The sequence below is a fragment of the Chryseobacterium sp. HNCC26DJ238 genome (genome assembly GCF_057180465.1).
On the sequence record NZ_JBXUGI010000006.1, the window covers coordinates 1 to 115,343 of the forward strand.

Consider the following 115,343-nt stretch of genomic DNA (forward strand, 5'->3'; position numbering starts at 1 on the left):
CAAAATTTATTATTCTATCGTTTCTTTTTCTTCTTCTTTTTTATCCGGAAAAATAACTGACAGCAAAACTGAGATGACCAATACTCCCCCCACAATTCCTAACGAAACGGGTGATGAGATATGATACCAGGGTGCAATCAACATTTTAACTCCGATAAAAGCTAAAATAATTGCCAAACCATAAGGAAGTTTGCTGAACATATGAATAAAATTCGCCAACAGGAAATACAGTGATCTCAATCCTAATATCGCAAAAATATTCGATGTATAAAGGATAAAAGGATCTTTTGAAATTGCAAAAATCGCCGGAATGGAATCAACTGCGAAAAGTACGTCCGTAAACTCTATAACAGCCACTACAACCAAAAGCGGAGTCGCCATCCTGATCCCATTCTGTATGGTAAAGAATTTATCTCCATCATAGTTGTCAGAAACTTTCCAGAAACTTTTGATCAGTTTTGCACCTGCAGTATCGCTGTAATCTTCATCGTCATCATCACCGCCATCACCCCATGATTTGATTCCCGCATAGATCAGGAAAAATCCGAAAAGGGTCATCACTACATTGATTCTTACAGGATGACCAAAAATATTCATTTCCGGCAGATAGGTAAGATCAATCAGTTCAACTCCTGCAAAAATAAAGATCGCCCTGAAGATCAGCGCTCCGATAATCCCCCAGAACAGAACCTTATGATGAAGGAATTTCGGCACTTTAAAGAAACCGAAAACCAGAATGAATACGAATAAGTTATCTACTGACAGTGCCTTCTCAATCCAGTAGGCAGCCTGATATTGCGTAAATTTCTCAACTGCAATTGCATGGCTTCCCGCCGTTCCGTCTGTATTGAATACCCAATACACAACTCCTGAAAAAATCATGGAAAGTGAAATCCAGACTACTGACCAGATGGTTGCTTCTTTTGAGGAAACCTCATGACTTTTTTTGTTGAAAACTCCTAAATCCAGAAGAAGCATGATAACGACCGTTACCGCAAATCCCCATACCAAACCAGGGTGAAGATCTAAAATATTATGTTGTTCCACTTTAAATTAATATGTGTTATTATATGATAAAAGCAATAGCCGTAAAGATACAGGTATTGCTGTTAAATTTATCTTGTTTTGATCAAAAAATGAAATCATTGACAGAGTTTGGCTGAAACATAAAAAAACAGTTTTTCTTACCATCCTGGAATAAAACAGCCCTTTTCTATCGAATTAAATTCGAAAAAATCATCTTACAAATATTTTTGCTGAACAGTCTGAATCGTCTGCTCTAATTTTCTGTCAGCTGTAGGATCTCCGATCGCATTGAATTTCCATTCGTTGTTTTTTTTGTAGAAAACTCCCATTACCATTGCAACGTGGCCACTGAAAGATTTGTCGTTGGCAATATCATATTTAGCGAAGACTTCTTTTACGCTCGTTGGAGTTCCTTCATAAATACGGATTGACGCAAAAGGAATGGTTCCGAAGTCCTGACCTTTATAACTGTTTAAAACCAAAGCTACATGCTCAACCGCAGGATCCAGTTTAGCAAAATCCACTGTGATTACCTCATTATCCAAGCCGTCATCACCCCCCGTATCACCTGTTAAATCGTCTCCGCTGTGCTTTACAGAACCGTTCTTAGATTTCAGGTTTCCAAAATAGATGATCTCAGTTGCATTTTTATTGGCATCATATAAAATACAGCTTCCGTCTAAATCCACTGCTTCTTTTGAAACTCCACCGAAAAAACTTTTTTTCTCAATGGCTCCCCAGTTGATTCCTACACAAGCCTGCGTAAGGGTTGTTCCATTTTCTTTTGTAAGGTTTATTCTCTGACCTTTTTGTAAGTTAATAGCCATATTTATTTTTTTATTTAGTTATGTTTTGAATCTTTGTTCTATTGCTACAATTTATTTAAAGCAAAATCCACAAAGTTTTTTTTTAAAATGCTGTATATTTTTCGTTTGCAGAGGCGTACCATTGAGCAAAGAAAAACAAGTCTTTTACAATTTTAAAGTTTTAGGTAAAATAGATATTGAAAATTTTCACTTTTACTTTTCTTAATTATTCAAGTTTAAATTCAACATCGCACGAAGGATATTGGTTTCTTCATTGACGTCAAATATTTTACTCATGATATCTACATTTTCGAGATTTCGTTGATAGTCTTTCAAAACAGCGTCAACACCCTCCGGCAGGATTCTTTTGTTTTCGTGAATCGTTTCCTCAAGCTGTTCGTTTCTTCTCCTGAGCTGATTCATCACCGAAGCCTGATTAGATTCGTTTTCTGAAGTATCCAGATAAGATAATTCGTCATCAATCAAATACAGTCTTCTTTCTTCTATATTAAATATGAAATGCTCATCAGACTGAAAAATCTTGAACAATTCATACTCATCCCGACCCAATCTAAATCCACAAACAAAACGAACTTTAAAATTCCTGATATTCAGCCTGCCTAATAATTTTCTCTCAATTGAATAATCCTGATACTCGTAAGACGGAACGTTACCTAACTTCAGTTTTGTTTCATCAGCTTCCGTTCTGTAGAATTCTACCGCATATTTTTTATGAAAATACAAAACATCGTTCCAATTCAAACTCAATTTATCTTCGGTAAGATCTTTATACAGTTTTCTTAAATGTTCTGAAAAAATTCCGCTGTAAAATTTTCTGTCTGTTTCAAAATTATCAATTTTTTTCTCCTCAAAAGCATCAATGTACTGGTTGTTGATATTGATTTCATTGATTACCGCCAAAAGGTCATTTTCCTTTTTCTTTTTGATCTTCGTGAGCAGTTCTATCAGACTGTCAGTATACTGTAAATGGAACAATTCGAGTTTATTATAATCTAAAGTCTTGTTTTCTTCAAACAGTTTATGAATGATATCTGTCTTGATATACACTGATATCACGTCAATATTTTCAAAGAAATTAGAGAGAAGTTTAAGCCTTGTTAATCTTCTTCTACTCTGAGACATTATGATTGCAACCTCATCATCCACGCTTTCAGTTTATTTTAACCTCTGATATTTGCTTTTAATTCTGATTCTAAAGTCTGTAGATCCTGATCCAGTTTTCTTCTGCTTTCGGTACCTTGTTTTTGAATTTGCTTCACTTCATTCAGGGTATTGATCAACATTGCAGTAGTCTCTTTCAAAGTTTCAGCAGAAACGATAGTCTGCTCGTTAGCTTTTGCCACATTGATTGAATTCTGACCCAGACGTTCTGCATTTTTTCTCAGAATTTCTTCTGTTGTAGAGGAAACTCTCTGCTGAACTTCAATATTCTGCTGCTGTCTGTGCATAGCAACAGCTAATGACAGCTGATTTTTCCACACCGGTAAAGTGGTAGTCAAAATTGTCTGTGCTTTTTCAGCAATCGAAACATTGTTATTCTGTACCAACCTGATCTGAGGAAGTGACTGCATCATAATCAAACGAACCACTTTTAAATCAGCCAGTCTTCTGTCTAATCTGTTGATGAAATCTCTTTTGTCAGCAATCTGATAATCCGCAAAATTCTGAATATTGGTTTCCATGTTTGCCAGTTCAACTGCCGCTTTTTCCATTCTCAGATTTCCCGCAATTACTAATTCTTCAATTGCTTTGATAGAATTGACGTTGCTGTCGAAAATAGTCTGCAAAACTGCATTATCTTTGGTAGAAGTTATGATTCCTGCATTTACTTTATGCGAAATCTGATCAATATTGCTAGTGATTTTATCATATTTAGCAAAAAGATTATCTACTTGGGTCAACATCTTTTTCATAAAAGGAAGTCTGCTCAGGAAACCTTTAACGCCGCCGTTATTGATCTCATCGACATCTACATAATTTAATTCAATCAATAAATTATTGATTAACTCTCCTACTTCACCGGAGTTTGATCTTCTTACATTTCCTAAGAAACTGTCACTTTGATTCGCTAACGTTTTCTGCAAATCTGAACCGAAATTCACAATCGATCCAGGATTAGATTCATCAATAGCGTTTGCCATCAATTCATATTTATGACGCTCTGCATCATGAATCTGACTTAAATTCACATTTCCATCTCTGTCTATTAAAACTGCCGGCGCTGAACTTTGCGTTGGCTGAGCAGGTGGTATCGGCGTTGGCTCAAAGGTCTTTAAAGGCTCGATCGACTGAAGCGGATCTATATTTTGGTTATCTTGATTATCCATAACTGATTATTGATACATTGATACAAATTTCTCAAGGCCTTCTCTCTGTCCGCTACCTACCGCTTCAAATTTCCATTCTCCGTTTCTGTTGTAGATTCTTCCGAATTCTACCGCCGTTTCGATTGAGAAATCTTCGTCTAATTCATATTTTAAAATTTCTTCATTGGTATCTGTGTTAAAAATTCTAATGAAAGAGTTCCTCACCTGTCCGAAATTCTGTTTTCTGGCGTCTGCATCGTGAATCGTCACAACAACGGTAATTTCTTTAACTTCAGCATCGATTTTAGTCAAATCTATTTTGATCTGCTCATCATCGCCGTCACCGTCACCGGTCAGGTTATCTCCTGAATGGATCACTGCTTTATCAGGAGATTCAAGATTGTTATAAAAGATAAAGTGGTTATCTGAAACCAGTTTTTTGCCGTCATTCAGCAAAAACAGCGAAGCATCCAGATCGAAAGCCCCACCGGTTGAAGTATTGTTAGTATCCCATCCTAAACCTATTGTGAATTTAGGTGCATTTATATTTTCTCTCTGTCCTTTCTGTAAGTTAATAGCCATAATTAAGTTCTGTTTGTGTTAAAGTGTTTATATTAGTCTCGTATTCTTTTATCAAATGATAATTGTTGCTGATCGCAAGCTCAAGAAGGTGATCCATCTGCTCTTTTTTTATTTTAGACGTAAGATAATCAAAATTACCTGATTCTAAGCCTAAAATGTATTTTACAATTCTGGTATTAAACTGAAAACTTTGCCTCAACATTACTTCGGCAACATCCTGAACGTCTTTAACGGTATAGTAATTAAAGAAATTTTCAATTGTCGGATCTATATCAAAATTCGTCAGTTCTGCATAGTACAAAAACAGGAAATCAGCATCAACATTATACTCATTAAGAATTTTATTCACTGTAAATTCGTGACTGCCCGTAATTTTTATATCATCAATAAAAATACAGAGCTTTCCTTTCAGAAAACCTTTATCAAGGTAATACGTATCATTGGCAATCAGATTTTTCCTGTCTTCAAAACTCAGGTTTCCATAATCTGTCGTATACGTGTGATTTCTGTTGATCTTTGACAGAATACTCGATTTTTTTCCTTTTTGGAATAGATAAAAATCAAGTTGTTTTTTGAAATAAAAACATAAAAAATTTGAAGCCGTAGGAATTGCCATATACGGGCTTGGCAATACAACAATCTCCTGATCTGTATTTAAAATTTCGTGGTGATCATTAATAAATCCTTCAAATAATTCTTTAGCGAATTTTTCAGCGTACGATTTATCACCGTATTTAAAATAGCTGTATTCCCCGGGTGAAAAAGTAAATTCGTGAGCGGAGTCTATCTTATGTAAACTGTAGCGTGTGTTCATATTAAATTTGGTGTGTGAGTAAATGTGCGTTAAAGCCAAAATCTTTTGCCCCTTTATAATCTGCTATCGGGTTATCACCGATATGTAAAATCTTACTTAATGGAAGATCCTGATTTTTCAGCTTGTTTTTCACTTCCTGAAAAACCTGAGGATTTGGCTTTGAACAATTGATTTCGTCAGAATAGATGTGAAAATCGATATATTGGTCAAGATTTTCTCCGACCAGAAATTTCCTCATTGTTGTTCCTTTGATAAAACCTGTATTGCTTAAAATACTGATCGTTTTATCCTGATTCCTGATTTCCTCAAAAAACTGATTAAGGTTTTCAAAAATGATAACCGGCTTATATTCTAAAAACAGTCCTTCACTTTTTTGATAAAACTCACCCAGTTTTTTTTTGTTGATTGTTTTCAGGTCAATATTCAACGCTCCCAATATCAAAAGATAGATCTCATAGGTATCAATATTACCGCCGGCAACTTCGTTGATCGTGTTACAGAGATCATCATAGTATTTTACAGTTTTCGTAATCTCTTCCAGGGAGCTGTCTATATTAAAGAATGAACTGAAAAGTTCGACTCTTTTTGTTTTAAATTCCGGATGAGATTTTATCAATGTAAGCCACAGATCAAATGAAAAATGAGCATGGTTCCGGATGTCGATATCTGCTTTCAAAATAGTTGAAGTTATAGTTTTTTATCTGATATAAAAAAGATTGAGTTGTATTATCTATATTATTTTTTAAATCAACCGGCTCTGAATATCAATTCTACCCAAAGATAAAATTTTTCTGTCAATCTGTATTTTTTTTAAGATTATTTAAGAGTTAATGAATTCAAAATTTTAAATCCGGAAATAAGAGATTTTTTTAGAATATTTTAAAACTGATTATATGACAGTCTTAATATATTTCTTCTAAATAACTTTAAAACAAAAAAAATATTTTAAACAATAATCAAATAAATAACTTTTTTTAACATAAATATGACAACGAAAATCAAATTAAAAAACAAATAAAACACTAATTAAATAAATTAAATGATGATAATATAAAATTAATGATGATAATATAAAATTAATAGGTATATTTGATAAACCATTAAAATCTATACCTATGAAGAGAATCTTTCTACTTTCTTCACTTTTGTTTTCATTATGTGCCAATGCACAAACTCCAAATTATGTTCCTGCATCCGGGCTTGTAGCCTGGTGGAGTTTCACCGGAAACGCAAATGATTCAAGCGGAAACTCCAATAATCTGACTGTAAACGGTGCCACTCTGACAGCAGACAGAAACGGAGCTGCAAATTCCGCCTACGCATTCAATGGATCAACCGGTCACCTGACAAAATCTTCACTGTCGTATAATTTTGCTCAGAGCGGCACTTATTCTATTTCATTCTGGATGAAAAAAACAGGAAATACAGAAGGCGTTGCGATGATGAGCGGATCAAATACCAGCGGAAATTTCATCTGGCTTTTGCAATGCGACACCACGAAAACCATTTTCGGAACCAACAAGCAAGGTGAATCATGGACCTGGGCCAACGGACCTAATTATTCAACTACAGCTTGGGAACATTTTACAGCGGTCTACAACGCTCAAACCATGCAGCTTTACAAAAACGGAGTCTTAACCGCCACAACAACAAACACCTACACTAATTCAACATCAGCCGCAATGCCTTTCTATATAGGAAGAGCTATTGGAGGCGGAAATATTGCAGCAAGTATTGATGATGTAGGAATCTGGAGCAGAGTTCTGACCACCGCAGAAATCAACCAGCTTTACAGCAGCAGTCTTTCTACCCATGATATAAAAGCTGTGAAATCAGATATCAGCATAGCACCGAATCCTGTAAGTGACATCCTGTACGTCAATATTCCTCTAAAGGGTATAAACACTTATAAAATTACAGATATTAACGGAAGGACAGTACACAATGGCAATTTAGACCAAACAAACAGAATTAACGTTTCTTCTCTGATCAAAGGCACTTATTTCCTGGAAATCAATGGTATTTCAAACTTAAAATTCCTGAAAAAATAAAACTTTTTTTTCAAAAACCGTCTCTGCAACAATCCATGAGGCGGTTTTATTTTTTAATTCCTGAAAAGATTACTTTTCCGGCATTACCTTATAAGTAGGGTCATCCTGAATATTAACATCAATGACCGCTTCAGCATTTTTCAACAACTGTCTACAGTCTTTACTCAAATGCCGTAACTGAAGTTTTTTATTATTTTGAGCATAACGTTTCGACAGCTTATCTAAAGCATCAATAGCACTCATATCGACAATCCTGCTCTCTTTAAAATCGACCACAACCTCATTAGGATCATCTGCAGGATCAAATTTATCAGCAAATGCTGTCACAGAACCAAAAAACAAAGGTCCAAAAATCTCATAATACTTGATTCCTGCATCATCAATGTATTTCCTGGCTCTGATTCTTTTTGCATTATCCCACGCAAACACCAGAGCCGCAATGATCACACCCACCAAAACCGCCAAAGCAAGATTATGCAGCACAACGGTAATCAAAGCAACAGTGATACCTACAAAAATATCAGATTTCGGCATCTTGTTCACAATCCTGACTGAAACCCACTGGAAGGTGGAAATAGCCACCATCATCATTACCCCTACCAGAGCTGCCATGGGAATCTTTCCGATCAGAGGAGCTCCGAAAAGAATAATCAGTAAAATAGCAACCGAAGCAACAATCCCTGAAAGCCTCACCCTGGAACCGGCATTGAGATTAACCAGCGTCTGAGCCACCATCGCACAGCCACCCATTCCTCCGAAAAAACCGTTGGTCATATTAGCCAGCCCCTGCGCAAAGGACTCTTTATTTGCATTTCCTTTAGAATCTGTAATTTCATCAACCATTGATAAGGTCAGCAGAGACTCAATCAACCCCACCCCTGCCATAACAGCAGCATAAGGAAATATAACCTGAAGCGTGTCCAGCGAAAAAGGAATGGCAGGAATATGAAATACGGGAAGACTTCCTTTGATATCTGCAATATCTGCAACAGTCTTGGTATCAATATTAAGACCGAGGACAAGTCCAAAAACAACGATAATTGCCACAAGAGAGGCAGGCAGCAGCTTCGTCAGTTTAGGAAAGAGGTAAACAATCGCAATCGTCAGAGCAGTCAGTCCACCCATTACGTATAACGAAGTTCCCTGAAGCCAGTGTGAAGCGCCATCAGCATCAATAACTTTGAACTGTTCAATCTGCGCCATGAAAATGATTACCGCCAGACCATTAAGAAAACCGTACATCACAGGTTGTGGAATCAAGCGCACAAATTTCCCTAATCTGAAAACACCGACTAGCATCTGAAAAATTCCGGCAAGCACAACAGCTGCAAACAGGTATTGGACCCCATGAGATTTTATTAAAGCAATCAGTACTACGATGGTTGCGCCTGCACCTCCGGAAACCATCCCGGGACGGCCGCCGAATACAGCAGTGACCAGCCCCATCATAAAAGCAGCATAAAGACCTGTTAGCGGTGACAGTCCGGCAAGGATAGCAAATGAAAGCGACTCAGGAATCATGGTCATTGCAACGGTAAAGCCGGCAAGCAATTCATTTTTGTAATTTATTTTTTTTGAAAAATCAAAAAGGGTGAAGGTATTTTTCATGGAGAACTTTCCGGTTCGGTAAATTATGTATATTACAACAAAAACGTTGAAAATTTATTTAAAATATAATTTTCATTTTTTTATTTGATTCAGATCAATTTAATCTAATAATTCACTAAATCATTTATATTTTTTGATTGGCAAAGGTAATTACTATCCATAAATTACACAATCTTTGAACGGAAAGAATTTGTGCATCCCAAAACAATGTATCTTATTGAAAACCTTAAAGTAAGCCTTCAATATCACCATAATTAATAGGCATATTCCCTTTTATTAACGTTCTATTATCAACATAAATTAATTATTGTTAATAATTATTAAATGTGATCTTAGTGATTTATTGGTTAATTTTTTTTAAATTTGGAGTATTGATAAGTTAATTTTCAATCAAATAGTGGGATCAGCTTTAAATTTCCCATTTTAGAAAAACAGCTATAACAATTCACCACAAAAGGAAAATAATACAAAAGCTGACGGTAATGAAACGTAACCCATAATCAAAGATGCCCCCTCCCCTTTGATTAACTTGATTGATGTTTTTAGAAAAAAAGAGTTTAAAATTCAATAATTATCATAAATATTTGATTTCATGATATTTAAAATAAGTAATAAATTTTCTGATCAGTCATCATCTTATTGATCCGCTTATGGCAAACCCTTAAAAAGCATAATACGAAGCTTTATTAAAAACACAAATACTTATCAGTTATTGATTAATGAAAAATATTTAAAAATAAATCATTATTTATAAATGTTATACAAAGTAATACATATAGGCCAATCGATCAAAGAGCTTGTGGATCAGAAAGAGATTACCATAGAAAGAATCTGTAATTTTCTCAGTAAGGACGAGGAATTTGTAAACAACGTTTATAAAAGCAATTCTATAGATACGGAAGTTCTTTTAAGATGGTCAAAACTGCTGGAGTATGATTTTTTCAGACTTTACAGTTCACATCTGATTTTATATGCTCCACCGTCTGCTGTCAACAAGACCCAAAGCAAATCAGACAGGGCTCCGCAATTCAGAAAAAATATTTATACGCAGGAGATTAAAGATTTTATTCTTAAGCAGATCACTTCCGGAGAAATGACCCAGGCAGACGTCATTAAAGAATATTCAATTCCAAAGAGTACCCTTCATCGGTGGCTGCAGAAAAAACAACCATAAATCACCAAACATATATTAAAATGAGGCCAAACTACAGTAAAATCTATCACGATCTTCTCCTTGCTGAATATCCGGAGAAATTACAGGACACTAAAGTCAAACAACTCCTCAAGAACCTCAACACCAGCGATGAGGTTATCAGGTTCAATGAGAAAATTTTCAAACAGTCGAAAGAAAGCTTAGAAAATAATCAGAAACTGAGAACGTATGACAGGGAAACGATGCTGAAAATACTCAACTATCAGAAACAGCACGGATTCTCCAGTAATTATATTTCCAAAAAATATAAAATCAGCAGAACAACCATTGCGAAATGGAAGAAAATCTGCGAAGATGACATTCAATAACAAAAAAAAGAGAAAATGCTGCATTGACCGCAGCATTTTCTTTTCTAAAACTTAGTTTTTATTCAAAACATTTTTAATCCCTTCAAGACCTTCACCTAATTGCGCCAGCAAAGCCACGATCTGGTTCATCCGGTCACCTTCATCCAACCCCCTGATCATCTTATTTTTCATAAAAGTCTTTTTAATGTCGTCCCAGCGAAGCATTTCAGAATCCGACTGTATCCCCATCAACTCTTTCAGCTGAAGCATATTATATTCAGACCCAGTAGTCAAAGTCTGAGATTCATTCTGATAATGATCTGAAACAATCTTCGCTATTTCTTCCTCCTTTAAAATCGGTTGCACCTGAGCCATCAGTTTATTCATATTCCGGTATGAGCCCTGAAGCTTAGAGGAAGATTCGTTCCGATATTCATCTGACATTGCCGCAGATGCAATGTACCGTCTGTTAACTTTCAAAACCACATCTCTTACTTTAATCGCATTTTCAAGTACTTTCCTGAGGTCTGAAATTTCATTTGAGGTGAAATTCCCGGTCAACTTTGCGTTGGGAGAACCTGTCTCAATACTTTTATATAAGCTGTACAGATTCTCCATTTCCTGATGGGTAAGTCTGAGTCAGATACTCATTTGACATCAGGGAGTTTTCAATCAAACTTAAATCAAACAGTTCCGTTTTACTCCCTGAAATCGCGCCTAAATTATAAGTGACCTTTCTCCAAAAAACAGGATTAATTAAAAATAGATTTTCAAGAAATAATTAATTTTAAATAAAAAAATCCTTTCCGAAATTAGGAAAGGATAAGATTAATAAAAGGTAAAATACGAGAAAAGAAAATGCGGGGCATGTCTAGCCGGAGTCGAACCGGATAACCTTGCCGGAGTTACCGACTGCGCTATTCCTCCCCATTTGTGAGACGATGTATCTTTTCTCTACGACACTTTTATATTTTTAAACAAGGCCAACAGCCAAAAAGCGCAATCGTGCTCTAACCATCTGAGCTACTTTCCGAATAGGCATTGAGTTTTTATTTGTGGAAGAGATGGGATTGTTCATTGTCTTATTATTAATTTTTATGTATTCACGGATGCTTTACATTTTGAACCCTGACCATCCCGTCGTAATATCGAAGCAACACTATTCTACGGCACTTGTTTGTTTATCTTTAAATTAAAAAGAGGCAAATGGCAAGAAAACTACGAATAAGTTTTAACACTTATTTTTTGGATCTGAACCAAGATCATAAGATTTACCGAAGTAAGTTTTCTTTACTGCACTCTTTATTTGAGTTGAATTAAAATATGAAAGACTTCCCAATCTTTTTCAAGACCGTTTGGACTCGAACCAAAATTACACCTAGAAGTAAGTCTTTACTACGACACTCTTTATTTTAAATCAAGGTAAAAAATATAGAATCTCTCAGTGCTTTTGCTCTACCAGCTGAGCTACTTTTCCCGAAGAAAAGACAGGGTTGTTCATAAATATTTTATTATATTTTTTGAATTCACGAATACTTCGTATTTCGAACCTGTGACCCAATGTTTACGAAGTATGATTCTAAAACGACACTTGATTTTTACGTTTAAATAGTTTTCAAAACCGAGCAATTTTTAAAAAGAGTTTTTTAGTTCAATATCAAGTCGAAGGAACTCTTTTTTACGGCATCGGTTATTTTTAAAGTAAGGTAAAAATTCAAACAGAGACGTACTGACAGAGCGATACCATTACGCAATCACAAAATTTCAGTGAACAGGAGTCGAACCTGTATTGCTGTCCCCAAACGAAGAAATTCTGTTTTACGGCACTTACTTTTTATTTTTAATACTAATGATTTTTTGATGAAACAAAATTAATTTGTTAGTGCGCATTCTTTTTACGCAGTTGGAATTATTTTAAATTAAAAACCAAGTAACAGGTTATAAGAGTTTTTGAATGTTGTTCAAATTTTAAGTTTGACGATGGAACCCTTAATTTATGACATTGGTTCGTATAAACCGAGCGATATAGCGAAAGGACTCTATGTCAATTGGAAGTCGAAGGATTTCTTTTCTTATGGTATCAGTTTGTTTTTATATATAATGAGTCATCCTGAAAAGATCTAAAATGCAATTTTAAGTCGTTGAGATGCTTTCAGCATGACATACTAAGTGTTAAGTGTTTTTCATCAATTATCTCTTCGAATTGCTAAACTAGCCCCGATTGCAGCGGCATCCTTTTTTGTTATTGCGATTGCAAAATAGTTCAACTATTTACTCCTTTGTTCGCAATAACAAAAAAGATACAGCGGAAAGCGGGAAATAGCTCCTAAATTAAAACAGTATTTCATTCTGAACATTACTCATTATTTATTACTCATTATTTATTACTTATAATTAAATCACAGCAATACTTTTTTAATCATTTCTACTGCAGATTTTCGGTCTTCCAAAGCGTTCAATACATCGAAAATTTTATCGGACCAGCCTGCAATAAGATAGACATCATTTTTTCTGACATCCAACGGTGGTTTTCCGTAACCTGCCAAATCAAAAATATACAATTTTGCGTTTGGATTAATCTTTTTATATCGGCTCCATGAGTTTTCAAAAGCATTGGTAAATCCACCGGTATCCCACATTTGAGTATCGGTAAACAGCATAATTTTGTCTGCAATTTCCCGCTTGGTGATCAAATCTTCAAGCACCAGATGACCGTTTGTGGAGTAACCTACCTCACCTTCTCTTTTGTAGAATGCATCTACGTTTCTCAGAATACCATTTTTAGGCATCGGAACTCTTTTCCAACGGTCACCAAACATCCCTGAAATGACATTTTTACACTGCGACTGCAACATCATCGACATCAACAGACCGATATCGTACAGTAATATCTTAGATTTCGGCGTAACAGGCTGTTGCATCGAGCCGGAAACGTCTGCCGCAATCACGACCGAAGTTTCGAAACCAAAACCTTTGATGTTTTTAGCACTCACCATTACCGCATCTTCTAATGCTTCCAAAATTGATGAGATGTATTTTGAATCGATGTTTTTCAATTCTCTGTACGCCGACAAAAATCTGAATGGTAACTGTTTTGAGTTTCTCACTGCTTTTTCATCTGACAAATAGTTGCACACTTTGTACATCGCATCCGAAGAAACGTTGGCTTCCAAGATATTTCGCAAGTTTCTCAAAGTTGCCATATAACCCAGTTTATTGCTGAAAATCAGTTCTTCCCACTTGTTTCTGAAAGCTGACTTCCTTTCCTCATCACCAACAAATTTCGTCTGACCCAAAACCGAAAGTTCAACTTCCCAAGTGTAAGGCGTTTCCAACGAGTCGTTGACGATTTTGTTGAAAATTGCCTGCTGATTTTCATCTTTTGCTTTTGGGTGAACCAAGAACAAAGCATCTTTCAAAGTCACTTCTGCCTTTCTGTTATTCTTTGCGAATTGATATTCATCAAATTTGTTGAAAGATTTCACCAAACCTTTTTGGATTTGTTTTGAAAGTCTGTTCAACTTTTTTGTTTCTGTTCTTTCGTTTGCCAATTGGTAATACGCCAACAATTCTGTGATTTCATCAGCTCTTTGAATCACTCCGTCAACGGTTTTGCTCACCAAGTCTGTACCTGAAGTCTGTTTCGCCAATTCGGTAGTCAAAACCAATGGAATCGAACGCAAATACATATCTTTTCTTGCATAAACCGCCAGTTTTGCAACGAAATCCGGATCGTTTTTCAGAATCAGAGACTGGATTCTCACCAATCTGTCATTTCCTTTTTCGTAGGTTGTGCTTGATAGTCCTGTTGTAACAACAGCACAATATAGTTCCTCTGCAGGTGTCATTTTATAAGCTTTTGCACCTTCGTAGTTGGTTACTACATTATTTGATTTTCTTAAAAAATTAAATTTCATAATTACTGTTTTTATTGTTAAACATTTGGAAGACGAGCACTTCCTCTCTGATTTCTGATGCAAAGTAAAAAACTAATTACGTAATCATTTTGCGTAGATAGAATTTTTGTGAAAAAGTTTCTAATTTCTCAGACTAACTAATAAAAAGTTTAAAAAAATTATAATATCTAAAAAGTAGAAATCCGACAACGCTTCTAATAATGAAATTAGATTTCTCCGGAAACCTAAGATTCGACGTAGTCAATGACAAAGATGCTGTTGAGTCTATAATGAATAAAATCTATCTATCATTCATTTCATGTAAAGGGATCAGGAGTTTGAAGTTTTTGCAGATCCGTTCTGTAGCTTTGCTATACATTAAAATTTAAGCCATGATAAAAGGATTATATGAAACTCATGTACAGGTGAGCAATTTAGAAAATTCCATAAAATTTTACACTGAAGTTTTAGGATTGCAGTTTGCTCATCATGATGAAAACCGTCCGATTGCATTTTTATGGATTGGAAAAAACAAAGAATCGATGCTTGGTTTGTGGGAGCAAAAGGAAAATTTACAAACAAGACATTTTGCTTTTTCGGCGGATACAAATGACATTCTGAATTATTCAGTTGATTTTTTGAAAACTAAAGACATACAACCTTACAACTTCCTGAAGAACGAGTCTGTCCAACCGATGGTTTTCGCCTGGATGCCTGCGTTAGCGATTTATTTTAATGATCCCGACGGTAATCAACTTGAATTTATTTCAGTTTTGGAAGGAGAAGGAAAACCGGAACTGGGAGTGATTTCTTATGAGGAGTGGGTAGAAAAAAAATAAAAATATTCTTTTAATTTTCACCTTGCTAAATTGTTACACCCTTACAATCAATCCCTTTGCAGACACCAATATAAAATTTTTGCAATATTTTTCACATCATCTACTCCTCTGTGATGAGTGCCCTCCAAAGGGAATTTCAGTGCTTTCAAAGCTCTGTCCATTCCTACACTTTTTCTGATTGGATGAAGTTCAGCGAATAAGGTTTTCACGTTGATGTGGTCATCACTCAAAGGATAATCAAGATTGAATTTTCTTGTCTGTTCATTAAGCATACTCAAATCGTAGTTTCCGTAGCTTGCCCAGGTTAAATCTTCAGGACTATATTTTTCCCTCAGGATATCTAGAGCATCTTCCAGCAAAACACCTTCATCATCAAGCATTTCCTGCGTGATGGAAGTCAGTTCCGTACAAAACGGACTTACTTTTGAATATTGTGGTTTTACTAAGATCCCTTCGTTTTGCGAAATCTTTCCGGTTTTCGTATCCATCATACAAACTCCGATTTCTATGATTTCACTTTCCTGTCCTCTCGGCGGTCGGTCATTCCAACACGTAGCTTCGAGGTCTATCATTAATATTTTATCTGTTGTTTTCATTTTGTTTATTTTTTTTAGGCTGGAAGTTTGAAGTTGGAGTCTGGAAGTAAATTACAACCTGTAAATACTTCCATATCCAACATCCAGCTTCTGGCTTATTAATTTCTAGGCGCAAACGGTGGTGTCCATTTTTTCTTTTTCATCAATTCCCTGACTTCCTCGTAAGAAATCGGATAGAAATTATGACAGTCTACACCAACATCGATACTTAAAGCCATTTCATCATCCGGTAAAGTCCCGTGAGAATGCCCGTAGAGCTGCCACGTTCCCCGGTGTGAGCCGTTCCAAGTCCGCATCGCGTAATGGAAAAGAATGATTTTTTGTTTGCCTTCTTTAATTTCCGGCTCATCAATTCTCAATTCGTGGTAATCTCTTATCGAATCAAACCGTTTTGGATAAGTTAAAGTTGAACCTTCGTGATTGCCTTTTATCAAATGGATATTTCCATTCAGCCTATCCAAAGTTTCTTTGGTAAAATCCGGTTTGCCCAAACTGACATCGCCTAAATGATAGACAATATCATTGACACCAACTCTCTCATTCCACCGTTTGATGAGTTCTTCATTCATCTGTTCCAAAGACTCAAAAGGACGTTCGGAAAATTTTATAATATTGGCATGACCAAAATGATGGTCTGCCGTAAAAAATATATTTTGTTTCATTTTTTTATTTGTTTAAATGTTCACAGTAAGTCCCGATAAATACTTTCGAAACTACACTTTAACAGTCATCAATTCTTCTTTTATAATATCGATGACCAAGGAATTCAATTTTTTATTGATTCTTTTTTGCTCTTCTTTTTCTACGGTTGTGAAAGTGTTCGGGAAATCATTCTCAAAATCTTCCAAAATATCTCTTGAAAAAAGACCAATTATTTTTCCAATCATTTTCGGGTCAAATTCTCCAATCTTGCTCACCACGTTAGCTAACCTGTTTGCAGTTGCATATTTTTGAATTTCTTCCCAGATATTCTGAACATTTTCGCTGAAACGAACTTCTTTTTGAACGGGTCTGTCTTTTCTAACCATTTTAGATTTCTCGGTCCATTTTTCGTTTTTATTTTTCAAAATGACCCTTGAACCGTTTCCAAAATATTTAGTTTTCAAAGTTTTGACGATTGTTCCTTCACACCTATTATTTTCGATTGCAGGCAATCCCAACCAAACCGGAATTTTAGAATCGAAATCGTTCGGGAATTTCAAAGCTTCTTCCAACGTTCCCTGAAACAAGATTTTTGCATAGAAAAATCCGGTTTCATCGAAAATTTGATTGACCAAATCCGTATCTAAATAAGTAGTTCCATTCAACTTAATATCAAAGGCATAAAATTCATTGTAAGGCGCATATTCAACACCTTTTTGAACTTTTATTGCATCTTTTACTGGCTCAACTTCTTTGTGTTTGTAACCACCGCCGAACAATTCACCGTAAATAACCACAGTTTCTAAATCAGGGTAAATTGCTTTCACTTTTTCGAAGACATCAATTACGTTTTTTCTGTAACGTTCTAAAATTTTATGTGCATTATAGAATTTCTCATCCTTTTCGATGAAATCGGTTCTCTTGGCAATCTTAATTTCTTTTCCTTCGGTAAAGAAAGAGAAATTAGCGCCATGAACCTTTTCCTGTAGAATGAAAACCTCATCACCAAAACCCTGCAATTTGATTTGGTCAATCACACGGGTTTGGTAAGCATTTTCTATAGAGTTATATGTTTTGAAAATCATTTTTTTAGGTTTTAATAGTTTTTGAAATTTGTCAAAAGGCTTTCAATATTTTCCTTTCCAACGGGATTCATTGAGTGGCAATAGAATTCCGGCAGATCTACATCATTATCCATACAATATTCCACCAGCCATTTCGCACAATCGTAGCCTGTCTTTTCGACAAACTCCTGAGAATTAGGCTCCAAATAATGTTCGTCTGCGAGGTCGTGGTCAAAAGAAATCATTTCCGGAAGTCCTTCTTCCAAAATCCTGTTGATAAACTGCTCGTAATTTCGTATGATATTCCAATCTTTTCTGAGGAAAATATCCTGTTTTGTATAATGGTAAACCTCAATCGGATATCTTATATCATCCAGAAACAGTAATCTTTTTGTTATTTCCATTATTTAATTCTTTTGTTAGATGCCGGAAGATGATTCCTGATGTTTTTATAGCACCGTCAAAAACTTTCAGTTCCTGCTTCCTCTCTTACACCATCATATCCGCACAATTGGAACTTGCAAATGCATAAGGTTTTGCTTTAAAAGTGTAACCCATTCCCAAAATATATCCCATGGCGTCTTTAAGAGCCACGTTGGATTTGAATTCCGGATCGGTGTTGATGTCCGCATGAACTTCCATTTCTACATCGTACGTTTCCAAAATAGAGCAGATGGCATAAGCAATTTCTACGGATTTGTTAACCTCATTAAGCATTCTTTCCTTGATACTGATTTTTTGAAATTCTCTTTCTTTTCTGATAAAGGTAAACGCTCCTTTTCCCTCACGGATAAAGACAACTGCGGTTGCATAACTGATCTCATTACCATAAACGTGGGAATCTGAACCTACACAAACTTTCAGTCGGTGTCCATTTGCCTGTTCACGGATGATGGCTTCTTCTACCAAATGGGTAATGGTGTTTCGGAAAATCTTTCCGGTCATGTTTTGCCATGTTTGTTGTTGCGTTTCCATTTTTTCTACATTTTTTGAATTTGTTTTGTTTAATTATTAAAATTGAAGTAATGTGTTTCCACAAAATTGTACGGAGAGAGGGAGTCGAACCCTCAATTTCTTGAGCCTAAATCAAGTGCGTCTGCCAGTTCCGCCATCTCCATAGGTTTTGGTCTATAAATAATTTTTCAATTTACTTTGACCATTTAAAAATTTGCTGATTCATCAGGACTCGAACCTGAACTCCAAGAATCAAAATCTTGTATGCTGACCAATTACATTATGAATCAATGATAAATGAAAAATGATAGATGATAAGTAATGGGTAATGAGTAATAGGTAATTTTTCCAATTAACTTACAATTCTACTTTTTTGAAGAAAGACAAAGCTTGTCATTATTTTTTTAGTTTGATATAAGAACTCCTGCGCTCGACAAACTTTATTTTTCTTCGGAACTAATCTCATTTTAGTTATTTGAGATGGTTATGGGATTTGAACCCACTCAGTTTTCACAACGGTGTTGCAGACCGCCCCGACTCTCCCACTTCGGCGAACCATCGTTTTTATTGGTAATAAGTAATGGGTAATAGGTAATTTTTCCAATTAACTTACAATTCTACTTTTTTGAAGAGAGACAAAGCTTGTCATTATTTTTTTAGTTTGATGTAAGAACTCCTGCGCTCGACAAACTTTTATTTTTCTTCGTAACTAATCTCATTTTAGTTATTTGAGATGGTTATGGGATTTGAACCCACTCAGTTTTCACAACGGTATTGCAGACCGCCCCGACTCTCCCACTTCGGCGAACCATCAGATTTTATGAGTAATCAATAATGGGTAATGAGTAATTTTCACCATATTGATTATTTTTTTATTTTAATTTTAATTAAAAAATAAAGCCTGTCTTATTTTTTTGTTTGATATAAGAACTTCTGCGCTTTGACAAACTTTATTTTCACCTAAAAAATTTATATTATATTTAAAAATCCCATCTTCTCCATCAATTAATTTTTAATTTTTTGAGTTAAGAAAAAGCCTGTCTATATTGTGTTTTTGGCTTAAAGATCTTCTGCGCTTGACAAACTTTTTCTCTTCTCTTTTGAAACAATTAACATTTAGTTATTTGCGATTCAGGAAAGGCTCGAACTTTCAACTTCTGGTTTAACAGACCAGCGCTCTACCATTGAGCTACAGAATCATTTAGTAATTTCGGAAGACTCGAACCTTCAACTTTCGGCTTATGAAACCGATACTCTAACCCATTGAGCTACGAAATCATTTATACTCCATAAGGGAATCGAAACCTTATTTACTGCTCGAAAGGCAGCCGTCCTAAACCATTAGACGAATGGAGCAAATTGTCTGGAAAGCAAGATTGTTCTTTCCTTTTTATTATTTTCTAAAGGAATTCACGAATGCTTCGCATTTCGAACTTGCGACCTCCCGCGTCCAGGACGGGTAAGCAACCACCGTTATCTTTCCAGTTTGCAGATTCACTTCAAAATTTCTTTTCCGAGAGACAGTCGGATCGGAAATTTTTCCGTGAATCTTTGCGGTCTATGCGAGAATCGAACTCGCAGTGCCTGAGCGACAGTCAGGAAGGTTAACCATTACCTCAATAGACCTTTTTTGTGATTCCGACAGGATTGTTCATGAATTTAATATTGTATGTATTGTATTCACGAATAATGCTTATTTCGAACCTGTAACCCTGGGTTTAGAAAACCCATGCTCTATCCAGTTAAGCTACGGAACCTTAGTAATCCCAGAAAGATTTGAACTTTCAACCCCTAGTTTAAAAGACTAGTGCTCTAACCATTTGAGCTATGAGATTCTATTTGTAATCTTATAAGGGCTCGAACCTTCAACCTTTGGTGTCGTAAACCAACGCTCTATCCAATTGAGCTATAAGATTATATTTTGTAATCCCAGAAGGGCTCGAACCTTCAACCTTCGGCGTATCAGACCGATGCTCCAACCAATTGAGCTATGAGATTTTCACTTTGGGTATCTCCGGGAATCGAACCCTGTTCTCCGGTTCCACAAACCGGTGCTTTACCAAATAAGCTAAAGAAACCATAAAAAAAGCGCCTCTTTTCGGGAGGCGCTTTATATATTTTGACGTGTCGCTACATTAGCTGACCCATTTATATAAGCACCTTTTATCCACAAATTCACTATCAAGAATACACACAAATCCCATCGGCTCCTGTCCGTGTCGTCTTGAATACTGATTAGATATGTTGTGTAATTGTTTCATTATATTCTTGTTGTTTAAAATTGTTTTTTTGAAAGATTAAAAACGTGTTGCTTTTAATTTTCGGTTGCAAAGTAAGTATGAAATTTTTTAACTCACAAATTTATTTTTCAATTAACTATTTGAAAACCAATCAATTAAATTTAATTTTTAGAATAGAGAATTTCTGTCCGTAATATTTTACAGATACCTAAATTACCTAAATGACTGTCTCTCATCGGGTTATTGATCACTCTTTATTTTCTTATTAATTGTTCATTGCTGAGTAAATTATTTTCACTTTTATGATTATTTTTTTTCATTCTAAATAATTTTGGTCTAAAAACACAAAAAACGCCTCGATCATCGGGGCGTTTCTGCAGTATTTTGATTAAATTTTTCTTGATTTACAGTAAAAAGTTTTCAAAGTAAGCACATTTCGCCTCATTCCACATCATATCTTCACATCCGAATAATCCCTTTATTGATGGGATATCGTATAGATTAACGCTGATATGTATTCTCTGTATTTTCATAATTTTACTGTCGCAAAGATAAATGTTTTTTTTAATTACCTGTAAGTATTTCAATTTTCAGCAACCTATATTCACCTGTTTTCACATTTTAATTTTCAATAGTAATCACAATATAACTGATAAATGTATTACCTTTAAACTCCCTGTAAATTATAACCGTATCTGCTATGATAGAGCATTATTCAATTGTCATTCATCCTCAGGATCAAGTCGTTGAACTTTTCAGATCTTTAAAGAATCAGTTAAAAAAGAAAGTCGGATCATTTGCAAGCTGTCATTCAGCTGCACATATAACAATATTGGAATTTGAGGGAAATGAAGAGCAATTAAAATATACAATAGAAAAATTAACGAGAATTGCCAGGAGAGAGGTCAGTTTTGATACCGTTTTTAATAAAATCGTCTCTTCTGAACAATCCAAATGTATCTTCGCCTTACCGGATAAAAATGGAAAAGAACATTTCAGAACTTTATTCAGCAGAATTCGAAAGGAAATCAAAGGAAACGGTAAAAAATCAAATGCTCATCTGAGTATCGGAAGAGAACTAAAAGCCGAACAATTGAAAAAATCACGAAAACTTTTTTCTGATTTGAAATTTGATTTTTACTGTGACACGATTGCGATAAGAAAATTCAATAAAAATATAAAACAGTTTGAAATAATAAAAGTTCTTTCCCTGTCAGGTAAACATCCTGTAAAAAGATATCAGCAATTATCTTTCGACTTTTGACATCACTTTATCACAACTTGTGGGGCATCCTGATCATCCAGGCGGTATCGTACCATTGCAGTAATTTCAGGCAACCCTCTTATAAATTTTGACTTCAGGTTTTTAAACACTAAATTTGGGGCGTTGATATCAAAAAATCCTACATACAGAAGCAAGACGTTCCTCCGATTTATATCGGTGTTTCTGCTGTTTGTTTTTGTGCAGGCCAACCTTATTAAAGTTTTTCATCAACACAATTCCGAAAACGAAACGACATCAAAAGTTGATTTTATCAAAGATTCAGGTCATCTTCAGTTAAAGCCTTTAGCTGAAAAATGTGACCTCTGTAATTTTATCAAATACCAGCCACACGATTTCCTGGCAGAAAAAATTCATGAAATCTGCATTCTTAAGCTGAAAAAAAACGCTTCAAAATCCTTATTTATTACTGGTGAAAGCCGTGCATATCTTCTTTCGTGCACCAATAAAGGTCCACCTTCTCTATCGATCTGATTAACAATCAAACGTTTTTATATTAATTAAATTACAGCTCTTTCTTCAGGATAGAGCCCTCATCCATTTATACCAACTATGTTACAAACTGTTTCACTTACCAAAAGTTACGGTGCTCATCTGGCGCTTAATCAATTGAATTTACAAGTAAATCCGGGCGAAGTATACTGTCTTCTCGGTCAGAACGGTGCAGGGAAAACCACAACGATCAATCTTATTTTAGGTTTTCTGGAACCAAGTTCAGGAGAAATTTTACTCAATCATAAAAATCTGAATACCATAAAAGGCGACCGGAGAAAAGACATTGCCTATATTCCTGAAGTGGTCATGTTGTATGGAAATCTTACAGCAGCCGAAAACCTGAGCTATTTCTCAAAACTGGCCGGATTCAATTTTACCAAAGATCAGCTTGAAGATTTTTTAAATCAATGTGGCTTACAGACTGATGCGCACTATAAAAAACTGAGTGGTTTCAGCAAAGGGATGCGCCAGAAAGTAGGAATTGCAATAGCCATTGCAAAAGACGCCCGGTTAATTCTGATGGATGAACCCACCAGCGGACTGGATCCTAAGGCCACCGAAGAATTTACCATTCTCGTCAAACAGCTGGCTGATTCAGGAAAATCTGTTCTGATGGCAACGCATGATATTTTCAATGCGGTCAATGTCGGCACGCACATCGGAATTATGAAGCGGGGCGAGCTGATCCACACATTAAAAGCTGACGAAATCAGTGCAGCAGATTTGCAGAAGCTGTATCTGCAGACCATCTGAATCAGTTAGGATTTTTTAATTAATTATAATCAAATGTCAAATAACATATTAATTATAGCCAGACAGACTTTCAGGATGGCATATTCAAATAAGGCAACTTCTGCTTTTGCTGTTTTACTCAGCTTTTCGCTGATTCTGGCAACATTTATCGGCTGGAAAAACTATAAAGTTCAGAACGAACACAGGCTTCAATATAAAAAGGAGGTCAGAAAGCAATGGCTGGCAAATCCAGACAAACACCCACACAGGATGGCACATTACGGTTATCTTGCCTTCAGGGAAAAACACGAACTCAGCTTTTTTGATTTCGGAATCGAAAGTTTTGCAGGAGTTTCAATATTTCTGGAAGCCCATAAACAGAACAGTGTCAACTTCAGTGAAGCAAGCTTTTCCAACGGAATGCTCCGCTTTGGTGAACTGAGCGTAGCTATGGTTTTACAGATCCTTTTTCCACTGCTCATTATCTTTGTGGGTTACAACTGCATTTCGGCAGAACGGGAATCAGGAACCCTGAAAATTCTTCTTTGCCAGAATACGACATGGAAAGATCTTCTCTGGGGAAAAACCTTAGGACTTCTTTCTCTCTCCCTTTCTATTTTTATTCCTCTGCTGATCCTGACGATTGTTTTATGGGGAATTTTAAGCAGCTGGCAGCTTTCAGGAGATTCTGTGATGAGACTTTTCCTTCTGACCGGGGGCTATATCATTTATTTTTTTGTTATTTCTGCAGTTACTGCTTTAGTCTCCGCTGTGTCATCAGGATCGAGACCTTCTTTGACAGGCTTACTCGCTTCATGGATCTTTTTTATTGTCATTATGCCGAGGGTAACACAATCCGTCGGAACTCAAATTTATCCCTCGCCTTCGAAGATTTCTTTTTTGGCAGATATTGCTGAAGATGTCAATAAACAGGGGGACAGCCATAATCCTGATGATCCTCATTATGCAAAAATTAAAGATTCTTTACTGAAAAAATATCATGTGGATGACGTGAAAAAACTTCCTTTCAACTACGGTGGCTTTATCATGGCGGAAGGTGAAAAAATCACCTCTCATATTTACAGCAGACATCAGAAAAATCTCAATCAGACCTTTGAGAATCAAAACAGCATCACCGAGTTAGCCGCTTTCATGAATCCTTATATTGCTTTAAAGGAAGTGTCTATGATTCTGACCGCATCAGATTACCGTACGTACACTGATTTCCAGAATCAGGCAGAACAATACCGGTATGGCCTGGCTCAAAAAATGAACCAGCTGCAGATTGAACACATCAGCAACGAAAAACCCGGCGAACATGAGAAACCACACATAATCAGCCGAAGCAACTGGGCTTCGCAGAAAGATTTTGAATATCATTTCACTAAAATAAGTGAAGCTGTCTGTACAAACCCGACAGCCTTCTTAGCTCTGTTTTTCTGGCTGATCGCAAGCATTTCCGGTATTCAAATTTCTGTAAAACGTATAAAGACCATTTAAGATGAAACAGAACCTTTTTTTATTTGAACTCAAAATATTTTTCCGCAATACCTCTTCGATCACCGCTATTCTCATTTTGTTTGTTGCAGGATGTACAGGTTTATATTTCGGGAAGAATTTTACAGAACGTCAGGAAGATGTTATTCAGAAAGCAGTAACACTTCAAAAAGAAAATACGGAAAAAAATTACGATCATTTTGGTGATGATACCGGCCTGTTCTTTTATCATAATAAATTTTCGTCAGCTCATACTCCCAATAAATGGGCCGCTTTTTCAAACGGACAGAGAGATATTAATCCTTATCTGATTTCGGTGACCATGCTGGGACTGGAAGGACAGATCTATGATACGGACATTGCCAATCCTTCAAGCTTACTGATGGGAAATATCGATCTGGGATTTGTTTTTATTTTTCTTTTCCCTCTGGTGATTATTGCACTTTGCTATAATATTCTTTCGTCGCAACAGGAAAACGGAATATGGATCTTACTTAGGTCTCAGACCTCAAATCCTTTTCTGGTGATCCTGAAAAAACTGCTCGTGAGAGTTGTGATAATTTTTACGGTGGCAGCTTTGCTGATGATCGTGGCGTTATTTTATCTGAACCTGAATTTAGATTTAATTTTCTTTTCTGTTTCCGGCTTAATTCTGCTGTATCTCACGTTTTGGTTTTCTGCTGTATTTTTCATTATTTCACTAGGAAAGAACTCAAATTTCAATGCCTCCTCCCTTATTGGTTTGTGGGTTATGCTTGCGATTGTAGTTCCTGCTTCGCTCAATCTTTACCTGTCTGCAAAATATCCTGTTCCTGAAGCTTTAAAACATGTGATGGATCAGCGGCAGGGCTACCACGAAAAATGGGATCTTCCAAAGAATGTAACGATGGATCCGTTTTTTAAGCATTATCCCCAACTGAAACAATTTGCCTTTGATGAAAAGAAGACATTTTCCTGGTTCTGGTATTACGGAATGCAGCAAATGGGAGATGACCAGGCTTCTGAAAGCAGAAAAGCGCTGGAACAGAAACTTGAAGACCGTCAGAAGTATGCATCTGTTGCCGCTTTATTTTTTCCGACTGTGCAGGCACAGCTTTCTGTAGATGCTCTGTCAGGAACAGATCTGCAATCACATCTGGATTTTCAGAATTTTGTAAGAGAGTATCATGAAAAAGTGAGACTTCATTTTTATCCCTATATCTTTAAAGATGAAAAAGTTCCTTTACATGAAGTAGAAAAATTTGGATTAAAGCATTACAGTGCTCAGGTTTCATTTTTAAAAATGGGATCAGTTTTATCTCTATTCTTTCTCAGCCTGATCCTCATGATCGGAGGAATATTGATTTCCAGAAAAACAATCCGGTAACAGTTAAGAGTTTTATGGAAGAAAATAACTTTTCACCTACATAGTATATAGTGCATTTAAAAACCATCATGCATTATTAATTTTTTGATTATCTCATTTTAATCAAATCTTATAAATGAAAAAATCCACCGTATATAATAAGTAGGGTGGATTTGTATTTACCTTTAATAAGAGTCCGCAGATTAATTTTTCTTCCTAATATTTTTCTATTTGTTTTTTTCTGCTATTTATCAGATAATTTGCTCTGTCATTTATTACTTGAGGATTATTTGTATATGCATAATTTAATAAATTATGAACAGAACAAGTTAACGATGCTTCATCTATTGAGCTTTCGTAAACTTTTTTCCGGATATTATCTATAAGCTTTTGTAAGTCTGCATCTTGCGTCTTTCCCTCTTCCACATAGAGCTTTAACTCATATGCCCTTTTAAATTTATATTTGGCTCCGAGACTTCTGGCCTCATCTTCATCTAACCATAATTCATATCCAACTTTTTTCCATGAAAAAGTTATTCTAGAAAATGCTTTACGAGTTAATGTCCAATCATTAAATTCATTGATCAAAGCTACATTCAGTGAATCTTCATAAGTTTGAATGGATGATCTTATAAAACGATAACGATTAATTGTCTCATTGAAATTTTTAGAAGACATTTTGATATTAAAGTTCTCATCGAGATTTTTATATCTTCTTGTAATAAACTCTTTATTAGAAATATTTTGAATCTGAGCATTCCAAAAATTTAACTGGAACAAAGCAAAAGAAAAAAAAATTAGTTTAATCATAAATAAACTTCCATATTGGTTTGATAATCTACGTCAGATTTAGGATAGGCAACACAAGTAAGGATGAACCCTCTGTCAATTTGATCGTGATTAAGAAACTGCTGTTGTGACTGATCAACTAATCCTGAAAATAATTTACCCGCACAACTCGAACATTTACCTGCTCTGCAAGAGTATGGCAGATCATAACCATGTTCTTCTGCCCCTTCCAAAAGAGTTATATTTTCTTTTTGATGGTATGTATGTGTACCATTTGTTGGATGCCATATCTGAACACGATAGTTTTTTGCAGCAGCACTTTTACCTGTTAATGCATTAGGCTTATTCATTTCTAAGAATTTCTTCCGGTCAATTAAATTTGTTCTAAATAAATCAACAGAACCATCTAATAGAAGTATTCTGTTTTTAGATTTTTCACTTAAAGGTGTTTTAAAAGAAAATTCTTTTTCAACATCATCAAATGTTAAAACACTTTTAGAATTATCTAAATCATTTGTACACGACTGAGCCGAAATTAAAAGATAAAAAAGAGCTATAATACTTGTCTTTGTGTTCATAATATTAATATAAATTTTATTTTTTATGATTAATTTTCACAAATATAATATTAATTTATTTTCTCCCAGTCTCTTCAATTTTTGAAATTCTTCTTTATTTCATCCCTAAAACAAATTAAATTAACACATAATGCATTATTAAATTATATCTACATATTAATATCAGTCATTCTTTTTTTTACCACAAAAACATTAATAAATATAAAGTATTGAAGCCATCAAATTTGTATAATTGTTTTCTTATTTAACCTCAGTTCGGGATAAGGTTGTATAAAACGCAAAGCTAAACAAAAATATTAATCACATGATTTTCAGATATTTAGAATACACAAAGACGTAAAACTCATCAAGGTAATACAAACTCCTGTATCGCTTTGATGAACGAGGTTGCATTGTTTAACCTGAAAGCGTTTCAAAAAAGTAGTATTTCTTTGTTTTTCTTTACAATAAAATAACATTATTTTGAAAATTAATTATTTAAAAAATTGTTTATCCCGGACTCAGGTTATTTAATAAAGTTGTAAGTTTCGTAAATATTCTCCGGATGAAAGTAATAAATTCGTCTTTTAGAAATATTTTAGAGTAGTTGTTCTTGTACTATCACATATTCGATAACTGATGTTTGAATCTACTGATCAATATTCTGCGAAGACACTACTTCAATAATTTCTAAATCAGACAATTTGGAGTAATAGTTCTGACCTGAAATTTTTCAAATAAATCAGTTTTTTCAATTCTTTAAAATGAAATAATATTTTATTAAACTGATAACCAATTTATAATAGATGATTTCAGTATTAGTAACCTTTTTCTGTATAAGAACTATCTGGAACTAACTCCTAAACATCCTGTTTCTTCCCGTTCTATATCGCGAAATATCTTTTAAAATAACCTCATCCGCCGGATTAAAATGTTTCAATTCGTTGATGATGGAAGAGTGTTTTTCTGCATTTTCAGCAATGATTTCGTACGCAATATTTCTGGTTGTATCACGCAGTTCCGGATTTTTCTTAAATTCATGCTTGATTGCTTCCAGATAAATTAATTTCTTTTCTGAAGGAGTGTCCTGATATAGAGTCTGAATTTTATCTTTCAAAACGTCTACATTACTGATATTTACAAAATAATTATTCAGACAGTTGAAAGCATCTTTATTTTCTTCCCAGCCCTTCAGTAAAATTTTCTGAGCTTCTCCGGGAACATTCATCTTTTTGCGGTAAATCAGGGAAGCCTTTACCATCTGACTGTTGCTGACATAATCATCAACCACCATCTGATAATAGGAATCAGCAGATTTACTATCATTTAATTCTTTATAAAGATCACCCACTTTTTCTTTCTGCTGCAGCTCTCTGTATAAGTCAATTGCCTTTGTGTACTGCTTTGCTTTTTCATAACATTGGGCAGCTTCCGGCTTATTATTGAGTTTTTTCAGATAAATTACTGCGGCTTCATTATAAAGACCTCCGTCTTCAAGTGTTTTGGCACCTCGATAGTTGTCCTGAAGCAGATTCATGTAAACTTTTGCAGCTTTACGGTAATCTTTTTCATCAATGTATTTCTGGGCTAAATCTTCATATTTATTCCGGATCCTGTCAAAGAGTGAATTTTCTAAATAAAAGCTTCCGTCAGCTTTTCTTCTTCGTCCCTGATTCTGATTTTGCTCTTTGTTTTTCATGAAAATGACAACCAGAAAAACGATGATGATCGCAACCAAAAAGATCAAGAGATTACCCATCACTGACCAAAATGTTTTTTCGTACAGTTCAGCAAAAACTGCAATGATTTTGAGAAAAGCCAGGACAAACAAAGCTCTCAAAAATTTATCGGTAAATTTCTGTTTATTCATCGTCTTCAGATTTTAAAATGGTTTTATCTTCTCTGAATAACCTGTTCAACAGTATAATCACAACTATAATTAAAATCCAGACAAACCAGTTGTATCCAAACATTTCAATCAGCGGATAAAATAAGTACACCATCATCCCAAAAAGCACAGCCATCAGGAAAATTTTGATTCCTGCGGGAAGATTTTCTCCTCCGATATTCATTTTCTTCTTTTGAAATATCATTGAAAACAAGCCTACAGCGCCGATAAGCAGGACAACCAACCAAAATATTTCTGAGAAAGAAATGTTTTGTGACTTATCCGCTTTCTGTTGATCTCCATCGATCATTACGACAGGATTGTTATCAGGCTTTGCAGGCGGCTCAATGGTTCCGTAGCGTTTTCCCAAGGAATCAGCCATCAGAATCTGTTTCTTATTGAGCACCCTTTCTACAACCCCTTTTTCTGCAGGGATTCCATTGCCTTTTTTCTTCATTGAATCTGAAATTTTCCGGCGGAGGTTTTCAGAATTTTCACTGATAACTTTTACAATTTTTTTGTTATAAACCCTTTTCAGTGAGTCTTTGGATGTCGCAATATTATTTTTTAAAGAATCAATTTCTTCAGCAATTTCAGGTAACGGCCTTCCGCCTTTTTTAAGATAATCTTTGTATTCCTGTGATTTTTCAGAAGAAAAAGGAATTACTGCCTTCTTATAATCTTCAGAAACCTTTTTTCTTTCTTTTCGGTAAATGGAATCGATTTTCAAATCAATTTCTGTGATGCCTGATTCAAAAGATAAAGTTTTTGGAAGCCTGGATTTATCATTAGAAACTGTTCCGGAAGGAGATTCTCTATATTTCGGTTCGTCTTTAGCGAACTGAAATCCAATTCTGGCTAAGGCAATCAAAAGTACAAAGATCCAAAATACCCAACGGTAATTCTTTGAACCGGAACTTCCGCTTCCATCAGATGGGCCGATTCCCATTCCACTAAAAATGTTATTCCACCAATTATGACCGAATTGAAATTTTCCAAAACCGTCACCTCTTGAAGTTCCCATAATATCCAGAGGAACCCCAAGCTGCAAAGCTCTTTCAGGATATTTATCGATATATTTTAAATATTTTTCAAACTCTTTTTTATTTCCTGCCATTACTTTTTTCAGGTCGAAAGGAAGGTTTTTCATCCATTCTTCTTCCGTTTCAGGCTTTTGCAGAGATTCGAGAATTTTCTCTTCGCTGATTTCAACGGTAAAGCTTTGAATATCCTGAGGAATTTTCACTCCATTTGAGGGTGTTCTTACCTGATCCGGACTTTGTACCGAGTTTTGAATCAATGAGATCCAGTCTATTTCTTCCGTCAGTCTTACCAAACCAAAATCGGGATGCATCACAATGAATTCAGAGCTAATGCTTTGCAGATCTTCAGGATTTATCTTAGGATATAAAATGGTATTCTCAGGGATACCTATTTTGTCTTCAACAATTTGGAAGTATATATTTCTGCCAATTTCCGAAGGTGCAGTGGATTTAAAAATCAAAAAACATCCATACAACCCATTCGGTTCTTGTGATGGAATAGCAAAAGAATGAATTTCACCGACATCTATGCCTAAAATTTCCATTTCATAAAGCCATAAGACGGGTGAAGAACCTTTAATTAAAAGTCCTTTTTTAGGATAACTGTTTTTCGGAAAAGGTTTAATCCTCAGTTCCATATTCTACAATTTGATGAATAAATGGTTCGAGATAGGCAGATTCCATCTGATTTACGGTCTTGATCTTTAAAAGCGTGGTCTCGGGTAAGTAATATTCTGAACCGCCAAATTCCGTATCACTTGCGATCGCTAAGAAACCGTCAGTTGTAGTGGAAATATAAAAAACAGGAACAAAAGCATTAGCACTTTTAAAAGTTAATATCCCCCGAGAATCAGCAATAATTTCACTTCCTTCAGAAAAAATAAATTTATTTTTTATTTTTTTACTGTAAGCTAACATTTCATCTTTATTTCTGTAGAGCCTAAGCGAGCTTTCATCCGTCTTTTGCAATTCAAACTTAGAAATTACTACACTAAAAGACCTGTTAATTCCCATTTGATGATAATTACGCAAAATCTTATCATCATTGTAAGTAAATAACCTTTTTAATTCAATGGCTACTTTGTAATGATTTTTTTTAATATCTCTGTTGTTCAATACACTTTCGCACGAAATAACACCATCAATATTGATCTCTTCGATCCTTTCTGCATTTTCACTCCACAGATAAAATTTTTGATTAAAGTAAGTTAATCTTAAATCGGATGAAGATACAACTGTGCTTACCTTCGTTTCAGAATATTCTCCGGTGTTTAAATTTAATTTTGAAATCAGCCGCTTATCGGGCTGATACTGACACAAAATATAATGCAGTTGGCGGTTTTTCGCCAATTCGAACTGTCCTGTAGGTTTTACTGAAATATTTTCAAAAAGAACTTCGCAGCCACGGTGTGTCCTGTACTGATCGTAATAATTTTTATTGTAATAATTGTCGGAAAGATAGGTTTTCAAAAGCTGTTTTTTGGAACTCAGAATAAGAAATTCCCCTTCCAGCAGAAAACTCTCAATCTTATTCGCCGGCATTGGAAATAACAGAGGATAATTTAGCGGAACCTCTGTTTTGCTTCCTGAAGAATCTGACGTTTGATTCTGTTTCTGTTTATTCTTTGGCGGATTTGCCCATAATTCTTTTAATGGAAGCTGAATTTTCTTAATGTGTTTTCTTGTTCCTTTATGATGCTTGTAAAAATTCAGCTCGCCCTCAGAAGAAGTCGCAACCAAAAATTTCAACCGGTCTCTGTTTTCATGAATGACTTTCTGAAGATTCTGACTGTTTAAATTTTCCTGATGGGTAATGAAAAATACTTCCAGGTCCTTTTGGGTATGCTCATCATTAAAAAAATTTTCAAGAGCATGAGAAACTTCCAGAACCGGACTTACCTGATTAAGGTTTTCAATCACGTCCTCAACTTTATCCAGATTAATGGGAATGGCAGTCTGTCCCAATGCAAAAACTTTGCATTCAGAATGAGCCTTTGGATGTTTAATGACTGCAACTGCTGATGCAAATGCCAGAAGTTTTGGCGTTCCCCAGTTTTTCAGGGAAGTATCAATCAGAATAACCCTTTCGAAAACATTTTCTTCGGGCGGAATTTCCCGCTGAATATACAGAGCTTCATTATTTGCCACCCGGTTCATGAAAACCTCCTCTTCATTGGCAAATTCAGACAAAAGCATTCTGCTGAAATCGCCTTTATTGGTCATATCCGAAATACCCCCAACAGGCTGTTCACCGGGAGACAAATGCCGCATCGGGATTTTCAGCCCGCTCCAGATTCTTTTGATCAGGCTTCCTACCTGAAACGTTTTCGGCTCTTCTACCAACTCCTGAATGAAATCTCTGTGAGCTTCAAGGGTGGTTTCTTCTTCAACAGCGTCATCCTCCAGGTCAGGAGTATCAGTGAAACCCTGCATTGCTTCAATGATTGATTCTGTCGTTGGAAATTTTCTGTCAGCATACGCTAAAGCTTTTATATCTTTACTAAAAATCTCATTATTAAAGTCTTTCTTATCAGCACTTTCTGCTAAAAGATGCGGAATTCTACGATACCTTCTGTATAATATTTCGGAATTCTGAACAGATAATGAAACGCTGTTATCTGTAAAAACAGTTTGGATCAACGCCAGCCTGCTTTGTCCTGTTTTATAACTTTTGCCTAAGTTCTCAAGCTTTGTCAGAAAAGAAACTGCATCAGAAAACAACTGTTCTGTCTGTTCGCGAACCACATAGATTTTAAGCTCATCCAGTAATTTTTGCATTTGTGTATATCCGTCCTGCGTTGCATAAAGAACCAATAGTAATGCACCAAGCGGAGGCCAACCCTGAAGCTGCAGCTCTTTCAGAATTTCGATGAGATACACTCTGTAAACAACGGTAGAGCCTACTTTTGGAAAATATATTACATTATTTATGGAATACGCTGAACTGTCTGACACATCATGGTCAGTACTCCATTCCCAGAAGTAATCCCTGTAAGATTGAAAATAATCTTTTAAATCCATTCTTTTGATTTTTCAGTCAGGCGAAATGAGCTTAAGGACAATGTTTTGAAATCCTCTTTATGAAGATGCAAAACACTTCCGTCTTCATTCCATAAAAGCCATTTTTCACGGGTTGCATTATATTTTCTCTGAAGCAGAGAGCTCATATTTTTGTACTCAAAATCAAAACCCGCCGGCAAAAGATGCCCGTCTTTGCTCCAATATGTTTTTCCGGGAAAACTCAGTAAAGGCGTACCCATGATTAATGCTTTGTCATTTATTACAACCCAATCCAGCCTTTCCAGTTTGAATTTCGGCAGGGCAGCAATTTGTTCTTTAATGTCAGCAATGGAACATAACAAAGCAGTTGCAGTCTTCTCCTCTTCGCTCATTTTTAATTTAACTTCAACTTTTTCATCAATTCCGAAAAAATTATTATTAGAAATAGGAAAAGTCAGTTTCAGTGCTTTATCAATGGTTATCCAGAGCAATGCCGTCCTTACCTTTTTAGAAGGAACCAACGCTGCTATTTTAAACAAAAGCCCATTTCTCAATTCATATAAAACGAAATTTGGCAGGACTTTGATTTTCGGCGACAGAGCCTGTTCTTCGGTAAAACCTTTTAACCAGATGACTTCATCTTCCATTGCGATATGAACATTTTTCCAATCCCGGACTGAACCTAAAAAATCTTCATCCGTACGGGGAAGTTCTGCCCAAAATTCTTTTATGTGGTATGAAGAATCTTCTTCCATAAACTTTCTATTTCCTGTTGGATGTATTTTTTTTGCTCAGGGTTGCCCACCCAGTCGCAGCGGGTCTGAAGGTATCTTAATTTATCTTTGATCACATTTTGTTCTTCAAAACCCGGGCTGCCGCTTTCCCACTGACCGATCAGAATTTTCACGTCTTTCATTAATTCTTCAGGATTCGGAGCTTTATTCTGCAATGCCTGCGGATGAGATTTCGGATGGTCATCTTTTTCAATCGTTCGGTTGATAATTCCTTCTAGAATTTCGATCTGTTCTTCGGTATCCCAGATATGCTTTAAAACCCACAGATCCGAAAGAACAGCTTCATTTCTTCCGCAGATCAGGGCACTTGCGGCGATAAGATTCTGCAATTTAACGGCTCTACGGTCTGAAATTGCAATTCCCGTGTTTCTCAGGTTAATAACCGTATTTAAATAGACTTCATAGATTGGTTTTAAATCTACGGTTCTGCAAAGCTGCTGAAGTTCTTTAATTTCATGGGAAAGAACTTCAGGCGAGTCTGTTTCCTCATTATTTTCGAGTTTTCTTCCTGCCAAAAGTACCTGCTGAAGAAGATCGGGATTGACATTGTCTACATTGATTCTGATGAGAAAACGATCAAATAGTGCATTCAGTGCTTCATCCTCGGGAAGAACATTACTTGCTCCAACAAACATTAAGGCAGGGAGATGCTTTGTTTCTTTTCCTCTTTTAAAAATCTTTTCGTTCAAAGCGGTCAGCAGTGAATTGAGAATCGCAGAGTTGGCATTGAAAATTTCATCCAGAAAAACCATTGATGCCTCAGGCATCATTCCTTCTGTATTGGTTAAAAGCTCCCCTTCTTTCAGTTTCCGTATATCGAAAGGCCCGAAAATCTCATTGGGTTCAGTGAAACGTGTTAACAGATATTCAAAGTTCTTTCCGTCTTTTACTGTTTTGGCCAGAGTCCTGATGATCGCAGATTTAGCAGTCCCGGGAGGACCGTACAGAAACGCATTTTCTCTTGCCAGCAGACATATTCCGAGTAAATCGACAACATCATTTTTACCGACAAAAGTGTCTTTGACATAGGTAAGTACCATGTTTAATTTTTCTATATTTTGAATCATTGATTTTAATTAATTTTTAAACGCAAAGAGCGCAAAGATTTTTAATATTGTTCTGCCTATTTTTCGTCCAAAACCGCTTCTGACTTTGTCGAATCTGTGATTTTACTCAGCTACAAAATACAAAAAGATAAGCTTGATGACGCCCTTTAGGGATTTTGCCTTATCCACACTGAATATGACAGAGCTTATTTTATGCTTTCGCTATCTCAACTCCCTGGCTTTCATTATGAACTGCCTATTGTTTTTAGTTCCTTCCAGAAAACATCTTTATACATTCCAAATTCTGCAGTGAGCAATTGATGGATGTAGGGAACTTCTGCGAGACTGTATGCTTTCTTATCTACAATTCTTTCGAGATATAATTTTTGGTAAGTCTTGTCTTTTAATTCTTCTTCCCAATTGATATTTGCCAAATCCAAGTCATATCCAATTCCCGAATAATGAAATTGCTGTAAAATACTTTTCAGTATTTTGATTACCGGGTCTTCAGTATCTGCGTCGTTTAAAGCATAAATAATTTGTGGTAAAAACCTTAATGATAAATCCGCCGACAAAATTGAAGAAATATCTCGTATATTTTTATATAATGGAATCAATTGGTTTACATCTTTTGCCGTATTCTCTCTTATCAAATGCAGTTGTGCACTGTGATATAAAACTTTTGCCGCCCAAACCGCGGTATTCCGATCGCAGCTTATTTTATCGGAGAAGAATTCCAATCGCTCTTTTTCGAATTCGGATTCAAGATAATCTGCAGTATCCTGTTCTTCTTTTGGAGATATCCATTTAATTTCCGAAAAAATGGTTAGTGTTCCTTCTTTTCTAAGAAGAAACAAAGTGTCTAAAAATGGGAATCCGGTTTTCATCATCTAACAAAAATAGAAAATATTATTTGTGAAATATCAATTTTACGATGCAAGTTAATGGTTAATTAAAATAGACGAAAACATACAGGTATCCTAAAGTTACTTCACTCCTAATGGAATCCCTCCATCTTAGCCCCGATTGCAGTGAAAATCCTTTTTTTCAAAAAAGATTGAAACGGAAAGCAGGAAATTGCTCCAAAAAAATACGAACGTGGTTAATTGACCTTTCACTTTTCACATATTTATTATCTTTGCACCATTCAAAATAATATTATGAGTGTACACATCAGTGCGAAAAAAGGAGAAATAGCGAAAGTCGTATTACAACCGGGCGATCCGCTTCGTGCAAAATATATCGCTGAAAATTTTCTTGAAAATGCAAAACTGGTAAGCCAGACCAGAGGTATTTTTTATTATACAGGAATTTATAAAGGTAAAGAAATCACTGTAGGAGCAAGTGGAATGGGTTTCCCAAGCATCGGAATTTACTCTTTTGAACTGTACACAGAATATGAAGTTGACACTATTATAAGAATCGGAACTTGCGGCGGATATTCGGATAATGTGAAATTATTCGATATTCTTAATGTAGAAAACGCGGCCAGTGAAAGTACTTATGCAAAATATGCATGGGGATTCGAAGAAGAAGTTTTTTCTCATCAGGGAAATATTTTTGACTTCATCAATGAAACGGCTGAAGAATTATCTCTAAAAGCTAAAGCGACCAACATCCACAGCAGCGATATTTTTTACAGAAAAGATCCCGAAACTCCGGCAATCGCAACGAAATACAATTGTCCGGCAGTGGAAATGGAAGCTTTCGGTCTGTTTGCCAATGCTAAGCATTTAGGTAAAAATGCAGCGACTATTCTTACCGTTTCGGATATCATTCCGACCAAAGAATTTATTTCGGCAGACGAAAGAGAAAAAGCTTTAAAACCCATGATTGAATTGGCTTTGGAAGCAGCTTTGAAGGTGATTTAATAAAAATTAATTTATATAATTAAAAAGAGCTTTACAAATCTGTAGAGCTCTTTTTATATCCTGAAAAATTCCGGGTGGTTATTGAAAATAAATTTATGAGCGCAATGGATTCGAATATCGATGCAGTTGATCATTTTTTGTTTGTCTTGTCCCTGATTAAAAAATATCTCGTTACATATGCTCTTTTTATTGAATCGTTAAAAGATTTTTCTGAATAAAAGCTTCTGTAATCAGAAGAGGTCCAACCATACATTTCTCTGGTGATCTTTACCCAGATTAATTTCCGTCTTTTTCTTCTTTGCTTAAAGAATTTAATGGTTTCACTGAGATGATCTTCGATCTGTGATTTTTCTGTTCTTCTCCATTTTTTATTTCCATGCTTTTTTAAATAGGATCCGATTTTTCCCCGTTCGAAGTTTCTGAAAGTTCCCTTATTATAAATATTTTTCATCCTGTTAATTTTTTCTGATTAATTAGTGCTTTTTATGCATTGTTCATACGCATTCTCAGATACTATATAATTAAAAAATTTATATTTTAATTCTCCTTCATTAACAACATACGATTAAAATTCACGAAGCAATTTCATTTTCTGAGCAGAAACTGCAATTTTCAGCATTTTCGACTAAAAATATTCGTATTAAATTCTAATCCAATCCAAAAGATAGTTCACATTATGAACAGCAGATCTGAATTTAGATAATTTCTTTACAGTATAAGTACCATCTCCAGTATTTTTCACACAGTTTTTTGTATTTATATTCAAAAATATACTATTTCTGATAATGAATTTTAAACATTTGAAAATTAACTTTTACGTAATCGATTTACCGAAATTGATATTTACGTTATCTTTTCAGGAGTAAGTGTCATCGTAAAAACGGACCAAATCAAACAACCTTATCATAAAAAATAAGATAAGTCAACATATACAAAAAGCTTAATTACAAACCATTATAGAGCTTTTATATCATAAAAAAATATGTTGTAAATAAAAAAAATCAAGTTTTATTACAAAATTGTTACATTTAGAGGCTAACAATTATTGAATATTAATGAAGTTTATAGGATATGATGTCGGAAGCTCATCAATAAAGGCTTCTATTGTAGATGAAAAAGGTAAGGTAATAGCCCATGCAAAATATCCGGAAAGTGAGATGGTTATTGATTCTCCAAAGATCGGATGGGCAGAACAGGATCCGGAACAGTGGTGGCAGAATCTTCGTGTTCTGACCCAAAAAGTGATTGCAGAAAGCCAAACCGATAAAAACGAGATCAGAGGAATCGGTATTTCTTATCAGATGCACGGACTGGTTTTGGTTGGCAAAGACAAGAAGGTTCTTCGTCCGTCAATTATCTGGTGTGACAGTCGCGCAGTCGAAACCGGTGATCAGGCATTTAATGATTTGGGAGAGGAAGTTTGTATGAACAAACTGTTGAACTCTCCGGGAAATTTTACCGCTTCAAAACTGAAGTGGGTGAAAGAAAACGAACCCGAGGTGTACGATAAGGTCTGGAAGTTTATGCTTCCCGGAGATTTTATTGCTTTAAAACTGAGTGGAGAAGCTACTACTACGGTAACCGGTCTATCAGAAGGGGTTCTCTGGGATTTTCAGAAACATCAGGCATCAAAAACATTATTAAATCATTGGAAAATTGACGAATCTCTCGTATCAGCAGTGGTGGATAATTTTACTGAACAATGTGTTGTTTCGAAACAAGGTGCTGAAGAAAGCGGATTGCCTGAGGGAATTCCTATTCTCTACAGAGCCGGAGATCAGCCGAATAACGCTTTATCACTTAACGTAATGAATCCCGGAGAAATCGCTGCTACCGGTGGAACTTCAGGAGTAGTCTACGGAGTAACGGATACTGTTTATTCTAAAGAGCCAGTTAGGGTGAATAATTTCGCTCATATCAATCATACTCAAGAACAGCCAAGAATCGGAAAAATGCTTTGCTTAAATGGTGCGGGAATTCAATACAGTTGGTTAAGACATCAGGTTGATCAGAAAAGACATTCTTATCAGGAACTGAATGATCTGGCTTCACAGATACCCATCGGATCAGACGGAATCATTGTGTTACCCTTTGGAAATGGTGCTGAAAGAGTTTTAAAAAATAAAGATATCGGTTCTTCCACGTACAATGTCAATTTCAACCGTCACAAAAGCACACATATGTTCAGAGCCGGATTGGAAGGAATCGCCTACTCTTTTGTTTACGGAACTGAAATTCTGATGAATGACGGTTTACAAAAAGGAATTATTAAAGCAGGAGGTGACAATTTATTCCGTTCTTCATTATTTGCGCAATCGATTGCAACATTGCTGGATACTGAAATCAGAATTTTTGATACGACAGGATCTACCGGAGCTGCCAGAGCAGCAGCAATGGGTGCGGGAGCATTTGATACCCTGAATGACATCTTAACGGAGAAAGATATCACCCACACCTATACTCCAGATTTTAAAAACATAGATCAATACAGCGCAAGCTACTCAAGGTGGAAAAATAAACTGGAGTCTGTTTTAAATAACTGACAGCAATTGCATTCAGTCATGAATTATAATTCAACACCCTACATAAAGATATAAAACCAATAAAATATAAAATCAAAATAATGGCAGTTACAACAGGAAACAAAGAGTACTTTAAAGGAATAGAAAAGATCAGGTTTGAAGGAAAAGAATCAGACAATCCGCTAGCATTCAAATTTTATGATGAGAATCTGATAGTTCGGGGAAAAACGATGAAAGAATATTTTAAATTCGCTTCTGCTTACTGGCATACATTCTGTGCAACAGGTGGAGACCCATTCGGAGCAGGAACTCAGCAATTTGACTGGTTAACGGCTTCCAATGCTAAAGAGAGAGCAACAGAAAAAATGGATGCTGCCTTCGAATTTTTCACGAAACTTGGGGTTCCTTATTACTGTTTCCACGATTATGATTTGATTGACGAAGCAGACAATTTTACAGAATCTACAAAAAGATTAGAATTCATTACAGACTACGCCAAAGAAAAACAGGCAGCTTCCGGTGTTAAATTACTTTGGGGAACTTCAAACTGCTTCTCGAACCCAAGATTTATGAACGGAGCGGCGACCAATCCTTCGTTTGACGTTTTGGCTTATGCGGGTGGGCAGGTGAAAAATGCTTTGGATGCAACGATTAAATTAGGCGGTGAGAATTATGTATTCTGGGGCGGCCGTGAAGGTTATATGTCACTTCTCAACACGAATATGAAGCGTGAACAGGAGCATATGGCGAAATTCTTACATTTAGCTAAAGACTATGCAAGAGCTCAGGGCTTCAAAGGAACTTTCTTCATCGAACCAAAACCAATGGAGCCGACAAAACACCAGTACGATTTTGATGCGGCAACATGTTTAAATTTTCTCCGTCAGTATGATCTATTAGATGATTTTAAATTAAATCTTGAAGTAAATCATGCTACTTTAGCACAGCACACTTTCGAGCACGAACTTCAGGTTGCAGCTGACAACAATGTATTGGGAAGTATTGATGCCAACAGAGGGGATTATCAAAACGGCTGGGATACAGATCAGTTCCCGGTTGATCTTTACGAAATGACTCAGGCAATGCTTGTAATCATCCAGGCCGGAGGTTTCCAGGGTGGAGGCGTTAATTTTGACGCTAAGATCAGAAGAAATTCCACAGATTTGGAAGATATTTTCATCGCTCACATCAGTGGAATGGACAATTTTGCAAGATCATTCTTAGCTGCAGATGCTATTTTAGAAAAATCAAAATATTCTGAGATCAGAACCAACAGATATTCTTCATTCGACAGCGGAAAAGGTAAAGATTTCGAAAACGGAAATTTATCTTTGAATGACCTTGCCACTTACGCTCAAGGACTTGGGGAAGTAGGCAGGGAAAGCGGAAAGCAGGAATATCTTGAGAGTATTATTAATCAGTATTTATAATTTAATGAGAAACATGATGACAATTGACTATTTTCTTTTACCGCAAAAGGTTTAAAAGAAATAATCTAAAAAACAGCTATTCAAAAGTCTGCAAAATGTAAAAAACTTGTTAAAATATTCGTTTTGCCATCTTTTGAATAGCTAAATGCAGCAAATTCCTTTTACTTTTTTGCGGTTTAAAAAAATATCATGTTTCAAAAATTTTAACAATTAAAACTAAATCAAACTATGCAAATAATAGATTCCGGTCCTACATATTCTTCAGGAACAAAAGCACAGATTAATATGCTGTACGTGACTGTACTGACACTTGTTGCCACTTTGGGAGGACTTTTGTTTGGATATGACACTGCTGTAATTTCAGGGGCTGAAAAATCGATCCAGGAATATCTGATCATTCCTTTAGGATTAAGTTCACTCGCACATGGAGCAACCATCTCAAGCGCATTGATCGGATGTATCATCGGCGGCGCTGTTTCCGGAATAATCTCTACAAAACTGGGAAGAAAAAAATCATTGATGCTTTCTGCATTCTTATTCTTTATCAGTGCTTTGGGAGCAGCATATCCTGAATTTTTATTTTTCAAACACGGCGAACACTCAATGGGTGTTCTGCTGGCATTTAATTTTTACAGAATCATCGGTGGAATTGGTGTTGGATTGGCTTCGGCGGTCTGTCCAATGTACATCGGTGAGATTGCACCTGCCGAAATCCGTGGCAAACTGGTTTCTTTAAATCAGTTTGCCATCATTTTCGGGATGCTGGTCGTTTACTTTGTAAACTGGGGAATTGCAAGCGGGCAAACCGTGGAATGGATCAACGAGATCGGATGGAGATATATGTTTTTATCATTGACCATACCTTCTGCTTTATTCGGAATACTTCTGTTCTTCGTTCCTGAAACTCCACGTTACCTTACATTCGTTAATAAAGATGCAGAAGCGCTTAAAATTTTAACAAAAATCAATGGTGAAGCACGTGGAAAAGAAATTTTCTCTGAAATAAAAAGTACCGTAGCTGAGCACAAAAGTGAAATTTTCGCATTCGGAAAAACAGTTATTGTGATTGGAATTTTATTATCGGTTTTCCAACAGTTTGTCGGAATTAACGTCGCCTTGTATTATGCTCCGAGAATTTTTGAAAGTATGGGCGTTCATAAAGATTCCTCTATGCTGCAGACTGTTGTCATGGGATTGGTGAATGTTGTATTTACGGTCATTGCAATTTTCACAGTCGACAAATGGGGAAGAAAACCCTTATTGATTGTAGGTTCAGTAGGTATGGCCATTGGGATGTTTGCAATTGCAATTTTATCCTACTATCAAATTATCGGAATTGCCACTTTGGTCTTTATTATTGTTTACACGGCTTCATTTATGATGTCCTGGGGGCCGATCTGCTGGGTGCTGATCTCCGAAATATTCCCTAATAAAATCAGAGGAAGTGCAATTGCAATTGCTGTTGCGGCACAATGGGCTGCAAACTATCTGATTTCTTCAACATATCCTTTTATGATGGAATTCAGCGGAGCATTCACTTATGGATTTTACGGGGTGATGAGCGTTCTTTCCCTGTTCTTTGTATGGAAATGGGTTCCTGAAACCAAAGGCAAATCTTTAGAGGAAATCGAAAAGGTTTGGGAAAAGTAAATACACTTCAGTTTATCATTAGTTTATTAAAGGCACCAAGATTTTTTTGGTGCTCTTTTTTTTAACTTTGTTATATAAACTATATATCTTATGCTTTATGAACATCTTTAAATCTATTTTTCAGCATTTTAAAATTATTAGCAACATAAAAAACATTAAAGATGATTTTATTGCAAAAAAGATTCAAATGCATCAGCTTCTTTACGAGTTAAAAGCATTTTCGGAAGACAAAACTGAATTTGATTTCATCGGGATCTATTCCAATGGAAATGACTGTATTTATTTTCGGAAGAACAAAAGCAATCTGGATATCGAATATGAAGCTGTAACAGAATCCCAAATTCCCTATTATGAAAAAATAAAGCAATTTGCATTAGAAAACAGTTTTCAGACTGAAGAAAAAATAAATAAAGGAATACCTTATATAAGGATCAGCACAGACACTTCAGCTGAAAAAACATTTCGCCTTGCTGAAAAAATTCAGCAAGATATCTTCGGAAATAATGATCTTACACAATATGAAATTGTACCTTAATGACCTTGCACATTATATTTTTAAATCCTAATACATCATGAAGTATAGTTCATTGGTTCTGCATGATACTAAAAACTGATTTTAATCTGTTAAAGAGTTATCCGGACAGATAGATGGTATATAAATTAAATATTATTTGGTTTTAACTTCTGTCTCTATCCATTCTTCATTTTCAATAATCTGATAATTTGGTTTTTGAATAGCAGGAAAATATTCAAACCCAAATTTATCTTTTTTGCCATACACAGCATATTCATCTGTAAAGTTTGGAAAATACACACTCGTATTGTTTATTTTAAAAGCATAAACAGGAATTTCTTCAGCTGCAGGTTTTCCAAAATATGAGAATTTGTATTCTAATTTTTTCATGAATTCCTCATTATCCCACTGAGAAAGATCTCTCAACAAAGATATTTTATCTTTTTCTGAAAAATTTTCAACATTCTTTGCTGCCCATTCCGGAAGTTCTTTACGAAGTTGATTTAGTTGGTCTTGTGATAATTTTTTAGGATTTGGATTCCACAACAGAGATTCGGATAAGCATTTATATCCTTTCTTTTCAATCTTGTCATTTACATTAATAGGTTTTCCTCCAAAACCAATAACTTCGTATCCGTTTTCAGTTTTGCAGTCGCAGTTTTTCATCATTACATTTTTCGCTAAAATTATTACAGGGATCATTAAAAGACATACTATTCCGATAAAAATATTCTTTTTTTTCATAATTACTGAGGATTAAAGGTTCTCATATCATCAGGAACTCCTTCGGGACTCGGTGCAGCACCGACATTATGTCTGGCTCCATCAGGATCAAACCATGCATCGTCGATTTTCACCATATTCGCTTCAATAGCTGACCATTCTCTCCATCGTTGTTTTTCCTGTTCCGTTAATTCTTTTTCCTGATCCAAAAGGTGAGAATACGTACTTCCACATCTCTTATTACCAACTGAAGTTTTATTCCCGGCTCTTGCTTTCATATAATCAGAAAAACACAGCTCGTCTGTGGTAAAAAGTGTTTTTTCATAATCCGTTCTTTTCAGATACGCGTACACTTTCACCTTTGAACTGTTAGCAACTTTTTGTGCAATACTTTCAGAAGAAAGAATATTATATCGATTGTTTACATCAACTTTACTTCCTGATGGATCTATATAAATTGTTTTATCAATCGAGCTGTTGCCAATTCCTGCTCTGCATGAATACAGGTAGATACTGCCTCCGGTAGAGAATGCCTCTTTGCTTAACTTTTCTGCCTGTTCTTTTTCGAATGAATAGGGCGTTATATCTGCACCAATTGGAGCTAATCCGAGTGAAATCTCCCCGACAACACCATGACTGTAAAATAAAAGCTGCTGAATTTTTTTATTAGTTCTTTCTTCCGAAATATTTGCAGAATTTCCCTTATCTCCTGTATTAATATAATTAATTATTTCTCCTGCGCTGGTCACCTCAATATATTTCCCTCTGAATTTACTTTCTACAGCTTCTTTAATCGCAGCTCTCTGTTTTGACGAATATCCTGTTATGCATAATAAAAAATCAAATTTTATTCCTCTGTTCATTCTCATTCTACGTAATGCCTGATGAACAAACATCATTTTACTTCCTTCTCCTACTCCCTGAAATAAAAGATTTCTTGCTGTACTTGAACTGTAATTCTGAGTGCCTACTACAATAATATAAGACAAACCGAAACTGCCACCTTCTATTTTTGGTGCTGCCTCGTTTACATTGTAGGTAACTCCGGAATCAGTTCCTTTTTGTGTAAACTGATTCGCAAGAGAGGAGTTTTCTATATTTGCTCCTGCGAAATTTTTTGCTGAACCTCCGGTCGTTTCAATATAATCTCCCCCTATATAAGATTCCTTGCTCATATCGTATTAATGATTTTTTGAAATTTCAGCAGAGTTATTCTTTATTTCCTTCTGAGAATGCTGCTCAAATACTCCCTGACTCTGATTACTTATTTTACCATTAGCGACTCTCAGCCTGTCTTTATCAGTATGAGACTCTTTGTTTCCCTGGATAAATTCTGTCATTTTTCCGGTTACATTGGTAATAAAGTCTGTTCCTACCGAAAGCATATTTAGCATGCCCACTCCTGTGTTTTTATTCATTCCTGCCGTTTCTGAAATGTTCATTCCCGCTGTTGTTGTAATATTTTCAGCAATATTGATATTCATATTTTTTGCAGTAATATTAATAGTTTCCGGTGCTGTGATATTGATATTGCTTCCCGTCGTGTCCAGATGGATCTCATTTCCTGATTTATCCGTGATGATGATGCTTTCATCTTCCGTGAAGACTACCCGGTGACCGCTTCTCGTCTGGATTGATTTCACACGGTTGTCCATGCCTCCTCCCAATCCTATGCCTCCATGGAACATTCCTCCCATTACAAATGGTCGGTCGGGATGATTGTGAACGAAGTTTACCATCACCTGATCTCCTACCTCCGGAATCGCAACATAGCCGCGGTTCTGCGTGATCTGATCTGTTCCTCCTGCATCAGGACTCATCATTCTGATAAAATGCGTCGTATCATTCGTCTGCCAGTCGAATCTAACCTGAACCCTGCCCTGACCCTCGGGATCCGTATTCGAGATCACCGTAGCCAGCTGGGGCTGTGCGATAGGAACTGTAAATTCAGGCTTGGGTAAAAAGCCTGTATCGGAAGCGATCCCATCGAAGCTTCCTGTGTAATGTCCGATGGTGTCTATTTCATGCGTCGCTTCTGTGATCATGATCCTCGTGAAATACGAGGTCTCATTCGTATCCGGTTTTCGCATCTCGATATCCACCGCACAGCCCGGATGAAGAAAGGGAACCGTCGTGGAGCCTGAGATATTGAAAACATTCACGCCCTCACTTCCCGAAGTGCTCTTCTGCGAATATTCAACATCCAGATGGGTGGTCGCTTTTATCGGAGCTACCTGTAAGGATGGAGTTTTATAGATATTTTCGTTATGTTGATAAGCAGTTTTAGCCAAATCACCAACATGCTGGATCGGTGTGCTCCCCGAAGTAAGCTTTTCATTCCTGCTGCTGTTATAACCGTAGAACTGGGGTTTGGTATGTACTGCTTTGAGTTCAACCCTGATATCGTTGGCACTGCTCCCATAGGTCAGCCTGATGGGTTTGTTCTGCGGTGGAAGCTTCCCGAAGTGAAGGACTTCACCATCATAGTAAAACTGCTCACCATACGCTTCCGCCATTCGTGCCAGGTAATTGTAATGCGTCTCATCATACTGGCTGCTGTAGACAATCTGGGAATAATCATTCGCATCGATCCTGATATCGAAACGGCTTCTGTCAAGACCCTGTTTAATCACTTCTTCTGCAATAATCCCCATGTTCACCGGCTGACTGCCTCCAAAGCTCTGGATATGAGGCGCTCCGTCGAGTAATACAGTCGGACTGTAACCCGATAATACGATATTCCCAAGACTCATCCTCTCCTGGCTGAATCCTACTCCCGTGATCACGCCAACAAAAGTGCGTTCAGGACTTTTTTCAATGTCTTTATAGGAAATTACAGCCGTGAGCCTTTTCCCTAAAAATTTATTCGCTTCTTCTAAGGTATGGTTCTGACGGTCTCCAAGGGTATCGTGCGCCAATGTCAGACTGAACTCGTGATGACGACGGGAACTCTGGGTCAGTTTAAAATGTTTGTAATAGCTGATCACCCGGCCTTCTATCACCAATGATAATTTAACCAACCGGTTGATCCCGGTGTGATGGTTCGAAGAGATTCCTTCTGCATTCTCGGAGGGACGGAAACCGCCCATGCCTGGTTCTGAAATATTCATATGCGTAGATTGTGTGGTGGTTTAAAGTTATTAAATTTTATGTATTTACACTTTGTTTTAGCGATAAATTTTTAATTTTAACTTTTCTTAAATATTTGGAAATCTGCATCCTCTGCAGTGAAACAGAAACTGATTACCTTTTATAAACAGCTTACATTAAAACTGGTTTTAACAGAGTTTTTTGTCGGCAAATCCTTCCGGCATCTGAAGTGCTGGAAAGGTTGAGCGTATACTCATTAATGGAAGGCAATTCAGTTGGCATGACAAACTTTTAAGACAAAGAAGACCGTCTTGCGGACAGTCTTTACTTTGTATAGTATAATGCTTAAAAGTTTGTTTTTTTAGTTTTTCGGCCAGATTCCTTCGTAAGCGGAGTTTCCGTAGTTGATCTTTTCTGCACTCACCACAAAGCTGATCAGCATCGAGTTTTCATCCACTGCATCGAAGTCTACTTCATGCTGAATAACGTATCCGTTTTCCCAGTTTAAAGTAATCAGCGTTCCTTCTTCGTGAGATTTGTTGAACGTGATTTCACCTGAGGTCGGTTTATATTTTCCGTTCAGTAAAGATTCCAGAATGTCAGATTTCTCTGTTGCTTCGATCGTTAATTTGATCAGTGCGTTGGACGGATCTGACGCTACCCTTCCGGATACGTCTGTGGATCTTGATACGCTGTAGTTCAGCTTTAGTAATTTCTGTCCTTCACTACCGTTGAATTTTAAGATTCCTCTTGAATTTGCTGCCATGATAAATAAATTTTAATCGTGAATAATATTTGATTTGTTTTTTGTATACTCAAAGATAATTACGCAAAATCTATTATTAAAAATTTTAATCCATTATTTCGAAAATTGTCGTAATTCTACGATTTTATGTCGTAATTCTACGACTAAAGGAAAATATATTAAATCACTGTCAGTTTAAAAAGCAGAATAGCCGTTTAATTCATATTTCTGTAATAAATTTATATGAATGTCCATTTTTAATCATACATTATAATTATCATTCAGTTTTTCATTGACTATGTCGAATCTATGATCTCCGGAGGAATCTAAGCTGATTTATTTTCAGTGTGTTGAGATTCCTCCGGAATGACAAACAAACCGTTAAGAACTAAGTTATACTAACTACGGACATTCATTTAAATTTAATTGCATTTTAACCTGAGTGTAGAATAACAATTTTTTAAATAATTGATTTTTTAAATAATGTTATTTTATCGCAAAGAAGAAACATTGCTTTTAAGCGTTTTCAGATTAAATAATACCACATCGTTTGTCAAAGCGATACAAAATTTATATTACCTTGATAAGTTTCACGCCTTTACCTATTTTAAATATTTAAAAATCAATTTGTAAATATTTTTTAGCTTTGCGTTTTATGGAGCCTTATCCCGAACTGAGGTTATTTTATATCATTTTTAACCGTTCCTCTTCAAGGTCAATCTGAAACAATTGCTGCCGGATGATCTCTTCGCTTATTTTAGGATCTTTATTAAGTTCTGTTAGAAATTCGCGCTGTACTTCCAGCATCTCTACAAAAATAACCTTTGTTTTCTCATTCATCCAGCTGTCATCGGTAGCTTTTGTGCGTTCTTCCCAATGCTTGAGGAACATTTCAAGACCTGCATGATCTTTAAGTTCGGTTTCATATTTCGCTTTGAGAAACTGATAGATATGTCGCTTCAGGTCTTTTTTTATTTTCTGCCTGGTTAAATTTTCATTTTCTTCATTAAAAACACCATCGAAAAAACCTGTCTTTTTAATGATATACGGCAGAGTAAGCCCCTGTAGCAAAAGCGTAAGCAGGATAACGACAAACGTAATAAACAGAATAAGATTTCTGTGTGGAAAAGCCTCACCGTTGCCATAAGTCACTGGAATTGCCAAAGCGGCAGCGAGAGAAACGACTCCTCTCATTCCCGTCCATCCTAATAAAAGCGGCATCATCCAACGCCGTGTCCGGGAAGAAGCATGTGGCTGTACACTGGGCCTGAAAATCATTGTCGAAATCAAAGCCGCATAGGAGCTGATCATCCTTGCTGCTATCAAGATTCCGGTTACCAAAACACCATATCCGATGGCAGTTTCCAAAGGAATATGATCTTCCCGCAATCCATCTACAATTTCAGGAAGTTCAAGCCCGATGATGAGAAAGACAATGCCGTTCAAAATGAAGATCAGACTTTCCCAAACGCTGTAGGCGTGAATCCGGCTTGTACTGTTGAGAAACTTTAATCGCCTTGCCGACATATAAAGACCTCCGGCAACGACTGCCAGAACTCCGGAACTGTGAAGCTCTTCGGCAATCCAGTACATCACATACGGCTCAATAATTGTCAATGCAATATCAGAAGGTGCATCAGTCGGAAGAATTTTATGGGCTTTCACAAACAGCCAGCCCAACAGCAAACCAATCCCCACACCCCCAATAATCATCCAAAAGAAACTCACCGCAGCATCCTGCCAGACGAACTGCCCAGTTCCTACTGCGACAAGGGCAAAACGGAAAATGATTAAAGATGAAGCATCGTTCAACAGGCTCTCCCCTTCAAGAATCGTAGAAGTTGACTTGGGAATACTTACAAATCTGGTGATTGCTCCGGTACTTACTGCGTCCGGAGGAGACACAATTCCTCCTAATAAAAAACCTAAAGCAATCGTAAATCCGGGAATATAGTAATTGGTAATAAGCGCAACCGATAATGCTGTAAAAAAAACCACCAAAAATGCAAAACTCCCTATAATCCGCCACCATTTCATCATTTCTTTAAAAGAAATTTTCCACGCTGCCTCAAATAATAACGGAGGAAGAAAAATAAAAAAGATCAAATCAGGATCTATTCTTATCAACGGCAATCCCGGAATAAAACTTATGAAGAGTCCTCCGATAACCAGTAAAATAGGATACGCTATCTTCAGTTTGGCCGCAAACATGTTAAGAATAACGATAACGGCAACCATTGCCAGGAAAAAAGGTAAGAGACTATCCATTATATAATATCTGTGTTTCAAAATACAAAAATAGCATAATTAATACATTCCAATTTTGATGTCAATAAATGTATATTTCCAGATCTGTCATTCAATACTATCGGTTATCGTGTTACCAAAAAAAACTGAATACTTTTTTAAAACTAAAATTTATATTATGTAAACTTTAAGGATCATTATTGCTATTATTTATGATATTACCACAAAAAACAGGGTTTCCGATCTATTATATACTTAATTTGATTAAATTTACCATAATTCTGAAAACAGATACTAACGTAGTCCCGAAATACCTATGACAAAGAAAAATGCCACGATTTATGACATTTCAAAGAAGCTGAACGTAAGTGTGGCCACAGTTTCAAGAGCATTGAACGACAACCCGAGAATAAGCCAGGCTACCAAAGAACTTGTAGTGAAAACCGCAAAGGAAATGAACTACAAGCAAAATAATCTTGCCAAAGCCCTGAAAAGCGGCGAGACTAAAAACGTAGGGATCATTGTTCCTTATATCAATACCAACTTTTTTTCGTCTGTCATACGCGGCATCGAGGAAGAACTTTCTCTTCACGGCTATCATGTAATCATCTGCCAGAGTCATGAAGATGTCCTAACCGAAAAAAAACACCTCAGCACTTTATTAAATGCCCAGGTCGACGGAATTTTCATGTCAGTTTCAAGAACCACAGTAGATACTGAACATATTCAGCATATTTTAAATACAACAAATACCCCCATTATCTTTTTTGACCGGAAGAAAGATATTCCCGGGATCAGTACCGTGACGATTGACGATTACCGCGGCGGCTACATCGCAACAGAACACCTGATCGATGAAGGTTATAAAAATATCTGTCATTTTGCAGGAGATCTGAATCTTGAGATTTATCAAAAACGTCTGAGCGGGTATAAACAAGCCCTAATTGATCATCAATTTCAGGTAAAAGAAGAAAATATCATTTCTACTGGAAGTTCAATTGACGCCGGAATAGAAGCCATAAAAACTTTGTGGGACAGCAAATCCATTCCTGACGCTATATTCTCTGCCAGTGATTTTGCTGCATTGGGTGCGTGCCAGGAATTAAAAAAACGGAAAATTAAAATTCCTCAGGAAGTTGCCGTCATCGGTTTTTCCAATGAACCTTTCACCCAGTTTATGGAACTTCCGATGAGTTCGGTAGATCAGACCCCTGTCATCATGGGAAATATGGCCGGACAGGTTTTTTTAGACAATATCAAAGACAACTCCTCGGGGGTATCTATTGAGAAAAAGGTTGTTCTTGCACCGAAGATTTGTGTGAGGAAATCTTCGAAGAGGAAGTGATTTTTCATCTGTTTTCACACCTTTAAACCACTCCATCAAAAATTCTTTCGAATTTTCGCCATCCCTCCGGAGGAGGGGAGTTTTTGTTACGCATAGGGAATGAATCTTGCAAATTTAGAATTGTAAAACAAATCATCATTAAAGTAGACACGTAGAATTCCCCTACTCTGGAGGGGTGGATTAATTTTCAAAGAAAATTAAGACGGGGTGGTTTTAAAACCCATAATTCTCAACAACAAAATCCTCCAAATCTTTCATCACCCTACCCAAATTATTCTTCACATCAAAATCGGTAGCTCTATATATTTTCAATCCTAAAGATTCTAAATTCTTTTGTCTTATCTCATCATAATCTTGTTTTACATCATGGCTCCAACCATCAATTTCAATAACCAATCCCAATTTTTTTACATAAAAATCAACAATGTAATTTCCAATAATTCGCTGTCTGTCAAAATCTATCTGATGAAAACTACGAGCTCGAACTTGTTTCTAGAAAATTACTTCACTTAAAATTCCGGCTTTTCGTTTTCCGTTTAATAATGCTTTTAATTTTGGATTGTATGGAAGTTTTTCCACGAAGTTTTTACGGATGGGAATTCCGTTGATTTGGGTTAATATTTCTTTCATTGTGTTGTGTTTTTGCTTTTGCTCGCAGTTCTGGACTTCTTAAACCACCCCGTCTTTTTCCTTCTGAAAAATCCACCCCTCCAAGGGAGGGGAATTGTTGTACGTTTAAGAGAATATTTTTAATTCAAATTTAGAAAATATAAGATAAATACTAAATGTGAGAATTCCCCTCCTCCGGAGGGGTGGCGAAAATTCGAAAGAATTTTTGACGGGGTGGTTTTTAGCATTCATAATTTCCAATAATAAAATCCTGATTGTTATCGCAGATTTGCAATCGTGAACCCAATGTCGCAGATTTTCAATCCGTGACTTTTCATTATAAAATTTTGTATTTTTAAATAAAAACACATATGTCTACAAAATACAAAGCTTCAGATATCGATCAAGCGTACTTTATTACGATCATAACGGTAGGCTGGGTTGATATATTTACAAGGTTATCGCAGAAAATGTTCATTATAGATTCTTTAAAATATTGTCAAAATCAAAAAGGACTTTCCATTTTTGCCTAATGCTTAATGTCAAACCACCTCCATTTATTTTGTCGTGCAGACGCACCTATACGGTATCTGAAATCATGAGAGATTTTAAAAAATTTACTTCAAAAAAAATAATTGAAACCATGCAGTCTGAATCTGAAAGCAGAAAAGAATGGATGCTACAATATTTTCAAAAATCCTGCGAGCATTTATCCAGAGAGCAAAAATTTAAAGTTTGGCAAGATGGCTATCATGCTAAAGAAGTTTTTTCAAATAAATGGATTAAAGAAAAGATAAATTATATTCATCAAAATCCTGTAAAACAGAAAATAGTGGCAGAAGCGGAGCATTACTATTTCAGCAGTGCCAGAAATTACGCAGAATTAGATAACCCTTTAGATGTTTTTGTGGTTTTTATGGGATGACTTGTTGTGTGTTGTTGTCACGGATTGCAAATCCGCAACATCGGAGATAAAATATTTGGATTCTCTTTGTCTATGTTTGTTTAAATATTACATTTGTTTTATACATAAATTCATGAAAGACCAATATTTTACACAGATAGAAATTTTAACCAATGAAATTTTAAAGAGCAAAATAAATATCTGCGATTATAGGCATTATGACCAATACGATGAATTTCAATACGTATTTGATTATCTTTCATTAAGTTTTTCTTCACAATCACAAAAATATAAAATTAAAAATCCTTTATTTTTTTTTAGTAATTACGATTCTTTAAATGCTTGCGCTATTAAAAGTGACCATTACAACATTATTGTTTTTAATCGCGGTTTGATTTTGAATTTGATTAATGAAATACTAGAAAACGAAACTCTGATAGAATTTAATACCGTATTCAAAAATACCGAAGAATATTTAAATATTAAAATTGAAAGATTGATTTTCCAATTTACAATCTTATTTACTTTTTATCACGAGTTTGCACATTTGCTACAGAATAATCACACTGATATTAATATGTCTGAAGAAACATCAAAAATTCTAAAAGGAGAAATAAAAGATTCTCATTATAAAGAATTAGACGCTGATGCATATAGTGCAGTTCACATAGCTCGGCATATAGGTGAATATTGTGTAAAGTCTTTTGAAAAATCAAAGATTAAGGAAAGCATTATTGGCATCACTGCAATTTTCTGTTCTAACTTATTGTTTTATCTATTGCAATTTCCTTCCGCAAAAAAAGATTTGTATTTTGAGGATAATACACATCCGCACACATATATAAGAATTTTAAATATAATTTCAAATATCGCAAGATACATTACTGCAGATATAAATTTAATTGATTTAGAGGTATATATTACAAAAGAAGATTTATTTGAACCAATGTTCGATGAAGTAAATCGTTTGGAGGCTATTTATGATAATAAATTAAACTCATTCAGAAAAATTGTTGATGAACAAATAGAAGAAATAACTGCCTACATAACTTTAATTTCAAAAAGTAAGCCCGTTAATATAAACTCAGCACTTGAAGTTTATAATTCACACATATAATTTTCACTCGTTAGTTTGATGTATAATTTCGACAGTCACAAAACAAATATAAAATGAAACAAATCTCTTATATTTTTATACTTTTATGTCTATTAGTAGTTGTAAGTTGTACTAGCAGCATTGATAACAAAATTGAAAAACATTTCAACAAATTCATTTTGATTGATAATTATAAAGATTTTGAGATTAGCTCAATCAAAAGAATATCAAAGGATACAATTACAAACACAAATAAGCAACAAGCTATTATATTTCAAAACATAATTAAATTTAAAGAAACTAATCGAATTATTCAACATGAAATCAGTAAAAAACAACATGAAATTAATGTTGTGAAAAATGGAAGGGAAATAAAACTTTATGGATCAAATGTATTTGATTGGGGACATAAAAAACAAATGGGAAACTATGTTGCTATATATTCCGACAATATCGTTTTTGATACAAATATTGAAGGCAGAAAAAATTTGCTTTTAAGATTAAATAGAGAACTTGACAACCTAAAGAAAGATATATCAACAAATAACAAAATGACTAAAGACGATTTTGAAAAAATAAAAACCTTAGATATAAAAAAGGATAAAAATATATTAGAAATTAGGTCTACTGTTTATCTTAAAGGATATACAGCGTCTGGTCAAAAAATTATTACATATAGAGTTAGGCAAGATCCTGAAGGAAATATTTTACTACTGTCAAAGCTTTAAATTATCTAAATTTTGGCTAAAGCCATTATTGATATTTCAAGAAAGACGGGCTAAAGCCCATCTCTATTGATATCAACGTAGTGTTTATTGTGAAAAGCATAAGCTTTAAACACACCAAAAAAAGAAAATGCTCCCCACCGAAGCAAGAAGCATTTTCAACCCTAATATTTAATATAATTAACCCATTACAGAGAGACACCGCGTCTCCATGGAATGAAATCATTCTGATTAAGAACGTCTGCCTTGGTTTTTACTTCGCCGCTGGCTACGTTGATGATGAGTTCCAGAAGTTCGTCTGCTGCTTCGGGAATTGTTTTTTCTCCGCTGATTACGGTACCTGCGTTGAAATCAATAATGTCCGACATTTTTTCCGCCAAAATCGTGTTGGAAGAAATCTTCACAACCGGCGTAATAGGATTTCCCATCGGAGTTCCAAGACCTGTAGTGAAAAGTACCACTGTCGCACCTGAACCGACTAAAGCCGTTGTACATTCGGCATCATTTCCGGGAGTACACAACAGATTCAGACCTGGTTTTGTGGCGTATTCTGTAAAATCAAGAACTTCCACGATTGGGGCTGCTCCGCCTTTTTTGGATGCTCCTGCAGATTTCATAGCGTCTGTAATTAAACCGTCTTTGATGTTTCCGGGAGACGGATTCATATCAAATCCTGATCCTGCCGCAACCACAGAGGCTTCAAAATCTTTCATCAGTTTCAGGAATTTTACTCCGTCTTCATCGTTGATGCAACGGTTGACCAATTCCTGCTCTACTCCACACAATTCGGGGAATTCGGCGAGCATGGTTGTTCCGCCTACTGCCGCCATAATATCGGAAACTTCACCCAAAACAGGGTTGGCAGAAATTCCTGAGAAACCGTCTGAGCCACCACATTCCAAACCAATGTTCAGTTTGGTGATCGATGCAGGTTTTCTTTCTATTTCGTTGGCTTTTTTAATACCTTCATATGAATCTTTGATAACGCCGGTCAGCATTTCATCGATAGTTCCTGATTTTTGCTGTTCGTAAACGACAATCGGCTTTTTATTATTTGGAGCCAACGCGTGCAGTGAATCCATAAAAATCTGTACCTGAAGATTCTGACAGCCTAAACTGAGCACCGTAGCTCCCGCCACATTCGGGTTGTTGACATATCCTGCAAACAGTCTTCCCAACGCTTCAGCGTCCTGACGGATTCCGCCACACCCACCTTGGTGCGTGATGAATCTTGCATCGATGTTTTTAAATACTCTTGTATCCGGTTGTTCTTCTTCAACTTCAACAGTTGCACCGCCGTTTAGTAAAGAACGCAGCAATAATTGATGTTTGCTTGCTTTATCGTGAAGCAGCTCTTTTTCAAAAATATCCTTCAGCGTTTCGATATTCTTGTTTTCGCAGAATACCAACGGGAAAAACAGCCAGATGTTTTCCGTACCTACCTGTCCGTCTTCACGGTGGTAGCCCATAAACGTACGGTCTTTCCACTTGTCTACGTTGGGTGGAGTCCAGCCTAAAGTTTCGGTTTTGCCGACTACTTTTGCACTTTGGTGCTTTACGTTTTCTGTGGTAATCACTTCGCCCTGTCTGATGGATTGGTTGGCTTTTCCAACGATTACGCCATACATGATGATATGGTCGCCATCCTCAAAATCTACGGCAGCGAATTTATGTTTTGCTTTAATATCTTTAAGAATCGTATAATCTGTACCATCCAGCTGCACCGATTCTCCGGCAGGTAAATCCAACAACGCTACAATAACGTTGTCTTTAGGATTTACTTTCAGTACTTTCTTTTGCATGATCGTTTAAGAATAAAATTGAATAAAATTTTTGTAAGCAGTTTCCATGTCATTGTGGTCGATTTCGTACAATGCTTTTGCTACTGCGGCTTTCAGGCCTTCAATCTTTGTAAGATCGGTATCCCAGAACAGTTTTTCGCTTAATGCCTGCTCTGAAACTATTTCGTAATCTTCGTTTTTCCAGATTTCCCTGAATCTGTTTACGATGGCTTCTTCGTCATTCAGAGGAAGAGATTTTTCACCAAAACTTCCCTGATAGAATCTGATTAAACTTGCCAGAGAGAACGTTAAGTTCAACGGAAGTTTATTATTTCTTTCAACATAAGTCAGTAAACTCGGAACGACTCTCACTTTAAATTTAGAAACAAAATATAATGCAATGCTCGCCAAATGATGCTTGATAAAAGGATTTCTGAATCTGTCGAAAACTTCTTCTGCAAATTCCTTCAATTCAGTTTCATCTAAACCTAAAGTCTGATTGACTTCATTAAAAATAGAATCACTTAAAAAAGTTCCGATAAACTTGTCATCAATCGCTTCTTTTACGATTTCTTTTCCTGCTAAGATCGCAGGAGCCAACATCAGCGTATGACCTCCATTCAGAATTCTAACTTTTCTCAGACGGTATGGCTGAATATCATCCACCACCAAGATCTGTTCGTTGATTTTATCAAAAGGAATTCTCTGCTTTAAATCTTCGTCTCCCTGAATCACCCATAATAAGAATGTTTCAGAAACCACCATCATCGGATCTTCATAATCCAACTGGTCTTCGTAAGTCGCAGCATCATCTTTCGGATAACCCGGAACGATTCTATCGACCAAAGTATTATGGAAGTGATTGCTGTTTTCAATCCATTCTGCAAAACCTTCGTCTAAATTCCAAAGCTTTGCATATTTTAAAATAATTCCTTTTAAGACAATTGCATTTTCTTCAATCAGCTCGCAGGGAATAATTCTTAAACCTTTATCAGCTGCCCCATTGAAATGCTTGTATCTTTCATGAAGTAAAACCGCCACTTTCGCAGGGAAATTTTTGTGCGGACCTTCGTACGAGTTTTCGGTTTCGTCGTAAGCAATTCCTGTTTCGGTTGTATTTGAAAAAACAAATTCAAGTTCTTCTTCTTTAGCCAACTCTAAAAAGCCATTGTAATCTGCATAAGGATTAACCGATTTCTGAATCGCTGAAATCACGCATTTCTCATCGATGATTTCTCCTTTTTTGATTCCTCTTGAAAACAATGTGTAGAGATTCCCCTGTTCTTCAAGTTTGTGAACAGAACCGTTTGGTGTAGGCTGAATGTTGACAATTCCTGCATTGAAATCTGCTTCTTTATTTAATTTTTCAATCACATAATCCGTAAATCCACGCATGAAGTTTCCTCCACCAAACTGTACTATTCTGATTGGTAGTTTTGTATCGATACCGCTGTTTTGACGGTTTAACTGTTGTTTTGTCTGATTCTCCATCTTCCTGTTGATGATTTTTTTAACGCAAAGTCCGCAAAGGTTTTTTGGACATTATGCTGTATATTTTCAATTCGCAAAGGCGTTTTACTCAGCTAAAAGCTCTGTAAAACTGGTTTGCTTCTTATTTATTTTGGTCTCTTAAAATTTCATTAAAATTAACTCCCTTTAGGGGTCGGGGTAAATTAATTTTGATTAACTTTTCAAACCTTCAAGGTTTATTTTTTCTTATAAAATTTCATCAAAATTATTTCCCCCTGCCCTAAAGGATATAATTTTGATGAACTTTTCAAGGCATTTTTCCTCCCTTTAGGATTGGGGTAAAGAAAAATGCTTTGAAATTTCTTTTCAAACCTTCAAGGTTTATTTTTTCTTATAAAATTTCATCAAATTATTTTCCCCTGCCTTAAAGGATATAATTTTGATGACCTTTTCAAGGCATTTTTCCTCCCTTTAGGGTTGGGGTAAAGAAAAATGCTTTGAAATTTCTTTTCAAACCTTCAAGGTTTATTTTTTCTTACAAAATTTCATCAAATTATTTTCCCCTGCCCTAAAGGATATTATTTTGATGAACTTTTCAAGGCATTTTTCCTCCCTTTAGCGCTGGGTAAAGAAAAATGCTTTGAAATTTCTTTTCAAACCTTCAAGGTTTATTTTTTCTTATAAAATTTCATCAAAATTATTTTCCCCTGCCCTAAAGGGTGTAATTTTGATGAAATTTTCAAGGCATTTTTCCTCTCTTTAGGGCTGGGTAAAGAAAAATGCTTTGAAAATTTAGTTTTTTTAATCTTAATTTATTTACTGATCACTTTATACTTAGGAACCAATGTTTTCATTACCGTCCATGCGATTAGGTAAGCGACTGCGCAGATAGAGAAAATGATCATGTATCCTTTGTCAATCCCGTCTGAAACTACGGCTCCTGATTTTTCCAATTGTTCAAAGAAACCGTCCGGCAAACGATCGTTTATATATTGAGGATATTTTTCCAATAACGGAACTCCATCTACAGTGGACCAAGCTTTGTGAGCGTGATCAAATAAAACTCCTGAAGATTTGTTAATAATGAACGAGCCGATTCCTCCTGCCATTCCGCCAATTCCGGTGATGGTAGCAATAGCTTTTTTAGGAAACATATCTCCAACTGTCGAGAATATATTTGCTGACCACGCCTGGTGAGCCGCTCCGGCAATACCGATAATTAAAACCGGAATCCAATAGGTTGCCGTTCCTAAAGGTTGAGCTAAAAGTGCCAATAAAGGGAAAAATGCGAAAATCAACATCGCTTTCATTCTTCCGTTGTAGGCATTCATTCCTTTTTTCTCAACAAAATATTTAGGAAGCCATCCTCCGATAATGGAAAGCAGAGTAATCATATACAGTACGAATAATGGCAATGCACTTTGTGTGGAATCCATTCCATACACCGAACTTAAATAAGCAGGAGTCCAGAATAAAAAGAACCACCAGACACCGTCTGTCATAAACTTTCCGAAGGCAAAAGCCCAGGTCTGTCTGTAGCTGAAACATTCTTTAAATGTAAATACTTTTTCCGGAACTGAAGTGTCTTCATTCGGAAGATCATCCTGATCCTGATTGATATACGTTAGTTCGTGCTCGTTAACTCTCTTGTGTACATGTGGCTTTTTGTAAACAAATACCCAAAGTCCCATCCATACAAATCCCAAAGCTCCAATGATGATAAACGCCCATTCCCAGCCCATTGATTTGGCAATAAAAGGGATCGTAAGCGGCGCAGCCAAAGCTCCAACCGTTGCTCCCGCATTCCAGATACTGGTAGAAAACGCCCGGTCTTTTTTAGGGAAATATTCTGCCGTTGTTTTAATTGCTGCCGGAAAATTTCCTGCCTCACCAATTGCCAGTACGAAACGTGCGAAGATGAATAAAGTTACACTTGTACTGATGATCGCCGATGTATTGGAAACAGTTCCAATCAATTCTTTAGAACCATGAAAACCAGCTGCCCAGTTTCCGGTCAGAATTCCTGATGTAGCAATTCCGCAGAAGGCGTGTAAAACTGCACCGACAGACCAAACCCCGATGGCCCATAAGAAACCTTTTTTGGTATCCATCCAGTCCACAAATTTTCCTGCGAAAAGCATTCCCACTGCATAAAATATAGAGAATAATGCAGTGATGTTTCCGTAATCGTTGTTATTCCAGTGAAATTCCGGTGCTATAAAATCTTTCCACGTCAGAGATAAAACCTGACGATCCAGATAATTGATCGTGGTGGCGAGAAATAACAGCAGACAGATCGTCCATCTGTATTGCGTCGGCTTAAGAGATTTAACTGAACTCATACTCAATTTATTTATTTTAAAGTCTGAATGATATCCAGCACTTTTTTGGTTTCACTTTCAATTGTTGCATAATCTTTCGCAAGCATCAATTCTTTGCTTACAAGTTTGCTTCCCATTCCCACCGCAGAAACACCTGCTTTGAACCAGCTTTCGATACTTTCTTTCGTGGTATCAACTCCACCTGTCGGCATAAATTTCAGATTCGGGAACACATCTTTGATGGCACTCATAAATCCTGGTCCCAAAGCGTTTCCAGGAAATAATTTAATGAAAGTCACCCCTGCAGTTTCAGCAGCGATAATTTCTGTCGGAGTCATACAACCCGGGCTGTACAACAAATCTTTCGGAATTAAAAATGCTGCAACTTCCGCCACAAAACCCGGACTGATAAAGAAATCTGCACCCACTTTGTAATAGTCTTCGGCATGTTCTGCATTTTTGATGGTTCCTATTCCCAGAAGCATTTCAGGCATTTCTGCATTACGAACCTCTACCATTTTTGTGAAATTACTCAACGCGGCTTCTCCACGACTGGTATATTCTACCGCACGGATTCCGGCTTTGTAAAGTGATCTCAATATTTCTAAAGTTACTGTCTCATCAGCATTGTAATACAGAGGTAAAGCCCCTTGATTGATGATGGTGTTTGTAACCAATTGAATTTTTGTCATGTTTGTTTTAATTATTTTGTTAAAATAATCTTTGATGGGTTTTTATCCATCCTTTGGTATGCTGTCCCGTTGGGACTTTGTTAAAATTATGTTTTCTTCCACCCTTTAGGGTTGGGGTAAAGAAGAAAACTGAATTTTTATTTGTTTAAATTCTATTTGATGGGGCTTTATCCATCCTTTGGTATGCTGTCCCGTTGGGATCTTGTTAAATTTAGTTTTCTTCTACCCTTTAGGGTTGGGGTAAAGAAGAAAACTGAATTTTTATTTGTCTAAATTTATTTGATAGATTTCATCCTATCTTTGATAAATCGTCCCATTAGGGCTTTATATGCTTTTTTGAACACAGAGTCCGCAAAGGTTTTTTCACTAACTGTTTTTAGTTTCACAGAGCCGCTTCGCTTATATAAGACCATTGTGCTTTAAATATGATGACTTCTTTTATTTTGAAGAACATCTTGAGCCAATTGCCAGGAGCTAACAGCGAGAATTACCTTTTGATTCTTCCTCCGGAGTTTCCAGCCATTACTTCAAGGATATCTTCTGCGCTGCAGTAATTGATATCGCCTAAAATGGTGTGTTTGATGGCACAGGCTGCGTTGGCAAAATTCAATGCTTTTTCGTCATCGAAATTCAACAGTCCATAAATCAAACCTGCGGCAAAGGCATCTCCCGTTCCGATTCTGTCGACTACGCTGTCTATTTCTAAAAATTTAGTTTCAAAATAGTTTTCGTTAATTAAAGCTCTTCCCTTCGTTTGTTGAGAACTTGCCGTAACCCCGATTCTTATTTTGTCAAAAATTTTATGAATTGATGGACATTGTTGCTTTAATTCTTCACAAGCTTCCATAAAACCCTGTTGGTCTGAAGAAAACTGTGTTCCCAGAATTTCATTGATTTCAGTCACGCCACCAATAAAAATTGTTGAGTAAGAAACCAGTTCTTTTAGAACTTCGTTACCGCTTTTGCCATACTTCCAAAGATTGGAACGATAAGCAGGGTCCGTCGTTACTTCGATTCCCATCTCACGGGCGGTCAGTAAACCTTCTTTTAACGTTTCGTAAGCTCCTTCAGAAATCCCGGGGCTGATGCCTGTCCAGTGGAAATACTCGCAGCCTTCCAAAGCCTTTTTCCAGTCTACCTGTTCCGGTTTGATATTGGCAAAAGATCCGTTCAGTCTGTTGTAAGCAATTCTGCTTGCTCGAACTGACGAACCTACTTCAAGGAAATAGAGTCCTAAAGGATGTTCATTTTTATTGATGAACGTTGTATTAATGCCAAAACTTTTAATGAAAGACAATGCAGATTCTCCCACAAAATCGTCAGAAACATTGCTGATGTGTGTCACATTGCAACCCATTGTAGCCAATGAAGAAGCAACGTTGAGCTCAGTTCCGCCGAAAAAGAATTCCATTTCGTGGCTTTGTTTCATCGTTTTGTTTCCGGGAGGTGAAAGCCTCATGATTACTTCACCGAAAGTAAGTATTTTGCCCATAAGTTTTTAATAACCTTAATTTTTTGAATATCTGTTTTTGAAGTTCAATACATTAAATAAAAAAAATACTTTTTTAATCATAATATTAATTAAGCAGTCACTTTGTCATTCCGTAGGAATCTACACCCTATTATTTTTATCTTGTTGAGATTCCTACGGAATGACAAACAAACTGTTTTGAACTTAAATCAAATCTTAACTTGTTAATAATTTTTAATGATTTAAAGTATTTCATAATTTCTCGCAGATTTGGCTGATCTTTTTAAAATCTGCAAAATTTGATCAATCTGCGGGAGATTTTATTTAATTCTAAATTTAAAAATCGAAATAATTTTTAGCATTGTGATAACAGATATCTGAAATGGTTTTTCCTATCAGTTCCATATCATCCGGCAATTCGCCGTTTTTCATTTCTTCACCGAAGAGATTACACAATACCCTTCTGAAGTATTCGTGTCTCGGATAAGATAAGAAACTTCTTGAATCTGTCAGCATTCCAACGAAACAGCTGATCAATCCCATGTTTGAAAGGGCATTCATCTGCTTGATCATTCCGTCTTTCTGATCCAAAAACCACCATCCGGAACCGAACTGTACCTTTCCTTTGATACTGCCGTCATTAAAATTCCCGATCATTGTTGCGAAAATTTCGTTGTCGGCAGGATTTAAGTTATATAGAATTGTTTTGGTCAGTTTATCTTTTCCGTCTAAAGCGTTTAATAATTTAGACAAAGTTTCAGCCTGAACGAAGTCACCGATAGAATCCCATCCTGTATCAGGACCTAAAATTCTGTGCATTCTTTCGTTGTTGTTTCTCAAAGCTCCCAAGTGGAACTGCTGAACCCATCCGAATTTGTGATACGTTTCGCCTAAGAATAATAAAATGGCAGTTTTGAACTGATTCACCTGCTTTTCAGCGATTACTTTTCCTGAAATTTTATCGTTGAAGATTGCATTTACCTCAGCTTCTGAAGCTTCCTCGAAAGAAATATTGTTCAGTCCGTGGTCGCAAAGTCTGCATCCGTTTTCGTGGAAATATTCTACTCTTTTTAAGAGAGCATCACACAAAGTCTGGTATGAATTGATTTCAAGTCCAGCCGACTCGCCCAATTTAGAAATATAATCTGCGAAGTTGTGGTTTTCAATCAAAATCGCTTTATCCGGACGGAAAGCTGTGCTTACTTTAATGCTGAAATCGCTTTTCGCCAAATCCTGATGGAAGTTTAAAACATCAATCGGATCTTCAGTCGTACACAAAGATTCTACATTCATCATTTTAAGCAAACCTCTTGTAGACTTTTCGGGAGTCTGAAGCTGTGCTGTAATGTTATCGTAAATATCTGATGCATTTTTTTCGTTTAGTAATTCATCAATCCCGAAATAACGCTTCAATTCCAAATGCGTCCAGTGGTACAGAGGATTTCTTAGAGTATAAGGAACCGTTTTTGCCCAAGCCTCGAATTTTTCTTTGTCTGATGCATCACCTGTGATAAACCTTTCATTTACGCCCATCGTACGCATTGCACGCCATTTATAATGATCGCCCGCAATCCAGACTTTAGAAATATTGTCGAAAACCGTATCTTCTGCGATATCTTTAGGAATCAAATGATTATGGTAATCGATGATCGGCTGTTTTTCTGCGAAATTGAAGTATAATTCTTCCGCGTATTTATTTTGTAATAAAAATTGATCTGTAATAAAAGATTTCATTTCTGTAAAATTCTTGTGTTATTCATTAGCAGGTTTCCCGATGGTCGCCAAAATACCTCCATCCACATAAATGATGTGTCCGTTGATAAATTTACTTGCATCTGAAGCTAAGAAAATAGCCGTCCCTGCAAGATCTTCCGGGTTTCCCCATCTGCCTTCCGGTGTTCTGCTGATAATAAAATCGTTAAACGGATGACCGTCTACTCTGATTGGTTCTGTCTGAGTGGTCGCAAAATATCCCGGACCGATACCGTTCACCTGAATATTATGTTTTGCCCATTCTGTTGCTAAATTTTTGGTCAGCATTTTTAAACCGCCTTTTGCAGAAGCATATGCTACTACATTATCGCGGCCAAGCTCACTCATCATCGAGCAGATATTGATGATTTTACCGGACTTCCTTTTGACCATGTGTTTCCCAACCAATTGAGACATGATAAATGGACCGGTAAGATCTACATCGATTACTTTTCTAAAGTCTTCCACTTCCATCTCTAAAGCCGGTACACGTTTAATGATTCCTGCATTATTGACAAGGATATCTATTTTCCCATGGGTTGCAAGCATTAATGATACTTTCTGAGCCGCTTCACGTTCATCTGTCACATCAAATAAATAACCTGTAGCACTATATCCTTTGCTGTGATAATAGTCTAAGGCTTCATCTAATTTTGAGGGAGTTGTACTTGTGATAGCCAGTTCAGCACCTGCAGAGGCAAGACCTTCAGCCATTGCCATTCCTAATCCGTGAGTACCGCCGGTTACAACGGCTACTTTTCCGGATAAATCGAATAAATTCATGTAGAAAAATTACTTTAGTTCGTTAGTTTTAATAGCGTCCATATCGCCATAATCCATATTTTCTCCTGCCATTCCCCAGATAAAAGTATAGTTGGATGTACCAACTCCTGAGTGAATAGACCATTCCGGAGACAATACTGCTTCATTGTTTTTCATAAAGATATGACGGGTTTCATCCGGCTGGCCAAGAAAATGACTTACCGCCTGTCCTTCTTCAAGATCAAAATAAAAATAAGCTTCCATTCTGCGGGTATGGGTGTGAGAAGGCATCGTGTTCCAGACACTTCCTTCATGCAACTCGGTCATTCCCATCTGTAGTTGGCAGGTTTCCAAAACGCTGTTGACAATCAGTTTATTGATGGTGCGTCTGTTGGCATATTTTGCCTCACCTAATTCTACGATTTCAGCTTCATTTTTAGTGATTTTTTTTGTAGGGAAAATGTGGTGAGCCGGCGCAGAATTGAAGTAAAATAAAGTCTGACCTTCATTTCCATTTTCAAAAGCTACATCTTTTGCCCCTTTTCCTATATATAAAGCTTCTTTGTTTCCAAGCTCGAAAACCTCTCCGTCAACGGTTACCTTTCCGGCAGCGCCCACGTTGATAATTCCCAATTCTCTTCTGTCTAAGAAGTTTTGTGCTTTCAGATCATCAGTAGGCTCAAGTTTCAATGCGCTTTTTACAGGCATTGCACCTCCTACAATCATTCTGTCATACATAGAATATACTACATTGATCTGATCTTCACTAAATAAATCATTGATCAAAAACTCCCTTCTCAAGTCTTCAGTTGTATATTTTTTTACATCTTCAGGATGATGGGCGTATCGAAATTCTGATTTTGTCATACTCTAGATTTTAAACTTAGTTGCGGTTTTTAAAAACCTGTTAAACATTGTGTAATCGATTGCATTAAATTACACTGAAATTTCACAGAAATACTTGTCGTTAAATATATAGATTATATGTATTCCGTTAACAAAAAATTTATTTAAATTTTTATCGATTTGATATTCAGTTAAATAAAATTGATATTTTAAAGAAAATTAAGAAATTTTAAGAACTTGAGAAGTATTTTTTTTAACTGAATTAAGTTAAAACATTTGGTAATATAAAAATCATGCCATAAAAAAGTGAGATTAGAGCATCTATATTATATTTATAATAATAAATTAGAAATTATTATTAGATGATGTTAAATTATGGCATTTTGGCAATAATTACAAAATACATCTTTTTTATTATTCAGAAAAACTGATATAAATCACTTAAAATTTAAAAAATCCTCTGTTCGGTATCTGTTTTGGGAATTTTATCATGCCCCAAATCAATAATTTTTATGCATTTTCTCTTGATTTCAAAGATCAGAAAGAAGGAAATCTTACATTTTTTCACCTTACCAGAATTCAAAACATCATCAACATAAAACAATGAAAACCAAACAATTAAAGATAATTAATTTTCTTATATTGTCCCACTTTAAACTGATTTTCATTTAAATTAATGAAAAAATAATATTTTTTTCTTTGTGTAATGGAAAATAATATTAGTTTAGAAGCCACGATAAATATATGTTGTGAAAAACTACGCAATCGATTGCACAAGAAAAGCGTAAACAGAAACAATACAAAATAAACAGAGTACTTAAAATCCACAAAAACTAAATGAGAGGCTGTATGTACCTCTTAAGCGTACATTAAAACTATATAAGGATATTATAATGAATAAAAAAGTACATTCAATAAAGTGGTTATATTTGACTGTTTTCCTGCTTCCGGTACTTGGCTTTGCGCAGGAGAAGGGAAAAGAAAAAGAAACCAATATTGACGAAGTTGTTTTGGTAGGGTATACCAAAGTTTCTAAAAAAGATGTAACAAATGCGGTATCATCTGTGAAAGCTGAAGCTATTAAAGATATGCCGTCAAATAACGCAGCTGAAGCCATCCAGGGAAGAATGGCAGGGGTACGGGTAGCGCTGAGTGAAGGATCACCGGGTGCTGATGTTGATATTGTAATCAGGGGTGGTAACTCAATTACAGGCAGCAATGCACCGCTCTATATCGTAGACGGTATACAGATGGATAACGCCTTATCTATTTTATCCCCAAAAGAAATTGAATCGATTGAGGTTCTGAAAGATGCGTCATCGACCAATATTTACGGGGCCAGAGGAGCGAACGGAGTGGTTTTGATTACAACAAAAGGCGGCCGTAAAAGAGCCAAGACCTCCATTAACTATAATGGATTTTTGGGAGTAAGGAAGATCCAGAATACGATTGACGTACTGGATCCCTATCAGTATGTTCTCTATCAATATGAATTATACAACAAAGCAGGGATACAGACAGATATTGATGCTTTTACAACAAGGTACGGAACCTATGACCAGTTAGGCAAATACAAAACAGTCAAAAAGAAAGACTGGCAAGATGAAGTTTTCGGAAGGGAAGCATTTAACTTTACCCATAATGTAGGAATTACAGGCGGATCTGAAAATTCTGCTTTCTCACTATCCCTGAATAACGTACAGGAAGACGGGATTATGATCGGGTCAGGTTTCAAAAGAAACATGGCAAATTTCAAATATGATTATGACATTTCAAAGAAGTTAAGCATTGGTTTAAATACCAGATACAGCAGACAGACCATTTTTGGGGCAGGAACCTCATCTACAGGTTCTCAAAGTTCAAACCGATTAAGAAATGCGGTAAGATATCAACCGTTTGAAGGGGGTTCGACCGTCAATGTTGATGAGTTTGATCCTCTGTTTGCAGACCAGACCAATCTTGTGAATCCTGTTTTATTAGCGAACAGCGAAGTTAGAGAAAACAGCAGAAATGACCTTCTTCTTAATGGAACGATCGAATATAAATTCAACAAAAATTTCACTTTCAGAAGTGTGATCGGATATGTTCAGAGAGATGAGTCTGTCAACCAGTTTTCCGGTACAGTAACCAGCCTTGCAAGACAAAACAATGATCAGCCTGTTGTTTTTCTCAGTCAGGCTCAAACAAGAAGAATCACCAATACCAACACGTTAAATTTCAGAAAAACCTATGGCAGGCATAAGCTGGACTTATTAGTTGGACAGGAAACCGTAAAAACAGATGGAGAATCACTGACAATGAATATCAAGTGGTTTCCAAAGTCAATAAGTGCCCAAGAAGCATTTGCCAATATTCAGTCAGCTTCCCCTCCTTCAGGATTGGTTCAGGACGCTCCAAAAGCAGGAAGGGTGCCTGATCGGTTAGCATCATTCTTTGGGAGAGCTAACTACATCTTTAATAATAAATACATTTTTACTGCTTCGATGAGAGCAGACGGCTCAAGTGTATTTGGACCGGGAAACAAATGGGGCTATTTCCCTGCAGCTTCTGTTGCATGGAAAATCGCTGAAGAAGACTTCTTAAAGGACAGCAGAACAGTCAGTGAATTAAAACTTCGTGCAGGATACGGCTTATCAGGAAACAACAGGATAGGATCTTTCCTCTATGATACATTTTTTATCACATCGTCTGATTACGGATATGCATTTGGAACCAATGTAACTCCCGGTGCTACAACAGGAAATATCCTGGCAAATAAAAATGTAAAATGGGAATCGGCGACATCTAAAAATATAGGTTTGGATTTTGGGCTTTTCAAAGGAAGAGTGTACGGTAATATTGATTTGTATCAGACAGATACAAAAGACTTATTGCTTTTAGCCAAAATTCCTCAGAACTTAGGATATGAATTTCAATATCAGAATTCAGGAAGCACGACTAATAAAGGAATTGAATTCACTGTGGGAAGTGCGATCATCGATAAAGAAAATTTCACCTGGAAAATTGATGCCAATATATCTTCTAACAAAAATACAATCAAAAGCTTAGGAAATAATGCATCCGCAAGTGCCAATTATTATTTATATCCTTCAGGCTGGCAGAATAATCTAAATGACTTTCTTGTGCAGGTAGGCAAACCGGTAGGTACCTATTGGGGATATATGACAGCAGGCAGATATGAAATCAGTGATTTTGATTATAATGCAGCTACACAGGTTTATACTCTGAAGGCAGGTGTTCCCAGTTCTGCTTCTGCAGCAAATGGTGCAAGAGCAATACAGCCGGGAGATCTTAAACTTCAGGATCTGAATGGTGATGGTTTGATTGACAATAATGACATGACTGATCTGGGAAATGCCCAGCCGAAATTCTATGGAGGATTTAATCAGACCTTCCGTTATAAAAACTGGGACATGAGTTTAATGTTCAACTTTTCTGTAGGCAATAAGGTATACAATGCCAATAAGCTTGAATATTCTACCCAGTACCTGTACAGAGACAATAATATGTTAGCGGAAGTAGCAGACCGTTGGAGATGGTTTGACGACAAAGGTGTTAAGGTAAATGATCCGACAGCACTGGCGGCATTAAATGCCAACACGACCATGTGGACCCCTCCTGCCGGAGCCTATATCTTACATTCTTACGGTATTGAAGACGGATCTTTTTTAAGATTAAACAACGTAACGCTGGGTTATTCTCTTGGAAAAGATTTTACCAAACAGCTCGGTCTATCAAATTTCAGGCTGTATTTTACCATGAACAATGTATTTACGATTACAGGATATTCAGGATATGACCCTGAAGCAAATACAAGAAGAAACCCTTTAACGCCCGGAGTAGATTATGCTGCATATCCAAGAAGCAGATTTATTCTATCTGGAGTTGATATCACTTTTTAAACGTACTATTATGAAAAAATATAAATATCTAAAGCTTTTATTTTCGGTTGCCGGGGTTGTAACGCTAAGCTCCTGCAGCGATTATCTTGAGGTAGAAAGTTTATCAAACACAGCAGAAAAACAACAGTTTGATTCTGCTTCAGATACATTTTCTGCATTGGTTGGAGTTTACAACAGCACGATGGGAGATAATACCTACGGTCAGAGAATGAATCTGATCCTTACCCAGTCCGGTGATGATTTCAGAACTTCAGGTGATTATAATGCCAATGACAGACGGGGGATCAGCTGTTTCGGAGCAATTCCTACAAACACAGAACTTCTCAGACCGTTTTTAGATACGTATGCAGGAATTGAAAGAGCAAATCTTGTTATCAAGAATATTCCTATTTCACCGGTATACCAGACTGGTTCTGATGCAGATAAAAAATTAATGGACCGTTATTTAGGTGAAGCTTTGACTCTAAGAGCCCATTTTTATCATGATCTGATTAAAAACTGGGGGGATGTTCCCTTTCAGGACATACCATCTGCCGATCTTCCTTCGCTGTATCTGCAGAAAACCGACAGAGATGTCATTTATGATAAGATTCTTGACGATTTATTAAAAGCAGAGGCTCTTGTACCATGGAAATCTGAAGGAAATACAACTGCCCAGAGAATTTCTAAAGGTGCGGTAAAAGGTTTGAGAGCCAGAATTGCTTTGACAAGAGCAGGATATTCACTGAGAAGAAGCCCACAGCAGATGATGCAGGGATCCAATCCTCAAAAATATTATCAGATCGCTTATGATGAGTGCAGGGATATCATGAATTCAGGGCAGCATAAATTAAATCCGAGTTATGAAGGCTTATTCAGGGCTTTACATACCAATACAGCGGACGCTACCAATGAAGTTATTTACGCAATCGGAGCTTTTGGAGGAAATTCAAGAACAGACAGTAAGATTGGTTATTACAATGGTTTGAGACATGATGATACAGACTGGAGATCTTCAGGTGGTATCAATGCGATCCCGGTATACTTTTATGAATTTACAAAATTTGATGTCAGAAGGGATGTTAACGTAGCGATCTTCAGAGTAAGTGCTACAAAACAGGAAGATCTTCAGACATCGATTAACTGGAATGACGGAAAATTCAGAAAATCGTGGACAAGCATCGTCGGAACTTCACAGAATCTTGGAATTGACTGGCCTCTGATCAGATATGCCGACATTCTACTGATGTTTGCAGAAGCTGATAATGAATTACACAACGGTCCTTCCCAGGAAGCTGTAAATGCGGTTTTATCAGTGAGACAGAGAGCTTATGCAGGGAATTTAGGACAGGTCGGAACAATTCCTACAGATAAAACAGGTTTCTTCAACTATCTGGTTAAAGAAAGATCATTGGAATTTGGTGGAGAAGGTCTGAGAAAGTATGACCTGATCAGATGGAACCTTCTGGAAACTAAAATCAACGAAACGAGACAGAAACTTACCCAGTTTATGAATGGTACGGGTGCTTATGCCAATGTTCCCGAATATATTTTCTATAAAAAACCGGCATCGACAGTTGCGAACTATGTTCCTACAAAAACGGCTCAGCAAAACGTTCTGGATATTGATTTCTATACCACGGGAAGTGTTGCTAAGGCTGATATTTTCTACAGTCCCAATCAGTCTGTTGCCACCCCTACAGGATATACTAAGGTTAACTGGCGACTGGCCATGACCCAGCCTTATATCAGTGGAGATCCGGTGAAGAGTTATGCCTACTATTTCCAGCCGAATAAAAAAGAACTTCTGCCGATTGCGTTAGACGTAATCAATTCTAACTATAATCTTACCCAGGATTACGGTTATTAGAATCAAGATACATTTATATTAATTTTGATACAGACTTTCTCCTTCACCGGTGTAAAGTCTGTATTTTTCCTAAAGAAAAATTTATGTCAGCAATTCTTAAAAATTTTCTTACAGCAATTTCAGCATTCGTTATTCTTCTCAGTGTTTTTTCTTTCCAAACTTCCGGCAGAACAATCGTGGTTTCGAAAGACGGAAAAGGAGACTTCATGACCATTCAGGATGCGATAAATTCTGTTGAAAACAATACAGAAAAGCAGACAAACATTATTATTAAACGCGGAATCTACAGAGAAAAAATTACTGTACCGCAGGAAAAAGGAGCAATTTTTCTAATAGGAGAAACTCCCGAAAACACTGTTTTAGTTTATGGGGACTACGCCTCAAAGCAAAATAGTGAAGGTAAAAACATCGGAACTACAGGTTCATCTACTCTATTCATCTTTTCAAATGATTTCTCAGCTAAAAATATCACATTTCAAAATGATGCAGGTCCGGTGGGACAAGCTGTTGCTGTTTTAACGACAGGCGACAGAATTGCTTTTGAGAACTGTAAATTCCTGGGATTTCAGGATACTCTTTATACCAAAGGGACACAGGATAATCCTGATCAGAGAAAATCATCACGTAACTATTTTAAAAACTGCTATATTGAAGGAACCACCGATTTTATTTTCGGAGCCGGTACAGCTGTTTTTGATAGCTGCACTATCTATTCCAAAAAAAATGCTTCTTATATCACAGCAGCCTCCACTCCACAGGGGAGTGAGTTTGGATATGTATTTATTAACTGTACATTAAAGGGAGATGCAGATGCAGATTCAGTATATTTGGGACGTCCATGGAGACCATTTGCAAAAACGGTCTATATTAATTGTGCAATCGATTCCACAATTAAGCCGGAAGGTTGGCACAACTGGTCTAAACCTGATGCTGAAAAAACGACTTTTTACGCAGAATACAATTCTAAAGGAGCAGGAAGTGATTCCTCAAAAAGAGTTTTATGGTCGCATCAACTGACAAAAGAACAAAGTAAAAAGTATACAGCAAAAAATATTTTAAAAGGGAAAGACGACTGGAATTTTAAGAAAAGTTTTAAATAAAATCATTTTTTCCAGATAAGAAATAAAATTACCAGATAGCTCCTTTGAAGCTTTTATCCTAAAAACCAATTATCTCTATGAATAGTTCGCTGCTAATGGAGCTGTGCATAATCCCATCGGGATTTACTGTTAATAGAAAATTAATGATCAATAAAAATCAAAGCTCCGTAAGAGCGACCTGCTAATTAATAATATAAATCAGCAGTCCATCAAAATAATGAAATAATAGTTAGATGAAATTCATTCTGAAACATAAAATCTTCGCAACAGGCATTCTCGCAATGCTCTCTCTGCAGGTTTCGGCTCAGGAAAAAACACTAAGTTTTCCCGGTGCTGAAGGTTTCGGAAGATTCACAACCGGAGGACGCGGTGGAAAAGTTTTTTCAGTAACTAAACTCACTGATGACGGTTCAGAAGGGACTTTAAGACACGCTTTGGAACAAAAAGGCGCGAGATACATTATTTTTAAAACATCAGGAACAATTTATCTGGAATCTCCTTTAAAAATAAAAGAAGGCAACGTTACCGTTGCAGGACAAACAGCTCCGGGAGACGGAATCACCATTGCCAACTACGAAACTTTTGTATCCGCAGACAATATCATCATCCGTTACATGAGATTCAGAATGGGTGACAAAAAAAAGTATGAAGGCGATGCTTTGGGTGCAAGATTTATAAAAAATTTAATGGTCGACCATTGTTCGATGAGCTGGTCTACCGATGAGACGGTTTCCATATATGTTAATGAAAATACCACGCTTCAATGGTGTGTGATTGCAGAAAGTTTAAGAAATTCTGCCCACCGGAAAGGTGCTCACGGCTACGGCGGAATTGCAGGCGGAAAATCCGCATCTTTCCATCATAATATGTATGCCAATCATGACAGCAGAAATCCGCGGTTGGGAGAATACGCAGGAAGTAAGTTTGCGCTGACAGATTTGGTTGATTTCAGAAACAATGTGATTTACAACTGGGGGCACAACAACATCTACGGCGGCGAAGGAATGAATGTCAATATCATCAACAACTACTATAAGCCGGGACCTGCAACTTTAACCACAAAAAGAATTGTTGCCATCGACAAAAATGAGAAGCCAGAGACTGAAGTTTACAATATTTGGGGCAAATATTATATCAACGGAAATGTTTCCGAAGGAAATCCTGAAGTTACTGCAGACAATTGGGCAAAAGGAGTCTTCAGTCAAATGAAAACTTCCTATGATCTCACAGATGCTGATAAAAATTCAATTAAAATCAATCAGCCACACGATATTCAGAATAATGTAAAAACCGATTCTCCTAAAGAGGCTTATGAAAAAATACTGAATATTGCCGGAGCAAGTCTGGTACGGGATGCCGTAGATTTGAGAGTATTAAAAGATGTGAAACAAGGAACTTTTTCACACAAAGGATCGCGTGGAAGTGACAATGGAATTATTGATTCCCAGGAAGATGTGGGAGGGTTTCCTGAATTGAAAACGGAAAAACCCCATTTGGATTCGGATAACGACGGAATGCCCGACACATGGGAAATTAAACATAATCTCAACCCTAAAAAAGCTGATGCCAACGGAAGAGATTTAGACAAAAACTATGATAATATAGAGGTATATATAAATGACCTTGTGAAAAAAATAACCGAAAAACAGTAAATTTTTGAACTTTACCTTGAATTGGTTATCCAATATAACAGTATTATGAAAGAAAAATTTAAAAAAACCATATATAAACTTTTTGTAACGGGAGCTCTTTTTGCTGCAGGCTCGTTTTTCGCACAGAAAAACGTAATTGAGAAAATCCGTAAAAACCCCAAAGCCCCTTTCTCTTACGCAGAATTATCAGTAAAAGAAGGTGGAAAATGGCAGGGCAACGAATACATCGGCGGAACTTTTAAAAACGTTAATGAGTTAACACTTCCTACAGAACATACGGATCACTCGTCGTATATCAGATACGAAGGAATAGGGTTGGAAAACAATCAAATTGGCTACAGATTATACCTGGACTGGAGAAATGCCACCGATATTTTCGGTAAAAAAGTCACTACGCTTGTATTGCCGGAAGTCGGACAGGACGGCTTTGAATCTTATCACCACGATGCACCGTGGGGACAGGATATTTTGAAATCAGGCCGTACCATCGGGATTGGTTCTTACGGAAGATATGATGAGCAGAATGATTTTGTTGAAACTTTTAAAGTGGTAAAAAATACGTCTGCAAAAGTTTTTAATGAAAAAGATAAATCGTTTGCAACCATCGATTACAAAGGCTGGAAAACATGGGGCAAAGCCGTTGACCTTCAGTCTAAGCTGACGATTTTTAATAAAGACCGTTTTGTGAAAGTTGATTTAAATTTAACTGAAACAATTTCAGGTTTATGTACCGGAATTGTGGCATTTAAAGACATTCCCATGAAAGAGGCGGTCAGTAAAAACAAAAAATGGGGCTACATTGCGACTTACGGAACGCAGACGTTAGCTAAAAAGGAAGATAATCTGGGGATGGTCATCTTCTACCCTATCGGAAATTTAGATAAAATCGTAACAACAAAATCGACTCATACTGTCGTTTTCAAAAAGACCAAAAATGTTTCGTATTACTTTATGGGGGCTTGGTCTCAGGAACCAGGCGGTTTAAAAACTGAAGAAGAGTTTTATAAGGATTTAGATAAAAAATTAGAAATTTTAGATAATAACAATCAACTTTAAAATTGAATCACAATGAGTTTTATTCATCAAAAATTAAAAATATATGCTGTTGCCGTTTTAGGTTCAGGGATGTTCCTTGCCTGTGCACAGACAAAAAATGCAACTGCAGCAAAAAAAGTGTCAGCCGAAACATCAAAATCAGGAAAAGTAGTTCCTGTAAACCTTAAATGGTCTGAAAGAATGATGCTCTCCGAAATGCAGCGTTTTCCTGAAGCCTGGATGCTTGATTTCAGCAAAAGCCCGAAATGGACCTATCCTTCTGCCATTGTCTTAGACGGTGCAGAACAGCTTTACATTAAAACAGGGAAAAAAGAATATTATGATTACATCAGTGATTTCGGAGAAAAACTGATCAAAGAAGACGGTACTATTCTTACCTATGATCTTGACAAGTATAATATTGATATGCTGAACAGCGGAAATGTCCTGCTTTATCTTTACGAAAAAGAAAAAAAGGAAAAATACCTGAAAGCACTTCAAACGCTCCGTTTACAGATTAACGGACAACCGAGAACCAATGAGGGATCTTTCTGGCATAAAAAAATATATCCTAACCAGGTCTGGTTAGATGGTCTTTACATGGGAATGCCTTTTTACACGCATTACACGAAAGACTTCACTAAAGGTGCAGATGCCACAAAAGCGTATGATGATATTGTTATGCAGTTTGATTCAGTACAGAAAAATCTTTTAGATAAAAAAACAGGATTGCTTTATCACGCATGGGATGAAAGTAAAGAACAGGCTTGGGCAAATAAAGAAACCGGACTTTCACCAAATTTCTGGGGAAGAGCAATGGGCTGGTACGGAATGGCGATGGTCGACGTTTTGGATTATTTACCTCAAGACCACCCGGGAAGGGCCCGAATTATCTCTTATATCAAATCCTATTCTGATGCTGTTATTAAATATCAGGATGAAAAATCAGGTCTCTGGTACCAGGTTTTAGATAAACCATTAGCCAATGGTAATTACGAAGAGGCCACTGCATCGGCCATGTTTGTTTATACGATGATCAAATCGGTGAACAAGGGATATCTTCCAAAATCTTATAAAGCTGCTGCCAAAAAAGGATACGACGGAATTATCAAAAACCTGATCTCTGTCGATGAAAACGGAGTTGTAAATTTAAATAAATGCTGTGCTGTTGCAGGCTTGGGAGGAAAGCCTTACAGAGACGGTTCTTATGAATATTATGTCAATGAGGAAATCCGTTCCAACGACGGAAAAGGAACAGGACCATTTATTCTGGCAAGTTTGGAATTTGAGAAATAAAATTTAAAAAATCAAACCATTAAGAGTACTTAAAAAGTTAAGATTCATTAAGGTTAAAATCCAGATTTTAGTGAGTACTTACCAGGAGCGAAGCTAAATTAGCTGTACCAAGTATTTAACAAAATTTAATGGTAAAAAAATAAAAGCATAATTAAACTTCAAGCCTTTGCTGAGCAGAGAGCCTTTGCGAACGAAAAATATGCAGAGCAACAGTAAAAAATCTTTGTGTTCATTGCGTTTAAAAACCCAGATCAAAAATCTGATTTTATGACAAAAATAATTTTAAATATACTTTCAATCACCGCATTTTCCATTGCATCAACTTATGTAAGTGCACAGGAAAAACCTTACGTCTCAGAAGTCTGGACTGCCGATCAGGGAAAAAACTACAGAAATCCCGTTTTATATGCAGATTATTCAGATCCTGACGTTACACGGGTTGGTGATGACTATTATATGACCGCATCAAGCTTCAATGAAGCTCCTGGATTGCCGATTCTTCATTCAAAAGATATGGTTAACTGGAAATTGGTGAATTATGCCATTCAGGATGTTTTGCCGGCAGAACATTTCTCCGTTCCCAGAAGAGGTGATGCAGTGTGGGCACCGAGCATCCGTTTTCACAAAGGTGAGTTCTACATTTATTGGGGAGATCCTGATTACGGAATTTACATGGTAAAAACCAAAGATCCACTTGGAAAATGGGAAGAACCTGTTTTGGTTATGGAAGGAAAAGGTTTGATTGATTCCTGCCCTTTCTGGGATGAAGACGGACAGGTCTACCTTGTTCACGGATGGGCAGGAAGCCGGGCCGGAGTTAAAAGTATTTTATCTTTAAATAAAATGAATCCTGAAGGAACAAAAGTTCTAGATAAAGGAGTTCATGTTTTTGATGGTCACGATGCCCATCCTACAGTTGAAGGTCCAAAAATGTATAAAAGAAACGGCTATTATTATATTTTTGCTCCGGCGGGAGGAGTGGCTACAGGGTGGCAACTGGTTTTAAGATCAAAAAATATCTACGGCCCGTACGAAGAAAAAATAGTTCTTGAACAGGGAAAAACAACAATAAACGGTCCGCATCAGGGAGCCTGGGTGGATACTCCTTCCGGTGAAGACTGGTTCTATCATTTTCAGGATGTGGATGCAGGGGGAAGAATCGTGCATTTACAACCAATGAAATGGGAAAAAGACTGGCCGGTCATAGGAACTGATAACGATAAAAACGGAATCGGCGAGCCTGTACTTACATACAAAAAACCAAATGTGGGTAAAACGTATCCGGCTGTTACTCCACCTGAAACGGATGAGTTTGATGGTGAAAAATTAGGTTTACAGTGGCAGTGGAGTGCCAATGAAAATATTGTCTGGTCATCCAAGCTTCCCGGGCAGAAATTCCTGAGGCTATTTTCGATGAAAGTTCCTGAAGGTGAACTCAACCTCTGGAATGTTCCCAATTTACTGACTCAAAAATTTCCGGCTCCTAATTTTGCAGCTTCCACTAAAGTTAAATTAAGTCCCGAAGACGCAAAAGAAGGAAAAACAGCGGGGCTACTGATCATGGGACTGGATCATGCCTCAATCGTAATAACAAACAAACCTGACGGTTATTATGTACAGTTGAGAAAAGCTGAAAAAGCCGATAAAGGCGGCGTTGAAAAGATGTTATTTGAGGCTAAATTAAAAGGAAATGAAGTTTATCTGAAAGTAAACGTCAGTGAACCTAATGGGATCTGTACTTTCAGCTACAGCGAAAACGGTAAAAATTTCATCAGAGCCGGCGAACCTTTTCAGGCAAAACCCGGAAAATGGATCGGTGCTAAAGTCGGATTATATTCTGTGAGCACTCAGAAAGCAAACCGCGGTGGTTATGCAGATTTTGAATATTTTAGAATAACAAAAAATTAGATATTTCGCACAGATTTCTCGGATTTTCTCGGATGAATTTTAATTAAAATCTGACTCATCTGTTTAATCTGCAGGGTAAAAAAAAGAAAATCGCAGATTTTCAAAACTTAAGTACACTTATTCAAGTAATTTTTTAGACATAGAATATCTTAAGTGTTTTAAAAAATTTGGTTGATAATTTCAGTAATGAACAAAACATTTAATCATATCATTTTATTTTTAGTTGCAGCATTTCTTCTGTCGTCATGTCAGTCGCAAAATGCAGTTGCTAAAACTAAATCCGATAAAAGAGTCACCCGCATTTTCCTCATCGGAGATTCTACAATGGCCGATTACACAGGAAATTATGAGCCTGGAAAAGATTATCTGAAAGTTCGTTATCCGATTACAGGATGGGGACAGGTTTTTCAGCCGTTTTTTGTGAAAGACAGCTTGAGGGGTTTAACGTCATTAAAAGATTCGGTAACAATCATCGACCGCGCGCACGGCGGAAGAAGCACAAGAACATTTTTTCAGGAAGGGAGATGGAGATTTGTATATGAAAATTTAAAACCTGGCGATTATGTGATGATGCAGTTCGGTCACAATGACGGATCCGAAAAGCATACAGAACGTTACGTGAATATCGAGGGTTACAAAGAATTTTTAAGATTATTCGTTACTCAAACCATTCAAAAAGGCGGCAAGCCTATCATCATCACTCCGGTTGCAAGGAACTTCCCTTGGAAAGACGGCAAACTGGAAAATATACACGGAGAATATTGGAAGGCTCCAATTGATATTGCAAAGGAAATGAATGTTCCCTATATTGATTTAAACAAAATATCCATGGGTTTCTTCACCAAAAAAGGACAGGATTATGTAAGCAGCCATTACTTTATGAATCTTCCGGAAGGCCTTTATGAAGCGTATCCGAAAGGCAATAAAGATAACACCCACTTTCAGCAGGAAGGAGCCAAAGTGGTGGCACAGATGGTGTTCACAGAATTTAAAAATATAATTAAAACAAAATAATAAAGAAATAATGAAGAAGTCATTCAAAATAATAGGTCTTGTTGCGGCAATGATGTTTTCGGGACAATTCTACGCTCAAGATACAGATATTTACAAAGGCATTGAGTTTAAAATGCCCAAAGTAATGGAAACTTCATTCGCAGCAAACACTGTATCGATTAGGGATTTTGGAGGTGTTGCAGGTGGAAGTGTAAAAAATACCGAAGCTTTCAAAAAAGCAATCGACGCATTGGTGAAAAAAGGGGGCGGTAAACTGGTTGTGCCGAGAGGGCTTTGGTTAACAGGACCCATCGTTTTGCAAAGCAACATCAATCTTCATGTTGAAGACGGTGCGATGATTATTTTCAGCACAGACAAAAGCGATTATCCTTTGGTGGACGTGAGTTTTGAAGGTTTGAATACCATCAGATGCCAGTCTCCAATCTCTGCAAGAAATGCGAAAAACATTGCGATTACAGGTAAAGGCGTAATTGACGGAAGTGGTGATGCGTGGAGAGCCGTAAAAAAAGGTAAATTATCTGAAGCTGAATGGAAAAAATTCGTAGCATCGGGAGGAATTGTTTCAAAAGACGGTAAAACCTGGTATCCATCAGAAAGCTATAAAAAAGGATTTGAAGCCAGTTCAAGCTTCAATGTTCCTGATAAAATCAACAAAGCTGAACTGGAATCTGTAAAAGATTTTCTTCGTCCGGTAATGGTGAGTATCGTAGGTTGTGATCAGGTTCTTTTGGATGGTCCTACTTTCCAGAATTCTCCTGCCTGGAACCTTCATCCATTGATGACTTCCAATTTAATTTTAAGAAATCTTACGGTTAGAAACCCATGGTATTCTCAAAACGGTGACGGTGTAGATTTGGAATCTTGTAAAAATGTTTTGATTTACGACAATACTTTTGACGTTGGAGATGATGCGATCTGTATCAAATCAGGGAAAAATGAAGACGGAAGAAAAAGAGGAATGCCAACTGAAAACGTAATCATCAAAAACAATATGGTCTATCACGGTCACGGAGGTTTCGTAATCGGAAGTGAAATGTCTGGCGGTGCGAGAAATATGCACGTTTCAGACTGTACTTTCATCGGAACAGACATTGGTCTTCGTTTCAAAACAACCCGTGGAAGGGGTGGTGTAGTTGAAAATATTTATATCAAAAATATTGATATGATCAACATTCCGACGCAGACAATTGGTTTTAATATGTTCTACGAAGGTGCTTCTCCTGTTTTGGAAGACGGACAAAAAGCGGAAGGAAACAAAGCTCCGGAAAAAACATATCCGGTAACTGAAGAAACACCTGTTTTCAGAAATATTTATTTTAAAAATATCACTGCAACCAATTCTGACGAAGCGATTTCTTTATTTGGTTTGGCAGAAATGAATCTTAAAAATATCGTGATTGAAGATTCTCAGTTTGAAACTAAAAAAGGTTTAACAATCGTTGACGCAGACGGAATTCAACTTAAAAATGTTACATTAAAATACACGGAAGGAATCGGTACAACTATTTTAAACAGTAAAAATATTGACCTTTCCACTTTAAAATTAGAATCAAATCAAAAACCAACCATCAAAATTCTGGGAGCAAAAACCACATCGGTAAAACTTCCAAAAGACGTTAAAGGTGAGCAACTGAGCATCTCAAAAGAGATTGCGAAGAATGCGGTGAAGTAATTTGAGATTTGAAGTTTGAGATTTGAGATGCGAGTTTGCGATAGGTGATCCGGGTTTCGGGATATGCAATTCGGGTTTACGCATTCTGGATGCAGGCGCACAGGAAAAATTTTAATTTTTCAACTTATGTGCTCTAAATATTCTCAAACATTTAAACTTAAAAGTTTCTAATGTGTCAAAAACTTTTGTGACTTTTGACTACGTCGAATCTTACGATTTATGGTTAAACTAAAAAGTTTGCGGTTGAACAAAACCAAATTAATTTAAAATGAGTTTTCACAAACTATATTTTCTTTTTGTTTTTTTTGTAGGAGCAAAGGCATTCGGTCAGACAAAGCCGAATGCTTCTCCTTACACCAATGAAGCAACCTATGAAAAACTTAAAAAGAAATATCCTTTCATCACTCCACTGAACAGGACTGTTCCGCCCGGTGTAGGAATAGATAAAGATGTGGAATATGCCAACATCAACGGATTATCCCTGAAAGCAGATATTTATTATCCGGTAGACAAATCCAAAAAATATCCCGGAATCGCATTGGTTCACGGTGGTGGCTGGATTTCCGGAAGCAGGGAAAATGAAAAATATATGGCTCAGGAATTGGCAGCGAAAGGCTATGTTGCCATCGCAGTGGGTTACCGTTTGAGCGAAGTGGCAAAATATCCTGCAGCGATTGAAGATGTGAATAATGCGATTAAATTTTTAAAGAAAAATAGAAAAAAATATTCATTAAATTCAAAAAAAATAGCAATATTAGGCGAATCAGCCGGAGCACAAATCGCTACTTTGGTCGGTGTAAAAGCAAAAGGAAAAATAAAAGCCATCGTGAATGTTGACGGAATCGTCTCGTTTATTCATCCCGAAGCAGAGGAAAGCACTTACGCAGCATTTTGGTTGGGTGGCGACAGAAAAGTCAATTTAAAAAATTGGACAGATGCGTCCCCACTGGAATTTGTGGACAAAAACACGCCTCCTACCCTATTCATCAATTCTTCTCAACCCCGTTTCCATGCAGGAAGAGATGATATGATGAAGAAATTGAAAAGCTATCATACATTTACAGAATTTCACGAAATTAAAGATACCCCTCACTCATTTTGGTCTGCCGAACCTTGGTTCTCAGAAACTTTGAATTTGACGGTGGATTTCTTGGATAAAACGTTGAAGTAAAATTGAGGTTAAGATTAAGGTTAAGGTTAAGGTTAAGGTTAAGGTTAAGGCAAAATTAAAACGTAAAGATTTAATCTGATAATGTATAATTTTAAGGAGCAAAGATTAATCAATAAATTGATTTTATACTCCTGTATTAATTTTAAGCTTAAGCGACTTGTTCGCATCCTTTGCTCCTTAAATTTTAAGATTTTAAATTAAAACTTTGCGTTAAAAATTAAGATTCAATCATAAAAATTATTTATGAAAAAAATATTTTTACTTCTATTCATTTCCATCAGCCATTTTCTACTGGCCGGAACTGATCCATACATCACAGTAACTGTTGCACAAGATGGAAGCGGGCAGTTTATTTCTATTCAGAAAGCGATTACATCCATCAGAGATTTGGGTCCGGGTGAGGCTTTGGTTAAAATAAAAGCCGGAACGTATCATGAGAAAATTGTGATTCCCTCCTCAAAACATAAAATCACTTTACAAGGTGAAAACAAAGAAAATACCATCATCACCAACGATGATTATTCTGGAAAACTGGATGCTTTGAATGAGAAAATGACCACTTTCAATTCATACACGCTTTTAGTGATGTCAGATGATGTAAAAGTTTCTGATTTAACGATACAAAATACGTGGTGCAATAAAGGGCAAGCCGTTTCACTCCACGTGGAAGGTGACCGTTTTATCATCAAAAATTCTAAAATTTCAGGCTGTCAGGACACCATCTACACTGGTGGAAATCACAGCCGACAATATTACGAGAACTGTTTCATCGAAGGCACAACCGACTTTATTTTTGGTTCGGCAACGGTGGTTTTCAAAAACTGTACGATCAAAAGTTTATCCAATTCATACATCACGGCTGCATCGACAGACCAAAGCAAAGAATTTGGATATGTCTTTTTTGATTGTAAATTGATTGCAAAAGAAGGCATTAACAAAGTATTTTTGGGCAGACCCTGGAGACCTTATGCAAAAACAGTTTTCATCAACACCGAGATGGGAAGCCACATTCTACCTGAAGGCTGGAACCCATGGAAAGGCGACAAAATGTTCCCCGATAAAGATAAAACCGCTTATTACGCAGAATACAACAGCAAAGGACAGGGAGGCACAACTGAAAAACGGGTTTCATGGTCACATCAGTTAACTAAAAAGGAAGTGAAAAAATACACGCTCAAAAATATTTTCGGAGACTGGAAGCCTTAATATAGGTAATAAATAATGAGTAATGGGTAATGGGTAATGAGTAATTGGTGATGAGTAATCATTATCATACTAAATTAAATAAAAAATGAAGAGTTTACTGCCGCAAGAGATAGGTAAGGACAAAAAGATATTCAAAAGTCTGCAAAATAAAACTTTTACATTTCGTAAACTTTTAACTGTCTGACTTTACATTTCTTTTGCTTTTTTGCGGTTTAAAATTTTTCTAATTTAAATAAATCTTAAAATGAAAAAAATACTTTTAGTTCTAAGCATCGTAATTTCTACAATCACATTTGCACAGAAAAAACCAACCTTATTTTTAATCGGTGATTCTACGATGGCTAACAAAGACAATCCTGATAAAAATCCTGAACATGGCTGGGGACAGGTTTTAGGACAATTCTTAACTCCAAATATTGAACTTCAAAACCACGCCGTAAACGGGAGAAGTTCAAAAAGCTTCCGCACCGAAGGACGATGGGACAAGGTAGAGAAACAGCTGAAAAAAGGAGACTATGTCATTATCCAGTTCGGTCATAATGATCAGAAACTGAAAGATTCAACAAAATTTACCAATCCCCATACCCAGTACAGAGCGAATCTTGAAAGATACGTAAACGAAACCAGGGCAAAAGGAGCTACACCAATTCTGATGACTTCTATTACCAGAAGAAACTTTAATGAAAACGGTGTTTTGATCGATACTCACACCGATTATCCCCTGGTGGTAAGAATGGTGGCAGATGATATGAAAGTTGCTTTCGTTGATATGCAGCTACTCACCGAACAAATGGAAATTTCCTACGGTCCTGAGAAATCAAAGCTGTTACATCTTTATTTTAAAGCCGGCGAAAATCCGTATTATGATAAAGACAAAGCAGATGATACGCATTTATCAAAATTGGGTGCAGAGACTGTGGCTAAACTTGCTGTAAAATCTTTAAAGGATTTAAAAACAGGTTTGGAGAAATATATCAAATAAAGATTCCACAGATTAATTACAAAATGATCTGCTCAATCTGTATATCTGAGTAAAATCATGACTTAATCTGTCATCCTGAAACCTTCAGGTTCGACATAGTGAAGTAATATTAGTTTAAAAAAATACAATGAATTTCAAAAAAGAACCATTCTTCGACGGCAATTCTGCATGGGAAGATGTAGGAAACGGTGTTTCAAGACAATTTGTAGGATACAATTCTCAGGTCATGATGGTCATCGTGAAATTTGAGAAGGATGCGATCGGAACTTTACATCAGCATTTTCATTCTCAGATCACCTATGTATCAGAAGGAAAATTTGAAGTAACCGTGGACGGGGAAACTAAAATTTTACAGAAAGGCGACGGTTTTTTTGCCCAACCGAATATTTTACATGGCGTAAAATGTCTGGAAGCAGGGCAGCTGATCGATGCATTTACGCCGTTCAGAGAAGATTTTCTGAAAGATTAAATTTTGCAGAATCAAACCTCACATTTTTTAAAACTGTGAGATGTATAATTATGAGCCTATGAAAAAAGCAATTTTTCTTTTTACAATCCTCTTTTTCATTCAATTTCCTGCACAGGAAAAAATATTATTCTGGCCAAAAGGTGAAATGCCTAATTCGAAAATTTCAGCTTCAAAAACAAAGAAGAAGAAAATCCTTGCAAAACTGAAGGAGCCTGAACTGTTTGCTTTTTTACCGCCCGTGAAAGAGAGAAATCAAAAATCAGTCATTATCATTCCCGGTGGCGGTTATTCTAAACTCACATATGACGAAGGTGCTTTTCAGATTGCTAAATGGATGAATACTTTGGGAATTTCGGCTTTTGTTCTCAACTACAGACTTCCTACCTCAGAGGATTTGATTCGAAAAGAAATTGCACCGCTGCAGGACATTCAGGCTTCCATCAAATTCGTCAGAAAAAATGCAGCTCAGTGGGGAATTTCTCCCGATCAGGTCGGTGTCGTTGGAACTTCAGCAGGCGGACATTTAGCAACAATGGTCAGCAATATTTCTAAAGACTATACAGAATTAAAAGGCGATTGGGAAAACATTTCCATCATCCCGAATTTTGCGGTTCTCTTTTGTCCGGTCATTGACTTTGGTGAGTATGCACATAAGGGAAGTCGGGACAGTTTATTAGGCCAAAATGCTTCTAAAGAAAAAATCAGTGAATATTCCACGCAAAACCTGGTGACAGAAAAAACACCACCGACGATTTTATTCCACAATCAGGATGATACAGCTGTTCCGCCAATGAACAGTATTCTGTATTTCAAAGCGATGACAAAAAATAACGTAAAAGGTTCAATGTTTATTTTTCCTAAAGGTGGCCACCGTTTTTTTGTGACCGATAAAGATGCAGTAAACGAAAATTGGAAAAAACTGTGTGCAGACTGGCTTGAAAATATGGGTAGTTGATCATGGGTAATGGGTAATGAGTAATTGGTAATGAGTAATAGGTAATGGGTAATTTTAAAATGCTTAAAAAAATTTCATACATAATTGATACATGGTCACACTGAGCCTGTCGAAGAGTTGTGCCTTTGCGATTAACCAACAGAAACAAAATTGATAATCAATGAAAAACTTCATCCTTATATTCAGCATTTTTATTGGAATTCAAATTTCAGCGCAACAGAAAATTGCGGTTTGGGAAAAAGGAACAATGCCCAATTCCAAAGGCTTAAAATTAAATATCGTTGAAGAAAAAGAAGGCAGGATCACGCAGATTCAGGAAGCAGAACTGTTCGCCTTTCTTCCGGCAAAAGAAGAACGAAAAAAAATGGCCGTCATCATTATTCCGGGTGGCGGTTACAGACATTTGACCTATGATTTAGGCGGATATTCTTACGCAAAATGGCTCAATACTTTAGGCATTTCAGCATTTGTTTTAAATTACAGACTTCCAACTTCACCGGATTTAAAACAAAAAGAAACCGGGCCTTTACAGGATGTTCAGGCCGCAATAAAATTAATCAGAAAAAATGCTGCTCAATATGGAATTTCACCCGACCAGATTGGAGTTTTGGGAACTTCAGCAGGTGGACATCTGGCAGCAATGGCCAGCAATATACCGACAGATTATACCGAATTGAAAGGCGATTGGACGGAAGTTTCAACGATTCCAAATTTTGCGGTTCTGGTTTCCCCGGTTATTGACCTGGGTGAATTTGCACATAAAGGAAGCCGTGTAAATCTATTGGGAGAAAACGCATCAGCAGAAAAAATAACTGAATATTCAATGCAGAACAGGGTAACGGAAAAAACGCCGCCAACGATCCTGTTTCATGCACAGAATGACAATGCTGTTCCTGTCATCAACTCCATTTTATACTACGAAGCGATGATTAAAAATAAAGTGAAAGGTGCGATGTTTATTTTCCCCGAAGGCAAACATAACATTGGAATTTCCAATACATCTGAACTGACGGATAACTGGAAAAAAATCTGTGCGGACTGGCTTGGGGGCATGAGTAATCAGTAATGGGTAATCAGTAATGGGTAATAGGTAATGGGTAATGAGTGATGGGGTGATCTGTTCACTGTGATAGGCTTCGAAATTTTACGATTGCCGTTTTTTTTAAAATCTTGAAATAAGCGGTGGAATTATGACGTAAAGTTTTTGAGAAGCGTACTATTTTAAAGAGCAAAATTGCGATAAATCGCTGATGAAGTCTGAAAACATTCTTTTTAAATTTTTTCATTTTAACTTAAAAGAAATTACAGTTCAGCTTAAAATCAATTTATCGATTATCATTTGTTCCCTTAAAATCATATATCTATCAAAGTAAAGCTTTGCTAAAATTTTTATATTAAAATATGCATCATCTTAAAATCGATTTATTGATTATCCTTTACCCTTTAAAATAATACAGATCAAACAAATCTTTGCGACTAAAACATTTACATTGAAATATCCATCAGCTTAAAATCAATTTATTGATTATCCTTTGCCCCTTAAAATAATACATACCAGACAAAATCTTTGCGACTAAACATTTACATTGAAATATCCATCAGCTTAAAATCAATTTATTGATGATCCTTTGCCTCTTAAAATAATACATATCAAACAAAATCTTTGCGACTAAAATATTTATATTAAAATATACATCAGCTTAAAATCAATTTATTGATTATCCTTAGCCCCTTAAAATAATACAGATCTAACAAAATCTTTGCGTTAAAAAACATCCAATCAAATCATCAAAAAAAATTAATAAAATGCTAAAACTCATTCAACATAAAATCTTTTTACTGGCCTGCGGAACATTGATTTCTATTTCAGGTTTAGCACAAAAAAATTTAAAATTAATTTATAACCAACCTGCAGAAAACTGGAACGAAGCTTTACCCATCGGAAACGGGAGACTCGGTGCAATGGTCTATGGTGGAGCAGCTCAGGAACACCTTCAGCTGAACGAAGAAACCATCTGGGCAGGCGAGCCGGGAAACAATGTCCCGAAAAACACATTTGACAATATTCAGAAAGTTAGAAAACTGATCAATGAACGCCAGTTTGAAAAAGCTCAGGAGGTAACCAATAAGACCTATCCCAGACAGGCTCCTCAAAATCTGAATTACGGAATGCCCTATCAGACGATGGGCGATCTGTTTTTAGATTTTAGAGGTCATGAGAATTTTTCCCATTACAGTCGGACATTAGATATTGAAAAGGCAGTCACCACAGTTTCTTATGAAGTGAACGGAGTCACTTTCAAGCGTGAAATCTTTTCTTCTTTTGCAGATAACGTCGTGATGATCAAATTATCTTCCGGAAAAAAGGGAAGTTTATATTTTAAGATCAATGCTTCTACCCCACATCTTCAAAAATCAATTTTCATTGAAAAAAACCAATTGGTTATTAAAGGGACAGGTGGTTCAGTAGATAACAAAACCGGGAAAATTAATTTTAAAATGATTGCTGTTCCGGTTTTAAAAGGCGGAAAACTAACTTCAACAAAAGACCAGTTAATTATTTCCGGGGCTGATGAGGTCGTCATCTTCGTTTCTATTGCAACCAATTTTAAAAAGTACAATGATCTTTCAGGTAATCCTAATGCAAGAGTTGCGGAATATATTAAATCAGCCCTGCATAAAAAATATGATGATGGACTGAAAGCTCATGTTGAGAAATACCGGAAATATTTTAAGCGGGTCACCTTAGATCTGGGAACAACCGGACAGGCAAAAAAGACCACAGACATCCGAATTAAAGAATTCGGAACTACTCAAGATCCAGATCTGGTGGCACTGTATTTTCAGTTTGGACGTTATTTATTGATATCCTCATCGCAACAGGGGACTCAACCCGCCAACTTACAGGGAATCTGGAATTATCAGCTGAATCCGGCATGGGACAGCAAATATACCGTCAACATCAATACGGAGATGAATTACTGGCCTGCAGAAAATACGAACCTCAGCGAAATGCATGAGCCTCTGTTTGATATGATTCAGGATTTATCGGTGACCGGAAAGGAATCTGCAAGCGAAATGTACCATGCAAGAGGCTGGAATATGCATCACAATACGGATCTTTGGAGAATTACCGGTGTTGTTGACGGTGGTTTCTATGGCATGTGGCCAATGGGGGGAGCCTGGCTGACCCAACATATTTGGAATCATTATCTGTACACCGGGGACAAAGAATTCTTAAAGAGAAATTACGAGGTTTTAAAAGGTTGTGCCCTATTCTATTTAGATGTTCTGCAAAAGGATTCTTCAGAAAAATATCTTGTCGTTTCCCCATCAATGTCACCGGAAAACAAATACTTTAAAAATGTCAGCATCACCGAAGGAACAACGATGGATAATCAATTGGTTTTTGATGTGTTTAATAACTTCATCAACGCTTCTGAAACTTTAGATCAGGATAAAATTCTTTCTGATGAAGTGAAGCTGGCTCTGTCTAAACTTCCACCGATGCAGATCGGGCAACATGCTCAATTGCAGGAATGGATGACGGATATGGACAAAACCGATGATCAGCACAGGCATATTTCCCATCTTTACGGACTTTTTCCTTCCGGACAGATCTCCCCTTTAAGAAATCCTGAACTGGCAGAAGCGACAAAAAATTCGATGATTTACCGTGGCGACAAATCAACCGGCTGGTCAATGGGCTGGAAAGTAAACTGGTGGGCAAGATTACTGGATGGAAACAGGGCATTTAAACTCATTTCAGATCAGTTAACTCCTGCACCACTGGAAATGAAAGGTCAGTCCGGAGGTACTTATCCTAACCTTCTGGATGCACATCCCCCGTTTCAGATTGACGGAAACTTCGGATGTACTTCTGGTATTGCAGAGATGTTACTGCAGAGCTATGACGGTTATATGTATATTTTACCGGCACTGCCTGATGCTTTACCGAATGGATCTGTTAAAGGTCTGAAAGCACGAGGTGGCTTTGAAGTGGATATTGAGTGGAAAAATTCTAAGCTGACCAGACTGACGGTTAAGTCACTTTTAGGGGGAAATGCAAGAATCCGGATTGCCGGTAATACTAAATTACAATCTAAAACTATCCTTACTCCTGCATCAGGAGAAAATCCAAATGAATACTATCAGGTCAACCGCATCAAAAAACCAGTAATTTCAGAAAAAGCAGATCTGAAAATCACTCCCACCCACCATACTCTTATTTTTGATTTTACAACCCAAAAAAACAGCACACATACCTTTAAATAAATTATCTTATAATTAATGCGCAATCGGTTGTATCAAATTAATATTCAACAAATAGCTTTTAATTACAATTTTTAATTAAAATATTTGCTGTTTTAACAAATATTTATAATTTTACAAAACTAAACAACAAAATCTTATTAACTATGAAAATTAATTTCACAGCAGCTATGTCTATAGTTGCTCTCAGCACTGCTTTAGTCTTCACAGGATGTGGACATGATGACCTCAAAAGTGAACTTTCTGAAAATCTCACTCCCAGCAGTATTGAAAATTCATCATTGGCAAAAACAGTCGTTCCTTTAGCAAACTGTGTTGCTCCCGGATGGGCTTCACAAAACGGGGGAACCACAGGAGGCGGAACCGCTGCTGAAACCACTGTCACTACGTATGCTCAGTTAAAATCAGCTATTGAAAACAGTGCTGTAAAAGTCATTAAAATTACGGGAACCATTACCATCACTACCCGTCTCTCTCTTCAGGATCAGACCGGAAAGACAATTTATGGGACCAGTGGTGCAAAACTGGTATCGACCAACCAGACAAAAGACGGTTCAGGGATTATCAACATCAAAAGATGCAACAATATTGTTGTGAGAAACCTTATTTTTGAGGGTCCCGGAGCTTACGATACCGATGGGTGGGACAATGCAATCCTGGATGACTGTCGAAATGTATGGATCGATCACTGTGAATTCAGAGATGGTGTAGACGGCAATTTCGATATTAAAAACAAATCCGATTATGTTACCGTTTCGTATACAAAATTCCATTATTTAAAAGCTCCGAAAGCAGGAGGTTCCGGCGGGACTGATGATCACAGATTTTCTAACCTGATCGGATCCAGCGATGGGGCAACAGCTGACGCAGGGAAACTCAATGTAACTTTTGTACGATGCTGGTGGGCACCGGGATGCAGAGAACGTATGCCACGGGTGAGGTTTGGCAAAATCCATATCCTGAACAGCTACTTCAACAGCCCTGTAAGCAATAAATGTATTGCAGCCGGAGTACAGGCAAATATTCTTGTGGAAAGAAATGTATTTGAAAATGTGAAAGAACCGATCAACCTGATGAGCGGGTTTACAGCCGTTACGCAGACCGGAAACAGTTTTATCAACGTAACCGGAAACACGGCAGGAAGCGGAACAGCATTTACCCCTTCCTACTCCATCGTAAAACTTGCTGTCAATGATGTAAAAGCAGATGTAACAGCCAATGCAGGAGCAACTTTATCGGGAAATATCTGTGAAAGCTTCTAAATAATTTTTTTAAATGAAAAAGCCTGATGTATCTTACTACATCAGGCTTTATTTTTTATTCAGCAATCTTATTCCGTTTCAACCACTTTGCATATTCGTTTTCGATCAGCTTGGTTCCCGCTTCATTATACCAGCTGTACCCCATTCTGCGCTCTTCAGAAACGTCTTCATAATTATATTTTACGCTTCCGTCACGATCTCCGAAAACAGGCCTGTTGGTAGGGATGTCATAAAATCTTGCCCAGACTGAAGATCCTTCTTTTTTGGACAGAACACGGACTACTTTTCCCCCTTTCTTATTCACTTCGTAAGCATAACCATCAATTTTACTTTCTCTGAACCAACGAACAGCTGATTTTACTGATTTTTCAATCTCCGGGGTTAACGGCTGCTGCATCAGGAATTTTACTATATTGACCGATTCCCCGCTGGCTAACGACATGGGCTCAAAAGCTCTGGCTTTTTCAGGCTGCAGTGTTATTTCATTATACTGATCTGCCCATATCGACAGCTTTCCTTTTTGCAGTACCTGTGTTTTCAGGATGCATGCAATTCCTTTTTGTAAAGCCGTTTTAGATTTTTCTTTTAATCGGGGATTTACTGCATCAAAACCTTCCTTACCTTCAGCAATATTGTAGAGAATTGTTAAAACATTGATCATGGCATTATCGTTATACGTAACCTGCTTCCTGTAAATTGAGGTATTGGGATAATATTGTGGGAAACCTCCGTTTTCATACTGCATCGAGAGTATATACCCAATTCCTTTTTCAGCTGATTTCAGGTAATCAGGATTTTTAGTGGTTTGATATGCTTTGATCAGACCATTAATTTCCCTGGAAGTCGCATTGTTATCGATGGTTGCTAAATCGTTGTCAGCTGCTTTTATTATTTTTAAAAGTTCAGGATCAATTTTTAACGCGTAATCAACATTTTTTTTATCGCTTGTATGTTTTCCCCAACCTCCGTTTGGAAGCTGGTAAACCATCATTTTTTCAGCTAAGGTATCTTTTACCTGTGCAGAAATTACGGTGGTAAACAAAAAGAACGAAGCTATTGTCAGTTTTAAATGAGTCATTTTTAATTTTATTTAATGGTAATTTTTAGAGGGTTAGCAACTATTTGCGCCTGTTTTCTTAAAAGATCTTCCCAATCATTCTGTGTTTTTATCTGTCCGCTTTTCTGCCAGGCAAATCCTGCATAATAAATCAGTTTATTCCGGGGCTTTGTTACAACCAGCAGGTTACTCTGATCAGGAATTTCAGATGTAAAAGCGATGGATTCCTCAATCATTTTCGGATCTGTTACAATCCCTTCCCCTACGAATGCATCATCAATTTTTTCCCAGTACAGATAATATCCCATTTGATCATTGAGCTTGGTCTCCCCTTCGTTTTTATGAAGGGTAATTCCGATGGTATAGTTCGGAACAGATTTTTCTGTTTCAAAAGTCGATTCAAACTTAGAAAAATTAGAACCCAGATCGAGGGAAATTCTCTTAGTTTCTTTCACTCCAAATTCGCTCCAGGGTGCATAGGTCAGTTCAAAAACGGTTCTTAAAGGGCCTTCTGCAATGGTTTTGGAAGTTACAAAGTTTTGGGAAACCTGCAGTTTCCTGTCTTTCCATATTCCGATTCCGCCTGTTCCTCGGCTGTCTCCCACGTGGTATGGGTCATATCCCTCACCTCTCGTGTCTTTGTGATAATACATGGGATCCGTCAGATAGCCTTTGTACCACTCGTTAATCACAGATTTTTCGGTTCGTTTAAACCAAATATCCACACCGCTGGAAAGTGTACTCCCCTTTACTTTTGCCAAAGCCTCAGCCTGCCCCTTCGGGCCATATACCCTAAATGCTGTTTTATCATTTTCCCAGGTATAATCATCGGCTCTTTCCGGAACGAGTCTTGAATAGGTGATCAGTTCACTTTCAGGAACCGGTATTTGAGAATCGGCTACGATAGCATAAGAATTCGTTTTCTTCGCACCTACTATTGCCTGAAAAAGAACCTCATCATTTTTTCCGTCACCGTCATTATCGATCCACTGTACGGGAAGATATTGATTCCGGGAATCCTTTATTCTTAAATCTTCAGCTTTACTTTTCCTTAAAAAGGTTTTCAACTGACCTACTGACAAAGAAACGACTTCATTTCTCGCAAAATCCTGTGTATTTTTTACCTGAACAGAAGTCTGTGCATGGGCAAAGTTCGTCGCTATGCAAACGATTGCACAACTTAAAGCAAGTTTATCTGTTTTTTGTCCGAACATAAAATGTTGTTTTCTCAAAAGTAGAAATATTCTGAATATTTTATGGATTTTAAACCTTAAATGTTTCTTAAAATGATTTTTTAGGATTTAAATAGTTTTAAACCTATCTAAACAAAATCAGCATAGCATAAATACCTTTAAACTTTTAGCGTTAAGCAAATTGAAAGATAAGACCCGAAAGAAAGTTTACTATCCGAATCCAGGCGGATAAAGTGAATGACAATACCGAGATAGAATACGCGCAAGTTTTAAACTTTTCACCACAGGATCAATTTGTAGCATAAAAGTTTTGGGACCTGATCTTTTGGTTCTTTTGCATCGATGCAAAAGAACATTCCAAAATTTTAAATTCATTTAAAATTTATATTTTTATATTCAAATAAATGTGCATGAAAGAGCATCCTCAATTCTACGAAATACAACGCTTCAGACAATGGTGGCTCTGGATGGTTATTACTTTAATCCTTGGGTTTTCCGTATACAACGCCCTAGAAAATGAAGCTTTTTTCTCAAAACCGGAATTGATCAGCTCGACAGCCGTTCCCACTTTAATTTTATTTTTATTTTTTATTATTAAATTAGAAACTAAAATCGATGTTTTGGGAATCAGGGTTCGGCTTTTCCCATTCCATTTTCAGTTTAAATATTTCCCGTGGAAAAATATTCAGAAAGCGTACATCAGAGAATATTCTCCGATGATGGATTATGGTGGATGGGGATTGCGGTTGGGAACGTTCGGAAAAGGAAAAGCGTATTCTGTTTCAGGAGATTTGGGGCTGCAGCTTGTTTTTAAAAATGAAAAGAAACTGTTGGTCGGAACCCAGAAAGCCGATGAACTAAAAAATTTCATGAAACAGATCGGAAAAGCTTGAATAATCGGGGCTGAGATGCTTTCATCAGAAAGATTATGCGCTGATCGCTGAGGCTTTATTATTTAGGATTCATCAAGTAAGTTCACATTCTATTTTATATTTAAATGTTCAATTTATTAAGTACTCCAACTCCAGTCATTTCTATTTTTTGATATTGACTGTTTTATTTTTAAATTGCATGATTCAAAAACACAAATATCACAAAAATAATATGAATCAAAACATTCCTTTCGAACTTCAGGTAAAGCACACCCCCTACGTCAATTATACTTTCGTTTTAAACCGATATAATTTCCTTCAACAGATTTCTTTCAATGAAGTCAGTGAAGATCTTGAAAATCTAAACCTTCAGATCTCGTCATCACTAGGAATTTTTGAAATTTACAATATCTACATCGACCAGCTGAAAAAAGATTCGCTGTACAAAATATCGCTTTTCAATTTCGTTTTTGACAATGTTTTACTCAAGAGTCTTTCTGAAAAAGATATAGATACGATTACCGTAGAGGTTTTACAGAATAAAGAAACAGTTTTCCGGAAAAACTTTTCTGTTGAAGTGCTTCCTGTAGACTATTTTGGAGGTTTGCAGACACTTCCCCAACTGCTGGCATCGTATGTTATTCCCAACCATGCACTGATTTACAAAATTAAATCAGATGCCATCAAGCTTCTTGAACAAAAAGACATGAATCCTTCTTTTGAAGGTTACCAGGCAAATGACAGAAAGCGTGTTCTTGAGATGGTTTCTGCTATTTATAAAGCGATTCAGAATTTAGAACTGATTTACAGTTCAATGCCACACAGTTTCGAAGAAAACGGACAGAGAATCCGTCTGCTCGATCAGGTAGCAGAGACAAAATTCGGGAACGGCATTGATATTTCGCTTTTATTTATAGCGTGCCTGGAAGCCATCAGTCTCAACCCTATTCTGGTCATTACAAAAGGGCACGCATTCACAGGGGTGTGGCTCGATGACGAGAGGTTTGATGCCATGGTCAATTTTGACAGGAGCGCTATCTCAAAAAGGATTGCCAGCGGAATCAGAGATATTGCTTTAATAGAATCTGCCAATCTCTGCAAAGGAAGTAATCTCAGATTCAGACAGGCAATGGAAAGTGCAGAAACTCAGATCATGGATGCTGATAATTTCATCTTATCCATCGATATAAAAAATGCAAGATCCAACGGTATCTCTCCACTTCCTCTATTAAAAACAGAATCTGTATCCGGTGAAGATCCTGAAGTGAAGTCATTAACTGACAGCAATGATTGGGATCATGATTTTGACATGGGAACGTTATACAGTGATCTCGATCTGACGGACACTTCTCAGCTTACCAAACAGAAAGTCTGGGAAAGAAAGCTGCTGGATCTGTCACTTCGGAATAATCTTCTCAACCTGAGGTTTACCAAAAGTATGCTCCAACTGGTGGATTACAAAGTGAATCTGCTGGAAGATTCTCTGGCAGAAGGAAAAGCTTTTACGATTCATCCGAACAGCAATCAGCCGGTCCTGAGAAAATACAATCTGTATCATGAACCCCTTCATCCTTCGCAGCCACTCTTCCAGTTGGCGGACGATGAGTTTAAATACAATAAAATCCTTACCTACTATCATCAGGATGATCTGGACACCATTCTCACCAACCTGTACAGAAATTCAAAACTGGCTGAAGAGGAAAATGGGAAAAGCACATTATATCTGAGCATCGGACTGTTAAAATGGTACGAACCTAAAAATAAAGAAGTTCCCAGATTTGCACCGATCCTTCTGATTCCTGTAGAACTTTCGAGAAGATCAGTGAATTCCAAATTTATGCTCCGAAGCCGTGAGGAGGAGACAATGATTAATATCACCCTTCTGGAATATCTGAAACAGGAATTCAAATTAAATCTCAACAGCCTTGAAACGTTACCGACTGACGAATTTGGTCTTGATGTATCAAAAGTTATGGCCATCATCCGGAATGCAGTGATGAATCTTGAAGGATGGGATGTTCTGGAACAGATGGTTCTCGGAACTTTTTCCTTCAATAAACTGATTCTGTGGCAGGACCTCTCAAAATATGCTGAAGAAATTCAGAAAAGTCCGATCGTAAAGAGTCTGATTGACGGAAAACTCAGTGAAACGCCGGATCAGGTTGATCTGGATGCTGAAAGTTTAGAAAACATGTCAGCTTCTGAGCTCATGCTTCCAATCTCCACTGATAATTCACAGCTCAATGCAGTAAAAAACGCACATCAGAATAAAACGTTCATCCTTCACGGTCCGCCGGGAACAGGAAAATCACAGACCATTACCAATATCATTGCAGACGCTTTGGCCAATGATAAAAAAGTACTGTTTGTAGCCGCCAAAAAAGCAGCTCTCGATGTTGTTCACAGCAGGTTGGAAAATATCGGACTGGGAGCATTCTGCCTGGAGCTCCACTCGAATAAATCTAAAAAATCTGATGTCCTGAAACAGTTTGAAAGAACTCTCGAATCCTCTAGATTTCAGACAAATAAAAACTTTGGAGAGGAGGCAAAACGTCTGGATGACCGTAAACTTGAACTGGGGAAATATATCAATCAGCTTCACAGAAAATTTAAGGTTGGCTGGAGTCTTTTTGATACCATTTCCTACCTGGAAACCCACCAGGTCAAAGCAGATGATCGGCTGATGACGGATGCGGAACTGGAAAATACAGAAGTATCAACCTGGAACCGCTGGAAAGACTGGCTGATTCCTTTTGCATCGATCGTTCAGAAAACCGGACAGCCTGCTGATCATCCTCTGCACCCAATAACCATTGCCAGCCATCAGTATGAAAATAAAAACGTAATACTCAATGCGGTCCATACTTACATTGAAAAAGAAAATTCAGCTTCGCAGGTAAAGGAAAATCTGCAGCTTCAGAACTCTGATGATCAGGCACTGACTGATTTACTTGACTTTTTATACAGCAATTCGGTTAAAGCCCATTTAGTTGAAATCTGTTTTAACGAAACCCAGTCGAACCTGTTTAAAAACTGGCTGACCCAGCAGGATCTGCTACAGAAAATTGAAAGCCAGATCAGCCACCAGTTTCATTCAGGGATCTTTGATCCTGCTGCCCAGTCACTGCATACCATGTGGAGCCAGGCAAAACACACCTGGTTTATTCCTAAATGGCTGAAGAAAAGAAAAGTAAAACAACAGCTGAACGGTTACAGCAAATCAAAAATTGACTCTGACGCTCAGGTTGATGAGCTTTTCGCACGACTGGAAGAACACAAGCAAATTAAAAATCAGCTTTCCAACAAGAATTTTGATACGATCATCAATGCTTCCACTCCCTACTTCAAAGGAAACCTGTATGATATTCCTGAAATCGAAAAAGACTTCAATACGTTGCAGATCGCAAAAGACCTGGGTTATAAAACCGGAACACAGAATTTTCAGATCTGGCTGAAAACGTTTCTGCATCAACATGAAATTCAACAGCAGTTACCTGAGTTCATTAGTGAAATTAAAGCTTTTCAGGAAAGCAGAATTCATCTGTTAAAGTATGTTGATGAAATTCCGCAGCGCGGGGAGCTTGAAAAAATCATTGAGCATATTGATAAGCTTGACCATTGGGTTAATTATAATGTGTTGAAAGATGAGGCAGAAGATCTGGGACTTACCTGGTTTATCCGATTTTTAGAGCAAAAATTACTGGACACTGATATCATTGAGACGGAATTTGAGAAGATAGTGCATCTGAATTTATTTATTAAAACCATTTATAAATTCCAGACCCTTAACAGTTTTGATGCGGATGTTTATGAATCTCAGATTCAGCAGTATAGGAATCTTCATAAAGAATTTACGCTGCTTACCAAAGATCAACTGATTGTAAAGCTGAGCGGAAAAATTCCAAATTTTGTGCAGGAAGCCGCTCAGAGTTCCGAGATTGGAATTTTACAGAAGGCAATTCGAAATAAAGGCCGGGGGTTATCGATCAGAAAACTTTTTGACCTGATTCCCGGATTGATCCCGAGACTAAAACCGTGTATGCTGATGAGCCCTATTTCAGTAGCGCAGTATTTTGATGTGAATCAGGAACATTTTGATATCGTGATTTTTGATGAAGCTTCACAGCTGCCCACTTCAGAAGCAATCAGTGCTTTGGCAAGAGCCAGGCAAGCCATCATCGTCGGAGATCCCAAGCAGATGCCTCCAACAAGCTTCTTCTCATCTTCAAAAACAGATGAGGACAATGTGGAACTGGAAGACCTTGAAAGTATTCTGGACGACTGCCTGGCACTTTCCATTCCATCCAATTATCTCTTAAGACATTACCGGAGTAAGCATGAAAGCCTGATATCCTTCAGCAATGCCCATTTTTATGACAATAAATTACTCACCTTCCCTTCCCCGGATGACCTCAACCGAAAGGTCACCTTTGAATACGTTGATGGGTTTTACGATAAGGGAAAAACAAGAACTAATGTCAACGAAGCCCAGGCGATTATCGGTTATATTAAAGATCATTTCCTGACCAAAAATAAAAAATCAATCGGAGTGGTTACCTTCAGCCAGACTCAGCAGAATCTGATTGAAGACCTTCTGCAGAAGTTATTTCTGGAAAATCCGGCATTAGAAGAATTTTCATTGAACAGCGCAGAACCTATTTTTATTAAAAATCTAGAAAATGTACAGGGAGACGAAAGAGATGTTATTTTGTTTTCTGTGGGTTACGGACCGGATGAAGAAGGAAAAGTATCTATGAACTTCGGACCACTGAACCGTGACGGAGGCTGGCGCCGACTGAATGTTGCCGTGACGAGAGCCCGGTATGAAATGAAGGTTTTTTCATCCTTAACAGGTGATCAGATCGATCTTAACCGGACGAATGCCGAAGGGGTGAAAGGTTTAAAAAATTTCCTTCATTTTTCTGAAAAAGGTCTGGTTCTTCAGAATACAGCCGTTCAGAGGAGAGATGAGAAATCGATCGTCAACGCCATTGCCCGTCTTCTGGAAAAGCATGGTCTGGAGGTAAAAACCAATATCGGAACATCAGATTATAAAATTGACATCGGAATTATTGATCCTGAAAATAAGAACGAATACCTTCTTGCAATTCTGGTAGACAGTGAAAATTATTTTAACATCAGTACCACCAACGATCGTGAGCTGCTGGCTCCGAATGTCCTTAAAGGACTCGGATGGAATATTTTCAGAATATGGACGCTGGACTGGATCAAAAACAAAGAGAATATTATTATTGAGATCAAAACACTGCTTGAAAAGATTAAAAATGAAGAAAAAAGCAAAGAAGAGGAAAATAAACAAGCCGAACAGTCACAACAAAACAGCCTGAGTGAAATAATCCATGAAGAAGCAAGACCTTCAAGCCAGCCATACAGAGCAGCAGAAATTTCGCCAGTTCCTGATGCAAATTCTGACACTGTTTACGCTCCGGAAAACAAAAGTCTTATTCGCAGCCAGATCATTTAAATCATTGATACAGAGGCTCCGATCAGCCAGACAATGCTGTTCAGGAAGATTCTGAAACTCTGGAATATTTTGAGAACCGGTGCAAAACTGAGCAGTTATCTGGATGAGATCATACAGTCGGTTCCGAATTTGACGGTGACAGAAACATATCAGAAATTCTACTGGTCTGAAACGGTAAGACCGGAAAACCTTTCTACTTATCGTAATAATGATCTTGAAAAAAGAACTATAGAAGATATTGCAGCCGAAGAAATTTCGGTTGCAATTATGGAAATCATGTCTTCCAATCTAAGTGTGAACAAGGATGAATTAATCAGAGTAACCTCAAGATTATTCGGTTTTATGAAAGTAGGTACACAGATTGACAGCGTAGTGCAATACGCAATTAACGAGCTGATCCGGAAAGATTTATTATCAGAAAACGAAGGACGGATTGTGTTGGTATGATCCGAATTAATTTGTGAGTTTTCAATTATTGTTCATAGAGTTAATCTAAATTTCAAAAGTAAAAATTCAGCATGGATAAAGAGACCGTAAGGTATATTATCGATTACTTCAGTAACTTGATGACAGATGATGAGATGTTAGCTTTAAAATATCATATCTATACTCAAAAAACTGAAGAAGACTCAAAAATGAGAAAAACAATGGTTGAAAGAGGATGGATCAATGATACACCTGAAGTGAAACAATTTCTAAAAGATGGGTACGAAAAATTTGAATTAATTACTGCTCAAAGAATGATGCAGGATTCTTCAGATAAAATCTTTTTAAACAGATGCGAAAAATGCCGTAAACTTGCCAGAACACCTTTTGCAAAACAATGCAGATATTGTGGATATGATTGGCATGATCTTAAAATTACGGAAACTAAAAATATTTAAAATATAATGTAGCCATCATTTTACAAATCTATTATACCAAATGCCTGACAGAAAAGAAGTCGAAAGACGAAAACAGATAAACAAAGAATTAAGAGAAAAAGATGCAATTTTATTTGAAAAAAGCCTGCCTGTTTCCCGAGAAGAATTTCAAAATCTTTTTGATTTTTTAGATACAGAAATTGGGGAAAACGGATGCGATGATACGCTGAAAATCACAAAAGAATTTTTAGTCACAAATCATATAAAGAACATCCCTGAAATAGAAAGCTGGCTCAGAAAAAATGGAGGATTCTGCGATTGTGAAGTACTTTACAATGTAGAAGAACTGTTTGAAAATTAATTTCTGTATTCATAATTGGAGCAATCAATTGATGACAGACAGATTTCCTTTCTTAAAATCAATTCTAAAATGCCCCGTAGGATCTCCTGTAGACAGCTTATTCAAAATCTTAAAAAACATCTTCAGTTGAATCAGAAAATGATCATCCGTCTTTAGTTTTTGAAAATCAGTATTCAGAAAATCAAATTGTAAAAGCCTCTCTTTCGGAATATCTTCTTTGGCCAACTCATCTGCGGACTGTAACTGATAAAGATTAAGTAAAGCATCTTCAAAATTCCAATTTCTGAATTTTTCTGAATTTTTAACTGCGGATTTCTTATTTTTTGCACTCAGAAAAAGCAGGTCTTCGCCGGATAGTTTTCCTGCTTTTTCAATAAAATCTGCAGGCCATTCCGAAGGAACAAATCTCAGCCTCACGAGTTCTTTTAAATGAAATAGAGTAAAATCATGATATGTTTTTGTCTGTAGAATATCTTTATTCCAGAGGTCTTTATTATTTCCGTTTTTCAAAGCTTCATATTCTTTCCGGTACAGGGGAAACAGTTCATCGAACCGGGGAACATTTTTAACCGAAACCGTTTCTACGTCATACTGATCCTGTGAATGAACGGTCAGGATTTTATATCCGGGAAGATAGGCAGCCAGTGAAGGCACCTGAATATTGACCAGCATCTTTCCATCTTTAAATTTTTTGATTCCTGTGTCGTTGATGTGCATGTGACCTGCAAAATGCAATCGTAACCCTGCATCAGCAAAGGCCTCAGCCACTTGATCGGCAGGTACCCTGTCAAGCTGCCACTGATGTTCACCTAATAGATTTTTAAGATCCTCAGAAGCGCCGTCGTTGTAATCAGCCATCGGATAATGGGTAAAAGCAATCAGCACTTTATGATGTTTTTCAGCTTCTTTAGAGATCTTTTTCACCCAGTCAATCAGATGCTTTTTATTTGAAAGCACATGATTGTATCCGACAGAAGCACCTTGAAAATTATCCGGATCTGCAGGGTTTCCATGCAGGTTTTTTGGAATATAGGTGTTCCCGTCAATGGCTAATAGCCAGATTCCCGCGACAGGTTCGACTACATAACTCAGGTCCGGAACTGTAAATCCGGAACTGACCTCATACATCCGCCTGGAGTAAGCAGAACTTTTCAAAGCATTTCTGAAACTGTAATTATCATAGGGATCCCGATCAAAAGGGGTCTGCCAGAATATATCTTTTTCAGAAGGGCAAAACCCGAAATCTTTCAGATAATCCATAATTTCGAGATAACCCGAGAGTGCAATATCTTTGGTAATGACCGTTTCCTGATGATTATTTCTGACTAAATCTTCCCTGCTGAAAACATTGACCGGATCTCCATTTTCTCCTAAAAAATCAGATTTCCCGCCGTCTTTTAAGAACGGACTAACCGGATCATGGTTTCCCGTGGTGATAAAGAACCTCATTCCGTATTTATTCTGATATTCATCTAAAATCTTTTTCAATCCCCGCAAATTATACGCCTGTCCGTCATCCGTGTAATCTCCCGGAAGAGCAACTATTTTGATTCCACGCTCCGCAACATCATCCAGAGCTGCTAAAAACGCAAAATAATTCTCATTAAAAATCCTGGTGGAATGAAGCTGGGCATCCATTGTTCTGAGCAGTGTTTTTTTTCCGGTTTTGGGATTTTCTATCCCGGTAAACGGATGATCTGAAAAGCCACCGTACAGATCCTGAAAATGAACATCGGCAAGAAAAGCGATTGCAACAGGTTTCTGCTGAGAAAATGTGGTGATGAAGAGAAGAACAAATAAGAGATGGAAAAATCTGTATGGCTTTGTCAAAACTGAAATTTTAAGCTTTAAAATTACCGTTTTAAGATCAATGCGATGTTGCCGTAAGTTTATATTTGTTTTAAGTTTACAGCAGCTTTCCTATTAATCAATACTATTGTATTGTGATTTATAATTATAAAAAAACAAGCTATAGAGCCTGTTTTTTTTATCAATATTTAATATGTCTTAAAAATATAATTCCTTAAAATATTTTATATGCAGATAAAATGGTATTAAAGATTTTATGTTAACTGCATTAATATTTTTTTCTTTCAGTCTTGTAATGTCGACAATAGGTCTGTAAACCAATACATAAATAAACAGATAAATCACAAAATATCCTGAATTTGCATTATCAATGAAAAACAATCCTAACAGTGGCATTAATATAATGACATAATAAATAAATAAATTTCTCATATCAATGAACTATACAATTTTTGATTACACAAGCTCCGGCAACAGCAAAAGCAGTTTGTGGCAACCAGGCTGTTTCCACCCAAAGAGCTACACTCATCCAGCCGTGATTTGAGTAGGCATCCTGTATACAACTTGCGGCTCCTTGTCCACAATTTCTTTTTGACATTAAACTCTCATTTTGAATATTAGAGAAATAGACTCTCTTTTCATCTTTCTTATAATCAAAATCAACAGAAGCTAAAACCTGTTCAGCATCATAATACTTAACTGTGAATTTTCCATTTTTTATTTTAGTTGATCCCATTTCAACTAAACCAGTAAATTCCCCTTTTTCATCCATACCTGAAAAAACTACCATTTGCTCATCATCTGAATTAATATCATACCCCTTTTGTAAGAGAAAATAACCATTTGATTCCTTATTATAATATATATTCTCAAAATCATACTCTACAGAACCCACAATCCTTGAGGTGTTTTTAGTGTCTAATTTTGATTTTGCATACTCTCTAAATCTTGCAGTTAAATCATTTTTTGCATATTCTTTAGTTTCAGTTTGTTGACTATTTTCATCATCCTGTCCGCAAGATGTCAATCCTAATGTTGTTAATGCACATAAAAGTAAAAGTCTTTTTTTCATAATGTTTACATTTTGTTTAGTTCAGCTAATATAATTGCTTGATGATTAAAAAAAAGTAATTTGATAATTAAAAAAAAATTAAAATTTCTTTTTAATTACATCCAGGTTAGAATTGTATTATTCAGATTTATAGATGCTATTCAAGTATAAATTTTTACTTGTTAATGAGTGTTGTAATTGTAATCCTATAATAATTGCCGTAAGTTTATATTTGTTTTAAGTTTACAGCAGCTATCAGAAGATTCAGAGAAATGCTGGGGATCAAGCAGGAAGCTTTGGCACTGGACTTAGGCAATGAGTGGAATCAAAAGAAAATATCAGAAGTCATGAAAATTCCTGTAGAGGCTTTTCAGAATTTTGATGAGGAAAAAGCCATTAACAATATATCCTGTAATTTTGCCGATTATACTGTTAATAACAATGCAGTAAACATTCAGCATATCCATCCATTAGATGAAATAAAAAAACTTCATGAAGAAAAGATTGATCTGTACGAGAGAATGTTAAAGGAGAAGGATGAAATGATGGCAAGGTTTGAAATACTGGTTAAGGGATAATCTTCTCAAATACATTTTCTATTTCTCCTCGAATATCCCGTTATCAGGCAAAAAAAATAACTCAATTCTTTTGAGTTATTTTTTTGAATCATGAGAAATCTTCGAGATCAATTTCGTCAGCGATTAACATGGTAATATCCATTTCCGAAAACATGGATTTCATTCGTACTGCTCCTGCTTTCAGATTTGCGTCAGACAGAATATACTGCCATACAATTTGTACGAAGCCATCGAAGTCTGTTCCATTTCTGTACCTCAGTCCTTCATTCTGTACTGCCAAAGCCAATAATTGTCTGATGATTTCTTTGCACTCATTCATTTTCTGCTCATACGGCATCAACACATTCAGTACTGTATTTTGTATGTCGTAAAGAATTCCTGCAGCGGCTTTCACCTGATTTTTCCTGATATTGGCTCCTCTGTCGTCACTGAATTTTGCAGTAAGGATCTTGCTTCTGAAACCAGCCATTTCAGATACTTCACTAATGTTATTGGTGGAAAAAATATCTTCTACAGCTTTCAGCCAGATCAGGATCTTCTCAATAAAATGCGGGTCTTTTGTTTCTAATGATGATACAAGATCCGGAAATTCATGAAGTTTTTCTTTTAAACGGCTCAACAATATAAACTGAGATTTTTTCATAATTATTCAGGGATTAGGGTTTCTACAAGGTTTCCGTTGATATCTTCATATCTTGACCATTCCATTCCGGCTTCACTGACACTCATTTTTGCAAAAATGATACAGTTGGGATTCAGCAGCATCAGTTTACCTGCTTCAACGATAATTTCATCTCCACCCGTCTTTTCAATCAATATTTTCGCTTCATTAAAAATTCTTGTTTTGATGCTCTGTAAAAGAAAATCCGGCTTGATCGTTTTCCAGCTGAAATTGTCTAAACTTTCGCATAACTCCACTACATATTGAGGTATCGGATCAAAAAGTTTCATGTGCGACTGCGTAATTTGGGTAATATTCTGCGATTGAATCTTTTTGATTACATCATTATAATTTACTTCAAGATCTATCAGAAAAGACCGCAGTTCCTGATCGTTTTTTGTGTCTGCTGCATTATAATCTGTCTTTGCTACATTGATGATTTCTTCATAGGCAAATTCTCTGAAGATCTTGGGAACAGATTTTCCTCCTTGTGCAAAAGGCACGGTGAGATCTACAGTTCCTATTTTCATTCGGGGAATCGAAAAATGTTTTAAAAGGTCATCCTGTGCATATTCTTTTGCTATTTCTACAGTCTGTATATCTGCCATTTTTCTGGCAGAAGCGATCTCTGTGACAAGACCTCCCAGGTATTCACTTAATTTTGTCATGATAAAAAGATTTTAATAATTTATAAAAAGATTGAAAAGAATGGCTGCCGAAACAGCCATTCAAAAAAATTAATTAAGGAGCAGGAGCAGGAGCGGGAGCAGAAACAACGGGAGTATTTGTACTTCCTATTGCATCTTCCAGCATATCCAGAATTCTGGCAAGCCCTGCCGGCATCTCATCATTTACAGCTCTCACATGTACCCCAAGAGTATAGGTTTTCTCTGTAGTAGAGGTACTCGAGTTTGTTTTCTTGTAAGATGCGGATGCATTGAATTTTACTTTCCAGATCTTTCCGCTTACCGAAGCGCTTCCTGCGAATTCGCTTGAAACAGCTTTGGTCTCTACCGAATTTAATTTAGCATTGAAATCAATGGTTACCTCATCAATCCTCAAAGCAGGAATAGTAAGCATCGTAAGAAAGGGAACTTTAAGATTAACATCCGCATCCATCGTAGGTAGCGAACCTGATTGATCAGGATTGAAATTGGGATTCGGTACCGATTTCCGATAATTGAAATCTACATATCTCAATTGGGCTGGTGTGGGTGTTGCACCTGTTGTTACAGCAGGTATAAACCCTACTTCCTTAATGAAGTTTACCTGAGAAATTGAAGCGTCATGCTGTGCTTTTACAGCTGCCTGTAAAGGACCTCCGATGTATACGCTGAAATCTAAGCTGTTTAATTCTTGTACTAATGTTGACATAATTTAAAAATTTAAGGTTAAAAAAATTGGTTAATAATATAGAGCAGTGCTAGCAGACTTATATTTAAATTTTGGGTCATCAATATCCTGTTCTGTATTTTATATACTGAACTATGATGAAAATTGAAATTAATGAGATTGTTTTATGACCGGATCTAAGACTGTTATCCAGATGTATCCTTTCTGTTTTGCTTTTCCGAAGATAATTTAAAGGGCGACAAAACCTGTCGTATTATCATTTGTTTTTCAGCAGTTTGTTTTCATGACCTTTTTCCTGGTTTCAAAATTAATTTCCGGAGGCGTCAAAACTTGTCGTGTTTTAAAATATTTTCAGAATAATTTTGTTTTTAAAGTGTCTCTTTTTCTATTTCAAAATTAATTCCTGGAAGCGACAAAACCTGTCGTATTATTATTTGTTTTTTTCAGCACCATGTTTTAATGATTCTTTTTACTGGTTTCAAAATTAATTTCCGGAGGCGTCAAAACTCGTCGTATTTTAAAATATTTTCAGAATAATTTTGTTTTTAATATATCGTTTTTCTATTTCAAAATTAATTCCTGGAGGCGACAAAACCTGTCGCATTATCATTTGTTTTTTTTTAGCTGTCTGTTTTTCTGATCACTTTCCTAGTTTCAAAATTAATTTCCGGAGGCGTCAAAACTCGTTGTATTTTAAAATATTTTCAGAATAATTTTGTTTTTAATATATCGTTTTTCTATTTCAAAAATTAATTCCTGAAGGCGACAAAACCTGTCGTATTATCATTTGTTTTTCAGCAGTTTGTTTTCATGACCTTTTTACTGGTTTCAAAATAAATTTCCGGAGGCGTCAAAACTCGTCGTGTTTTAAAATATTTTCAGAATAATTTTGTTTTAAATATATCGTTTTTCTATTTCAAAAATTAATTCCTGAAGGCGACAAAACCTATCGCATTATTATTTGTTTTTTTCAGAACTGTGTTTTCATGATTCTTTTTACTGGTTTCAAAATTAATTTCCGGAGGCGTCAAAACTCGTCGTGTTTTAAAATATTTTCAGAATAATTTTGCTTGTAACGTGTCCTTTTTCTATTTCAAAATTAATTCCTTGAAGCGACAAAACCTGTCGTATTATTATTTGTTTTTTTCAGCACCCTGTTTTCATGATTCTTTTTACTGGTTTCAAAATTAATTTCCGGAGGCGTCAAAACTCGTCGTGTTTTAATATATTTTCAAAATAATTTTGCTTTTAACATATCGTTTTCTATTTCAAAATTAATTCTGGAAGCGACAAAACCTGTCGTATTATCATTTGTTTTTTTCAGCAGTTTGTTTTCATGATTCTTTTTCCTGTTTTCAAAATTAATTTCCGAAGGCGTCAAAACTCGTCGTGTTTTTATATATTTTCAGAATAATTTTGTTTTTACTATGTCGCTTTTTCTATTTCAAAAATTAATTCCTGGAAGCGACAAAACCTGTCGTATTATTATTTGTCTTTTTTACCAGTTTGTTTTCCCGATCTTTTTCCTGGTTTCAAAATTAATTTCCGGAAGCGTCAAAACTCGTCGTGTTTTAATATTTTTTATTTTAGTTCTATCTATCTATCTATCTATCTATCTATCTATCTATCTATCTATTGATCAATAAATCAGAAGTTGGTTTGAACGGCGACAGAACATGACGTTATTAAAATTATTTTCAGGAAACTATTTCTGCTCAGACATGAAGGAAACCCATAATCATATACCGGTATTGAATCTTATCTTTAGGAAAAATTAGTTGAAATATGAAAAAACTGTGTTTTCTTTTAATGCCACTTTTAGTATTATCTTGTACCAATACGACACGAAATACTTTAAAATTCACAAAACTAAACTATATTGAAAAATGGCCTTTTTCTGTTGATGAGATTGAAGTATATTGCTCAGGCTATTCTGAGGTTTATTGCACAGCAAGTAACGGCAAAACCTACGCACTCAATGGCACTGCAAAAGGTGCCTCGCATGACAATCCTCTTATCAGTAAGGTAGAGGAAATCTGGCTGAATGACCCTGAGCGGGAAGGTCTGAAGATACCTTATGTGGATTTCATAACAGAGGGTCTGTTACTTTGTGAGAATAAGTAACTTTGGATTATGCAGGGATCTATGAAAGTGTAAGATTCTTAAAAATATACGTAGATACAGAAAAATTCCCGGAACGTGACGCCCCCGGGAATTTTTATTAATGATAAAAATAATCTTTACCGGTATTTCATTTATAGAATTTTAATCAATTCTTCAGCAACTTTTTCAGAAGAAGCAGGGTTTTGCCCGGTGATCAATCTTCCGTCAACAATTGCATAAGGACTCCAGTCTTCGATCTTACTGTAGACTCCCCCATTCTTTTTCAACATATCTTCTACCAGAAAAGGGACAATATCAGTCAGCTGCACAGCCTCTTCCTCGGTATTGGTGAATCCTGTAACATTTTTACCTTTTACCAGGTACTCACCATCTATTTTTACATTTTTCAATACTCCAGGTGCGTGGCAGACAAATGCGACAGGCTTGTCACTGTTATAAAAGTCAACAATCAGCTGCTGTGAGACCTGATCTTCAGCAAGATCCCATAATAGACCATGTCCACCCGGGTAAAATACAGCATCGAAATCTTCACTTTTAACTTCTGAAAGTGTATGGGTATTTTTCAATTTATCCTGTAAAGCTGAATCACTGTCCATTCTTTTTGTAGCGTCCGTCTGGGCAGACGGGTCTTCACTCTTAGGATCAATAGGAGGAAGACCACCTTTTGGAGACGCAAGTGTTACTTCAACTCCTTTGTCAGACAATGCATAGTAAGGGGCTGCCAATTCCTCAGTCCAAAATCCCGTTTTTTTACCTGTATTTCCCAATTCGTCGTGGCTCGTAAGCACGAATAAAACTTTTTTGTTCATATCAATATTTTATAAGTTAATACTACAAAGTTGAACTTATATGACCATAAAAAAAAGGATTCGTATCACTTTTTGGGTGTGATTGAGGTCACATTTTGACATTTGCGCAGTATTTACACATTTGTAATAATGATTTTTAAAAATAAAATTATTGAGTATTTAAAAAATTCAAACGCTACAGTAAATCATAACGTAACTCGTTGTTTTCAAATAAATCAGAGTACTTTTCATAAGATAAAATATTTTCTAAATAATCATCATCAATTATTTGAGCTATTGATTGATAAATTGTACTTCTATTCAGATCGCTAATAATTATCATATTTTTTTCTGTTACAAATAGATCCCCTGATCTGAAAATATCGTTAATTATGTCAATCGTGTAAAGAGTACCCAGATAGACCTTCTTAAGATTATTTTTTCTTATCACAAAAATATCCACAATATCTTTGTTCACATTCGAAACTCTATTTTCATATGTTCATTAGTTTTTATTTCTTTTTAAGGTATTTACGAATACTTCGTATTTCCAAGAGTGGTCGATGAAATATAAATTCATACAAAATAATGAAAATATATTCCCGATTGAAAAGATGTGTATTCTTTTAAAATTAGGTTCCAGCGGCTATTTTAAATGGAAAAGCAGACCCTTTAGCAAGAAATTGCTTTTGAAGGAAAGAACAAAAGAGCAGATAACTTTGATTTATTTCTCATCCAAAAAACGCTATGGAAGTCCTAAGATTACTTTTGAATTGAATTCTTTAGGCTATAAAATCTTCAGAATAACTGTTGCTAAATATATGAAAAAGCTTGGCCTGAGAAGTAAATTAAGCAGGAAATTTAAAGTAACCACAAACTCTAACCACAATTATTTGATAGTAGAAAATGTGTTGGACGGGAATTTATTACCGAGAAACCTGCACAAATTTGGGTTTCTGACATCACTTATATTCAGACCAAAGAAAGATTTTTATACTTGACAACAGTGATTGATTTATACTACCGAAAAATAATCTGATGGAGTTTGAGTAAGGTAATGAGCACCGAAGAAACAAGCCTTGCAGCCTGAAAAATGACTATCAGGTCTTTACTGATGCCGAAAGGACTCCTTTAAGAAATTCTTATATTAGATTTATGAAAGAGTATAAGACTAACAATAAATTAGAACTGGGCTTTTTAAAATTTATAGATGAAAAAATGTTTTTAAGAGGAATATCTTTATACAGAATGAATTCCGATGGAACGACTACAGAAATTAAACTCAACGCAGACAAAACAGCAGCAGATGAAAACAACTGCCCATAATAAAATGAAAAATATAATATTAATTTTAAGCTTTTTAGTATTTACAATTAATACATCTTGTAAAGCTCAAACAGTTTCATTAGAAACAATGTCACAATGCTCACAACATCCTGAAACATGTCCAAATGCTACTTATCTAAAAGACATTAATAACTCTCTTAATAAGTTCGTTGGCACATGGTCAGGTAGTTATAATGGAAAATCCTATGAATTTAAATTTATTAAACAATTAAATTTTGGTGTGGAAAATAACTTTAAATGGGATAGATTAGTTGGAAGACTTAGAGTAAAAGACACTCATGGAAGTATTATTTATGACACTTTTAATGAAACGGATGACTCAAAAACTAATCTTGAAGGTGATAACTTCCAATCAAATCTAAAAGCATACATTATGAACTTCTCTGGTAATAATACGGATTGTAATGAATTTGGAAATGTTTACTTATTTATAAAACCCGATATTCCAAATATAATGACGGTCTCCTTATTGCCTGGAAATGACATTGGAATAGAGGGAAAGTGCCCATCTAATTTTCAACCAACTATTCCCTACAGGAAAACAATAACTTTGATCAAACAATAGTACTGTAACTATAGAAGAGTAAATTATCTTTACTCTTCTTTTTTTATAATTATTTTTAGCTCTAAAAAATATTATTTTAGCCTAAGCAATAAACGATATTACAGATGAATAAATCTTTCACCTTTATGCTACTTTTTTTGAGCATATTCATATTTTCCCAAAATAGAATTAAAGTTTATGATTATGATGAAAAAGACAGTATAATTTATATTTCAGAAGGTAATAAAATATTTGCTTGTCCCGTAAAAAAAAACATTGGGAAGATTAACAAATGTGAAATAAAAGAGGAGGTATTTTCTAACACAACTAAATATTCTACAATAAAAAATATATTTAAAAACAATCTTACAGTCAAGTCAATAATGCCTGATTTTAAAATGCTTTCTTCTTCACCTAATATTAATTACGGTTATAATTTACCTTATAAAAAAGGAGAAATTTACAAAGTAACACAGGGATATAATGGTGATTATTCTCACATAGGAACAAATGCTATTGATTTTGATATGCCGGAAGGAACAGAAATACTGGCTGTAAGAGATGGAATGATAATTGAAATGATTCAGGACAATAAAAAAGGTTGTCCCACTGATGATTGCAGGAAATATGCAAATTACATAAGTATAATACATTCCGATCAGACCGTTGCAATATATTCTCATCTGAAATATAAAGGATCAAAAGTCAAAATAGGTGATAAAGTTAAAAAGGGTGATTTGATAGCGCTTAGCGGTAATACCGGAAAAACTAATGGACCTCATCTACATTTTTCCTGTCATTTAAACCCTGCAAGCACAAAAACTTTAAAAACTCTCTTTAAAACGGAAGAAGGAAAAAGATTAGAGTATTTAAGAGAAGGTGAAAGTTATTTGAAAAATTATTAATTTCAATTACGCTTAGTAATAAGGTGTTTAATAGATTATATTGTAGACTTACTTTCACTTGTAGTGGGATTTTTTTAAGAATATCTATATTAAATCTTTTGATATTCTAATTACAAGAAAATTCTAAAACCGGAATACGGTTTTCATATAAATAAAGTGTTTAGATATATTCCTAAGGTGGTAAATACTAGTTAATATATATAATAGTCATCATTTGATGACAGACTAGTCAACAAAACCGGATATAAAATTACCTGCACATGTAGACGCACTGATTATTTAGCAATCTTGGTCATTAGTTCTTGCTTGAGCTTAAAAAATAATCCAATCATCTCTTAAGACAATTGAAGATACAGCATGATATCACTTCCAGATCATAGCTGCTGTCAGAATATTTTTTTTAACTTTACTTTTTGGAATTCAACACCGAGGCTGCGGTCTCAATAAAATAAAACACATGGAACAGAAAGTACATCAGGGACGCAACCTCAAACGGTTCAGAGAAATGCTGGGGATCAAGCAGGAAGCACTTGCACTTGAATTAGGCGATGACTGGAACCAAAAGAAAGTATCACTGCTTGAACAAAGAGACATCATCGATGACCGAATGCTTGAGCAAATCGCTGAAGTGATGAACATTCCCGTTGATGCTTTCCGGAATTTTGATGAGCAACAGGCTATTACTATTATTTCAAATACATTTCATGATACGCAGGGCTTAGTTAATTACAGCCCTACTTTCAATAACAATCCCATTGATAGGATTGTTCAATATCACGAAGAAAAAATTGCGCTGTACGAAAGAATGCTCAAGGAAAAGGATGAAATGATGGAAAGGTTTGAAAATTTGATTAAAGGGTCGTTGTAATGCGATTCTTTTTTTTTGAAGTATTGTTTATTTTATTGATATAAATAATAAGCACTTACGTTTTTGTAAGTGCTTGGTTTTTGGATGATTCAACTTGGTCTCCAATCAAATACATCTGGGTTATTACCAGCATACCTAATTTACTAAGCACCTTGTATCTTGTATAGTTGATTAAGCAATTAAAATCCTTTTTGTATTCTTAAACTGAGGTCTAATAAGTAAAAAACACACTCAACATAATAGCAGATTTTCGTTCTCATTTCATTGTTAAAATTAAGGTTTTATGCTTAACTTTTACTGGACGTTAAATTAGTACATCCAGATTCTGTCAATTTAAAAACGATTATTGGAAATATTATTATTAGACATGAGCACAACGTGTCATATAAATATTTCAACCCTGATTATTTTAGTCAATTAAAAGAACTAAATAAAATGCAAGGTGACAAATCATATTTGAATTACATCAAGATTTTCAATATTATGGGATACTGTCATCATTACAATAAAGAAAGCTACTTCCAAATTAAGTCTTGATAAGTTTAATAGAGTATTATTTCAAAGTATAATTGGAAAAGTTATTAGCAACTTTCACTCTCATAAGTCCATACAGAATACAAGAAAATAAAAAAACCAAATACTATTTATCTTTATTCTAATTTAAATATATTTAGAAAGACACATAAGTATTATAAAGCATTTAAAAAAAAATTAATCCCCTTTGAAACTAGGGGGATTAATTTAAGTGTAAATGTCTTGTAATAACTTCAAAGGTTTATTTCACATATTAAGTAATTGATAGTCAATGAGATTTCAATTACATAATGCAGATGAAATTTCACACAATAATCAATAAAAAATTTACATTTTATCAATAATATGAAAAGTTAATTAAGAGCCATCACGAGAATTAAAAACTAACTGTTATTATAGTATCGTTATTCTTCAAATATGTTCGTTTTATAAATCCTAAATCTTTAAGACTCCTCATTAAAACTTCGTTTTCGTTAGAATTTTCAATTTCTATTTTTTCTTTCTGAAGTATTTTGGAATATGGTTCTCCCAAGTTTTCTAAATATGTTTTCATATTTAAAATGTCAATATTATTTCTCTCCAAATTTAAAAGATAAACTTTTTCCTTTATTTCAATCGCAGACAATAATACATTTTCAATAAAATACTCTAAAGATATATGAAAGTGTGTAGCTTTGAAATTCTCAATTATGACCTCCAAAAATTTTATATCATTATAATCATACATTTCTTGTTCTGTAAGAAATTTTAAAATATCAATTTTTAAATTACCACTTATATTAGAGTTAAATATTTCTTCCCATGATTCTATTGGAATTTCTAAAGAAGAATAAATTTCAGATAAAGCTTGTTCGTTCTTAGTACACAATAGACGGATATTTTCTACCGATAATGTTGCTAAATTATAAGAATTAAGTACAATTATATTATGCTCTATAAGAGCCGAAATCCTATCAATTCTATCAATTATTGAAACTTCTTCAAAATTCATAGTCATAGCAGAAACTAAATTACTAAATGTGACATCTAAAATCTTACTATTTACTAAATCAACATTGAAACGATTAATTAGCTCCAAGTTTATTTCATCATCAGTATCCTTCAGTGTTTCATCAATACAGTGAAGTTTTAAATCATTGTAGCTATCGTTTAAAAAATCAGTCAATACATCATCAATACCAGCACCCATTTTATAATATAACAGAACATTTTTCCAATTTGCTTCT

94 protein-coding genes, 13 tRNA genes and 2 pseudogenes (1 of these 109 running past the window's edge) are annotated in these 115,343 nt (G+C 36.2%); 47 read left to right on the plus strand and 62 right to left on the minus strand.

What is annotated here, in order from left to right; genetic code table 11:
• Nucleotides 1-9: 9 nt before the first annotated feature.
• The 7 genes from AC2A07_RS07020 to AC2A07_RS07050 form a co-directional block, all read right to left on the minus strand.
• Nucleotides 10-1,047: a TerC/Alx family metal homeostasis membrane protein gene (locus AC2A07_RS07020; RefSeq protein ID WP_484049831.1), complete on the minus strand. Its 1,038-nt coding sequence runs from the start codon at nt 1,045-1,047 to the stop codon at nt 10-12.
• Between the two features lie 194 nt (nt 1,048-1,241).
• The gene (locus AC2A07_RS07025; RefSeq protein ID WP_314494374.1) at nt 1,242-1,853 is read right to left on the minus strand and encodes a TerD family protein; all 612 of its coding nucleotides are present in this window, start codon (nt 1,851-1,853) and stop codon (nt 1,242-1,244) included.
• 201 nt (nt 1,854-2,054) lie between these two features.
• Nucleotides 2,055-2,975 (minus strand): hypothetical protein, encoded by a 921-nt coding sequence (locus AC2A07_RS07030; protein WP_484049832.1) that lies wholly within the window; start codon nt 2,973-2,975, stop codon nt 2,055-2,057.
• Between the two features lie 38 nt (nt 2,976-3,013).
• The gene (locus tag AC2A07_RS07035) at nt 3,014-4,180 is read right to left on the minus strand and encodes a toxic anion resistance protein (RefSeq protein ID WP_484049833.1); all 1,167 of its coding nucleotides are present in this window, start codon (nt 4,178-4,180) and stop codon (nt 3,014-3,016) included.
• Between the two features lie 6 nt (nt 4,181-4,186).
• The gene (locus AC2A07_RS07040; RefSeq protein ID WP_484049834.1) at nt 4,187-4,741 is read right to left on the minus strand and encodes a TerD family protein; all 555 of its coding nucleotides are present in this window, start codon (nt 4,739-4,741) and stop codon (nt 4,187-4,189) included.
• Nucleotides 4,731-5,555 carry a phosphoribosyltransferase family protein gene (locus AC2A07_RS07045; RefSeq protein WP_484049835.1) on the minus strand — a complete coding sequence of 275 codons (825 nt, stop codon included), beginning with the start codon at nt 5,553-5,555 and terminating at the stop codon, nt 4,731-4,733. Before AC2A07_RS07045 ends, AC2A07_RS07040 begins: the two co-directional genes overlap by 11 nt.
• Nucleotide 5,556: 1 nt before the next feature.
• Nucleotides 5,557-6,231 carry an HAD family hydrolase gene (locus AC2A07_RS07050; RefSeq protein WP_484049836.1) on the minus strand — a complete coding sequence of 225 codons (675 nt, stop codon included), beginning with the start codon at nt 6,229-6,231 and terminating at the stop codon, nt 5,557-5,559.
• A gap of 439 nt (nt 6,232-6,670) precedes the next feature.
• Between AC2A07_RS07050 and AC2A07_RS07055 the strand changes: the two genes are divergently transcribed.
• Nucleotides 6,671-7,606, plus strand: coding sequence for a LamG-like jellyroll fold domain-containing protein (locus tag AC2A07_RS07055; protein ID WP_484049837.1), 936 nt, complete (start codon nt 6,671-6,673; stop codon nt 7,604-7,606).
• Between the two features lie 69 nt (nt 7,607-7,675).
• On the opposite strand, the gene AC2A07_RS07060 is transcribed toward AC2A07_RS07055, so the two are convergent.
• Nucleotides 7,676-9,214 (minus strand): SulP family inorganic anion transporter, encoded by a 1,539-nt coding sequence (locus tag AC2A07_RS07060; RefSeq protein WP_484049838.1) that lies wholly within the window; start codon nt 9,212-9,214, stop codon nt 7,676-7,678.
• Nucleotides 9,215-9,968: 754 nt separating this feature from the next.
• On the opposite strand from AC2A07_RS07060, the gene AC2A07_RS07065 reads away from it, so the two are divergent.
• Together AC2A07_RS07065 and AC2A07_RS07070 are read left to right on the plus strand one after the other, a co-directional pair.
• Nucleotides 9,969-10,388, plus strand: a complete 420-nt coding sequence (locus AC2A07_RS07065; RefSeq protein WP_484049839.1) for a transposase — start codon at nt 9,969-9,971, stop codon at nt 10,386-10,388.
• 20 nt (nt 10,389-10,408) lie between these two features.
• Nucleotides 10,409-10,735 carry a helix-turn-helix domain-containing protein gene (locus tag AC2A07_RS07070; RefSeq protein WP_314494391.1) on the plus strand — a complete coding sequence of 109 codons (327 nt, stop codon included), beginning with the start codon at nt 10,409-10,411 and terminating at the stop codon, nt 10,733-10,735.
• A 51-nt stretch (nt 10,736-10,786) separates the two neighbouring features.
• Here the strand turns inward: AC2A07_RS07070 and AC2A07_RS07075 are convergent, their stop codons facing one another.
• Nucleotides 10,787-11,332, minus strand: a complete 546-nt coding sequence (locus AC2A07_RS07075; RefSeq protein WP_484049840.1) for a hypothetical protein — start codon at nt 11,330-11,332, stop codon at nt 10,787-10,789.
• A gap of 1,781 nt (nt 11,333-13,113) precedes the next feature.
• The gene (locus AC2A07_RS07080; RefSeq protein ID WP_484049841.1) at nt 13,114-14,631 is read right to left on the minus strand and encodes a TROVE domain-containing protein; all 1,518 of its coding nucleotides are present in this window, start codon (nt 14,629-14,631) and stop codon (nt 13,114-13,116) included.
• A gap of 371 nt (nt 14,632-15,002) precedes the next feature.
• Here AC2A07_RS07080 and AC2A07_RS07085 point away from each other — a divergent pair, with 371 nt between their 5' ends.
• A complete protein-coding gene (locus AC2A07_RS07085) occupies nt 15,003-15,449 on the plus strand; it encodes a VOC family protein (protein ID WP_484049842.1) in 447 nt (148 codons plus the stop codon).
• Between the two features lie 47 nt (nt 15,450-15,496).
• Here AC2A07_RS07085 and AC2A07_RS07090 read toward each other — a convergent pair whose 3' ends face one another.
• The 19 genes from AC2A07_RS07090 to AC2A07_RS07180 all read right to left on the minus strand — a co-directional run bounded on the left by AC2A07_RS07090 (nt 15,497) and on the right by AC2A07_RS07180 (nt 21,478).
• On the minus strand, nt 15,497-16,045 hold the full coding sequence (locus tag AC2A07_RS07090) for a 3'-5' exonuclease (RefSeq protein ID WP_484049843.1): 549 nt from the start codon (nt 16,043-16,045) through the stop codon (nt 15,497-15,499).
• Nucleotides 16,046-16,143: 98 nt separating this feature from the next.
• Complete coding sequence (locus AC2A07_RS07095) at nt 16,144-16,707, minus strand: metallophosphoesterase (RefSeq protein WP_484049844.1); 564 nt, start codon at nt 16,705-16,707, stop codon at nt 16,144-16,146.
• 51 nt (nt 16,708-16,758) lie between these two features.
• Nucleotides 16,759-17,772 (minus strand): RNA ligase, Rnl2 family, encoded by a 1,014-nt coding sequence (locus AC2A07_RS07100; RefSeq protein ID WP_484049845.1) that lies wholly within the window; start codon nt 17,770-17,772, stop codon nt 16,759-16,761.
• 11 nt (nt 17,773-17,783) lie between these two features.
• Nucleotides 17,784-18,155, minus strand: a complete 372-nt coding sequence (locus tag AC2A07_RS07105; RefSeq protein WP_484049846.1) for a cyclic-phosphate processing receiver domain-containing protein — start codon at nt 18,153-18,155, stop codon at nt 17,784-17,786.
• An 85-nt stretch (nt 18,156-18,240) separates the two neighbouring features.
• Complete coding sequence (locus tag AC2A07_RS07110; RefSeq protein WP_314494411.1) at nt 18,241-18,726, minus strand: ribonuclease H-like YkuK family protein; 486 nt, start codon at nt 18,724-18,726, stop codon at nt 18,241-18,243.
• Between the two features lie 69 nt (nt 18,727-18,795).
• Nucleotides 18,796-18,869, minus strand: a tRNA-Leu gene (locus AC2A07_RS07115).
• Between the two features lie 53 nt (nt 18,870-18,922).
• A tRNA-Gln gene (locus tag AC2A07_RS07120) sits at nt 18,923-18,995 on the minus strand.
• A gap of 188 nt (nt 18,996-19,183) precedes the next feature.
• Nucleotides 19,184-19,265 (minus strand) — tRNA-Cys (locus AC2A07_RS07125).
• A gap of 171 nt (nt 19,266-19,436) precedes the next feature.
• Nucleotides 19,437-19,518: transfer RNA gene (locus AC2A07_RS07130), tRNA-Cys, on the minus strand.
• A 314-nt stretch (nt 19,519-19,832) separates the two neighbouring features.
• Nucleotides 19,833-19,904 (minus strand) — tRNA-Asn (locus tag AC2A07_RS07135).
• Nucleotides 19,905-19,910: 6 nt separating this feature from the next.
• Nucleotides 19,911-19,983 (minus strand) — tRNA-Met (locus AC2A07_RS07140).
• Between the two features lie 5 nt (nt 19,984-19,988).
• Nucleotides 19,989-20,061: transfer RNA gene (locus AC2A07_RS07145), tRNA-Glu, on the minus strand.
• Between the two features lie 198 nt (nt 20,062-20,259).
• A tRNA-Asp gene (locus AC2A07_RS07150) sits at nt 20,260-20,331 on the minus strand.
• A gap of 7 nt (nt 20,332-20,338) precedes the next feature.
• Nucleotides 20,339-20,462, minus strand: a tRNA-Arg gene (locus AC2A07_RS07155).
• A gap of 4 nt (nt 20,463-20,466) precedes the next feature.
• A tRNA-Lys gene (locus AC2A07_RS07160) sits at nt 20,467-20,540 on the minus strand.
• Between the two features lie 7 nt (nt 20,541-20,547).
• Nucleotides 20,548-20,621: transfer RNA gene (locus tag AC2A07_RS07165), tRNA-Arg, on the minus strand.
• 8 nt (nt 20,622-20,629) lie between these two features.
• Nucleotides 20,630-20,703, minus strand: a tRNA-Ile gene (locus AC2A07_RS07170).
• A gap of 7 nt (nt 20,704-20,710) precedes the next feature.
• Nucleotides 20,711-20,778, minus strand: a tRNA-His gene (locus AC2A07_RS07175).
• A 571-nt stretch (nt 20,779-21,349) separates the two neighbouring features.
• Nucleotides 21,350-21,478: a penicillin-binding protein gene (locus tag AC2A07_RS07180; protein ID WP_314494413.1), complete on the minus strand. Its 129-nt coding sequence runs from the start codon at nt 21,476-21,478 to the stop codon at nt 21,350-21,352.
• A 167-nt stretch (nt 21,479-21,645) separates the two neighbouring features.
• On the opposite strand from AC2A07_RS07180, the gene AC2A07_RS07185 reads away from it, so the two are divergent.
• From AC2A07_RS07185 to AC2A07_RS07205, 5 genes are all read left to right on the plus strand, one after another.
• Nucleotides 21,646-22,209, plus strand: coding sequence for a 2'-5' RNA ligase family protein (locus AC2A07_RS07185; RefSeq protein ID WP_314494415.1), 564 nt, complete (start codon nt 21,646-21,648; stop codon nt 22,207-22,209).
• Nucleotides 22,210-22,332: 123 nt separating this feature from the next.
• Nucleotides 22,333-22,701, plus strand: a complete 369-nt coding sequence (locus tag AC2A07_RS07190; protein WP_484049847.1) for a hypothetical protein — start codon at nt 22,333-22,335, stop codon at nt 22,699-22,701.
• A gap of 78 nt (nt 22,702-22,779) precedes the next feature.
• On the plus strand, nt 22,780-23,475 hold the full coding sequence (locus AC2A07_RS07195) for an ABC transporter ATP-binding protein (RefSeq protein ID WP_484049848.1): 696 nt from the start codon (nt 22,780-22,782) through the stop codon (nt 23,473-23,475).
• A 33-nt stretch (nt 23,476-23,508) separates the two neighbouring features.
• Nucleotides 23,509-24,954, plus strand: a complete 1,446-nt coding sequence (locus tag AC2A07_RS07200; RefSeq protein WP_484049849.1) for an ABC transporter permease — start codon at nt 23,509-23,511, stop codon at nt 24,952-24,954.
• 1 nt (nt 24,955) lies between these two features.
• Nucleotides 24,956-26,317: a DUF3526 domain-containing protein gene (locus AC2A07_RS07205; protein WP_484049850.1), complete on the plus strand. Its 1,362-nt coding sequence runs from the start codon at nt 24,956-24,958 to the stop codon at nt 26,315-26,317.
• 195 nt (nt 26,318-26,512) lie between these two features.
• Here AC2A07_RS07205 and AC2A07_RS07210 read toward each other — a convergent pair whose 3' ends face one another.
• The 8 genes from AC2A07_RS07210 to AC2A07_RS07245 all read right to left on the minus strand — a co-directional run bounded on the left by AC2A07_RS07210 (nt 26,513) and on the right by AC2A07_RS07245 (nt 36,303).
• Nucleotides 26,513-27,106: a hypothetical protein gene (locus AC2A07_RS07210; RefSeq protein ID WP_484049851.1), complete on the minus strand. Its 594-nt coding sequence runs from the start codon at nt 27,104-27,106 to the stop codon at nt 26,513-26,515.
• On the minus strand, nt 27,103-27,663 hold the full coding sequence (locus AC2A07_RS07215; RefSeq protein ID WP_484049852.1) for a 2Fe-2S iron-sulfur cluster-binding protein: 561 nt from the start codon (nt 27,661-27,663) through the stop codon (nt 27,103-27,105). The genes AC2A07_RS07210 and AC2A07_RS07215 overlap by 4 nt, the downstream gene beginning before the upstream one ends.
• 832 nt (nt 27,664-28,495) lie before the next feature.
• Nucleotides 28,496-29,512 (minus strand): tetratricopeptide repeat protein, encoded by a 1,017-nt coding sequence (locus tag AC2A07_RS07220; RefSeq protein ID WP_484049853.1) that lies wholly within the window; start codon nt 29,510-29,512, stop codon nt 28,496-28,498.
• Complete coding sequence (locus tag AC2A07_RS07225; RefSeq protein ID WP_484049854.1) at nt 29,505-31,211, minus strand: APC family permease; 1,707 nt, start codon at nt 31,209-31,211, stop codon at nt 29,505-29,507. The genes AC2A07_RS07220 and AC2A07_RS07225 overlap by 8 nt, the downstream gene beginning before the upstream one ends.
• Nucleotides 31,195-33,594 (minus strand): hypothetical protein, encoded by a 2,400-nt coding sequence (locus tag AC2A07_RS07230; RefSeq protein ID WP_484049855.1) that lies wholly within the window; start codon nt 33,592-33,594, stop codon nt 31,195-31,197. The genes AC2A07_RS07225 and AC2A07_RS07230 overlap by 17 nt, the downstream gene beginning before the upstream one ends.
• Nucleotides 33,585-34,328, minus strand: coding sequence for a hypothetical protein (locus AC2A07_RS07235; protein ID WP_484049856.1), 744 nt, complete (start codon nt 34,326-34,328; stop codon nt 33,585-33,587). Before AC2A07_RS07235 ends, AC2A07_RS07230 begins: the two co-directional genes overlap by 10 nt.
• Nucleotides 34,301-35,434 (minus strand): AAA family ATPase, encoded by a 1,134-nt coding sequence (locus AC2A07_RS07240; protein ID WP_484049857.1) that lies wholly within the window; start codon nt 35,432-35,434, stop codon nt 34,301-34,303. The genes AC2A07_RS07235 and AC2A07_RS07240 overlap by 28 nt, the downstream gene beginning before the upstream one ends.
• 224 nt (nt 35,435-35,658) lie before the next feature.
• A complete protein-coding gene (locus AC2A07_RS07245) occupies nt 35,659-36,303 on the minus strand; it encodes a hypothetical protein (protein WP_484049858.1) in 645 nt (214 codons plus the stop codon).
• Between the two features lie 270 nt (nt 36,304-36,573).
• Here AC2A07_RS07245 and deoD point away from each other — a divergent pair, with 270 nt between their 5' ends.
• Complete coding sequence (gene deoD, locus AC2A07_RS07250) at nt 36,574-37,284, plus strand: purine-nucleoside phosphorylase (RefSeq protein ID WP_484049859.1); 711 nt, start codon at nt 36,574-36,576, stop codon at nt 37,282-37,284.
• A 130-nt stretch (nt 37,285-37,414) separates the two neighbouring features.
• On the opposite strand, the gene AC2A07_RS07255 is transcribed toward deoD, so the two are convergent.
• Entirely contained in the window at nt 37,415-37,735 is a 321-nt protein-coding gene (locus tag AC2A07_RS07255) for a hypothetical protein (protein ID WP_484049860.1), read from the minus strand.
• Between the two features lie 604 nt (nt 37,736-38,339).
• Here AC2A07_RS07255 and AC2A07_RS07260 point away from each other — a divergent pair.
• From AC2A07_RS07260 to AC2A07_RS07275, 4 genes are all read left to right on the plus strand, one after another.
• Complete coding sequence (locus AC2A07_RS07260; protein WP_484049861.1) at nt 38,340-39,827, plus strand: xylulokinase; 1,488 nt, start codon at nt 38,340-38,342, stop codon at nt 39,825-39,827.
• Nucleotides 39,828-39,907: 80 nt separating this feature from the next.
• Nucleotides 39,908-41,236: a xylose isomerase gene (gene xylA, locus AC2A07_RS07265; protein WP_484049862.1), complete on the plus strand. Its 1,329-nt coding sequence runs from the start codon at nt 39,908-39,910 to the stop codon at nt 41,234-41,236.
• Between the two features lie 228 nt (nt 41,237-41,464).
• Nucleotides 41,465-42,886, plus strand: a complete 1,422-nt coding sequence (xylE, locus tag AC2A07_RS07270; protein WP_314494447.1) for a D-xylose transporter XylE — start codon at nt 41,465-41,467, stop codon at nt 42,884-42,886.
• Nucleotides 42,887-43,073: 187 nt separating this feature from the next.
• Nucleotides 43,074-43,421, plus strand: a complete 348-nt coding sequence (locus AC2A07_RS07275) for a hypothetical protein (RefSeq protein ID WP_484049863.1) — start codon at nt 43,074-43,076, stop codon at nt 43,419-43,421.
• Nucleotides 43,422-43,553: 132 nt separating this feature from the next.
• On the opposite strand, the gene AC2A07_RS07280 is transcribed toward AC2A07_RS07275, so the two are convergent.
• The 5 genes from AC2A07_RS07280 to AC2A07_RS07300 form a co-directional block, all read right to left on the minus strand.
• Nucleotides 43,554-44,144: a hypothetical protein gene (locus AC2A07_RS07280; protein WP_484049864.1), complete on the minus strand. Its 591-nt coding sequence runs from the start codon at nt 44,142-44,144 to the stop codon at nt 43,554-43,556.
• A 2-nt stretch (nt 44,145-44,146) separates the two neighbouring features.
• Nucleotides 44,147-45,298 (minus strand): hypothetical protein, encoded by a 1,152-nt coding sequence (locus AC2A07_RS07285; RefSeq protein ID WP_484049865.1) that lies wholly within the window; start codon nt 45,296-45,298, stop codon nt 44,147-44,149.
• Between the two features lie 6 nt (nt 45,299-45,304).
• Nucleotides 45,305-47,233 (minus strand): type VI secretion system Vgr family protein, encoded by a 1,929-nt coding sequence (locus AC2A07_RS07290; protein ID WP_484049866.1) that lies wholly within the window; start codon nt 47,231-47,233, stop codon nt 45,305-45,307.
• A 341-nt stretch (nt 47,234-47,574) separates the two neighbouring features.
• Nucleotides 47,575-47,979, minus strand: a complete 405-nt coding sequence (tssD, locus tag AC2A07_RS07295) for a type VI secretion system tube protein TssD (RefSeq protein WP_484049867.1) — start codon at nt 47,977-47,979, stop codon at nt 47,575-47,577.
• A gap of 663 nt (nt 47,980-48,642) precedes the next feature.
• Nucleotides 48,643-50,226: a Na+/H+ antiporter gene (locus AC2A07_RS07300; RefSeq protein ID WP_484049868.1), complete on the minus strand. Its 1,584-nt coding sequence runs from the start codon at nt 50,224-50,226 to the stop codon at nt 48,643-48,645.
• 295 nt (nt 50,227-50,521) lie between these two features.
• Between AC2A07_RS07300 and AC2A07_RS07305 the strand changes: the two genes are divergently transcribed.
• The gene (locus AC2A07_RS07305; protein WP_314496964.1) at nt 50,522-51,550 is read left to right on the plus strand and encodes a substrate-binding domain-containing protein; all 1,029 of its coding nucleotides are present in this window, start codon (nt 50,522-50,524) and stop codon (nt 51,548-51,550) included.
• 213 nt (nt 51,551-51,763) lie between these two features.
• Here AC2A07_RS07305 and AC2A07_RS07310 read toward each other — a convergent pair.
• Nucleotides 51,764-52,027 (minus strand): annotated as a pseudogene (locus AC2A07_RS07310) (DUF559 domain-containing protein); the annotation flags it as partial.
• A gap of 15 nt (nt 52,028-52,042) precedes the next feature.
• Nucleotides 52,043-52,180: a hypothetical protein gene (locus AC2A07_RS07315; protein ID WP_484049869.1), complete on the minus strand. Its 138-nt coding sequence runs from the start codon at nt 52,178-52,180 to the stop codon at nt 52,043-52,045.
• Between the two features lie 350 nt (nt 52,181-52,530).
• Here AC2A07_RS07315 and AC2A07_RS07320 point away from each other — a divergent pair.
• From AC2A07_RS07320 to AC2A07_RS07330, 3 genes and pseudogenes are all read left to right on the plus strand, one after another.
• A pseudogene (locus AC2A07_RS07320) lies at nt 52,531-53,084 on the plus strand (REP-associated tyrosine transposase).
• 112 nt (nt 53,085-53,196) lie between these two features.
• Nucleotides 53,197-54,180, plus strand: coding sequence for a hypothetical protein (locus AC2A07_RS07325; RefSeq protein WP_484049870.1), 984 nt, complete (start codon nt 53,197-53,199; stop codon nt 54,178-54,180).
• Between the two features lie 53 nt (nt 54,181-54,233).
• Nucleotides 54,234-54,887 (plus strand): hypothetical protein, encoded by a 654-nt coding sequence (locus AC2A07_RS07330; RefSeq protein WP_484049871.1) that lies wholly within the window; start codon nt 54,234-54,236, stop codon nt 54,885-54,887.
• A gap of 185 nt (nt 54,888-55,072) precedes the next feature.
• Here the strand turns inward: AC2A07_RS07330 and AC2A07_RS07335 are convergent, their stop codons facing one another.
• The 8 genes from AC2A07_RS07335 to kduI all read right to left on the minus strand — a co-directional run bounded on the left by AC2A07_RS07335 (nt 55,073) and on the right by kduI (nt 66,000).
• On the minus strand, nt 55,073-56,686 hold the full coding sequence (locus AC2A07_RS07335) for a UxaA family hydrolase (RefSeq protein WP_484049872.1): 1,614 nt from the start codon (nt 56,684-56,686) through the stop codon (nt 55,073-55,075).
• 6 nt (nt 56,687-56,692) lie between these two features.
• Nucleotides 56,693-58,156, minus strand: coding sequence for a tagaturonate reductase (locus AC2A07_RS07340; RefSeq protein ID WP_484049873.1), 1,464 nt, complete (start codon nt 58,154-58,156; stop codon nt 56,693-56,695).
• 791 nt (nt 58,157-58,947) lie between these two features.
• Complete coding sequence (locus AC2A07_RS07345) at nt 58,948-60,477, minus strand: MFS transporter (RefSeq protein ID WP_484049874.1); 1,530 nt, start codon at nt 60,475-60,477, stop codon at nt 58,948-58,950.
• A gap of 11 nt (nt 60,478-60,488) precedes the next feature.
• Nucleotides 60,489-61,148 (minus strand): beta/alpha barrel domain-containing protein, encoded by a 660-nt coding sequence (locus AC2A07_RS07350; protein WP_484049875.1) that lies wholly within the window; start codon nt 61,146-61,148, stop codon nt 60,489-60,491.
• 487 nt (nt 61,149-61,635) lie between these two features.
• A complete protein-coding gene (locus AC2A07_RS07355; RefSeq protein WP_484049876.1) occupies nt 61,636-62,640 on the minus strand; it encodes a sugar kinase in 1,005 nt (334 codons plus the stop codon).
• A 315-nt stretch (nt 62,641-62,955) separates the two neighbouring features.
• On the minus strand, nt 62,956-64,353 hold the full coding sequence (uxaC, locus tag AC2A07_RS07360; protein ID WP_484049877.1) for a glucuronate isomerase: 1,398 nt from the start codon (nt 64,351-64,353) through the stop codon (nt 62,956-62,958).
• A gap of 18 nt (nt 64,354-64,371) precedes the next feature.
• Nucleotides 64,372-65,154: a gluconate 5-dehydrogenase gene (locus AC2A07_RS07365; protein WP_314496937.1), complete on the minus strand. Its 783-nt coding sequence runs from the start codon at nt 65,152-65,154 to the stop codon at nt 64,372-64,374.
• 9 nt (nt 65,155-65,163) lie between these two features.
• A complete protein-coding gene (kduI, locus tag AC2A07_RS07370; protein ID WP_484049878.1) occupies nt 65,164-66,000 on the minus strand; it encodes a 5-dehydro-4-deoxy-D-glucuronate isomerase in 837 nt (278 codons plus the stop codon).
• 872 nt (nt 66,001-66,872) lie between these two features.
• Between kduI and AC2A07_RS07375 the strand changes: the two genes are divergently transcribed.
• The 17 genes from AC2A07_RS07375 to AC2A07_RS07455 all read left to right on the plus strand — a co-directional run bounded on the left by AC2A07_RS07375 (nt 66,873) and on the right by AC2A07_RS07455 (nt 91,724).
• Nucleotides 66,873-69,881 carry a TonB-dependent receptor gene (locus tag AC2A07_RS07375; protein WP_314496931.1) on the plus strand — a complete coding sequence of 1,003 codons (3,009 nt, stop codon included), beginning with the start codon at nt 66,873-66,875 and terminating at the stop codon, nt 69,879-69,881.
• 10 nt (nt 69,882-69,891) lie between these two features.
• Nucleotides 69,892-71,730 (plus strand): RagB/SusD family nutrient uptake outer membrane protein, encoded by a 1,839-nt coding sequence (locus tag AC2A07_RS07380; RefSeq protein WP_484049879.1) that lies wholly within the window; start codon nt 69,892-69,894, stop codon nt 71,728-71,730.
• Nucleotides 71,731-71,813: 83 nt separating this feature from the next.
• The gene (locus AC2A07_RS07385) at nt 71,814-72,830 is read left to right on the plus strand and encodes a pectinesterase family protein (RefSeq protein ID WP_484049880.1); all 1,017 of its coding nucleotides are present in this window, start codon (nt 71,814-71,816) and stop codon (nt 72,828-72,830) included.
• A gap of 233 nt (nt 72,831-73,063) precedes the next feature.
• The gene (locus AC2A07_RS07390; RefSeq protein WP_484049881.1) at nt 73,064-74,482 is read left to right on the plus strand and encodes a pectate lyase family protein; all 1,419 of its coding nucleotides are present in this window, start codon (nt 73,064-73,066) and stop codon (nt 74,480-74,482) included.
• Nucleotides 74,483-74,527: 45 nt separating this feature from the next.
• A complete protein-coding gene (locus AC2A07_RS07395) occupies nt 74,528-75,538 on the plus strand; it encodes a DUF4861 family protein (RefSeq protein WP_484049882.1) in 1,011 nt (336 codons plus the stop codon).
• A gap of 12 nt (nt 75,539-75,550) precedes the next feature.
• Nucleotides 75,551-76,813, plus strand: coding sequence for a glycoside hydrolase family 88 protein (locus tag AC2A07_RS07400; RefSeq protein ID WP_314496917.1), 1,263 nt, complete (start codon nt 75,551-75,553; stop codon nt 76,811-76,813).
• A gap of 267 nt (nt 76,814-77,080) precedes the next feature.
• A complete protein-coding gene (locus AC2A07_RS07405) occupies nt 77,081-78,721 on the plus strand; it encodes a glycoside hydrolase family 43 protein (RefSeq protein ID WP_484049883.1) in 1,641 nt (546 codons plus the stop codon).
• Nucleotides 78,722-78,907: 186 nt separating this feature from the next.
• On the plus strand, nt 78,908-79,735 hold the full coding sequence (locus AC2A07_RS07410; protein ID WP_484049884.1) for a rhamnogalacturonan acetylesterase: 828 nt from the start codon (nt 78,908-78,910) through the stop codon (nt 79,733-79,735).
• Between the two features lie 10 nt (nt 79,736-79,745).
• Nucleotides 79,746-81,407 (plus strand): glycoside hydrolase family 28 protein, encoded by a 1,662-nt coding sequence (locus AC2A07_RS07415; RefSeq protein WP_484049885.1) that lies wholly within the window; start codon nt 79,746-79,748, stop codon nt 81,405-81,407.
• Nucleotides 81,408-81,675: 268 nt separating this feature from the next.
• Entirely contained in the window at nt 81,676-82,578 is a 903-nt protein-coding gene (locus AC2A07_RS07420) for an alpha/beta hydrolase (RefSeq protein WP_484049886.1), read from the plus strand.
• 243 nt (nt 82,579-82,821) lie between these two features.
• A complete protein-coding gene (locus AC2A07_RS07425) occupies nt 82,822-83,784 on the plus strand; it encodes a pectinesterase family protein (protein WP_484049887.1) in 963 nt (320 codons plus the stop codon).
• A 244-nt stretch (nt 83,785-84,028) separates the two neighbouring features.
• On the plus strand, nt 84,029-84,766 hold the full coding sequence (locus tag AC2A07_RS07430) for a rhamnogalacturonan acetylesterase (RefSeq protein WP_484049888.1): 738 nt from the start codon (nt 84,029-84,031) through the stop codon (nt 84,764-84,766).
• 127 nt (nt 84,767-84,893) lie between these two features.
• On the plus strand, nt 84,894-85,235 hold the full coding sequence (locus AC2A07_RS07435) for a cupin domain-containing protein (RefSeq protein ID WP_314496898.1): 342 nt from the start codon (nt 84,894-84,896) through the stop codon (nt 85,233-85,235).
• A gap of 58 nt (nt 85,236-85,293) precedes the next feature.
• Nucleotides 85,294-86,190: an alpha/beta hydrolase gene (locus tag AC2A07_RS07440; RefSeq protein WP_484049889.1), complete on the plus strand. Its 897-nt coding sequence runs from the start codon at nt 85,294-85,296 to the stop codon at nt 86,188-86,190.
• Between the two features lie 160 nt (nt 86,191-86,350).
• Nucleotides 86,351-87,256 (plus strand): alpha/beta hydrolase, encoded by a 906-nt coding sequence (locus AC2A07_RS07445; RefSeq protein WP_484049890.1) that lies wholly within the window; start codon nt 86,351-86,353, stop codon nt 87,254-87,256.
• A 740-nt stretch (nt 87,257-87,996) separates the two neighbouring features.
• Entirely contained in the window at nt 87,997-90,465 is a 2,469-nt protein-coding gene (locus tag AC2A07_RS07450) for a glycoside hydrolase family 95 protein (RefSeq protein WP_484049891.1), read from the plus strand.
• 143 nt (nt 90,466-90,608) lie between these two features.
• On the plus strand, nt 90,609-91,724 hold the full coding sequence (locus tag AC2A07_RS07455; protein WP_484049892.1) for a pectate lyase family protein: 1,116 nt from the start codon (nt 90,609-90,611) through the stop codon (nt 91,722-91,724).
• Between the two features lie 55 nt (nt 91,725-91,779).
• Here the strand turns inward: AC2A07_RS07455 and pelA are convergent, their stop codons facing one another.
• Both pelA and AC2A07_RS07465 read right to left on the minus strand, forming a co-directional pair.
• On the minus strand, nt 91,780-92,802 hold the full coding sequence (gene pelA, locus AC2A07_RS07460; protein WP_484049893.1) for a pectate lyase: 1,023 nt from the start codon (nt 92,800-92,802) through the stop codon (nt 91,780-91,782).
• 8 nt (nt 92,803-92,810) lie between these two features.
• Nucleotides 92,811-93,995: a DUF4861 family protein gene (locus tag AC2A07_RS07465; RefSeq protein ID WP_484049894.1), complete on the minus strand. Its 1,185-nt coding sequence runs from the start codon at nt 93,993-93,995 to the stop codon at nt 92,811-92,813.
• Between the two features lie 389 nt (nt 93,996-94,384).
• Here AC2A07_RS07465 and AC2A07_RS07470 point away from each other — a divergent pair, with 389 nt between their 5' ends.
• From AC2A07_RS07470 to AC2A07_RS07490, 5 genes are all read left to right on the plus strand, one after another.
• On the plus strand, nt 94,385-94,867 hold the full coding sequence (locus AC2A07_RS07470; RefSeq protein WP_484049895.1) for a hypothetical protein: 483 nt from the start codon (nt 94,385-94,387) through the stop codon (nt 94,865-94,867).
• Between the two features lie 211 nt (nt 94,868-95,078).
• Nucleotides 95,079-100,331: a DUF4011 domain-containing protein gene (locus tag AC2A07_RS07475; protein WP_484049896.1), complete on the plus strand. Its 5,253-nt coding sequence runs from the start codon at nt 95,079-95,081 to the stop codon at nt 100,329-100,331.
• Nucleotides 100,332-100,334: 3 nt separating this feature from the next.
• Entirely contained in the window at nt 100,335-100,778 is a 444-nt protein-coding gene (locus tag AC2A07_RS07480; RefSeq protein WP_484049972.1) for a hypothetical protein, read from the plus strand.
• A 71-nt stretch (nt 100,779-100,849) separates the two neighbouring features.
• Nucleotides 100,850-101,215, plus strand: coding sequence for a hypothetical protein (locus tag AC2A07_RS07485; protein WP_484049897.1), 366 nt, complete (start codon nt 100,850-100,852; stop codon nt 101,213-101,215).
• 40 nt (nt 101,216-101,255) lie between these two features.
• Nucleotides 101,256-101,555 carry a DUF2695 domain-containing protein gene (locus tag AC2A07_RS07490; protein WP_484049898.1) on the plus strand — a complete coding sequence of 100 codons (300 nt, stop codon included), beginning with the start codon at nt 101,256-101,258 and terminating at the stop codon, nt 101,553-101,555.
• Between the two features lie 24 nt (nt 101,556-101,579).
• On the opposite strand, the gene AC2A07_RS07495 is transcribed toward AC2A07_RS07490, so the two are convergent.
• Nucleotides 101,580-103,385 (minus strand): metallophosphoesterase family protein, encoded by a 1,806-nt coding sequence (locus AC2A07_RS07495; RefSeq protein ID WP_484049899.1) that lies wholly within the window; start codon nt 103,383-103,385, stop codon nt 101,580-101,582.
• A 412-nt stretch (nt 103,386-103,797) separates the two neighbouring features.
• The gene (locus AC2A07_RS07500) at nt 103,798-104,436 is read right to left on the minus strand and encodes a hypothetical protein (protein ID WP_484049900.1); all 639 of its coding nucleotides are present in this window, start codon (nt 104,434-104,436) and stop codon (nt 103,798-103,800) included.
• A gap of 251 nt (nt 104,437-104,687) precedes the next feature.
• Between AC2A07_RS07500 and AC2A07_RS07505 the strand changes: the two genes are divergently transcribed.
• Nucleotides 104,688-104,993, plus strand: coding sequence for an XRE family transcriptional regulator (locus AC2A07_RS07505; RefSeq protein WP_484049901.1), 306 nt, complete (start codon nt 104,688-104,690; stop codon nt 104,991-104,993).
• Nucleotides 104,994-105,081: 88 nt separating this feature from the next.
• Here AC2A07_RS07505 and AC2A07_RS07510 read toward each other — a convergent pair whose 3' ends face one another.
• From AC2A07_RS07510 to AC2A07_RS07520, 3 genes are all read right to left on the minus strand, one after another.
• The gene (locus AC2A07_RS07510; RefSeq protein ID WP_484049902.1) at nt 105,082-105,636 is read right to left on the minus strand and encodes a hypothetical protein; all 555 of its coding nucleotides are present in this window, start codon (nt 105,634-105,636) and stop codon (nt 105,082-105,084) included.
• 2 nt (nt 105,637-105,638) lie between these two features.
• Nucleotides 105,639-106,322 carry a hypothetical protein gene (locus AC2A07_RS07515; RefSeq protein WP_484049903.1) on the minus strand — a complete coding sequence of 228 codons (684 nt, stop codon included), beginning with the start codon at nt 106,320-106,322 and terminating at the stop codon, nt 105,639-105,641.
• Between the two features lie 73 nt (nt 106,323-106,395).
• Nucleotides 106,396-107,028: a DUF2589 domain-containing protein gene (locus tag AC2A07_RS07520; RefSeq protein ID WP_484049904.1), complete on the minus strand. Its 633-nt coding sequence runs from the start codon at nt 107,026-107,028 to the stop codon at nt 106,396-106,398.
• A gap of 1,764 nt (nt 107,029-108,792) precedes the next feature.
• On the opposite strand from AC2A07_RS07520, the gene AC2A07_RS07525 reads away from it, so the two are divergent.
• The gene (locus AC2A07_RS07525) at nt 108,793-109,131 is read left to right on the plus strand and encodes a DUF2511 domain-containing protein (RefSeq protein WP_484049905.1); all 339 of its coding nucleotides are present in this window, start codon (nt 108,793-108,795) and stop codon (nt 109,129-109,131) included.
• 131 nt (nt 109,132-109,262) lie between these two features.
• Here AC2A07_RS07525 and AC2A07_RS07530 read toward each other — a convergent pair whose 3' ends face one another.
• Nucleotides 109,263-109,940: a type 1 glutamine amidotransferase domain-containing protein gene (locus AC2A07_RS07530; protein ID WP_484049906.1), complete on the minus strand. Its 678-nt coding sequence runs from the start codon at nt 109,938-109,940 to the stop codon at nt 109,263-109,265.
• Nucleotides 109,941-110,482: 542 nt separating this feature from the next.
• On the opposite strand from AC2A07_RS07530, the gene AC2A07_RS07535 reads away from it, so the two are divergent.
• The 5 genes from AC2A07_RS07535 to AC2A07_RS07555 all read left to right on the plus strand — a co-directional run bounded on the left by AC2A07_RS07535 (nt 110,483) and on the right by AC2A07_RS07555 (nt 113,583).
• A complete protein-coding gene (locus AC2A07_RS07535) occupies nt 110,483-110,920 on the plus strand; it encodes an IS3 family transposase (RefSeq protein WP_484049907.1) in 438 nt (145 codons plus the stop codon).
• Between the two features lie 154 nt (nt 110,921-111,074).
• Nucleotides 111,075-111,245 (plus strand): hypothetical protein, encoded by a 171-nt coding sequence (locus AC2A07_RS07540; RefSeq protein WP_484049908.1) that lies wholly within the window; start codon nt 111,075-111,077, stop codon nt 111,243-111,245.
• Nucleotides 111,226-111,831, plus strand: coding sequence for a DUF6705 family protein (locus AC2A07_RS07545; protein ID WP_484049909.1), 606 nt, complete (start codon nt 111,226-111,228; stop codon nt 111,829-111,831). The genes AC2A07_RS07540 and AC2A07_RS07545 overlap by 20 nt, the downstream gene beginning before the upstream one ends.
• 104 nt (nt 111,832-111,935) lie before the next feature.
• Entirely contained in the window at nt 111,936-112,715 is a 780-nt protein-coding gene (locus tag AC2A07_RS07550) for a M23 family metallopeptidase (RefSeq protein ID WP_484049910.1), read from the plus strand.
• Between the two features lie 457 nt (nt 112,716-113,172).
• Nucleotides 113,173-113,583, plus strand: a complete 411-nt coding sequence (locus AC2A07_RS07555; protein WP_484049911.1) for a helix-turn-helix domain-containing protein — start codon at nt 113,173-113,175, stop codon at nt 113,581-113,583.
• A gap of 910 nt (nt 113,584-114,493) precedes the next feature.
• Here the strand turns inward: AC2A07_RS07555 and AC2A07_RS07560 are convergent.
• A protein-coding gene (locus tag AC2A07_RS07560; protein ID WP_484049912.1) for a YobI family P-loop NTPase crosses the window boundary here: on the minus strand, nt 114,494-115,343 show its end. The gene runs 2,945 nt beyond the window's last position; 850 of the gene's 3,795 nt are visible here — the last part of the coding sequence; its start codon lies beyond the right edge, outside the window; its stop codon occupies nt 114,494-114,496.

Excerpts from the sequence above, each read along its gene's own strand:
- AC2A07_RS07330 (WP_484049871.1), top strand. The coding sequence starts at position 54,234 with ATGAAACAAATCTCTTATATTTTTATACTTTTATGTCTATTAGTAGTT.
- AC2A07_RS07260 (WP_484049861.1), top strand. The coding sequence starts at position 38,340 with ATGAAGTTTATAGGATATGATGTCGGAAGCTCATCAATAAAGGCTTCT.
- uxaC (WP_484049877.1), bottom strand. The coding sequence starts at position 64,353 with ATGAAATCTTTTATTACAGATCAATTTTTATTACAAAATAAATACGCG.
- AC2A07_RS07085 (WP_484049842.1), top strand. The coding sequence starts at position 15,003 with ATGATAAAAGGATTATATGAAACTCATGTACAGGTGAGCAATTTAGAA.
- AC2A07_RS07065 (WP_484049839.1), top strand. The coding sequence starts at position 9,969 with ATGTTATACAAAGTAATACATATAGGCCAATCGATCAAAGAGCTTGTG.
- AC2A07_RS07445 (WP_484049890.1), top strand. The coding sequence starts at position 86,351 with ATGAAAAACTTCATCCTTATATTCAGCATTTTTATTGGAATTCAAATT.
- AC2A07_RS07420 (WP_484049886.1), top strand. The coding sequence starts at position 81,676 with ATGAGTTTTCACAAACTATATTTTCTTTTTGTTTTTTTTGTAGGAGCA.
- AC2A07_RS07450 (WP_484049891.1), top strand. The coding sequence starts at position 87,997 with ATGCTAAAACTCATTCAACATAAAATCTTTTTACTGGCCTGCGGAACA.
- deoD (WP_484049859.1), top strand. The coding sequence starts at position 36,574 with ATGAGTGTACACATCAGTGCGAAAAAAGGAGAAATAGCGAAAGTCGTA.
- xylA (WP_484049862.1), top strand. The coding sequence starts at position 39,908 with ATGGCAGTTACAACAGGAAACAAAGAGTACTTTAAAGGAATAGAAAAG.
- AC2A07_RS07215 (WP_484049852.1), bottom strand. The coding sequence starts at position 27,663 with ATGAACACAAAGACAAGTATTATAGCTCTTTTTTATCTTTTAATTTCG.
- AC2A07_RS07500 (WP_484049900.1), bottom strand. The coding sequence starts at position 104,436 with ATGAAAAAAAGACTTTTACTTTTATGTGCATTAACAACATTAGGATTG.
- AC2A07_RS07395 (WP_484049882.1), top strand. The coding sequence starts at position 74,528 with ATGAAAGAAAAATTTAAAAAAACCATATATAAACTTTTTGTAACGGGA.
- AC2A07_RS07400 (WP_314496917.1), top strand. The coding sequence starts at position 75,551 with ATGAGTTTTATTCATCAAAAATTAAAAATATATGCTGTTGCCGTTTTA.
- AC2A07_RS07075 (WP_484049840.1), bottom strand. The coding sequence starts at position 11,332 with ATGGAGAATCTGTACAGCTTATATAAAAGTATTGAGACAGGTTCTCCC.
- tssD (WP_484049867.1), bottom strand. The coding sequence starts at position 47,979 with ATGGCAGCAAATTCAAGAGGAATCTTAAAATTCAACGGTAGTGAAGGA.
- AC2A07_RS07220 (WP_484049853.1), bottom strand. The coding sequence starts at position 29,512 with ATGAATAAACAGAAATTTACCGATAAATTTTTGAGAGCTTTGTTTGTC.
- AC2A07_RS07555 (WP_484049911.1), top strand. The coding sequence starts at position 113,173 with ATGGAACAGAAAGTACATCAGGGACGCAACCTCAAACGGTTCAGAGAA.
- AC2A07_RS07045 (WP_484049835.1), bottom strand. The coding sequence starts at position 5,555 with ATGAACACACGCTACAGTTTACATAAGATAGACTCCGCTCACGAATTT.
- AC2A07_RS07425 (WP_484049887.1), top strand. The coding sequence starts at position 82,822 with ATGAAAAAAATATTTTTACTTCTATTCATTTCCATCAGCCATTTTCTA.
- AC2A07_RS07095 (WP_484049844.1), bottom strand. The coding sequence starts at position 16,707 with ATGAAACAAAATATATTTTTTACGGCAGACCATCATTTTGGTCATGCC.
- AC2A07_RS07225 (WP_484049854.1), bottom strand. The coding sequence starts at position 31,211 with ATGGAACTGAGGATTAAACCTTTTCCGAAAAACAGTTATCCTAAAAAA.
- AC2A07_RS07240 (WP_484049857.1), bottom strand. The coding sequence starts at position 35,434 with ATGATTCAAAATATAGAAAAATTAAACATGGTACTTACCTATGTCAAA.
- AC2A07_RS07435 (WP_314496898.1), top strand. The coding sequence starts at position 84,894 with ATGAATTTCAAAAAAGAACCATTCTTCGACGGCAATTCTGCATGGGAA.
- pelA (WP_484049893.1), bottom strand. The coding sequence starts at position 92,802 with ATGACTCATTTAAAACTGACAATAGCTTCGTTCTTTTTGTTTACCACC.
- AC2A07_RS07070 (WP_314494391.1), top strand. The coding sequence starts at position 10,409 with ATGAGGCCAAACTACAGTAAAATCTATCACGATCTTCTCCTTGCTGAA.
- AC2A07_RS07300 (WP_484049868.1), bottom strand. The coding sequence starts at position 50,226 with ATGGATAGTCTCTTACCTTTTTTCCTGGCAATGGTTGCCGTTATCGTT.
- AC2A07_RS07230 (WP_484049855.1), bottom strand. The coding sequence starts at position 33,594 with ATGGATTTAAAAGATTATTTTCAATCTTACAGGGATTACTTCTGGGAA.
- AC2A07_RS07540 (WP_484049908.1), top strand. The coding sequence starts at position 111,075 with ATGAAAGAGTATAAGACTAACAATAAATTAGAACTGGGCTTTTTAAAA.
- AC2A07_RS07025 (WP_314494374.1), bottom strand. The coding sequence starts at position 1,853 with ATGGCTATTAACTTACAAAAAGGTCAGAGAATAAACCTTACAAAAGAA.
- AC2A07_RS07080 (WP_484049841.1), bottom strand. The coding sequence starts at position 14,631 with ATGAAATTTAATTTTTTAAGAAAATCAAATAATGTAGTAACCAACTAC.
- AC2A07_RS07210 (WP_484049851.1), bottom strand. The coding sequence starts at position 27,106 with ATGATTAAACTAATTTTTTTTTCTTTTGCTTTGTTCCAGTTAAATTTT.
- AC2A07_RS07535 (WP_484049907.1), top strand. The coding sequence starts at position 110,483 with ATGAAATATAAATTCATACAAAATAATGAAAATATATTCCCGATTGAA.
- AC2A07_RS07405 (WP_484049883.1), top strand. The coding sequence starts at position 77,081 with ATGACAAAAATAATTTTAAATATACTTTCAATCACCGCATTTTCCATT.
- AC2A07_RS07060 (WP_484049838.1), bottom strand. The coding sequence starts at position 9,214 with ATGAAAAATACCTTCACCCTTTTTGATTTTTCAAAAAAAATAAATTAC.
- AC2A07_RS07055 (WP_484049837.1), top strand. The coding sequence starts at position 6,671 with ATGAAGAGAATCTTTCTACTTTCTTCACTTTTGTTTTCATTATGTGCC.
- AC2A07_RS07515 (WP_484049903.1), bottom strand. The coding sequence starts at position 106,322 with ATGACAAAATTAAGTGAATACCTGGGAGGTCTTGTCACAGAGATCGCT.
- AC2A07_RS07380 (WP_484049879.1), top strand. The coding sequence starts at position 69,892 with ATGAAAAAATATAAATATCTAAAGCTTTTATTTTCGGTTGCCGGGGTT.
- AC2A07_RS07530 (WP_484049906.1), bottom strand. The coding sequence starts at position 109,940 with ATGAACAAAAAAGTTTTATTCGTGCTTACGAGCCACGACGAATTGGGA.
- AC2A07_RS07290 (WP_484049866.1), bottom strand. The coding sequence starts at position 47,233 with ATGAATATTTCAGAACCAGGCATGGGCGGTTTCCGTCCCTCCGAGAAT.
- AC2A07_RS07525 (WP_484049905.1), top strand. The coding sequence starts at position 108,793 with ATGAAAAAACTGTGTTTTCTTTTAATGCCACTTTTAGTATTATCTTGT.
- AC2A07_RS07275 (WP_484049863.1), top strand. The coding sequence starts at position 43,074 with ATGCATCAGCTTCTTTACGAGTTAAAAGCATTTTCGGAAGACAAAACT.
- AC2A07_RS07465 (WP_484049894.1), bottom strand. The coding sequence starts at position 93,995 with ATGTTCGGACAAAAAACAGATAAACTTGCTTTAAGTTGTGCAATCGTT.
- AC2A07_RS07040 (WP_484049834.1), bottom strand. The coding sequence starts at position 4,741 with ATGGCTATTAACTTACAGAAAGGACAGAGAGAAAATATAAATGCACCT.
- AC2A07_RS07440 (WP_484049889.1), top strand. The coding sequence starts at position 85,294 with ATGAAAAAAGCAATTTTTCTTTTTACAATCCTCTTTTTCATTCAATTT.
- AC2A07_RS07350 (WP_484049875.1), bottom strand. The coding sequence starts at position 61,148 with ATGACAAAAATTCAATTGGTTACAAACACCATCATCAATCAAGGGGCT.
- AC2A07_RS07195 (WP_484049848.1), top strand. The coding sequence starts at position 22,780 with ATGTTACAAACTGTTTCACTTACCAAAAGTTACGGTGCTCATCTGGCG.
- AC2A07_RS07100 (WP_484049845.1), bottom strand. The coding sequence starts at position 17,772 with ATGATTTTCAAAACATATAACTCTATAGAAAATGCTTACCAAACCCGT.
- AC2A07_RS07410 (WP_484049884.1), top strand. The coding sequence starts at position 78,908 with ATGAACAAAACATTTAATCATATCATTTTATTTTTAGTTGCAGCATTT.
- AC2A07_RS07030 (WP_484049832.1), bottom strand. The coding sequence starts at position 2,975 with ATGTCTCAGAGTAGAAGAAGATTAACAAGGCTTAAACTTCTCTCTAAT.
- AC2A07_RS07520 (WP_484049904.1), bottom strand. The coding sequence starts at position 107,028 with ATGTCAACATTAGTACAAGAATTAAACAGCTTAGATTTCAGCGTATAC.
- AC2A07_RS07550 (WP_484049910.1), top strand. The coding sequence starts at position 111,936 with ATGAATAAATCTTTCACCTTTATGCTACTTTTTTTGAGCATATTCATA.
- AC2A07_RS07340 (WP_484049873.1), bottom strand. The coding sequence starts at position 58,156 with ATGGAGAATCAGACAAAACAACAGTTAAACCGTCAAAACAGCGGTATC.
- AC2A07_RS07245 (WP_484049858.1), bottom strand. The coding sequence starts at position 36,303 with ATGATGAAAACCGGATTCCCATTTTTAGACACTTTGTTTCTTCTTAGA.
- AC2A07_RS07545 (WP_484049909.1), top strand. The coding sequence starts at position 111,226 with ATGAAAACAACTGCCCATAATAAAATGAAAAATATAATATTAATTTTA.
- AC2A07_RS07510 (WP_484049902.1), bottom strand. The coding sequence starts at position 105,636 with ATGAAAAAATCTCAGTTTATATTGTTGAGCCGTTTAAAAGAAAAACTT.
- AC2A07_RS07205 (WP_484049850.1), top strand. The coding sequence starts at position 24,956 with ATGAAACAGAACCTTTTTTTATTTGAACTCAAAATATTTTTCCGCAAT.
- xylE (WP_314494447.1), top strand. The coding sequence starts at position 41,465 with ATGCAAATAATAGATTCCGGTCCTACATATTCTTCAGGAACAAAAGCA.
- AC2A07_RS07105 (WP_484049846.1), bottom strand. The coding sequence starts at position 18,155 with ATGGAAATAACAAAAAGATTACTGTTTCTGGATGATATAAGATATCCG.
- AC2A07_RS07035 (WP_484049833.1), bottom strand. The coding sequence starts at position 4,180 with ATGGATAATCAAGATAACCAAAATATAGATCCGCTTCAGTCGATCGAG.
- AC2A07_RS07470 (WP_484049895.1), top strand. The coding sequence starts at position 94,385 with ATGAAAGAGCATCCTCAATTCTACGAAATACAACGCTTCAGACAATGG.
- AC2A07_RS07490 (WP_484049898.1), top strand. The coding sequence starts at position 101,256 with ATGCCTGACAGAAAAGAAGTCGAAAGACGAAAACAGATAAACAAAGAA.
- AC2A07_RS07255 (WP_484049860.1), bottom strand. The coding sequence starts at position 37,735 with ATGAAAAATATTTATAATAAGGGAACTTTCAGAAACTTCGAACGGGGA.
- AC2A07_RS07090 (WP_484049843.1), bottom strand. The coding sequence starts at position 16,045 with ATGAAAACAACAGATAAAATATTAATGATAGACCTCGAAGCTACGTGT.
- kduI (WP_484049878.1), bottom strand. The coding sequence starts at position 66,000 with ATGACAAAATCAGAATTTCGATACGCCCATCATCCTGAAGATGTAAAA.
- AC2A07_RS07475 (WP_484049896.1), top strand. The coding sequence starts at position 95,079 with ATGAATCAAAACATTCCTTTCGAACTTCAGGTAAAGCACACCCCCTAC.
- AC2A07_RS07390 (WP_484049881.1), top strand. The coding sequence starts at position 73,064 with ATGAAATTCATTCTGAAACATAAAATCTTCGCAACAGGCATTCTCGCA.
- AC2A07_RS07345 (WP_484049874.1), bottom strand. The coding sequence starts at position 60,477 with ATGAGTTCAGTTAAATCTCTTAAGCCGACGCAATACAGATGGACGATC.
- AC2A07_RS07325 (WP_484049870.1), top strand. The coding sequence starts at position 53,197 with ATGAAAGACCAATATTTTACACAGATAGAAATTTTAACCAATGAAATT.
- AC2A07_RS07200 (WP_484049849.1), top strand. The coding sequence starts at position 23,509 with ATGTCAAATAACATATTAATTATAGCCAGACAGACTTTCAGGATGGCA.
- AC2A07_RS07415 (WP_484049885.1), top strand. The coding sequence starts at position 79,746 with ATGAAGAAGTCATTCAAAATAATAGGTCTTGTTGCGGCAATGATGTTT.
- AC2A07_RS07455 (WP_484049892.1), top strand. The coding sequence starts at position 90,609 with ATGAAAATTAATTTCACAGCAGCTATGTCTATAGTTGCTCTCAGCACT.
- AC2A07_RS07280 (WP_484049864.1), bottom strand. The coding sequence starts at position 44,144 with ATGAAAAAAAAGAATATTTTTATCGGAATAGTATGTCTTTTAATGATC.
- AC2A07_RS07505 (WP_484049901.1), top strand. The coding sequence starts at position 104,688 with ATGCTGGGGATCAAGCAGGAAGCTTTGGCACTGGACTTAGGCAATGAG.
- AC2A07_RS07385 (WP_484049880.1), top strand. The coding sequence starts at position 71,814 with ATGTCAGCAATTCTTAAAAATTTTCTTACAGCAATTTCAGCATTCGTT.
- AC2A07_RS07185 (WP_314494415.1), top strand. The coding sequence starts at position 21,646 with ATGATAGAGCATTATTCAATTGTCATTCATCCTCAGGATCAAGTCGTT.
- AC2A07_RS07235 (WP_484049856.1), bottom strand. The coding sequence starts at position 34,328 with ATGGAAGAAGATTCTTCATACCACATAAAAGAATTTTGGGCAGAACTT.
- AC2A07_RS07335 (WP_484049872.1), bottom strand. The coding sequence starts at position 56,686 with ATGCAAAAGAAAGTACTGAAAGTAAATCCTAAAGACAACGTTATTGTA.
- AC2A07_RS07365 (WP_314496937.1), bottom strand. The coding sequence starts at position 65,154 with ATGAATTTATTCGATTTATCCGGAAAAGTAGCCGTTGTAACCGGCGGT.
- AC2A07_RS07355 (WP_484049876.1), bottom strand. The coding sequence starts at position 62,640 with ATGGGCAAAATACTTACTTTCGGTGAAGTAATCATGAGGCTTTCACCT.
- AC2A07_RS07315 (WP_484049869.1), bottom strand. The coding sequence starts at position 52,180 with ATGAAAGAAATATTAACCCAAATCAACGGAATTCCCATCCGTAAAAAC.
- AC2A07_RS07485 (WP_484049897.1), top strand. The coding sequence starts at position 100,850 with ATGGATAAAGAGACCGTAAGGTATATTATCGATTACTTCAGTAACTTG.
- AC2A07_RS07430 (WP_484049888.1), top strand. The coding sequence starts at position 84,029 with ATGAAAAAAATACTTTTAGTTCTAAGCATCGTAATTTCTACAATCACA.
- AC2A07_RS07305 (WP_314496964.1), top strand. The coding sequence starts at position 50,522 with ATGACAAAGAAAAATGCCACGATTTATGACATTTCAAAGAAGCTGAAC.
- AC2A07_RS07180 (WP_314494413.1), bottom strand. The coding sequence starts at position 21,478 with ATGAAAATACAGAGAATACATATCAGCGTTAATCTATACGATATCCCA.
- AC2A07_RS07285 (WP_484049865.1), bottom strand. The coding sequence starts at position 45,298 with ATGAGCAAGGAATCTTATATAGGGGGAGATTATATTGAAACGACCGGA.
- AC2A07_RS07375 (WP_314496931.1), top strand. The coding sequence starts at position 66,873 with ATGAATAAAAAAGTACATTCAATAAAGTGGTTATATTTGACTGTTTTC.
- AC2A07_RS07110 (WP_314494411.1), bottom strand. The coding sequence starts at position 18,726 with ATGGAAACGCAACAACAAACATGGCAAAACATGACCGGAAAGATTTTC.